Raw genomic sequence first — 112,386 nt, forward strand, 5'->3', positions numbered from 1 at the left:
CAATTCTTCTTCGAGGCCGACACTTTCCTGCGCTTTCGTGATCGCTGCGCGGCCGCAGGCATCACCGCACCCATCATCCCCGGCATCCTGCCAATCGAGAACTGGACCGCCGCGCGCAAATTCGCGCTGAGCTGCGGCACCCATGTGCCCGCCCTGCTCGACGACGCCTTTACCAAGGCCGCCCGCGACGGCCGCTCGGACCTGCTGGCCGTGGCCCAAGGCACCGAGCTTTGCAGCACCCTGCTGGACGAAGGCGTGGACGCGCTGCACTTCTACACGCTCAACCGCCCCGAGCTTACCCGCGACATCTGCCACGCCCTCGGCCTCACCCCCAAAGCCGCCTTGCGCCACGTCGCCTGACCCGCCAGCAAAATCTTCCCGATCATCTTCTTGCCAAAAATATCCCGGGGGAGGCGTTGAAAACCCTGATGGGTTTTCAACGTTGGGGGCTGGCCCCCGCCCCCCCCGCGATGCAAGAGCCGATGTGAGATAGGATCACAAGACCGCCCCCAGAGAGTGCACCACGTAGGTCCCCTGCCCTATGATGGCTGCTCACCTCCGGCGCGACCAAATCCAGCATCATGCACGCGCCCGCTTGAGGGCTCTTTGCGGCTATGCACGCGGCCCAATCTCTGGCGCTTTATCAACAAATCCGCAAAGATCAGGCCAAAGCCCTTGCGCAAGGGGCCGAAAAATCCGTCTCTATGTACACCACCGGCTAAAGGAGTGCCCCAAATGGACCGCGTCAGCTTTACCAAGATGAAAGACGGCACCAAGGAAGATTACGACTTCCTGACCGAGCATGAGACCGAATACACCAAAGGCACAGCCCACAGGCTGCTGACGGCAATGGTCGATCTCAACAAGGGCCTCTCGGGCTACCAGGTGACACGGCTGGGCCACAGCCTGCAATCGGCCACCCGCGCATGGCGCGACAGGGCCGATACGGATTGGGTCGTGGCGGCCCTCCTGCACGATATCGGCGATATTTATGCACCCTACAATCACGATGAATATGCGGCCTCGATCCTCAAGCCATTCGTGCGCGAGCAATGCACATGGTGCGTGCAGACCCATGGCGACTTTCAAATGGTCTACTATGCCCATCATGTCGGCGCCGACCCCGAAAAGCGCAGCAAACACAAAGGCAGCCCCTATTTTGACGATTGCGCGGCCTTTTGCGAGCGCTGGGATCAGGCGAGCTTTGATCCGGCCTATGACACCCTGCCTCTGGAATTCTTTGCGCCCATGGTGGAGGAGGTCTTCGCGCGCAAGCCCTATGACCCGGCCGTGATCCGAACTGGTGCGCGCGAGCCTTTGACGGGCACGTCCCGCAGCTAAGACCGCACGCGAAATAACGCCCCACGCACTTCCCCTCGGCCCGCGCATTGGGTAATCCCGTGCCCAAGCATGCAAGCAAGCGGAGATCGCCCGATGGGACTGGACAAGACATTCGATGCGCACGGCGCCGAGGCCCGCCTTTATGACGCTTGGGAAAAGGCCGGCTGCTTCACCGCAGGCGCCCATGCCAAGCCGGGGGCGCCCGCGTTTTCGATCATGATCCCGCCGCCCAATGTAACGGGTGTTTTGCACATGGGCCATGCGTTCAACAACACGCTTCAGGATATCCTGATCCGCTGGAAACGGATGCAGGGCTTCGACACGCTCTGGCAGCCCGGCACGGACCATGCAGGCATCGCCACACAGATGGTGGTGGAGCGGATGCTGGCTGAGACCGGACAAAAGGGCCGCGCCGAGCTGGGCCGCGAGAAGTTTCTGGAGAAAGTCTGGGAATGGAAAGAGCAATCGGGCGGCACGATTGTGGAGCAATTGAAGCGCCTTGGCGCGTCCTGTGATTGGTCGCGCACGGCGTTCACTATGGCGGGCGCTGCGGGCGACACGCGCACGGGGCATGAAAACTCAGCCAATTTCCACGATGCGGTGATCCGCGTCTTTGTGGATATGTATAACAAGGGCCTGATCTATCGCGGCAAGCGGCTGGTCAACTGGGACCCGCATTTCGAGACGGCAATCTCCGATCTGGAGGTCGAAAATATCGAGGTGGCGGGCCATATGTGGCACTTTAAATACCCCCTCGCGGGCGGGGCCACATATGAGTATGTCGAGACCGACGAGGACGGTAACGTCACCCTGCGCGAGACGCGCGATTATATCTCCATCGCCACCACAAGGCCCGAGACGATGCTGGGCGATGGCGCGGTGGCCGTACACCCGGATGATGCGCGCTATGCCTCCATCGTGGGCATGCTTTGCGAGATTCCGGTAGGCCCCAAGGAGCACCGCCGCCTGATCCCAATCATCACCGATGAGTATCCCGACCCTGATTTCGGCTCGGGCGCAGTGAAGATCACCGGGGCGCATGATTTCAACGACTACCAAGTCGCCAAACGCGGCGGCATCCCGATGTATAACCTCATGGACACGCGCGGCGCGATGCGTAGTGACGGCAAGCCCTACGCCGAGGAAGCCGCCGTGGCCCAAGCCATCGCAAATGGCGCGCAGGAGTTTGACGAGGCGATGATTGCCGCGATGAACCTTGTGCCAGAAGAATATCGCGGGCTGGACCGGTTCGAGGCACGCGCGCGCGTCGTGGCCGATATCACCGCCGAGGGGCTGGCCGTGATGGTGCCGAACCCGGAATGGGAGGCTGCTGATGACGAGGGTAAGGTGGGGTTGAACCCCACCCTACCGCTGGTCGAGAGCAAGCCGATCATGCAGCCCTTTGGGGACCGCTCGAAGGTTGTAATAGAGCCGATGCTGACCGATCAGTGGTTCGTGGATACCGATCAGATCGTGGAGCCCGCGCTGGAGGCCGTCCGCTCGGGTGAGGTGCGGATCATGCCCGAAAGCGATCGCAAAGTGTATTTCCACTGGCTTGAGAATATCGAGCCATGGTGCATTTCACGCCAGCTGTGGTGGGGGCACCAGATACCAGTTTGGTATGGGCCAACGGTTGTTCAAGAAGGCAGTGTTGGCTACCACCTAACTTACAATCCTCCAAAATATTTCTGCGCTGATTGCCAAACTAAGGCTGTAGCAATGGCCCAAGACTATTATGGTCAAGATGTGGCTGTGGAATTGAGCAAATTTGACAATCTTGCAGCCGCCGAAGGTAATCAGAAAAAAGCTAACCCAACGGCTTTCAGCGTAGGGTCAACCAATCATATGAAACTGGAAAAGGTTTCTCTGTCCCGCGACCCCGACGTTCTCGACACATGGTTCTCCTCGGGCCTCTGGCCGATCGGCACGCTGGGATGGACCGGGGACGCTGAGCAGGACGCCCAAAACCACGCGCTGCAAAAATACTTCCCGACCTCCACACTGGTCACCGGGCAGGACATCCTGTTTTTCTGGGTTGCGCGGATGATGATGATGCAGCTGGCTGTGGTGGATAAGGTGCCGTTTGATACGGTCTACCTGCACGGCCTTGTGCGCGACGCCAAGGGCAAGAAGATGTCCAAATCGACCGGCAATGTGGTCGACCCATTGGAGATCATTGACGAATACGGCGCGGATGCGCTGCGCTTTACCAATGCCGCCATGGCCTCGCTCGGCGGGGTGCTGAAGCTGGATATGCAGCGGATCGCGGGCTATCGCAATTTCGGCACGAAGCTCTGGAATGCGGCGCGCTTTGCGGAGATGAACGGGGCCGCTGGCCTGCCTTCAACGGGCATTCCCGCGCCCGAGGCGGCGCTGAACAAGTGGATCATCGGCGAGACGGCCAAGGTGCGGATGGCCGTGGACGAGGCCCTTGAGGCCTACCGTTTCAACGATGCCGCCTCAGCGCTTTATGTCTTTGTCTGGGGCAAAGTCTGCGATTGGTATGTGGAGTTTTCCAAGCCTCTCCTGCTCGATGGTGCGGAGGATGTGAAGCGCGAGACGCAAGAAACGATGTCGTGGGTGATTGATCAGTGCCTGATGCTGCTGCACCCCATGATGCCCTTCATCACCGAAGAGCTTTGGGGCACGCTGGGATCGCGCGATGCGATGCTCGCGGTCAGCGATTGGCCCGACTATGGCGCGGACCTGGTGGACGCCGATGCCGACCGGGAGATCAACTGGGTGATCGCGCTCATTGACGCCGTCCGCTCCGCGCGCGCGCAGATGCATGTGCCGGCTGGGCTGAAAATCCCGATGGTGGTGACGGATCTGGACGCGGCGGGCCGCGCCGCATGGGACCGCAACGAGGCGATGATCAAGCGGCTGACGCGGGTCGAGAGCCTTGAGCGCGTCGAGCGTTTCCCCAAAGGCTGTGCCACTGTGGCGGTGGAGGGCGGCAGCTTTGGCCTGCCTCTGGCGGATATCATTGATATTGATGAGGAAAAGGCGCGGCTGGAGAAAACGCTCGGCAAGCTTGAGAAGGAGCTCGGTGGGCTGCGCGGGCGGCTCAACAACCCCAAATTCGTGGCCTCAGCGCCGGATGAGGTCGTGGCCGAAGCCCGCGAGAACCTCGCCCTTCGCGAAGAAGAAGAGGCCAAGCTGCGCGAGGCGGTGACGCGATTGGCGGAGTTGGGTTAGACCCGCCGGGCGCGGGACGCCTCCGGCGGGAGTATTTGTGCTAAGAAGAAGGGCGAGGCGCGTATTATCGTGAGCCTCGGGGGAGCAGGCGGTTGACTGCGCGCATCCTGCCCCGCGCTTTGTCGTAGCGCAGCATCAGCACGGGCGGTGCTGGCCGCGAGGGATGCGGCGGCATGGTGACACTGCTTTTTTGAGCCGTTCACAAGTCATCGCGCAAGCGCCAAACCTGCAAGCGCTTGCGCGAGGCACAGCGCTCTGGTTAGCTCGCGCGCATGACTGGACCCCGCTATACCCCGCTGGTGCAAACCCTGCCTGCCACCGTGCCTTTTGTCGGCCCTGAGCAGCAAGAGCGCACGCGCGGTGCGACCTTTGCGGCGCGCATCGGGGCGAATGAGAATGTGTTTGGCCCCTCCCCCCGTGCAAAGGCCGCGATGGCGGCGACGGATATCTGGAAATACGGCGATCCTACAAGCCATGATTTGCGCGTGGCCTTGGCCCGGCGGATGGGTGTGGAGCCCTCAAATATCGTTGTGGGCGAAGGGATTGACGGGCTTTTGGGCTACCTCGTGCGGTTGTTGGTGGCGCCGGGGGATGGGGCGGTCACCTCGGACGGGGCGTATCCCACGTTCAACTACCATGTGGCGGGCTATGGCGGGGTGCTGCACAAGGTGGCTTACCGAGAGGATGCCGAGGATCTGCCCGCCTTGATTGCCAAGGCGCGGGAAGTAGATGCGAAGCTCATCTACTTCGCCAACCCGGACAACCCGATGGGAAGCTGGTCGAGCGGGCGTGCGATCGAGGCCGCGATCGGGGACATGCCCGAGGGGTGTTTGCTGCTGCTGGACGAGGCCTATGTGGAGTTTGCGCCCGCAGAGGCGGTGCCCGTTATCGCCGCGCAGGACCCCCGTGTGATCCGCATGCGCACCTTTTCCAAGGCCTATGGCATGGCCGGGGCGCGGGTTGGATATGCGGTTGGAGCGGCGGCGCTGATCCAGAGCTTTGACAAGATCCGCAACCATTTTGGGATGAACCGGGCGGCGCAAGCCGGGGCTCTGGCCGCTTTGGAGGATCAGCCGTGGTTGGAGCAGGTGATTGCGGATGTGGCCGCCGCGCGGGCCGAGATTGCGCGGATCGCCGCGCGTTGCGGGCTGCATGCGCTGCCGTCGGCCACGAATTTCGTGACAGTTGATTGCGGCGCGGACGGGGAATTTGCACGCCGAGTGCTCGCCGATCTGGTGGCACAGGGCCTCTTCGTGCGGATGCCGTTTGTGGCACCGCAAGACAGGTGTATCCGCGTCGGCTGTGGGACCCCGGCGGAGATGGCGCTGTTTGAGGCGGCCCTGCCCCGCGCCTTGGCCGTGGCACGCGGCGCAGCTCCCTAAATTTTTACCTGACTTTTACTTGGGCTGCGGTATCCTTGTCGTCATGCGACGCGGTAACATGTCATCTGCACCGGATTTCACCAATGCCGCCCTGATCATGGGGCTGGTCAATCTGGTGTGGGTTTTCACCGCGCTTTGGGCGCTCTTTGGCTTTTGGGCTGTCTTGGGGGCCGCCTTTATCCTCGACAAGCTGATCAGCCGCATCCCGAGGGACTAAGCCCCCGCCACTACACGCGCCGCCGCACTCAACCCGCCAGTGCCATGCGGAATATCAAGCGCGCCAAGCCCCGCCTCGACCGCGCCAAGCATCCCCAGCACCATATGAGCGTTCACATGACCCATATGCCCTATGCGGAAAAACCCGTGCCATGCGGGATCGGCCGGATCGGCCATGCCAAGGCCGATGCCCAGCGTGACGCCCGTATTGGCCTCCAACCATGCGCGCAGATCGCTCGCCTTGGGCGCGAGCAGGCCAAGAGAGGTGACCGCGTGGCTGCGATGGGCCGGGTTGGCGAGGTTGAGGCGCAATGCTCCCCCCTCGGACCACGCCTCGCACGCGGCCCATATGGCGCGGGCCAGACGCGCGTGGCGGGCCCAGACGGCCTCAATCCCTTCGGCGTGGATCATGTCGAGGGCGGCGCGCAGGCCGTAGAGGTGATGCGTGGGGGCCGTGCCGCAGAAATACTGGTAAAACACGTCCGGCGCGGCCCGGAGGGTCCAGTCCCAATAGGGGCTGACAATGCGCATCTCGCGGCGGCGCGCGGCGGCTTTTTCAGAGAAAAACACAAAGCCGAGACCGGCTGGCACCATCAGCCCCTTCTGGCTGCCCGCGACCGTCACATCGACGCCCCATGCGTCCATCTCGAACACGTCGCAGCCCAGCGAGGCGATGCAATCCACCATCAAGAGCGCCGGGTGCCCTGCGGCATCAATGGCCGCACGAATGCTCGCGATATCGCTGAGCACGGAGCTTGAAGTATCCACATGAGTGGCAAGCACCGCTTTGATTTTATGGGCTTTATCCGCGCGCAGAGCCGCCTCGACACGGGCCGCATCCACGGGGGCTGCCTTGCCGAAATCGAGCATCGAGACTTCCGCGCCCAGCCGCTCCGCCATCTCGGCCCAACCATGGCCGAACCGCCCGGTGGCAAGCGCCAGAACCCCGTCGCCGTGGCCCACGGTATTGGCAAACGCCGCCTCCCACGCGCCATGCCCGTTGGCGATATAGATCGCCACATGATGCTGCGTGCGTGCCACGCGGCGCAGATCGGGGATAAGGCCTTCGGTCAGCTCAATCAGCTCGCCCGCATAGATATTGGGCGAGGCGCGGTGCATCGCGCGCAGCACCGCATCGGGCATAACCGAAGGGCCGGGAATGGCCAGATAGGGGGTTCCGTGGGCAAGCGTCATGACGGCATCCTTGGGTGGTGAGAGGACGACATTACGCCCAAGCAGCGCGGCGTCAAGCGCCTCCCGCCTTGCCATGCCCGCGCCCCGCGCATATGTGGTGCGCTTGGCAGGGTCGGAGCGCAGAATGAGCATTTTCAAACGTTTGGTGGCATGGGAACGCGATCTGCGCCAGTCCTACAACACCGATCTGAGCACACCCGAAAACCGCCGCCGCGCCAAGATCTACAACATGTGGTTCGACCATGCGGTGCTGCGTAAATTCTGGACCAATCACTATCCTGTTGCCGAGGGCGTCTGGCGCTCCAATCAGCCGACCCATGCGCGGTTTGAGCGGCTCAAGGCCGCCGGGTTCCGCACGGTTTTGAACCTGCGCGGTGCGGGCGGGGCGGCGCATTATCTGGTGGAGGAGGAAAGCTGTGCAAAGCTTGGCCTGCGCCTTGTGAACGTGACGCTTCATGCGCGGTTTGCGGCCCCTCGCAGCGATATTGCGGCCCTGCTCAAGGCCTTCCGCGAGATTGAGCGCCCCTTCGTCATGCATTGCAAATCCGGCGCAGACCGGGCGGGGTTTGCCTCGGCGATTTACCTGATGGTGATGGAAGGCCGCAGCGTGGACGAGGCGCGGCGGATGCTGTCGCTCAAATACATGCATATCCGGCAATCAAAGACCGGCGTGCTGGGCTATATTCTTGACCTTTATGAGGCGCGCCAGGCCGAGACAGGCATCGGGTTTGAGGATTGGGTAATGACAGAATACGACAATATGGCCGTACAGACCGCGTTTGAGGAAAACTTCAAACCGCGCTTCTGAGCGCTCAGCGTCGCCCGATCCGCTCTGCCATATCCAGCATCCGCGCGGAAAACCCCCATTCATTGTCATACCAGCCAAAGACCCGGAGCAGCCCGCCCACCGAGACGGATGTTTCCCGCCCGCACAGAATGATCGATTCGCTGCGCCCGCGCAGATCGGCCGAGACGAGGGGCTTTTCGGTATAGCCGAATATGCCCCCCGGTATCGCGGCCCCCGCGACCAGCGCATTGACCTCCTCCACTGTGACACGGCGACCAAGCTGCACGGTGAGGTCGATGCACGATACGCTCGCCGTGGGCACGCGCACCGCGCGCGCCTCGATCCGGCCCTTGAGACGCGGCAGCACAAGGCCCGTCTGGTGCCGCGCGCTGGTGGTGGTGGGTACCATCGAGAGGGCAGCGGCCCGGCTGCGCTCAAGATTGCCGCGGGGTTTGTCCACCGTGGGTTGCGAGCCTGTGTAGCAATGGATGGTCGTCATCTGCCCCGAAACCACGCCGTAGGCATCATCCAAAAGCCGCGCCAAAGGGGCCAGAGCATTCGTGGTGCAAGACGCGTTGGAGATGATCCGTTGATCGCGCAGATCATCTTCATTGGCCCCCAGAACGACCGTCACATCCGCCTCTGCCGCCGGGCCGGAAACCAGCACGGCCCCTGCTCCCGCCTCACGCCCGCGCTCGGCCATTGCCCGCACTCCGGCCATGCCCGTGCATTCGAGGACCAGATCCACCCCGCTCAGATCCAGTGCACGCAGGTCTGCCTCAGCGTGAAACGGAATGCGCCGCCCGCCCGCGATGAGCATATCCGGCGCGGTCTCCACCTTGCCCCGCCACGGACCATAGATACTGTCATATTCAAAGAGATAGGCACAGGTCTCCAGCGGCTCGATATCGTTGATCAGAACAAGCTCGACCCCCTCGCGCCCCTCCAGCAAAATGCGCAGGATCGCCCGGCCAATCCGGCCAAACCCATTGATGGCGATGCGAACAGGGGGATGGGACATGGCGCGACCTCCTTGGGTGTCATCGCATATGGCTAGCCCAGCGCCCCGGCCAAAGGCCAGCGTTCAATTGTGAGGGTCACAATGAAATTTCCGGCTTTTGCGGGGATGGGGCAGTCTTTCCCGCGCCCCGGCGATGCCTCCGGCGGGAGTATTTAGGCTAAGAAGAAAGCACGGATTCGATCAGGCAGGCGGCGCGAAATCCACCTCATTGACGAGGCTGGGGATGCGCGCCTCGGTCCGGGCAATGAGATCCAGATCAATCATGGCCATGACGCATCCGGGACCCGCCCCGCCATCGCCGAGCACCGTGCCCCATGGATCGACGATGAGTGAGTGGCCGTAGGCCTCACCACCGCCCGGAATAGGGCCGGTCAGCCCGGCGGAGATAATGAAGCGTGTCGTCTCGATCGCGCGGGCACGGGTGAGAACATGCCAGTGGGCCGCACCTGTTTTGGCGGTGAACGCAGCGGGGCAGCAGAGGATCTCGGCGCCGCTTTGGGCAAGGCGGCGAAAGAGGTGCGGGAAGCGCAGGTCATAACAGATCGTATGGCCGATTTTTGCGTGCCCTGTATCGTGGATTGTGGCGCAGGCGCCGGGGCTGACGGTGTCACTTTCGCGGTAGATCTCATCCTCCGAAAGCTGAATGTCGAACAGATGGATCTTGTCGTAATGGCCGGTGATTTCGCCATCGGGCGAGAGCATATAGCCCCGGTTTGCGATACGGCCATCCGGGCCATCCACCGCGATGGAGCCGAGATTTAGCCAGACCTTATGCTCTGCCGCAAAGGCCTTTGCGTTGTTTAAAAACGGATGTGTGGCCTCGGGCGCGCAGGGCGGGTCCACTGCGGCACCTTTGGTGCGCAGCCCGCCGCAATATTCTGGCAAGAAGAGCATTTGAGCGCCGCTCCGCACGGCGTCCTCCGACAGCGGGCGCGCCTCCTCCCATGCAGCCTCAAAGCTGGGCATCGGGCGGGTTTGCAGGGCAGCGACGGGCAGCGTGCGGGTCATGTGGCAGCTCCTTCTTTTGCACCCTGAGCCTAGCGCAGAGGGGCGGCGCACAAAAGGGCTCAGCGATATGCAGAGGGCGGTTGGCCAAATTGCGCCGCGTAGAGCCTCGAGAAATGAGCCGAATTGGCAAAGCCCGTGGCCAGCGCGATCTGGGTGAGCGGCAGGGGCGAATTGCGCAAGAGCGATTGCGCACGCTCCAGCCTCAGGCCGCGATAATAGCGCATCACGGGTGTCCCAAGCTGCTGATTGAAAAGCCGGGCAAGCTGTCGCGGGGACACACCCGCAATCACTGCGAGTTGTGGCAGGGTGAGCGGGTCGGATATATGGCTCTCCATTGCCTCAACCGCGTCCAGAACAGCGGCGTTATGCGCCCCGATCCGCTCCACAAGGCCCGCGCGCTGCGGACCTATTGGGGGGCGAATGTTGGTATGCATGAACCAGTCTGCGACCTTGCGAGCAAACTCCGTCCCATGATCACGCGCGATCAGAGCGTGCATCATGTCAAGCGGCGCGGTGCCCCCGGCGCAGGTCATCCGGTCGCGGTCGATCACGTAAAGCGAGCGTTCGATTTTCAACTCCGGCGAAAGCTCCGCCAATGCGGGCAGGTATTCCCAATGCACCGTCATCCGCCGGTCCTGCATCAGCCCTGCACGCGCGAGGATCACCGGCCCGCCGGACACGCCGCCCATCTGCACACCTGCGCGGGCCATCCGCACCAGCCATGTGCGCAGACGTCCCTCCAAGGGGGCGGTCATGTCGCCGCCGGCCACAACGAAAAGCGCATCCAACCGCAGAGCATCGCCAACCCGCACATCTGACCGCACCTCAGCCGCGCCCGAGCTTGGCACCGCAGCACCGTCTACGCTTATGTTGATCACCTCATAGAGCGGCGCACCCGCGAGAAGATTAGCAGCGCGCAAGGGCTCCGCCGTCGAGGCATAGGACATCACCGCAAAATCGCTGAGCGGCAGGATGCCGATCCTTTGGGGCATATAGGGCTTAAGGGGCTTGATGTCCATTTCAGACACCTATGTGACTTTTTTAGAAAAGTCTATCTGCGCGACTCCCGCCACAGTAGGCGCATCGTTACAAGGGAATACTCCATGCGCTACTCTGCCCTTCGCATCCTCAAAGAAGGCCTGACCGGCAACAAAGGCTGGAAACCCGTGTGGCGCGAACCAGAGCCAAAGCCCGAATATGATGTGATCATCATCGGGGGTGGCGGGCATGGTCTGGCCACGGCCTATTACCTCGCCAAGGAGCATGGGATCACTAATGTGGCCGTGCTGGAAAAAGGCTGGATCGGCGGCGGCAATGTGGGTCGCAATACCACCATTATTCGCTCCAACTACCTACTGCCTGGAAATGAGCCGTTTTATGAGCTGTCGCTGAAGCTCTGGGAAGGATTGGAGCAGGATTTCAACTACAACGCCATGATTTCGCAACGTTCCATCCTCAATCTTGTGCATACTGACGCCCAGCGCGATGCCTTCGTGCGGCGCGGCAATGCGATGTTTCTGGCCGGGGCCGATGCCGAATACGCAGATGCCAAGCAACTGCGCGAGGAGCTGCCGTTCCTCGATTATGACAACGCGCGCTTTCCCATCAAAGGGGGCCTTTTTCAGCGGCGCGGCGGCACCGTGCGCCATGATGCGGTGGCTTGGGGCTTTGCCCGCGGGGCCGACAACCGGGGCGTGGACATCATCCAGAATTGCGAGGTCACGGGCTTCGACATCCAAGACGGCGTCTGCCAGGGCGTTGAGACCACGCGCGGCGCCATTCGCGCGCGCAAAGTCGCGATGTGCGTCGCTGGCTCCTCCGGTAGGGTCGCCGCACAGGCGGGCATGCGCCTGCCTATCGAAAGCCACGTGCTTCAGGCCTTCGTCACCGAAGGGCTCAAACCCGTCATCCCAGGCGTCATCACCTTCGGCGCAGGCCATTTTTATGTCAGTCAGTCCGACAAGGGCGGGCTGGTTTTTGGTGGCGATATCGACGGCTATAATTCTTACGCCCAGCGCGGCAACCTGCCTGTGGTCGAGGACGTGGCGGAGGGCGGCATGGCCATCATGCCGATGATCGGGCGCGCGCGGCTGCTGCGCTCATGGGGTGGCATCATGGATATGTCGATGGACGGATCGCCCTTCATCGACCGCACCCATATCGGCGGCCTCTATTTCAACGGCGGCTGGTGCTATGGCGGCTTCAAGGCGACGCCCGGCTCGGGCTGGTGCTACGCGCATCTGCTGGCCACAGGCGCCCCCCACCCCGTCGCCACCGAGATGCGGCTGGACAGGTTCCGCCGCGGCCACATGATCGACGAAAAAGGGCAGGGCAATCAGCCCAACCTGCATTGAGGTCTCTTATGCTTCTTCTTAGCAAAAATACTCACATCCAGACGCGCACTCACAAACGCGCCGCCCGCGTGGAGACATCTCTATGATCATCAACCACCCCCTTCTTGGCCCGCGCGACGCGGCGGAGTTCATCTATTTGGGCGACGCCACTCTGATCGACCGGCCCGACCCCACCGCCGAGGATGCGGCCGAAGCATTCCATGAGTATGGCTATATCCGCGACAATGTCGCCGGGAAGATGCAGGAGCTTTGGTATCACGAGCAAGGGGATCGGTCGTGGCTGGTGGTGACGCGCGACACGCTGACCCATGAGATTACAGATGTTGAAATGGCCCGCGACGTGGCCCGCAGCCGGGGGCGCGGCGCATGAGCAGATCGCAAGTCAATCGCATCTCGGGCGGGATGATCGACACGACCCGCACGCTGAAATTCACCTTCAACGGCACGTCGATGCAGGGGCATCCCGGCGACACACTGGCCTCAGCCCTTCTGGCGAATGGTCAAGTCCTCGTGGGGCGCTCGTTCAAATACCACCGCCCGCGCGGCATCTTCACCGCCGGACCGGAGGAGCCGAACGCCCTCGTGCAATTGCGCAGCGGCGCATTTCAGGAACCCAACACCCGCGCCACCGTGGCCGAGCTTTTTGATGGGTTGACCGCGACCAGCCAGAACCATCGCGGCTCGCTTGAATATGATTTCATGGCGGCGACGGACTTGCTCTCGCCCTTCCTCAGCGCGGGCTTTTATTACAAGACATTCATGTGGCCCAAAGCCTTCTGGGAAAAGCTTTACGAGCCGATCATCCGCGCCTCTGCGGGCCTCGGGCGGCTGTCGATGAAAGAAGACCCCGACACCTACGACAAGGGCTACCAGCACTGCGATCTTCTGGTCATCGGCGCGGGCCCCTCGGGTCTGAGTGCCGCATTGGCCGCCGGGCGTGCAGGCGCGCGGGTGATCCTCGCGGATGAGGATTTCGCCCCCGGCGGGCGGCTCAACGCCGAAACGCTTGAAGTAGACGGCATGACAGGGCGCGACTGGGCCGCTCAGGCGATTGCCGAGCTTGCGTCGATGGACAATGTCCGCCTGATGACGCGCACCACTATTTATGGTGCTTATGACCACGGCACATATGGCGCGCTGGAGCGCTGCACCGATCACTTGGCCAATGCGAATGGCAAGCCGCGCCAGATCCTCTGGCGCATCTATTCCAAACGCGCCGTTCTGGCCGCAGGGGCGACTGAGCGGCCCATCGCGTTCGGCAATAACGACCGACCGGGTGTGATGCTGGCCGGGGCCGTGCGCGCTTACGCCAACCGCTATGGCACCGCACCGGGGCAAAGCGTGGCGGTGCTGACAAATAACGACGATGGGTGGCGTACCGCCGCCGATCTCATGGCCAAGGGCGTGAACGTGCCTGCCCTCATCGACACGCGCGACGGTGCGGCGCCGATGGATATTCCCGGCCTCAAAGTCATCACCGGCAAAGGCATCGCGGATACTGTGGGACGTAAGGGACTCAAATCCATTCTGCTCACCGATGGCCGCACCATTCCGTGCGACGCGCTGGCCGTGTCCGGTGGATGGAACCCCAATGTGCACCTCACCTGTCACCAGCGGGGCCGCCCCGATTGGCGCGAGGATCTCAATGCGTTTGTGCCCGGCGCGAACCTGCCTGCGGGCATGGCCGTCGCGGGGGCCGCAAACGGCGCGCTCACGCTGGGCGCCGCACTGGCCGAGGGCCAGAGCGTAGCCCACGCTCAGCTGAGCGCACTCGGGATCAAACCCTCCAAAGCAAAGGCCGCCACCGCCGAGGATGAGCCGCACGAGGGAGCACCCGTCTGGCATATCCCAAGTGGCAAGAAACGCGCCTGGCTCGATCTGCAAAACGATGTGACCGTGAAGGACATCAAGCAATCCTATGCCGAGGGCTTCCGCTCGGTCGAGCATATGAAGCGTTATACCACCCTCGGCATGGCCACAGATCAGGGCAAGACGGCCAATATCCCCGCCCTTGCGATCATGGCCGAATGCACCGGAAAATCCATCCCCGAGACTGGCACAACCATCTTCCGTCCACCCTACACGCCCGTGCCCATCGGCGCATTGGGCGGCCGCGCGCGGGGCAAGGCGTTCCGCCCCACGCGCCTCACGCCCAGCCATGACTGGGCCGTGGCAAATGGCGCGACGTTTGTAGAAGTCGGCAACTGGCTGCGCGCGCAATGGTTTGCGCGCGCCGGTGAGGCGGGCTGGCGAGACAGCGTCGACCGCGAGGTTCTGGCCACGCGTAGCAGTGTCGGCATCTGCGACGTGACCACGCTCGGCAAGATCGACGTGCAGGGTCGCGATGCGGCGGCATTCCTCAACGTGGTCTATGCCAACGGCTTTGCCAAACTGGCCGTGGGCAAAGTCCGCTATGGCATCATGCTGCGCGAGGATGGCATCTGCTATGATGACGGGACCACCGCGCGGATGGGCGAGCATCATTATGTGATGACCACCACCACCGCCAATGCGGTTTTGGTGTTCCGCCGGTTGGAATTCGTGCGCCAATGTCTCTTCCCGGACATGGATGTGCACCTTATCTCCACCACCGACGCATGGGCGCAATTCGCCGTAGCAGGGCCCAACGCGCGCAAGCTGCTGCAAAAAGTGGTGGACGACAAACACGACCTCAGCAACGAGGGCTTTCCGTTCATGGCCTGCGGAGAGGTCAGCGTGTGCGGCGGCACCCCTGCGCGGCTCTTCCGGATCTCGTTCTCAGGCGAGCTTGCCTATGAGGTGGCTGTCCCCGCACGCTATGGCAACGATATGATGCGGGTGTTGATGCAAGCGGGCGCCGAGTTTGGCGCGACGCCCTACGGCACAGAGGCGCTCGGCGTGATGCGGATTGAGAAGGGCCACGCGGCGGGCAATGAGCTTGATGGGCGCACCACGGCGCATAATCTTGGCATGGGCCGCATGGTCAGCAAGGCCAAAGATTGCATCGGCAACACCCTGTCGCAGCGCCCTGACATGAACCGCGAAGACGATGTAAAGCTTGTGGGCTTTCGCCCTGTTGATCGCGCCAAGCCCTTGATTGCGGGCGCACATCTGCTCAACACCGGGGCCGAGGCGGTGATGGAGAACGATCAGGGCTGGCTCACCTCTGTCGCCTATTCGCCCAGCCTGGGGTATTCCATCGCCCTTGGCTTCATCAAATCGGGCGACACGCGGATGGGCGAGATCGTCCGCGCGGTCAGTCCCCTGCACAAGACCGAGATGGAGGTCGAGATCGTATCGGCCCATTTCATCGACCCCGAAGGAGAGCGTTTGCGTGCCTGATTTCACCCTCACCGCCGCCCCGCCGCTGGCCGGAACGCATCACAGCATCGACGGCGCGACCCTCACTGCCCCCGAGGGGCTGGCCATCGTCTCGCTCGCCCTGCCTCTGGGTGCCGAAGACAAGGCCGAGAAAGCGATCAAGACCGCGTTTGGCGCTCTGCCAGATATCGGCAAAGCCGCCGAGGCCAAGGGCCATCATCTGCTGCGGATGGGCGTTGATCAGGCCTTCGTGATTTTTGACTGTGCCACACCCGAAGCGGAGCCAAAAATCGCGGCCAAGCTCAAAGGGGCCGCCTACACGACCGATCAGACCGATGCATGGTGCATCTTGCAGCTCAGCGGGCCACGCGCCCGCGATGTTCTGGAGCGGATCTGCATGGTCGATCTGCACCCGGACACCTTCCCCGTGGGCGCTCTTGCCCGCACGATCATGGAGCATATGGGCTCCATTGTGGTGCGTAGCGAAGCGGACACCTATCTGCTTTTGTCGGCCAGTTCTTCGGCCAAAAGCTTCGCCCATGCGGTGGAGCTTTCGATGGACAATATCAGCTAGGCTTGCCCGCACGCAGCCCCCATGTCACGCTCCGCGCAAAAGGATGCTCGCATGGCCCTGTTTACTGACGACGCCCGCCCCGGCACGCCCTATTGGTGGGAAGGGCTTGATCTTGCCACGCCCGATGATCCGCTGCCCGCACAGGTCGATCTTCTGATCATCGGCGCGGGCTACACGGGCCTTTCGGGTGCGATCGCTGCGGCCGAGCGCGGCGCCTCTGTGGCGGTCGTGGATGCAGGCGATCCGGGCAAAGGCGCTTCCACCCGCAACGGCGGCATGTTCGGCGCGCATCCACGGCTCAGCTGGGACAAGCTGCGCACCGCGTTTGGTGCGGACGTGGCCGACGCGCTTTTTGCGGAGGCAGAGCCCGCACGCCACATGGTTGAAGACCTGATTGAGCGGCTCGGCATTGACTGCGATTTTCAGCGCACGGGCCGCATCCAGCTTGCATGGACCCAGAGCCATTTCGACGCGCAACGCAGCCTCGCGAATGAGGTATCTGAGAAAACCCCCGTGCAGTTAAGGCTGGTGGAGCGCGACGGCCTCGCCCAGGAGATCACGACGGAGCGCTATTTTGGCGGGCTTCTTTTTGAAGATCACGCCGCAATCCAGCCCGCGAAATTCCACCAAGGTCTGTTGCAGGCCGCGAAAAAGGCAGGGGCCAGCATCACAGGTCATGCGGAGGTCACCGCGCTGGAGCGTTCCGGCACAGGCTTCACCGCACACACGCCCAAGGGCATCATCCGGGCGGGGAAGGTGCTCCTCGCCACCGGCGGCTACACGCAAAAACCCTTTGCATGGGCCGCACGCCGGGTCTTTGCCCTGCCGAGCTATATCATCGCGACCGAGCCTCTGGCGGCCAACCTTCTGGGCCACCTCGCCCCCGGCAGGCGGATGATGGTCGAGACCCGCGCGCGGCACAGCTATTTCCGCCTGTCGCCCGATGGCACACGCATCCTTTTTGGCGGGCGCGCCGCGATGATCAATGTCGATATCCACGCCGCCGCCGCGCGCCAAATGGAGACGATGTGCGAGGTCTGGCCCGAGCTTGCGGGCACAAAGCTCAGCCACGCATGGTCAGGCAACACCGGCTATAGCTTTACCCATATGCCCCATGTGGGCGCGGATCAGGGCCTGCATTACGCGCTAGGATATTCCGGCTCGGGCACCGTGATGGCACCCTATCTTGGGGCCAAGGCCGCACTTCAGGCTCTGGGCGATCCGGAGGGCGCGACGGCCTATTCCATGACACCGCTGAGGCGCCACTGGATGCACCCCGGCACCCGCCCGCATTTCTTGCAAGCGGCAAACCTTTGGTACCGCCATGTGGTCGATGGCTGGGAAAACCGGAAATCGCGGTGATGGAGAAGGTCTGGAGCGGGCGGCGGGAATCGAACCCGCATCATCAGCTTGGAAGGCTGAGGTCTTACCATTACACAACGCCCGCTGGGCAGTTTCCAATTATGTCATCGCCTCAGGCACGTCAAGACCGCGCTCAATACCGCGCGCGCAGTCGTTCAGGGTCCGCCCCGCAAAGATAGCGCATCAAAAGCAACAGGTTACGGCCCCCGCGGCGCATCCATCCGTCCTGTATGTAGCGTGCAGCACTGGTGCGCACCCTGAGGGGCATCGCCTCCAACCTAGCCCCCAGCGCGCGCGCCATGGCCACATCCTCCATCAGCGGGGCATCAACGTAACCGCCCACCGCATTATACTCCGCGCGCGAGATCAAAAGCCCCTGATCGCCATAAGGCAGCCCGAACACCCGGCTGCGCAGATTGGCCCATCCCGCCACCACCTTGGGCGCGAGCCCCTCCGCATCAAACCCCAGGAGAAAATACCCAGGCCGCCCGCGCGATATTTGACGCTCCACAACGCCGCTCCACCCCTCGGGCAGGACCGTATCGGCGTGTAGAACGAGGACCCACGCACCCGCAGACGCGTCCACGCCCCGGCGCAACTGCCCCCCGCGCGAGGGCGCACCAGAGGTCCAAATCGCACCGACCTCCTCAGCCATGGCGCGGGTCGCATCCCCCGACCCGCCGTCCGAGATGATCAGCTCCCGCACCAACCCCGCCTCAAGCCCTTCCATCAACGCGCCAAGGGTCCGGGGCAGCGCCGCCGCCGCGTCGAGCGTGGGAATAACGACTGAGAGTTCCGCGCGCATGATCTACCCCTGTTACCGCCCTGCCAAACCCCTATATTACCCTCAGCACCAGCAATCCAGAAGGTCCCCATGCGCAGCCTGCACCACATCACCGGATCCGACGCGACAAGCTTCCTTCAGGGGCTGATCACCAATGATATAGCCGGGCTCGATACGGGCCTTGTCTATACCGCCATGCTGACACCGCAGGGGAAATATCTGGCCGATTTCTTCCTCGCCCGGCATGGTGATGCGCTTCTTCTCGATGTGGATGCGGATCTCGCCCACACATTGATCCCGCGCCTCAACATGTACCGGCTGCGCGCCGATGTGCAGATCACTGAAAGCCCCCTGTCGCTCATGCGTGGCACCGGGCCGGCCCCGGACGGCGCGCTTGTGGATCCGCGCCATGCGGATATGGGCTGGCGGCTTTATGGTCCGGAGGCGGGCGATGACGGCACCGATTGGGACGCGATCCGCGTCGCACACTGCATCCCCGAAAGCGGTGTGGAGCTTGGGCCAGACACGTTCATCCTTGAGGCTGCGTTCGAGCGGCTGCACGGCGTGGATTTCCGCAAAGGCTGTTATGTGGGGCAAGAGGTGACCGCGCGGATGAAGCACAAGACCGAGCTGCGCAAAGGCCTCACCACGGTCGAGATCACCGGCACGGCCCCGGCGGGCACTGAGATCACCGCGAATGGCAAGGTGGCAGGCACGCTGCACACCCAATCCGGTGATCGCGCCATCGCATATCTGCGCTTTGACCGCGCCACTGGTCCGATGCAGGCCGGGGACGCGCAGGTGACGTGGACGCCGCCCGGCTGACACGAAAAAGGGGCCGCCGAGGCCGCCCCTTACACTACGTCCGAACCGCTCGGATCACGCGCGCTCGGAATATTCCATCGTCTCGGTGTTCACGATGATTGCCTCATCCTGCCCCACGAAGGGCGGCACCATCACCTTGATCCCGTTATCGAGGATTGCTGGCTTGAAGCTGTTGGCCGCCGTCTGCCCCTTCACCACTGGCTCTGTCTCCACCACGGTGCAGGTGACCTTCTGCGGCAAGGTCGCGTTCAGCGCCTCGGCCTCATGAAACTCGATCGCGATCGTCATCCCGTCTTGCAAAAACGGCCGCCGGTCACCCAGAATCTCGGCGGGAAGCTCGATCTGCTCGTAAGTTTCCGCATCCATGAACACCAACATGCCGTCAGTTTCATATAAAAACTGCTGATCTTTTTGTTCAAGTCGCACCCGCTCCACCTTATCGGCACTGCGAAAACGTTCGTTCAATTTTGATCCATTGCGCAGATTGCGCATCTCGACTTGGGCAAAGGCGCCGCCCTTACCGGGTTTCACGTGATCGACTTTCACAGCCGACCACAAACCTCCGTTATGTTCCAACACGTTACCGGGCCGGATTTCGTTACCGTTGATTTTGGGCATTGTGGCAAAACCTTGACAAAAGGTTGAAATAAACAGTGACAACCCTATATATTGTGATGCGCTGGGGAGCAAGATGACCAAATATCGTATCGGACATCACGGAGCTATGCACAAAGCGCATGAGAGATATGCTTATCTGCTCTATCCGAATCGAAGGAAACCGGGCATACCAAGCTCCAAGCCGAAAACACAAGAGCAATAAACAAGGACGAGTCATGAAGGATTTCGTTGACGGTGCCGCCTTCAATAACGAGCAAGGCAATCGCGCACGCAAACTTTTCGCAGCTGTCGTACTGGCTGCACTGGACGATGCCATTTCCGACGATAAGAAATATGGCAACGGCCCCGACCAGATCGCCCGCTGGGCGCGCTCGCGGGATGGACGCGAAGTGCTGTCTTGTGCCGGGATCGACCCCAATGAGCGCGTTGTGACCGGCCTTATGGATTTCGTATCCAAAGGCGTGCGTACTTCTGTCGCTTTGTCGCGCGAAGAAAGTGAGCGCCGCAGTGCCGCCGCTGCGCAGGCCGAAGCCGCCTGACATTGCGCAAAAGATCAAGCGAAGGCCCTGCCTGAACGGCGGGGCCTTTCGCGTTTGAGGCCAGTCCGCACGCAAGTGGGCCGCGTCATGACTTCCCTCACGCCAAGACAATGCGTATCACCCTTCACATCAAGCAGCAGAGGGCGCGCAGTGACACGAGCAATCATGATACAGGGTGCAGGCTCGAATGTCGGGAAATCCATGCTTGTGGCGGGTCTGGCACGGGCCTGCACCCTCCGGGGCCTGAGCGTCGCGCCCTTTAAGCCACAAAACATGTCCAACAACGCAGCCGTCACGCAAGATGGCGGCGAGATTGGCCGCGCCCAAGCGCTTCAGGCCCGCGCGTCAGGGCGCGCAGCGCACACGGATATGAACCCTGTCCTGCTCAAACCCGAGAGCGAAACAGGCGCGCAAGTGATCGTACAGGGCCAACGCTTTGCCACCCTGCGCGCGCGCGACTATGCCAAAGCCAAACCACAGCTCTTGAGCGCCGTTCTGGAGAGTTTCCGCAGGCTCAGCACCACGGCCGACCTGATCATCGTCGAAGGTGCGGGCAGCCCCGCCGAGATCAATCTGCGCGCGGGCGACATCGCCAATATGGGCTTTGCCGAGGCCGCAGGCGTGCCCGTGGTTCTGGTCGGCGATATCGACCGGGGTGGCGTGATCGCACAGATCGTGGGCACGCAGGCGGTGCTGCCTCACTCGGATGCGGCGCTGATCCGGGCCTTTGCGATCAACAAGTTTCGCGGCGATCCCTCTCTTTTTGATGACGGGCTCCGTGCGATTGCCGAGCGGACGGGCTGGCCCTCCTTGGGGGTGGTCCCATGGTTTGCCGATGCGTGGCGCCTTCCGGCGGAGGATGTGATGGACATCGCCTCCAAGCACGGCGGCGCGTGCAAAGTGGCGGTGCCGCGCCTTGGGCGGATCGCAAATTTCGATGATCTGGACCCATTGAGTGCTGAACCGGGGGTGAGCGTCGAAATTATCGCGCCGGGGCAGCCTCTGCCAGGGGATGCAAATCTCGTGCTCATTCCAGGCAGCAAATCCACCATCGCGGACCTTGCCGCCTTCCGCGCCAACGGCTGGGACATTGACCTTGCAGCACATCTGCGGCGCGGTGGGCATGTTTTGGGCATTTGCGGCGGATACCAGATGCTTGGCCGCGAGATTGCAGACCCCGAGGGCATCGAGGGCGCGCCGGGCAGTGTTCCGGGCCTCGGGCTTTTGGATGTGACCACGGTGATGCGCCCCGAAAAACGGCTGGCGCTCACCTCGGCGCGGCATGTGGCCAGCGGTGCGGCTGTTGAGGGGTATGAGATACATTTGGGCGAGACGCATGGCCCAGATTGCGCGCGCGCATGGCTTGAGGTGGACGGACGGCCCGAAGGGGCCGCGTCCGGGGATGGGCGCGTGCGCGGTTGCTATCTGCACGGGCTTTTTGCGTCAGATGCGTTTCGCGCGGCCTATCTGGCGGATCTGGGCACCGTGTCGGAAATGCGGTTTGACGACAGTGTTGAGAATACGCTGGACGCACTTGCCGCGCATCTGGAAACGCATATGGATGTGGATCAACTCTTGGCGCTGGCAAGCGAGGTTTGAGGCACCCGTATACTTGACGAACCCGCCTAGTCGAGATCCTGACTGGCCAAGGCCCGTGCAATTTCGCGGCGCACAAGCTTGCGCACATTCCGCGTGATCCGCTCGCCCAGCGCGCCTTGCAACTCCTGCCGGACGATATCGGCAACCAGATCACGCAGAGCATCCTCGTCCAGAACATCCTCCGTGTCGCCAAGAAGGGCCGCATCAGAGGGGGAGTCGTCTTCTTCGGCGCGCGGGTCTTCTGCAACAAAGTTTTCCGGTATGTCGTCTACGGGTGCGGACGGAGTCACTTGGCGTCGTTTTGGCGCAGGCTCAGAGGGCTTGGCCGCCTCAGCTTCTGCTGCATCCGCGTCAGCCTGATAATCTTCCCATGGTACGGAGGCACCGGGTCCGCCGGAATAGGCCTCATCTGTGGTGCCATCCGGCTCCCACTGATCATCGCGGGACGCGACAACCTGCTCAAACTCGGCCACCCGAGCCTTCAAAGCATCGCTGCGCTCGGGCAGATCAGCGACAGCACCCTCCGCCGCGTTTTCCACATCCCAATGGCCCTCCATCTCGGAACGGTCAGGCACGCTGTCATCCCAGACTGGGCTGCCTTGGGCAGGATCATCGCTCGCCTCATCAGCAGCAATATCCGAATCATCGCCAAGCGCTTCTCCACCCACTTCCGGCAGCACTTTCTCGCGCGCTGGCATCCCCCCTTCAGGCGCGTCTTTGGCGTCAGATGCCTGCGCATCCTCGCTGTCATCCACACGAAAAAATGGTGTCAAAACCAGCTTATCAGCCTCTGGCGTCGGTGTTTGCGCGTCACTTTCGGGTGCAACATCCTCCGCCTTTAGCGGACGTTCTTCACTCGAGACGAGCCGCCGAATAGACGACAGGACATCCTCAATTTCCACATTGGTCACGGGATCGGACATATCATTATACCACTCTTGCCTCACCACAGTGTAACCCACACCGCCGCTTTCGCACAACAGATAGGGAGAGTTTTACTCTTTCCCCAGCGCCCGCAACACTTTGTCCAACTGCTGACCCTGTTGGCTGGACGGCACCGGAGCATCGTCCACGAGATCGTAGTAAAGCGTAGGATCGTAGCTCTGCACACCCAGATTCAGCTGTCGCGCGGTAAGCTGCCCAGTGGAGGCAAGCACTTGATAGGCGGCGATAAACACATCCGCCTGCGCGGAAATCTGGTTGGCTTGCGCGTCGAGCAGCTCCTGCTCGGCATTAAGCACGTCGAGCGTGGTGCGGGCACCCAGATTGGCCTCCTCGCGGACACCCTCAAAAGCCACGCGGGCTGCGCGGACCGCTTCGGAGCTTGCCTCGGCAGACGCGCGTGTCGCGGTCAGGATAGCATAAGCCACGCCTACGTTCTGGCGCACGTTATCGCGCACCACATGAAGCGCACCACGCAGCGCATCGCGCTGTGCCAATGCACGGCGCGTGGTCGAACTGAGCAGCCCACCTTGGTAGATTGGCCCGCCGATTTGGACACCCACCGTGGCCGTCTGGCCGAAATTGTTTGAGTTGAACTCGTCATTCACACCCAATGTGCCGTTCAGGGTCATACGCGGACGCACAGCAGCCTCTGCCACCCGCACGTTGAGATCGGCAGAGGCCACGTCAAACTGCGCTTTCAGCATATCGGGATGATTGCGCATCGCGACCTGTTTGGCGCTATCGACCGAGCGTATAATCTCGGGCAGGCGCGGCTGACGCGCGAGGCTGCCGGGGCGTTTACCAACCGACGCGATATACTCCTCAATCGCTTGGTTCAAATCTCCCTCGGCACCGGCCAGACCGCTTCGGGCGGAGGCAAGACGCGCCTCGGCTTGCGCCACATCGGTCCGGGTCACTTCGCCCACTTCGAATCGATCGCGCGCGGCGCGAAGAGATTCGCTGATCACGCGCACGTTGGAGCGGCGCAACTCAACAAAGCGGGTGTTGCGCTGCACGTTCATATAGGCCGCAACCGCGCGCAAAAGCACCTGCTGCTCAATGGATATCAGCGTCTGACGCGTGGCGAGCACAGCTTCCTTGGCCGCCGCAATACGCAGGCGTTGCTGCCCGAAATCATAAAGCAGAAGCTCCGCGATGATCCCGGCGTTGATATCTGTATCGCCGGTGCGGATCGTACCGCCACCGGGCCGATTGCCATAAGCCATGGAGCGGGTGATATCCGCGCTCCAGTTGATGATGGGGCGCAGACCGGCCACGGTGCTGGCGACATCCTCGTCAGCGGCGCGCAGGAGGGCGCGGTTTTGCTCCAGCAGACCTGATTGATTGTAGGCGCCCACCAGCGCATCGGCCAATGTGTCGGCCTGTGCAGCCCCCCCCGCCATCAGGACGACCACTGCCACACCGCGCACCGCGCGCCGCATGTTGAGCGCAAAACGCGTCAGCGGCCCTGCTGCTGTAAACCCCGTTACATTCATCATGCTCTCACCCCATCACTGCACCCCTGACGCTCGTCAGAGCGTGAAAGCCACCGCTTTCTCAAAGCCTTGCAACACCGGCGCGCCTGCATTGAATGCGAACCTCCAAGATATCTGCCCATCCGTTTTATATCCGATCCGCACAACGCCAAGCGCATTTTCCATGAAGAGGCATGCAATGCGCCCGCCATCTTTCAGCTGTGCCGTCAGCGCGGCGGGAAGCTGCTGCACAGCCCCCTGAACCGCGATCACATCATAGGGCCCATGCGCCTCTGCGCCCTCAGCCAGCGGCCCCTCATGCACGATCACGTTGTCGGCGGCATGCTCCGCCAAGAGGCTCTGCGCCTCGGCGGCCATGCCCGCATCCTGCTCGACCGCAACCACCGCAGCCGCCATCCGCGCCATCACCGCCGCCGAATATCCAAGCGCGCTGCCCACATCGAGCACCAGTTCGGAGCTTTTGATGTCCAGCACATCCAGCATTTTGGCCAAAGTCCGCGGCTCCAGAATAACGCGGCCCCCCCCAAGCTCGATATTCTCGCCCATATAGGCCGCCTCCCGCAGGGCGCGCGGCACAAAGGCCTCGCGCGGGACCGACAGCATAGCGTCGATGATCGGAAACTTGGTCACATCCGAGGGGCGGACCTGTGTGTCCACCATCATGGTGCGGCGTGCGGCATAATCTGTCATGGGCTGAACTCGCGGGCTCCGGATTCTTGTTGCTGACGTTCTGTCACACCTCGGCCCACTGAGCAACGGCGCATAGGCGCACGCACGCCGTCCTGTGATACGGGTGCTACGGCGTGGATTACTCACCCGCCAGCAGCATCCGCCCCGGGCGCTGCCATGTGCCTTGCGCATCTGCTTGCCGCTCGGCCTGCTCCCACATCAGGTCCGCGATTATCTCTTCGGGCACGTATCCAGTTGGCGCAGCCTTGATTAAATCACGCAACCAGCCAATATTCTCGGCCTCGCAAGCCTCACAAAGCGCTGCCAGAAACCGGTCCAGCTTGACTGGGCTGAGCCGCGCCTCACGCGCCGCCAGAATACGTGGATGTGCGGTGGGCTGCGCGCGGTCTCCAATCAGCAGTTCCTCATAGAGCTTTTCACCCGGCCGCAAGCCCGTAAACTGAATGGCGATATCACCTCTGGCCTGGACCGCGCCATCCACCGCGCGGTAAGGCTCCAGCCCGCTCAACCGCACGATCCGCTCGGCCAGATCGACGATGCGGATGGGCTCGCCCATATCCAGCACGAAAACATCGCCACCCGACGCCATCGCGCCCGCCTGAATGACAAGCTGCGCGGCCTCAGGGATGGTCATGAAATAACGGGTGATATCAGGATGCGTCACCGTGATCGGCCCCCCCGCCTCAAGCTGCGCGCGAAAGCGCGGAATGACCGAGCCTGACGAGCCCAGAACGTTGCCGAAGCGAACCATTGAAAACACCGTATCAGACTGCCACTGCGCCGCGGCCTGACACACCAACTCGGCCAGCCGTTTGGATGCGCCCATGATATTGGTGGGCCGCACAGCCTTGTCGGTGGAGATCAGGATGAACGCTTTAACCCCGGCCTTGATCGCCGCATCGGCCAGCACTTTGGTGCCGAACACGTTGTTTCGCAGCCCTTCGACCACGTTATGCTCCACAAGTGGCACGTGCTTGTAGGCCGCCGCGTGATAGATCGTCTCGACTTCAAAGCGGCACAGTGCGGCAGTGATGCGATCGCTGTTCTGGACGGACCCCATCAGCGGGATGATCCCCACGCTCAACCCCTCGGCCTCCACCGTCTCGCGCAGCTCCATCTCCAGCCCGTAAAGCGCCGGCTCAGACAGCTCCCACAGAACCAGCACACGCGGCCCCTGCCGCAATATCTGGCGGCAAAGCTCAGACCCGATGGAGCCGCCCGCGCCAGTCACCATAACCACCTTGCCCGCGATATTGCCCGCCATCAGCGCGGGCATCGCAGGCACAGGGTCCCGCCCCAGCAAATCCTCAATCGCCACATCGTGAATATCGCTCACCTGCGCGCGGCCCGCGACGATATCGGACAGGCCGGGAATGGTCCGCACCCGCAAAGGCAGCGTCTCAAGCCGCACCATAATCGCGCGCCGCTCGGCGCGGCTGGCGCTGGGAACGGCCAAGAGGACAAGCTCTACGCCATGGCGCGCCGCGATATCCGCAATGCGCTCTGGGCTATGGACAGGCAGACCGCCAATCGTCGCCCCATGCAATTCACGCGCATCATCCACAAACGCCACGGGCCGATACTCCCGCCCTTGCCAAAGCGCGCTGAGAAGCTGCCGACCGGAAGCGCCCGCCCCGTAAATCACCACCGGCGCCCGACCACATTGCGCGCGGCGCGCGAACAAGGCCCGTATCACCACCCGCACCCCGCCAAGGGCCATGACGGCTAACAGCCAATAGATCGCCGGAACCGAGCGTGGTATGGGCAGGTTCAAGGCCTGACTGATCACGAAAAGCGCCAGTACGGAGATGCCAAGGCCCAGCACGATGGTGCGCAGGAAATGCGCGGAGATGTAGCGAATGACGGCGCGGTAGAACCCCAGCCGTACAAAGGCCAGCAAGCTTATGGGCAAGCTCAGGACCAGCGCCAGCCAAACATCGGGTTGCGCCATAAAGCCGAGGTTTTCCAATCGCATGAACATCGCGAGGACAAAGCAAAATGTCAGCAGGCCCGCATCGACACCAAGCTGCAAACCGCGTTTGTGCACCCGCTTGAGCCGGAGCAATCGGTTGAGATCAAAACTCAGCACCGGCGGGCGCGGCCCCGGAGACACCACGCCCAGCTCGACCACCTTTTTGCGAGATACCGCCGGGACAAGACAATGGGCATGTGGATATTCCTAGAGAACCGTCAGACCCACAATGTGCCACAGCAGACGTTAAGAAAATCTTACCAAAATTTTAGCCAATGTGGCACCGATGGCCCTCTTCCTCGAATGCCCTTCCGGCTGGATATCTCGGGTATTCGCCGCAAATCCTGCCCCAATCTCAACATTATCAGTTATTTATGTTTGACTCCCCCCTCCCCCTGCGCTTTTCCCTCGCTTGGAAGGAATGCTCAAATGACCAACCCCGTGGACCTCTTCATCATCGGTGGCGGCATCAATGGATGCGGCATCGCGCGCGATGCGGCGGGACGGGGCCTGAGCGTGACCCTCGCCGAAAAGGGCGATCTGGCCTCCGGCACGTCCTCGGCCTCGACCAAGCTTTTTCATGGCGGGCTGCGCTATCTGGAATTCTTCGAGTTCCGCCTTGTCCGCGAGGCTCTGGAAGAGCGCGAGACGCTTCTGCGCGCCATGCCGCATATCAGCTGGCCAATGCGGTTCGTGCTGCCCTACCACAAGGATATGCGCTTTGAGGCGGGCACGCCCACCTCGCGGCTTCTCACGATTTTCATGCCATGGATGCGCGGGCGCAGGCCTGCTTGGCTGATCCGGCTGGGGCTTTTTCTCTACGACACTATGGGCGGGCGCAAAATCTTGCCGGGCACACGCAGGCTTGATCTGCACACCGACCCCGCGGGCACGCCGCTAAAGGAAAAATACCGCAAGGCTTATGAATATTCCGATTGCTGGATCGAAGACTCGCGCCTTGTCGTGCTCAACGCGCGCGATGCAGAGGCACGCGGGGCCACCATTCGCACCCGCACCCGTGTGGCCCGTGCACGGCGCGCGGGCGACCTCTGGGAGATCACAGTGGAGAGCCCGGACGGCCCAGAGACGCATCACGCCCACGCCCTTGTGAACGCCGCTGGCCCTTGGGCGGCTGAGGTGATCCAGACCACGATCGGCCTCAACAGCGCCGACAGCGTCCGCCTTGTGCGCGGCAGCCATATCGTCACGCGCAAGCTCTTTGATCATGACCGCAGCTATTTCTTCCAAGGCGAGGATGGGCGCATCATCTTTGCGATCCCCTATGAGGGTGATTTCACCCTGATCGGCACCACGGATTCAGAACATTCCGACCCGCAGACCCCACCCGAATGCACCGAGGCCGAGGCCGATTACCTGCGCCACTTCGCCAGCCGGTATTTCAAACGCGAGGTCACGCGCGAGGATATCGTCTGGACCTATTCCGGCGTCCGCCCACTCTATGATGACGGTGCGAGCAGCGCCACCGCCGCCACCCGCGATTATGTCCTGCGGTTGGAGACCTCCGGCGCGGCACCGCTTCTCAACATTTTTGGCGGCAAGATCACAACCTACCGCCGCCTCGCCGAGAGCGCTCTGGCCGAGCTTGGGGCGTATTTCCCCAATGCCACGGGCAACTGGACCGCAGGCGTGCCCCTGCCCGGCGGCGATTTTCCCGTGGACGGCGTGACCAAACTCACCGCAGCACTGGAGCAAGACTATCCGTTCCTCGGCCCCCAAGAGGCGCGCCGCCTGATCCGCGCCTATGGTACCGAAGCGCCGCACATGTTGGGCGCTGCCAAAACGCGCGCCGATCTGGGTCAGGAATTCGGCGCGGGCCTGACCGAGGCCGAGCTGCGCTGGCAAATGGCCCATGAATATGCGCAAAGGGCCGAGGATGTCGTCTGGCGTCGCACGCGGCTGGGCCTCAAGATGAGCGCGGATAAGATTGCAGCGCTGGACACATGGATGCGCGCGGCGGCGATTGGCAAGGCGCGCACGGGGGCCTAAGCTTTCCCGAGACATTTCAGACCGGAGCGCGTGCCATGAGCCAAATCCTCGCCATTGATCAGGGCACCACCTCCACCCGCGCCATTGTCTTCAACGCCGATCTGCGCCCCGTGGCCTCGGCACAGGCGGAGTTCGCGCAGCATTTCCCCGCCTCCGGCTGGGTCGAGCATGATCCAAGCGATTTGTGGTCCACAACGCTCATCACCTGCCGCGCTGCCCTCAAGCAATCCGGCCCGGTGCAGGCCATTGGCATCACCAATCAGCGCGAGACGACCCTCGTCTGGGATGCCACCACCGGCGCACCCCTTTGCAATGCCATCGTCTGGCAAGATCGCCGCACGGCCCAAACCTGCGCCGACCTGCGCGCCGCCGGGCACGAGGCGCTGGTGCGCGCGCAGACCGGCCTTTTGCTTGATCCCTATTTCTCGGGCACCAAGCTCAAATGGATACTTGATCAGCACCCCGGCGCGCGGATGAGAGCGGCCAAGGGCGAGCTGCTTTTTGGCACTGTTGACAGCTTTTTGATCTGGCACCTCACGGGCGGCGCGGTCCACGCCACGGACGCTACGAACGCAGCCCGCACGCTGCTTTATGACATCCACAAAGGCGCGTGGAGCCCCGAGATCTGTGCCCTATTGGACATCCCGCCGGAGATGCTTCCCGAGGTACGCAACAGCGCCGATGATTACGGCACCTGCGTGCCCGAGCATTTCGGCGCGCCCATCCCGATCCGGGGCGTCGCGGGCGATCAGCAAGCGGCTACCGTGGGGCAGGCCTGCTTCAAACCCGGCATGATGAAATCCACTTACGGCACGGGCTGTTTCGCGCTTCTCAATACTGGCGCGACGCCGGTTCTGAGCGAAAACCGCCTGCTCACGACCATCGCTTACCAACTGGACGACAAACCGACATATGCGCTCGAAGGCTCCATCTTTGTGGCGGGCGCTGTGGTGCAATGGCTGCGCGACGGGCTGGGGATCATCGACCAAGCTTGCGAGACTGGCGCACTGGCCGAGGCCGCGGACCCCACGCAGAACGTGATCCTCGTGCCCGCCTTTACCGGGCTTGGCGCGCCCTATTGGAACGCCGAGTGCCGGGGCGCGGTCTATGGGCTGACACGCGCCACCGGTCCGGCGGAAATGGCACGGGCAGCGCTCGAATCCGTGGGGTTTCAAACCCGTGATCTCTTGGAGGCCATGCACGCAGATTGGCCCGGACAGGATGCCCCCACCTTGCGCGTGGATGGTGGGATGAGCGGGTCGGATTGGACCATGCAATTTCTCGCGGACATCACCGGCGCCCCGGTAGACCGCCCGCCTGTGCTGGAGACGACAGCGCTTGGGGCCGCGTGGCTTGCGGGGATGCAGATCGGGCTCTACCCCGGACAGGAGGCTTTCGCGGACACATGGGCGCACGAGCGCACGTTCACGCCCGCCATGGCGTCTGACCTGCGCGATGCGCGCTATGCGAAGTGGAAGCGTGCCGTGGCCGCGACCCTGACCGTCTGAACGAAATTTCGGCCCGATCACGCGACGCACTCAGGCCCTCACAAAGCCGCGAGGTCGGATTACGCAGCGGCGTGGATGCCACCACATATGCCGCACGACCATGTCATTCTTAACAGGAGATACCTGATGACCACCCGCCGCACCTTCCTCACGTCCGCCGCCGCAATGGCCACGATTGCCGCCACCACCACACTGACCGCCCTGCCCGCTTTTGCGGCAAAGGATGCCTATTACATCAAGGACGGCACCGTGATCGGCGGCTACGATCCCGTGGCCTATTTCACCGATGGTGGACCCGCGCAGGGCAGCGCAGAACATGCGCTTGATTGGGACGGAGCCACATGGCATTTCACCAGCGCAGAAAACAAAGCCGCCTTCAAAGCCGACCCCGCGAAATACGCCCCACAATATGGCGGGTATTGCGCATATGCGGTCTCAAAAGGGGCCACCGCCAAGACTGAGCCCGAGGCCTGGAAGATTGTAGATGACAAGCTCTACCTGAACTTCGATCTCGACGTGCAGAAGATCTGGCTTGAAGATGTGCCTGGAAATATCACCAAGGCCGATGCCAACTGGCCCGGCGTTCTGAACTGATCGCCTCCCCTCCGGAAAACCTCGAAGGCCGTGCAGCATTGTGCGGCCTTCAGCGCATCTGAGGTCTCCATCTCAATTCCCGCTCTCAATCCTCCCTCTCGCACAAAAACCCGCAAAGATGCTCCGCAAGCTCATGCGCGGCCTCATCCGCCCCATGCCGCAGCAGCAGATAGTAGCCATAGGATGTTTGCACACGCGCCTCTATCGGTTTGACCAGACGGCCCGCCGCCAAATCCTCGTCCAGTAATTCGCTCCAGCCCAGCGCAATCCCAAGCCCGGCACGGGCGGCATCAATTTGCGCCGCATATGAATCAGTGCGGATCAGCACCTTTGCCTCAGACGGGCTCAGGTCCATTTCCGTGAGCCATATTCCCCAATTCATCCAGTTCCACTGTTTGTAATCCAGATCAATCAAATCGGCCTGCAACAGATCCTGCGCAGTGCTCACCGGACATTTGGCGAGATAGGACGGCGCGCAAACGGGCGTCACCTCATCGCCAAACAAAAGCCGTGCGGTAAAACCGGGCCACGTCCCATTGCCATGCAGCACAACCACATCAGAGCCAAGAATTTGCGCCTCGTCATCGCTCACGCATAAATCAACGGTCAGCGGCGGATGCGCGCGCAGAAAGCGCGCCAAGCGCGGGGTCAGCCAGAACCCACCGATAGACGTGTCCACGGCCAACTTGAGGAACGGACGCGTGTCGCGGTGCTGCATGCTGACCGTGGCGGCAGAGAGGTGCTGAAGTGCTATCTTCACCCCGTTGAAAAGCTCGCGGCCTTCATCCGTGAGGCTGATCGCGCGGTGCGACCTTGTGAAAAGCGCGGTGCCGAGGATGGATTCGAGCGTGCGTACCCGTTGGCTGACCGCTGATTGCGTTACCGCAAGCTCATGGGCGGCGCGGGTGAAGCTGCCCAAACGGGCGGATGCCTCGAACGGCACCAAAAGGTCGAGGGGGGGAAGGTTGCGCGGTTGCATAAGTCAGCCTAATCCAAATTCCTTAGAAAGGATCGTTTGCGTGATTTCCACTAATCTATTCCATTGGGCAGACACGTAGCCAAGGAGAATCGCCATGACCCGTCCGATTTTAGATCTGATGCCCGGCGATGCACCCTTTCGGGCCGATCCATCCGTGTCCTACACCCTGCCCGCCCGCTTCTATCACGACCCTGATATCTGGGAGCATGAGAAGGCCGCTATTTTCGCGCGCAGCTGGAATTATGCAGGCCATGTCAGCCAGTTGGCCGAGCCGGGCTGCTTCATCACCCTGCGTATTCATGAGCAAAACATCTTCGTTGCGCGCACGCGGCAGGGTGATCTCAAGGCCTTCTACAATGTCTGCCCGCATCGCGGCCACGAGCTTGTCTCGGGCACGGGGCGCAAGAACGTGATCACCTGCCCCTATCACGCATGGGCGTTTGATTTTGACGGCACGCTCAAATCCGCCCGCAACACCGAGACGGTTCAAGACTTTGACAAGGCCGATTTCTCGCTCAAAGAAGTGCGCGTGGAGGTTTTCTGCGGGCTGGTGATGGTCAATCTGGACCCTGATGCCATCCCCTTTGCCGCGCAGATGGGCGATCTGGAAAAAGAAATCCGCACCTTCGTGCCGTCAGTGGACACGCTGCAAATGGCGCAGCGCGACACTTATGAGGTCGAGGCGAACTGGAAGGTGCTCGTGGACAATTTCCTTGAGTGTTACCACTGCCACACCGCCCACAAGGATTTCGTCGATCTGGTGGATATGGACAGCTACCGCACGATCACCAATGGGCTCTACTCCAGCCAACTTGCGGGCAAACCCAAATCGCTCAGCAACCGTGCCTTCGCCTTCACGCCGGGCGAGGTCGATTTCGGCTATGCAGGGTGGTTCGTCTGGCCCAATTTCACCATATGGGCTTACCCCGGCGAGGCGAACCTGTCTGTGCTACAGATGAACCCGACCGCGCCCGAACAGTGCACGGAATTCCAAGACTGGTTCGTCAAGGACGGCGTTGTCACGGATCAGTTGCGCGATGCGATCACCTATCAGATCGACGTGCTGCAACCCGAGGATATCAGCCTGTGCCAATCGGTCCAAAAAGGTCTGAAATCATCGGGATATAACCAAGGCCGCTTCATCGTGGACGCCGGCAAAACCGAGCTGAGCGAACACGCCGTTCACCATTTTCAAAACCTCGTCGCCACATCCCTCGGCGCCAAACTGGACCCGGATACACACACATGATGCACTCAAGCGACGGCAAAACCCGCGATCTGATCACCTCCCGCCCCGGCAATGGCTGGGACCACAACATGCATCGCCATGTCTATCATGACCTGGAGGCGAAGCACGGGCCGCATTACACCGTCTACAACCGCCGCTTCATGTGCGTCTATATGGACGATCTGACCACCGAGGAGGGCTATTGGCTGCTGCGCACCAAGGCTGCCTGTCTGCATACGGGCGAATGGCCGATCGAAATTGCCGGGCCCGATGCGCTGAAGCTGATGGAGCTTTTGTTCGTCAACAACATCTCCAAGGTCAAGCCTGGGCGCTGCGGCTATGGTGTTGCGTGTTTCGATGATGGTGGGCTCTTGGTGGATGGTGTCTTTGTGCGGCTGGCCGAGGACCGGTTCTGGTATGTGCAGGCCGATGGAGATTTCATCAACTGGGCGCGCGCGCATGCCAAGGGGATGGATGTGAAAATCATCGGCACCCCCATTAATGTAAGTCAGATCCAAGGCCCCACCTCGATGGAGATCCTCGCCGCCGCGGCCACGGGGGGCATCCCCGCGCCCTTTGGCTATTTCGGCAGTGCATGGGTGGATTTCGGCGGGCAGGAGGTGCTTATCACACGCACCGGATACACAAATGAGCTGGGCTGGGAATTCTATACCGAGCCGCACCACGACGCACACGCACTCTGGGCCCATCTGGAGGCGGCGGGCGCGCCGCATGGGCTGCGCATGTTCGGGCTCGATTCCATGAACATCCGCCGGATCGAGGCGGGTATCCTCAACGCCAATTCAGATTTCGACGAGACCACGACACCCTTCGCCGTGGGCCTTGACCGGTTCATCGACATGGAAAACGGCGATTTCATCGGCAAGGCGGCCCTTGAACGCGCGGAGAAAGGCCTGCGCCTGCACGGGCTGACCTGCGCCGGCGCGGTGCCACGGGTCAACGGCGCGGTGACGGTGGATGGCGTGCAGGTGGGCCGGATCACCGCTGGCGAACGCTCCCCGTTTTTGCAAACCGGCATCGGCTATGCGCTGATGGACAAACCGGGCGATGGGTCGGGAAGCGTTGTCATGGTCGAATGCACGGATGGCGCGCTCCACGAGGCCGTTTTCTGCGCCACGCCGATGTATGATCCCACCTCGGAGATTGCACGCGGCAAGATCGTAGACATCCCCGAACGGCCCGCCTGAAACGACAAGTTTCGCCGGAGCCCCCCCCCGGCACGGTCTACGTTTCGCGTTATCTTCGTGTATCAGGTGCAATTTCAACCACTTATAGGTGGTACGCAATCCCAACGGTCAGAACGCACAGCTCAGTTTCAGCCTGCCCTGAATCTGACGTGTGTCCGGCCAGAGGCCGCTCGCGCTCACATCCGCATCAATGGCCCAGCGTGCATGCTGCTGCGTTTACGACCCAAACCACAACGCAACACCCGCCCAAACAGGGGCAGGCGAACGCGCATATCAGTGATAGTGTAAATATTGGAGGCGAGTACCGGAATCGAACCGGTGTACACGGATTTGCAATCCGCTGCGTAACCACTCCGCCAACTCGCCTGCCGTGGTTGTGTCGCTGACTTAGAGCAACCGGCGCGCCCGTGCAAGAGGCTCTCGTGGGTGTTCAGGCGAAGCCCGCGGCTCAACCTGTATAGGCCGCATCCCAGCGCTCGATCAGGGCCTGTTGCAAGGCCTTGGCGCGTTTGTTCCAAGCGGATGCTCCCGCGGGGCGGCCTTGGGTATTTTTATTCAGGCCTCGCCGCAAATCGTTATTGGCCGATAAAATAGCAAAAGCCAGCGGGCGCCCGTCTGGCCCTGTCGCATACCCCGAAAGGGTGCTCACGAAAAAGAGTGTGCCCGTCTTGGCCTGCACTGTGACAGGGTGGGCATTGTTGACCTGACCGTCCTTGTGGCGCATCGTAAAAGGTTTCATCAACGGGCCAAGCACATTTTCGGCATAGACCGCCGCCATGGCCTGCGCCAATGCCTGCGGCGTGACGCTGGAGGCCGGACCCAGCCCCGAGTGATCCACCAGACGCGCCCCCCTGAGGCCCAGATTGGCCTGCGCCCATGTGCTCATCTCGCGCCCCGAGGCAGCAAGCGACGCGACACTGCCCTTGCGTGCGGCGGTGGCAGTCATGCCGACAAGCTCGGCGGTGAGGTTGTTGGAATATTTCAGCATGTCGCGCACGATGATGCTGAGGGCCGCACTTTGGTGCGTGACGAGGGCCGTGCCGCGCGGCAAGCGGCTCAGAGGGCTGCCCATCTTCAGGTCGATCCCCTGGCTGCGCGCAAAACCTGCAAAGACCTCGCCCGCATACTCTGCCGGGCGCCGCACCGGAAGCCAGCGTGTGCCGCTATTGCCAAGCGCGCCTTGTGCCACGGTCCACGCGTCATGATCACCGCCATCGGTATAGGTGTAGAGAGGGCTTTGCCGGTTCGCCACGCGCATCCGTGCCACACGCACCTCGGGGCGGTATTTCCCGGAGCGCGCGTCCATCGTGACCGTGTAGCCGCCAGAGCCTCGTTGCCACGCGAAATGCACCCGGTTGAAATTCAGATTCAGCCCCGAAATGGTGGGGTTATAGCCTACGTGATCGGGCTGATCCGCATCGATCACGCGGGTATAGGGCAGCGCATCGCCGAAGACACGAAACGCCCCATCGACCGCACGGATGCCCGCCGCCTTGAGGTCTGCGGCCATACCGGCAAGTGCATCCGTGTCCAGCGTCGGGTCACCGCCACCCGCAAGGATCAGATCACCCTTGATCACACCATTCTCAACAGCCCGCGTCGCGATCAGGCGCGTGCGAAACCTGTATCCCGCCCCCAGTGAGCGGATGCCATAAAGCGCCGTGATCGCCTTTGTGACGCTGGCGGGTGCGAACCCTTGCGCGGGGTTATGGCTCTCCAGCACATTGCCTGTGCGCACATCCACCACGGCATATCCAACCGCGCCACCCAACTGGGCCGCATCTATAAGCGCCTGTGCGTCCGGCGCGCGCGCAGCACGGGACAGACCCCCCGCAGGCCGCGCCTGAGGGCGCAAGGACACTGACGGCGCGCCCGCAACCGCAGGGCCCGCCAAAAGCGCACCAGCTGCTGCGCTCAAAAAATATCGCCGTGAAATCCCCAATGTCATAATCAAAGGTTAACCCCGGTTGCGGGCGTGAGACAATTGGCTTTGTACCCGGTACAGATCACGATTTGATTAACCCTGCGCGGACCATGCGCCATCCGCGCGCAGCCCGGTGGACGACATCGCGACCATTGGCACGTTCACAAAACACCACGCAGGCGCACGCATATGGGCCAGACGCTGGCTCTGCCGATCCGGCAGCCGGTAATCCTTGTAGATCCGCGCCGCCTTGGAGCTGCGCGCCGCAAGCCGCGCACCGGGCCGGGCAAGAACGCCGATGGGAACCGTCTCCATGATCTCCTGCCAATCCTGCCACAGATGGAACTGCGCCAGATTATCCGCCCCCATAAGCCACACAAACCGCGCACCGGGCCGGGCTGCGCACAAAGCACGCAATGTCTCAGCCGTATAGCGCGCGCCGATCTGGGCCTCGAAATCGCTGATCTCGACACGCGGGTGATCCATGATCGCCTGCGCCGCCGCCATGCGCCGCGCTATGGGGGCCGGGCCATGCGCCTTCAGAGGATTGCCGGGGCTCACCAGCCACCAGACCGCACTCAGATCAAACCGCTTGAGCGCCTCGCGCGTGATATGCGCGTGGCCCGAATGGGGCGGATCAAAGGAGCCGCCCAGCAACCCCACCGCGCGGCCCGGGCGACAGGCTGGCAATGACACTCTGTGCATCGGCGCGCTCCTCCTTCAATTTGAACGGATTTTTACCTACAAACCGGGGGCGGGGCCACCTGATATTAAGCGCCGCGAGTCACTGTGCCCGATGAGGCAATGCGAAAGCGTGAGCAGTGGTGTGAGCAACAAGCCAAAATCAAAAGGCAAGGCGGGGCTGCCGCAAGGTGTGTCCGGCGTTTTGACATCCCTGCCCGGGCTGATTCTTGATCATGTGACGGACGGGGTCGTCCTTTTGGATATGCGCGGGCGCGTCCTCTGGATGAACCCCTCAATGGAACGTATGACTGGTTGGCACTTAAGTGAGGTGAAGGGCCAGAACCCCCAGCATTTCATTTTGCCGCCCGAGGCGCGCCCCTCTCCGCATGAACTGGACACGTTTCACTACGACACGCAGAGCAGCCTCTTCAAAAAATACCGCATCAGCCATCATATGCGGCGCGATGGCACGCGTTTCTGGAATCAGCAAAGCCACGCCTTGATCGTGCTGGGGCCAGACCCGTCGCAACAGATGGTCGTCGCCACCTGTCGCGACATCACCGATCAGATCCGCACGCAGGACGCTTTGGAAAAAGTCAGGGTCGAACTTGCGCATGCCGCAGGCCATGACGATCTCACCGGAATGGGCAATCGCAAGAAACTGGCGGATTTTCTGACCTCCGCACATGTCCGAAAGCACCTGACGGCGGGTGAGCTGGGGGTGCTGCAACTCGACCTCGATAAGTTCAAGGAAATCAACGACACGCTCGGCCATGACGCAGGCGACGCGGTGCTGCGCCATGTCGCGGGCGCTCTGGCCGCGCACGAACATCCCGGCGATCTGGGTTGCCGAATGGGCGGCGATGAGTTTCTGCTGATCTGCCTTGGCATTCAGAGCCGCGATGCCCTTTTGGCGCGGGCCGAGTTGATCCTGCACGCGGCCAGTGCGCCGCTACACTGGAAAGAACAGACCGTGCGCGTGGGCGTGTCCATCGGCGCCACACTCAGCACGGTCGGGACCATGAAGGGTCAAACATTGATCAAACAGGCTGATCAGGCGCTCTATAGCTCCAAGAGCCGCGGGCGTGGACGCGTAACCCTCTACAGCGAGCATCTGGGGCGACGCTTTAACGCGCGCAGCCAACTGAATTGCGATCTGCATCACGCGGTCGCGGCAGAGCAATTTGAGGTGCATCTGCAACCTATCATGGACCTCGCGACCGACCGCATCACGGGCTGCGAAGCATTGCTGCGTTGGCGCCACCCTGAGCGCGGTCTGTTATCGCCCGCGATGTTCCTCGCCGCCGCTGAGCAGGCCCAGCTTCAGACCCAGATCGACTACCTGTCGATGAACGCAGCCCTTGATGCGCTCTGCGATCTGCGTGACGCGGGATTTGAGGAGATGAGCATGGCGATCAATGTCTCGTCTTCTATCCTTGCGGATGCCAATTACCCCGGCCTGCTGGACTGGGCCCTCCAATCGCGGGACCTGCCTCGAAACAGCGTCTGCGTCGAAATTCTCGACACAAGCATCATGGCTCAGTCCGAGCTGGACGTGAACGCCGCAGTGGAGCAATTGCACCGGATCGGTGTGCGCGTGGCGCTGGATGATTTTGGCACGGGCTATGCCGGGCTCACGCGTATGTCGGTGCTGCAAGTGGACCAGATCAAATTGGATCGCTGCTTGGTTGGCAGGCTGGAAGGCGACCCGCGCACCCGCGTAATCACCCGTGGCCTTATACGGCTTTGCTCCCTTCTGGGCATGGGCGTGGTGGCCGAAGGGGTCGAGACCCAAGGCCAGCTCGACATCCTGCGGCGCGCCAAGTGCCCCCGCGTGCAGGGCTACGGCATAGCCCGTCCCATGGCCCCTGCGGACATGATCGACTGGCTGCACGCCAACACCCCCCTGCCCCACCTGATGCGCCTTGAGCAGGTGAAACAAGCAGCGCCTATCCCCATTGCGCAGCGCCGCGATAACAGCGTTTGAAATCCGCCCACCGCACCGTTACATCCATGCCCAAGAGAGTGAATTCAAAACGAAGGGCGGGTCCATGGCTGCGAACCAATATGTCTACCACATGCAGGGCGTCTCAAAGACCTATCCTGGCGGCAAGAAATGCTTTGAAAACATCCATCTGAGCTTTCTGCCCGGCGTGAAAATCGGTGTCGTTGGCGTGAACGGGTCAGGTAAATCCACCTTGATGCGCATCATGACCGGCACCGACACCGAATTCACCGGAGAGGCATGGGCCGCCGAAGGGGCCACAGTCGGCTACCTGCCGCAGGAGCCGCATCTGGACGAGTCGCTGAATGTCCGCGAGAACGTGATGCTGGGTGTCGCACCCAAGAAGGCCGTCCTTGATCGGTTCAACGAGCTTGCGATGAACTATTCCGATGAGACCGCCGACGAAATGGCCGCTCTTCAGGATCAGATCGACGCAGAAAATCTCTGGGATCTCGACGCGCAGATTGACGTGTCTATGGAGGCCTTGCGCTGCCCTCCCGATGACGCCGAGGTGGCCAACCTTTCGGGTGGCGAACGCCGCCGTGTTGCCTTGTGCAAACTCCTGCTTGAAGCGCCCGATATGTTGCTTCTTGATGAGCCGACCAACCACCTTGATGCGGAAACCATCGCGTGGCTCCAACAGCACCTGATCGCCTATAAGGGCACCATCCTTTGCGTGACCCACGACCGTTATTTTCTTGACGATATCACCGGCTGGATTCTCGAATTGGACCGTGGCCGCGGCATCCCCTATGAGGGGAATTACTCCGCATGGCTGGAGCAGAAGGCCAAACGCCTGAGCCAGGAAGCCCGCGAGGACAAATCACGCCAGAAAACGCTTGAACGCGAGCTGGAATGGATGCGGCAAGGCGCAAAAGCGCGGCAGGCCAAATCCAAAGCCCGGATCAACGCTTACAACGACATGGCCGGGCAATCCGAGCGCGAGAAGCTTTCGCGCGCGCAGATCGTGATCCCCAACGGCCCGCGCCTTGGCGACAAGGTGATCGAGGTCGAGGGTCTGAAGAAAGCGATGGGGGATAAGCTTCTGATCGAAGATCTCAGCTTTTCCCTGCCCCCCGGCGGCATCGTCGGTGTGATTGGCCCCAACGGCGCAGGTAAATCCACACTCTTCAAAATGCTCACCGGACAGGAGGCGCCGGACGCAGGCACGATCGAGTTTGGCGATACCGTCGACCTCAGCTACGTGGACCAGTCGCGTGATGACCTCAAAGCCGATGAAAACGTGTGGGAGGCGATTGCCGACGGCCAGGACATCATCAAGCTGGGCGACGCCGAAGTGAACGCCCGCGCCTATTGCTCCGCGTTCAACTTCAAAGGCGGGGACCAGCAGAAGAAAGTTTCGCTCCTGTCGGGCGGTGAACGCAACCGTGTCCACATGGCCCGCCTCCTGCGGGCCGGTGGCAACGTGCTGCTGCTCGATGAGCCAACCAACGACCTCGACGTGGAAACCCTGCGCGCGCTAGAGGATGCTCTCGTCGATTTCGCGGGCTGTGCCGTTGTCATTTCCCACGACCGCTTCTTTCTGGACCGCATCTGCACACATATCCTCGCGTTTGAGGGTGACGCTCATGTCGAGTGGTTTGAGGGGAACTTCGAGGATTATGAAGAAGACAAGAAGCGGCGCCTGGGTGCGGACGCACTTGAGCCTAAGCGCTTGAAGCATAAGAAGTTTGCGCGTTAGGACTATCGACTGGCAGGGCGGGGCGGATCAACTGCCCCCGCCTGTCAGCCCACCAGCCACATTCAGATACGACAAAGCATAAAAAAACCCCGGCCGCTTACGCAGCCGGGGTTTTGCGATTCTGCCAATCCAATCGGATCAGAGGCCTGTGCTCACGTCGATCGTGTTGCCCTCTTCGAGGGTCACATAGGCCTTCTTCACATCGGCCCGCGTGCCGGGGCGGCCGCGGAAGCGTTTGTTTTTACCTTTGGTGATGGTCGTATTTACGGCCTTCACTTTCACACCAAAGAGGGCTTCAACAGCCTCCTTGATCTGTGGCTTGTTGCTGCCGATCGCCACCTCGAACACCACAGCGCCATTTTCGGACGCCATTGTGGCCTTCTCGGTGATCACGGGCTTGCGGATCACATCGTAATGCTCATGCTTCGCGCTCATTTCAAACGGGCCTCCAATGCTTCAACACCCGCCTTGGTCAGCACGAGCGTATCGCGCTTGAGGATGTCGTATACGTTTGCGCCCATCGACGGCAGGATATCCAGGCCTTCGATGTTGCGTGCGGCCATTGCGAAATTCTCATCCACGGACGCGCCGTCGATGATCAGCGCGCGTTTCCAGCCCAGTTGCTTGACCATTTTGGCCAATGCACCGGTCTTGCCGTCGGATGCCGCGCTCTCGATCACGACCAACTCGCCTGCCTTGGCTTTCGCCGACAAAGCCAGCTTCAGGCCCAGAACACGAACCTTCTTGGGCAGATCATGGGCATGGCTGCGCACGACGGGGCCTTTGTAAATCCCGCCCCCACGAAAGATCGGAGCCGAGCGCGCGCCGTGGCGTGCGCCACCGGTGCCTTTTTGGCGATAGATCTTCTTCGTGGAATAGCTCACCTCGGACCGGGTCTTGACCTTATGCGTGCCAGCTTGCGCTTTGTTGCGCTGCCAGCGGACAACACGGTGCAGAATATCCGCGCGCGGCTCCAGGTCGAAGATATCTTCGCCCAGATCGACCGAGCCGGCCTTGCTGCCGTCCAGTTTGATCACATCGAGTTTCATTCGTCGCCTTCCTTCTTCTCGGCTTCGATTGTCGCCTCGGCATCCTGCAGAGCGGCGGCCTCAGAGGCGGCTTGCTCTTCTGCGGCGGCCTTTGCTGCTTCTGCCTCTTGTGCGGCGGCTGCGGCTGCGGCCTCCTCAGCGGCTTTAGCGGCGGCTTCTGCATCGGATTTCAGACCGGCGGGCAGAATGGCGTTCTCGGGGAACGGCTTTTTCACCGCATCCTTGATCGTCACCCAACCACCTTTGGAGCCGGGGACAGCGCCCTTGACCATGATCAGACCACGATCCGCATCGGTGCGCACAACCTGAAGGTTTTGCGTGGTGATACGGGCCGCACCCATGTGACCGGCCATTTTCTTGCCCTTGAAGACTTTGCCAGGATCCTGACATTGCCCGGTGGAGCCGTGCGAACGGTGCGAGATCGACACACCGTGGGTCATTTCCAGACCCTTGAAGTTGTGACGCTTCATCGCACCGGCAAAACCTTTACCGATCGAGGTGCCGCAAACGTCAACGAACTGCCCCTCAAAGTAATGGTTTGCGGTGATTTCTTCGCCGACATTGATCATCGCCTCAGGCGTCACGCGGAATTCCGCGATCTTGCGTTTGGGCTCGACCTTGGCGACGGCGAAATGGCCGCGCATCGCCTTCGAGGTCCGCTTGACCTTGGCTGTGCCCGCGCCCAGCTGCACGGCGGAATAGCCATGCGCCTCGGGCGTGCGTTGGGCAACGACCTGCAATTTATCAAGTTGAAGAACGGTCACAGGAATCTGCTTGCCGTCTTCAAGGAAAAGCCGGGTCATACCGACTTTTTTCGCGATTACACCGGAGCGCAACATCAGCAAGCCCTCCTTAAACCGAGATTTGAACGTCAACACCAGCAGCCAGGTCGAGCTTCATAAGCGCGTCCACGGTCTGCGGTGTGGGATCAACGATATCCAGCAGGCGTTTGTGCGTGCGAATTTCCCATTGATCGCGGGATTTCTTGTTCACGTGCGGGCTGCGCAGGACAGTGAATTTTTCGATCTTGTTCGGCAGCGGGATGGGCCCGCGCACGTCGGCACCTGTGCGTTTGGCGGTGTTGACGATTTCCTGCGTGCTCGCATCGAGAACGCGGTAATCGAACGCCTTCAGCCGGATGCGAATATTTTGGCTTTGCATGTTTTAGCCTTTCGCGGCTTGGAGTTGATAGGAGGGAGGCCGGACCACCCGGCCTCCCTCATCGAACCCTTTGGGTAGTGTTACGCCAGGATCTTCGAGACGACGCCCGCACCAACGGTGCGGCCGCCTTCACGAATGGCGAAGCGCAGGCCATCTTCCATCGCGATCGGCGCGATCAGCTCGACTTCGAACTTCAGGTTGTCACCGGGCATGACCATTTCCGTGCCCTCGGGCAGGTTAACGGTGCCGGTCACGTCCGTGGTGCGGAAGTAAAACTGGGGACGGTAGTTGGCGAAGAACGGCGTGTGACGGCCACCCTCATCCTTGGTCAGAATATAAGCTTCTGCCTCGAACTTGGTGTGGGGGTTCACGGACTTGGGCTTACAAAGCACCTGGCCACGCTCAACACCTTCACGGTCGATACCGCGCAGAAGGACGCCGACGTTGTCGCCCGCCTCACCACGATCCAGCAGCTTGCGGAACATTTCCACGCCCGTGCAGGTCGTTTTCTTGGTGTCGCGGATACCCACGATTTCCAGCTCGTCGCCCACGTTGACAACACCGCGCTCGATGCGGCCAGTCACAACAGTACCACGGCCAGAGATCGAGAACACGTCCTCGACGGGCATCAGGAAGGGCTGATCCACGGCGCGCGCTGGCGTCGGGATATACTCGTCCACGGCGGCCATCAGCTTTTTGATGGACTCTTCGCCGATCGCCTCATCGCGGCCTTCCATGGCGGCCAGAGCCGAGCCAGGAATGACAGGAATGTCGTCGCCAGGATACTCGTAGGAGCTCAGAAGCTCACGAATTTCCATCTCGACCAGTTCCAGCAGCTCTTCATCGTCCACTTGGTCAACTTTGTTCATGTAGACGACCATGTAGGGGATACCCACCTGACGACCGAGCAGGATGTGCTCGCGCGTTTGGGGCATCGGGCCGTCGGCGGCGTTCACAACCAGGATCGCGCCGTCCATCTGTGCCGCACCTGTGATCATGTTTTTCACATAGTCAGCGTGGCCGGGGCAATCGACGTGAGCGTAGTGACGCGCTTCGGTCTCATACTCGACGTGAGCGGTCGAAATGGTAATCCCTCGGGCTTTTTCTTCGGGCGCGCCGTCGATCTGGTCATACGCTTTGAAATCACCAAAATACTTGGTGATCGCCGCTGTCAGTGTTGTTTTGCCGTGGTCAACATGGCCAATCGTGCCGATGTTCACGTGCGGTTTGCTGCGGTCAAACTTTTCTTTTCCCATGATCGGGGCTCCTCTATTTTAACTTTGGGCGATGGGGCGTCTGCCCCACCCTACGGTGGTGGGTAGGGCGGGGTTTCCCCCGCCACCCGGATTAGGCGTATTTCGCTTGGATTTCGTCGGAAATATTCGACGGCACCGGATCATAATGCGAGAATTGCATCGTGAACTGGGCACGCCCCGAAGACATTGAGCGCAACGTGTTGATATAGCCGAACATATTGGCCAGCGGCACGTTACAGTTGATCGCGATGGCATTGCCACGCGGCTCCTGACCAGAGACCTGACCACGGCGCGACGTCAGATCGCCGATAATACCGCCAGTATAGTCTTCCGGCGTGATCACTTCGACTTTCATGATCGGCTCAAGCAGCTTCGCACCGGCCTTTTTCAGACCTTCGCGCATTCCCATGCGGCCAGCAATCTCAAACGCCATGACCGAGCTGTCCACGTCGTGGAACTTGCCGTCAATCAGCGCGACCTTGAAATCAATAACCGGGAAACCCGCCAAAGGACCGGAGTCCATGACCGAGCGGATGCCCTTCTCGACGCCGGGGATGTATTCCTTCGGCACCGAACCACCAACGATACGGCTCTCGAAGGAGAACCCTTCACCAGCTTCTGTTGGCGAGATGATCATCTTCACCTCGGCGAACTGGCCAGACCCACCCGATTGTTTCTTGTGGGTATAGGTGTGCTCGACCTCGTGGCCGATTGTCTCACGATATGCCACCTGCGGCGCGCCGATATTTGCGTCCACTTTGAACTCGCGGCGCAGACGGTCGACGAGAATGTCGAGGTGAAGCTCGCCCATGCCCTTCATGATCGTCTGACCGGATTCCTGGTCGGTTTCCACGCGGAACGACGGATCTTCTGCCGCCAGACGCGCAAGGCCTGTCGACATTTTCTCTTGGTCGCCCTTGGTTTTGGGCTCGACCGCGATCTCGATCACGGGATCGGGGAAGGTCATCGTTTCCAGAACAACCTGGTCCTTCACGTCGCTGAGCGTGTCGCCTGTGGTCGTGTCTTTCAGACCCGCCAAAGCGATAATATCGCCGGCCCAAGCCTCTTCGATCTCTTCGCGGTTGATCGAGTGCATCATCATCATACGACCGATGCGCTCTTTCTTGCCCTTGGTGGTGTTCTGGACGGTATCGCCCTTCTTGATCTTGCCCGAATAGATACGGGTAAAGGTCAGCGACCCCACAAATGGATCGTTCATGATTTTGAACGCAAGACCCGAGAACGGCATGTCATCATCCGCGCGGCGCGGGATGTTACGCTCTTCGGTCTCATCATCGGGGCTAAAGCCCATGTAATCGACCACATCCATCGGGCTGGGCAGGAAATCGACCACAGCGTTCAGCAAGGGCTGCACGCCTTTGTTCTTGAACGCGGAGCCACACAGCACGGGAATGAACGCAATCGCCAGCGTACCCTTGCGGATCAGGCTGCGTAGGGTTTCCTCGTCGGGCTCTTTGCCTTCAAGGTAGGCCTCCATCGCGTCATCGTCCATTTCGACGGCAACTTCGATCATATTGGCGCGCCACTCGTCAGCCAGATCTTTCAGGCTGTCGCGGATCGGGCGCTTTTCCCAGCTCGCGCCGAGGTCTTCACCGGCCCAGACCCACTCTTCCATTGTGATCAGATCGACCATGCCCTCAAGCTCGGTCTCGGACCCGATCGGAATCTGGATCGGGCAAGGGATCGCACCAGTACGGTCTTTGATCATCTTCACGCAGTTAAAGAAATCTGCACCGATCTTGTCCATCTTGTTGACGAACACGATCCGCGGGACTTTATACCGGTCGGCCTGACGCCAAACGGTTTCAGTCTGCGGCTCAACGCCCGCATTGGCGTCCAGCACGGCAACCGCTCCATCGAGAACCGCCAAAGACCGCTCAACCTCAATCGTGAAGTCAACGTGGCCGGGCGTGTCGATGATGTTCATCCGGAATTTGGTGTCGGATGTGCCCTCTGTTGTAGGCTCTTCCTGACGCTGCCAGAACGTGGTGGTTGCGGCGGACGTGATGGTGATCCCGCGCTCCTGCTCCTGCTCCATCCAGTCCATCGTCGCGGCGCCATCATGCACCTCACCAATGTTGTGGGATTTGCCGGTGTAGAACAGAATCCGTTCCGAGCAGGTGGTCTTGCCTGCGTCGATATGGGCCATGATGCCGAAGTTGCGGTAGCGTTCGAGCGGATAATCGCGTGCCATGGGGCTGCTTTCCTCAGATAATCGGTTTTACCAACGGTAATGGCTGAAGGCTTTGTTAGCCTCTGCCATCTTATGTGTGTCTTCGCGCTTTTTCACGGCACTGCCGCGGCTGTTCACGGCGTCAAGAAGCTCGCCTGCGAGGCGCTCTTCCATCGTGTTCTCATTGCGCGAGCGGCTCGCGTTGATGAGCCAGCGGATCGCCAGAGCTTCGCGGCGCTCTGGGCGCACTTCGACGGGCACCTGGTAAGTCGCACCACCGACACGGCGCGAGCGCACCTCAACGGACGGCTTGATCAGGTCGAGCGCCTCGTGGAAGACCTCGATAGGCGCACGCTTCGCTTTGTCCTCAACACGGCCAAGCGCGTTGTAGACGATGCGCTCGGCGGCGGATTTCTTGCCGTCGATCATCAGGTTGTTCATGAATTTGGTCAGCACACGGTCGCCATATTTGGCGTCGGGCAGAACTTCGCGCTTTTCAGCGGCGTGACGGCGGGACATATCTTATTCCTCTTACTTCGGACGCTTCGCGCCGTATTTCGAACGACGCTGTTTGCGATCTTTGACGCCTTGGGTATCCAGAACGCCGCGCAGAATGTGGTAGCGCACACCGGGAAGATCCTTAACACGGCCCCCGCGGATCAGAACAACCGAGTGTTCTTGCAGGTTGTGGCTCTCACCGCCGATATAGCTGATCACTTCGAAACCATTGGTCAGGCGCACTTTGGCAACCTTCCGCATGGCGGAGTTCGGCTTCTTCGGTGTGGTGGTATAAACGCGCGTGCAAACGCCACGTTTTTGTGGGCAGCCCTGAAGGTGCTGCGACTTTTGGGCTCTTACTTTTGGCTGCCGCGGTTTGCGGATCAGCTGCTGGATCGTTGGCATTCCGGTTATTCCCCGTCTCTCAACACATGTGTCTGCATGGGGCGTCCCATGCGGGTTAATCAAATATGCATTACGCGTCCGCAATACACCAAGGGCCGCAACAGCCCCCTCAATCGGGGCGGATGCGGCGGGCTTCCAGAGGATCGGGGATTTAGCGTCCCGGATCTTGACCACTTCAGTTCTGATATCGGCGATAAAGGCTTGGCCCCCATGCCGTGATGGGGCGCGTATATGGGGAGTCGGAATGCTTGTCAACAGGCCCTGCCCGCTTGTCTCGGCGGCCCCACGCTGCCATGGTAGCCCGAGCGCAAAACACATGGCAAGCGAGGCCTGATCGGCAATGTCAGACGGCAAGATGCAGGTGATCGGCCTCGTGCGATTCTCCTACCCCGCCTTGGGCGGCTTTCAGATCGAGCACGAAAGCCCCGAGGCGCGCGCGGCCTTCCTTTACGACCCAGTGCGAATGGAAGAACGCTTTACCACCTTCGCGGGCCTCACATTGCCCCCTTTACGCGCACAGACCGACCCGGACTTCACCCTCGCCATCGTCGTGGGTGACACGATGCCCGAGCCACTGCTGGAACGCCTGTTTGACCTGGTGGAGGACATGCCGCAGGCGGTGATTATCCCCCGCGCGCCGGGCCGCCACCGCCAAGTGATGCGCGAGGCGATCAACCATGTGCGCGATGATACCTCTCCCCTGCCCTCGCTCCAGTTTCGGATGGATGATGACGATGCCGTTTCCGTCCGCTTTGTCGAACGGCTGCGCCATCACGCCACCTCACTGCGCCCGTTTCTCGCGCAAAACCGTTATGTGGGCCTTGATTTCAACCAAGGCCATATCGCACGGATCACCCCGAAGGGCATCCGCGCAAAACCCACGGTCGAGACCCTTTGGACCCCGGGCCTCGGCATGGCCGTGGCGCCCGGTGCCTCGCGCGGGATCATGAATTTCAGCCACGCAAAACTTGGCCGCGTGATGCCCGTTGTGACCCTGCCGGACCCCGATATGTTCATTCGCGGCCATAACGACTTCAACGACAGCCGCCAGAAAGACGGTGTGAAGCCCGTCCGCCTGCCCCCCCTTGATGTAGAGGGCCAGGCCCATTTCATGCAGCATTTCAACATCAGCGCAGATGCCATCCGCGCGCTTTACCGTTAACCCCGAAGGAGCCCCCCCATGCGCGTCATCGGCATCTGCCGCTTCTCCTACCCAGCACTTGGCGGGTTCAAACGGATGCACGACACGGTGGCGGAGCGTGAGGCCTATCTTTACGCGCCTGCCCGCATGGCCTTGCGCTTTGCGCATTTTGAAGCGCTGACCCTGCCCTCCATCGCCGCACAAACGGACCCCGACTTCACCTTTCTGGTGATCATCGGGCAAAATATGCCCAAGCCGTTTCTGGACCGTCTCCATGATATCTGCGCCCCCATCCCACAGATCAAAATCGTCGAATGGGAACCGATGAAACACCGCCTCGCCCTGCAACTGGCCATTCAGGCCGAGCTGGGAGACCCCGCGCCAGAATCACTGCAATTCCGGCTCGATGATGATGATGCGGTGGGGGTGGATTTCATCCAACAGATCCGCCTCATTGCGCGGCGGTCCGAGCGTCTGCGCCGCCGCGAGCCGCGCATGGTGATCGAATTCAACACTGGCTACTCCGCCACGCTGACCAAAGACGGCATTTTGTGCGAGGAGGTGATCAGCGCCTTCTGGGCCTGCGGCCTCGCGGTCTATTTTGCCGCCGGGGACAGACGCACGATCATGAATTACGGCCACCACAAGCTACACCACGAAATGCCCGCCCTCGTGACCCCGCGCCCGCCGATGTATATCCGCGCCAAACATACAGATAACGACAGCGCGGCCAAGTTCGTGCCAAAAGGTCTCGCGCCCATGAATGACGATCAGCGGCGCGTCTTCAAACACCGCTTCAACGTCGAGGAGGACGCCGTGAAAGCGCTATTCGCCGCCCTAGACGCGCCTCGCGGTAAAGGGTAAAGAGCCCACACCCCACCACAATCCCTGCCCCCAGAAGGGTTAGCGGATCCGGCCACTCGCCAAAGGCCAGCCATCCCAGAAGCAACGCCCAAAGGATGGCAGTATAGCGAAACGGCGCGGAAAAGCTGATCTCGCCTACCCGCATCACCATCACCGAAAAGAGATAGCCCACGATCACAAACCCCGAAGCCGCCACGATGAGCCCTGTTTCGCGCGCGGCCAATGGCTCCCACGGCGTACCCAGACTGGCCAACCCGAAGACCACCATCAACACCATCGCGGTCACAAATGTGACCAGCATCGACGGCACCTCCCGGCTAAGACCCCGCGTGGCCAGATCGCGCAGCGTGACGCAACACACAGCCCCCAGCCCGTAAAGCGCATATGGGTTGAACCCTTCCGGCCCCGGTCGCACGATCAGCATCACCCCCGCAAACCCCACAAGGACCGCCACCATCCGCCGCCACCCCACCGGATCGCGCAGAAAAAGCGCCGCCGCCAGCGTCAAGGTGAGCGGCAATGCCTGCAAAATCGCCGTTACATTGGCCAAAGGCATGTTGAAGAGGGCAGTCAAAAAACAATAGGTCGCGCCAAGCTCAGCAAGGGTGCGCAGCGCAATGATCCGCGCATCCCGCCCACCAAGTGCGAAGCGAAACGCCCCCATCCACCAAGCGATTCCGCCCACGGCAATTGATGTGAACAGCCCACGCAAAAACAAAAGCTGATTGAACGGCATGTCGCCTGCCAGCATCTTCATGAACGTATCATTAATGGTGAATGCGGCCATCGAGACCATCATGAAGATCGCAGCTGTGAGATTGTCCGAGCGTGCCATTCGGGCATTAACCCCAGCCCGTGCGCCCGCGTCCAGCGCTAATCCAGCGCCCCATTTTTTCTTGGGCTAGATACCCCCGCCGGAGGCGGCGCAAACGCAAAGGCTTAGCCAGCGAACGCCTGCTCAAGAAACCGGCGCACGTCTTTGTCCTGAACGTCCCTTACGGCTGCAAACTTGAGGTGGCGGCGGAATTTACCCTTGCCTTCAAGCTGCCCTTTTGGGTCCTCAAAGGATGCCCCGTTCGAGAACTCCAGCGAGACATGGTCCTTGTAGATAAAAATCCCACCGACAAATTTGCTGTCGTCTTTAGGGTCAAGCGCCAGAACCTCACCGCCATATTTGGGCACATAGCGCAGGTCCGTCTCCATCCCCGCGATGATGTCTTTCACCGCCAGCACGATGTCGTCCAGTGGGCCGTTCAACATATCCGGTGCTCCTCTGCTGGGCTGCGCCATCCTCGCGGCGGCGCCATGGCGGTCACCATATCACGCGGCACCTTCGAGATGAACCAGAGCCGCCCTCACACGAAAAAAGGCCCCGGTCGACGCCGGGGCCTTTCTCCAAATTTACCGTCAGAGCTTTACTCGTCGCGGCTCTCGGGCGTCTCTACCGGAGTGTTGAACGGATCGGCCGGGGCCGCATCCTCATCAATCACCGGAGCGGCCAGAGCGGCGGCCGCTTCGGCCTCCACACGGCGCGCCTCAATGACCACGTTGTCGCGGCCCGCTGCGATCTTACGCATATCCTGCGTCGCCCCGCCCGTACCCGCCGGGATAAGGCGGCCCACGATGACGTTTTCCTTGAGGCCAACCAGCTTGTCACGCTTGCCCTGCACCGAGGCTTCGGTCAGAACCCGCGTGGTTTCCTGGAAGGACGCCGCCGAGATGAACGACCGTGTCTGCAAGCTCGCCTTGGTGATCCCCAAAAGGATCGGCTCCCCCTGAGCAGGACGCACGCCCTTGGAGAGCGCTTTGGCGTTGGCCGCATCAAACTCGGCCTTGTCCACATGCTCACCCTTCAGAAGGGTTGTCTCACCGCTGTCCTGAATTTCCCACTTCTGGAGCATCTGGCGCACGATAACTTCGATGTGTTTGTCGTTAATCTTCACACCTTGGAGACGGTAGACGTCCTGAACCTCGTCGATCATGTAATCGGCCAGAGCCTCCACACCCATGATGGCGAGAATATCATGCGGCGCAGGGTTGCCGTCCATGATATAATCGCCCTTCTGCACGAAGTCTCCTTCCTGCACCGGAATGTGCTTGCCCTTGGGCACCATGTATTCGACCGTCTCCAGCGTCTCATCTGCTGGTTCAATCGAAATCCGACGCTTGTTCTTATAGTCACGGCCATAGCGGACATAGCCATCGATTTCGGCAATGATTGCATGATCCTTGGGGCGACGTGCCTCAAAGAGTTCGGCCACACGCGGCAGACCGCCGGTGATGTCCTTGGTCTTGGCGCCCTCGCGCGGAATACGTGCCACCACGTCGCCCGCCTTGACGTCATCACCCTCTTCGATGCTCAGAACCGCATCCACCGACATCGGATAGGTCACCGGGTTGCCTGCATCGTTGCGCACAGGCTCGCCATCGCTGCCCACGATGATGATCTCAGGCTTCAGCTCGTTGCCCTTGGGGGCCGCGCGCCAATCCATCACGATCTTCTGGGTCATGCCTGTGGCATCATCCGTCTCGTCGCGCACGGCAACGCCGGTCACGAGGTCGACGAATTTCGCCATCCCGTCACGCTCTGCGATAATGGGAAGCGTGTAGGGGTCCCATTCAAAGAGCTTGTCTCCGCGCGCAACCTTGTCGCCCACTTTGACATGCAGCTTGGTGCCGTAGCCCAGCTTGTGGCTGGCCAGTTCGACATCGCCTTCGCCCATGATCAAGAGCTTCATGTTCCGGCCCATTACCAGCGTCTCGCCCGCGGAATTCTCCAGCGTTTGGTCGCCCTCGAAGGCAATCTTGCCGGATTGGCTCGCCTCAAGGAAGGATTGCTGACCACCTTGAGCAACGCCGCCGATGTGGAACGTCCGCATCGTCAGCTGTGTACCCGGCTCACCAATGGATTGCGCCGCGATGATACCCACCGCCTCGCCGCTGTTGACCATGGTGCCGCGCGCAAGATCACGCCCGTAACACATGGCGCAAACACCATCTTCGGCCTCACAGGTCAGCGGTGAGCGGATGCGCGCAGTCTGGATGCCCGCCTCCTCAATCGCGTCTGCCATCAGCTCGTCAATCAGCTGACCCTTGGCCACGATCACCTCATCGGTGCCCGGCTTGATCAGGTCCTCGGCCGTCACCCGGCCCAGAACCCGCTCGGCCAGCGAGGAGACAACTTCACCATCATTGACGGCCGCCTCTGCGGTGATCGCACGCTCGGTCCCGCAATCATGCTCGCGCACGATGCAGTCTTGTGCCACGTCCACCAGACGGCGGGTCAGGTAGCCTGAGTTTGCCGTTTTCAGAGCAGTATCCGACAGACCCTTCCGGGCGCCGTGGGTCGAGTTGAAGTATTCAAGAACGGTCAGACCTTCCTTGAAGTTCGAGATGATCGGCGTCTCGATGATGTCGCCATTCGGCTTGGCCATCAGGCCACGCATCCCGCCCAGCTGCTTCATCTGCGTAACCGAGCCACGCGCACCGGAGTGGGCCATCATGTAGACCGAGTTTGGCTCCATTTCGACGCCCGCATCATCATGCTTGGAGGCCGAAATCGTATCCATCATCGCCGTGGTGACTTCGTCGTTACACTTGGACCAGGCATCGACAACTTTGTTATATTTCTCACCCTGAGTGATCAGGCCGTCCATATATTGCTGCTCGAAGCCTTTGACTTGATCGCGGGTCTCCCCGACGATGCCCCATTTGTTATCGGGCACCACCATGTCATCCTTGCCGAAGGAAATCCCGGCCTTGAAGGCCTCGCGGAAGCCCATCGTCATGATGTGATCGCAGAAGATGACACTCTCTTTTTGGCCGCAATAGCGGTAGACAGTGTCGATGACCTGCTGCACTTCTTTCTTGCGCAGAAGACGGTTCACAAGGCTGAACGGGGCCTTGGCGTTCTGCGGCAGAAGGCTGCCCAGACGCACGCGGCCCGGTGTGGTCTCAAACCGCACCATCACCTCATTACCTTCGGCATCAATCTGCGGCACGCGGGCTGTGATGGACGCGTGCAGATGCACCTCGCCCGCGTCCAGCGCATGCTGGACCTCATCGATGGACGAAAACGCCATGCCTTCGCCCTTCATGCCTTTACGCTCAAGCGAGGCATAGTAGAGACCCAAGATCATATCCTGCGACGGCACAATAATCGGCGCGCCGTTGGCGGGGCTGAGGACGTTGTTCGTGGACATCATCAGCACGCGCGCTTCAAGCTGTGCTTCCAGCGACAGCGGCACGTGAACAGCCATCTGATCGCCATCAAAGTCAGCGTTGAAGGCCGAGCAGACCAGCGGGTGAAGCTGGATCGCCTTACCTTCGATCAAGATGGGCTCGAACGCCTGAATGCCGAGACGGTGCAGCGTGGGGGCGCGGTTCAGCATCACGGGATGCTCGCGGATCACCTCATCGAGGATATCCCACACTTCGGGCCGCTCTTTTTCCACCAGCTTCTTGGCTTGTTTGACCGTCGAAGACAGCCCCTTGGCCTCCAGACGCGAGTAGATGAACGGCTTGAACAACTCCAGCGCCATCTTCTTCGGCAGGCCGCACTGGTGCAGCTTAAGTTCCGGGCCAGTCACAATGACCGAGCGACCTGAGAAGTCGACCCGCTTGCCCAAAAGGTTCTGGCGGAAGCGACCTTGCTTGCCCTTGAGCATATCCGACAGGGATTTCAGTGGGCGTTTGTTGGCACCCGTGATCACGCGGCCACGACGGCCATTGTCAAACAGCGCATCGACGGATTCCTGCAACATCCGCTTCTCGTTGCGCACGATGATATCGGGCGCGCGCAGCTCGATCAGGCGCTTGAGACGGTTGTTACGGTTGATCACCCGACGATACAGATCGTTGAGGTCGGACGTGGCAAAACGGCCCCCATCGAGCGGCACCAGCGGGCGCAGCTCGGGCGGGATGACCGGAATAACCGTCATCACCATCCACTCAGGACGGTTGCCGGATTCGAGGAAGCTCTCGACCACTTTCAGACGCTTGATGATTTTCTTGGGCTTCAATTCGCCCGTCGCAACGGCCAGATCGGCGCGCAGGTTATCGGCCTCGTTCTCCAGATCAATCTGGGCGAGCATGTCGCGGATGGCTTCCGCGCCGATATTGGCGGTAAACGCATCGGTGCCATAGGCGTCCTGCGCGTCCATGAACTCTTCCTCGGTCAGCATCTGACCATAGGTGAGGTCCGTCAGACCCGGCTCAATCACCACATAGTTCTCGAAATAGAGCACCCGCTCCAGATCGCGCAGCGTCATGTCGAGCATTAGACCGATACGCGATGGCAGGGATTTCAGGAACCAGATATGCGCACAGGGTGCTGCCAGCTCAATGTGGCCCATCCGCTCGCGGCGGACCTTTTGGAGCGTGACTTCCACGCCGCATTTCTCGCAGACAACGCCGCGATACTTCATCCGCTTATATTTACCGCACAGGCATTCATAATCTTTGATCGGGCCAAAGATACGCGCACAAAAGAGGCCATCGCGCTCGGGCTTGAACGTGCGATAGTTGATGGTCTCGGGCTTTTTGATCTCGCCGTAGGACCAGCTCAGGATCCGCTCGGGCGATGCCAGCGACACTTTGATTTCGTCAAACGTCTGTGCTGTCGCGACAGGGTTGAACGGGTTGTTTGTCAGTTCTTGGTTCATCTGGTGACCTTTCGGTTAAGGCGATACGTTGAGGGAGGGGCCCAAACCCGCTCTCGGATCAGGGCCCCGGGAAATTCGGTGAATTCCCCTATTCCTCCCCCTCCGAGTCCAAGAGTTCCATATTGAGGCCCAATCCGCGGACCTCCTTGACCAGCACGTTGAACGATTCCGGCACGCCGGCATCGAAGCTGTCCTCGCCTTTGACGATGCTTTCATACACCTTGGTACGGCCTGCCACGTCATCCGACTTCACAGTCAGCATTTCTTGCAACGTGTAGGCGGCGCCGTAGGCTTCCAGAGCCCAGACCTCCATCTCCCCGAAGCGCTGGCCGCCAAACTGGGCTTTACCACCCAGAGGCTGCTGCGTGACGAGGCTGTAAGGCCCAGTGGAGCGTGCGTGGATCTTGTCATCGACAAGGTGATGCAGCTTGAGCAGATACTTCACCCCGACGGTCACAGGACGCGCAAACTGCTCGCCCGTGCGACCGTCAAACAGGATCGACTGACCCGAAGTGTCAAAACCCGCGCGGCTCAGCGCATCGTTCACATCCGCCTCTTTGGCACCATCAAAGACCGGCGTGGCAATCGGCACACCGGTCGTGACATTGCCTGCGGCCTCGACCAGTTGATCCTCGCCCATGCCTTCAATGCCTTCTTCGTAGACATCATCACCATAAGCCAGACGCATCGCCTCGCGCACAGGGGTCAGATCGCCGGAGCGGCGATAGTCCTGAAGCGCTTCGTCAATCTTGATGCCAAAGCTGCGCGCGGCCCAACCCATATGGGTCTCAAGGATCTGACCCACGTTCATCCGGCTGGGAACGCCCAGAGGGTTGAGGCAGAAATCAACCGGCGTGCCATCCGCGAGGAACGGCATGTCCTCCATCGGCACCACTTTGGAAATCACACCCTTGTTGCCGTGACGACCGGCCATCTTGTCACCGGGCTGAAGCTTACGCTTCACCGCGATGAACACTTTGACCATCTTCATCACGCCGGGGGGCAGATCATCGCCGCGGCGAACCTTCTCGACCTTATCCTCGAACCGTGCGTCCAAAGCGCGTTTCTGCGCCTCATACTGCGCGTTGAGGGCTTCCATGATCTGCGCGTCCGCCTCTTCCTTCAGCGCAAGCTGCCACCACTGACCCTTGGTCAGCGTGCCAAGCAGCTCTTCGGTGATCTCGGAGTTGGATTTGACACCTTTGGGGCCTTTGACGGCAGTTTTGCCGAGGATCATCGTGCCGAGACGCGCGTAGATGTTGCGGTCCAGAATGGCCATCTCATCGTCACGGTCGCGGGCCAGACGCTCAACCTCTTCACGCTCGATCTGAAGCGCGCGTTCGTCTTTTTCCACGCCGTGGCGGTTAAAGACGCGCACTTCGACCACAGTGCCGAAGTCACCGGGCTTCACGCGCAGCGACGTGTCGCGCACATCCGAGGCTTTCTCACCAAAGATCGCACGGAGAAGTTTCTCCTCCGGCGTCATTGGGCTTTCGCCCTTCGGTGTGATCTTGCCGACCAGAATATCGCCCGGCTCCACGTCCGCGCCGATATAGACGATGCCCGCCTCGTCGAGGTTGCGCAGGGCTTCCTCGCCGACATTGGGGATATCGCGGGTGATCTCTTCTGGGCCAAGCTTGGTGTCGCGGGCGGCCACTTCGAATTCCTCGATATGCACGGAGGTGAACACATCATCGCGCGACATACGCTCGGAAATGAGGATCGAATCCTCAAAGTTGTATCCGTTCCACGGCATGAACGCGACGACCACGTTCCGGCCAACGGCCAGCTCGCCCATGTCGGTCGCGGGACCATCGGCGATGACCTCGCCCTTGCCCACGGTATCGCCCACCTTCACCAAAGGACGCTGGTTGATACAGCTGTTCTGGTTGGAGCGTTGGAACTTGCGCAAGCGGTAGATATCGACGCCGGGATCACCCGGCTCCATGTCTTCCGTGGCGCGCACAACGATACGCTGAGCATCGACTTGGTCGATGATGCCTGCGCGTTTCGCCATGATCGCTGCACCGGAATCACGGGCCACAACGCCCTCGATGCCCGTCCCGACCAGCGGCGCTTCGGCCTGCAAGAGCGGCAGAGCCTGACGCATCATGTTCGAGCCCATCAAGGCGCGGTTCGCATCGTCATTCTCAAGGAACGGGATGAGAGAGGCCGCAACCGAGACCAGCTGCTTGGGGCTGACGTCGATCAGGTCCACAGCATCGCTGGGCGCGAGCATGTAATCACCCGACTGGCGCGTGCTGACCAGATCGTTCTCAAACCGGCCATCTGCGTCAAGCTTTGCGTTGGCCTGAGCAACCGTGTGGCGCATTTCCTCAGTCGCAGACATGTATTGCACTTCGTCCGTGACCTTGCGGTCCACAACCTTGCGATAGGGCGTCTCGATGAAGCCATATTTGTTCACCCGCGCGAATGTCGCGAGCGAGTTGATAAGACCAATATTCGGCCCCTCGGGCGTTTCAATCGGGCACATGCGACCGTAGTGGGTTGGGTGCACATCGCGCACCTCAAAGCCCGCACGCTCGCGTGTCAGACCCCCTGGCCCAAGCGCGGAGAGGCGGCGCTTATGCGTCACTTCCGAGAGCGGGTTGGTCTGGTCCATGAACTGCGACAGCTGGCTTGAGCCAAAGAACTCACGCACGGCGGCGGCGGCTGGTTTCGCATTGATCAGATCCTGAGGCATAACGGTGTCGATCTCGACACTCGACATACGCTCCTTGATCGCGCGCTCCATCCGCAGGAGGCCCACACGATACTGGTTCTCCATCAATTCCCCAACCGAGCGAACGCGGCGGTTTCCGAGGTGGTCGATATCGTCGATATCGCCCTTGCCATCGCGCAGCTCAACCAGCGCCTTGATGCAGGCCACGATATCATCGCGGTCCAGCGTGCGCTGCGTGTCAGGCTTCTCAAGCGCCAGACGCATGTTCATCTTCACACGGCCCACGGCGCTCAGGTCATAGCGTTCGCTGTCAAAGAAAAGCGTATCAAAGAGGTTTGACGCGGCCTCTTCCGTGGGCGGCTCGCCGGGGCGCATCACGCGGTAGATATCCATGAGCGCGGTGGAGCGGTTCATGTTCTTGTCCGCCGCCATCGTGTTGCGCATGTAGGGGCCGACATTGATATTGTCGATGTCGAGCACCGGGATCGTGGTGATTCCTGCGTCCAGAAGCTCTTTCAGGGAGCCGCCGGTCACTTCGCCCGCCTTGTCATATTCAAGCGTCAGCTCATCACCCGCCTCGACATAAATCGCGCCGGTCTCTTCGTTGATGATGTCGCGCGCGACGAACTTGCCCAAGATATGCTCGTATGGGACGAGCAGCTCGGTCACGTTGCCTTCGTCGATCAGTTTCTTGACCGCGCGAGGCGTGACTTTCTTGCCCGACTCAGCGATCACTTCGCCGGTTTTCGCATCCACCAGATCATAGGTGGGGCGCGTGCCACGGGCACGTTCGGGGAAGAACTTGGTGACCCAGCCCTTGTTCTTCTTCAGCTTGAAATCAACCGTGTCGTAATACGCATTCATGATGTCCTCTTGGTCGAGGCCAAGCGAATAGAGAAGCGTTGTCACGGGCAGTTTGCGGCGGCGGTCGATGCGCGCAAACACGATGTCCTTCGCGTCAAATTCAAAGTCGAGCCAGCTGCCGCGATAGGGAATAATGCGGCAGGCAAAGAGAAGCTTGCCCGAGGAGTGGGTCTTGCCCTTGTCATGGTCAAAGAACACGCCGGGAGAGCGGTGCATCTGAGACACGATCACACGCTCAGTGCCGTTGACAACAAAGGTGCCGTTGGGCGTCATAAGGGGCATATCGCCCATGAAGACGTCCTGCTCCTTGATGTCCTTGACTGACTTGGCACCAGTATCCTCGTCGATATCGAACACGATCAGACGCAAGGTGACCTTCAGCGGTGCGGCATAGGTCATGTCGCGCTGCATGCACTCTTCAACGTCGTATTTCGGCTTCTCCAGCTCATAGCTGACGAATTCGATCACGCTCGTCTCGTTGAAATCCGAGATCGGGAACACCGACTGGAAGACACCTTTGATGCCTTCACCATCCAACGGAACAGGGCTATCGCCCGAGTTCAGAAAGAGGTCATAGGAGGATTTCTGAACCTCGATAAGGTTCGGCATTTCGAGGACTTCGCGGATTTTTCCGAAGTACTTACGCAAACGCTTTTGGCCAAGGTAGGTCTGAGCCATGTGTATAAACACCTTTCAATTTCTCACCGGTCGCACGCACTGTTGGGCACCAGCCGCGCGGCCATTTGAGACAGCGGGTTCCGGGTCAATTCATGGCCTCTGTCCCACCAGAAGCCTCCCGATCCGGAACCTCGCCTGAGAGAAACCCGGCCCGCAAATCGTGCAGGGCCTCTCTGAGACAGGTTCGGCTGGGGGCGGATGACCCGTCCCCAGCCTGCGTTTACATAGTGCGTCCGGCGCTTTTACAAACACCGGGCTGTTTTCCAAAGGATGGAAAACGCGCAGATCGCACCGCTCTTACTTGATTTCGACTTCGGCGCCAGCTGCTTCCAGCTTGCCCTTCAGGTCTTCGGCTTCGTCCTTGGAGACTTGCTCCTTGACGGCTTTGCCACCGGCTTCGACCAGGTCCTTGGCTTCTTTGAGGCCCAGACCAGTGATCGCGCGGACTTCCTTGATCACGTTGATCTTGGAGGCGCCTGCCGATTTCAGGATAACGTCGAATTCGCTCTGCTCTTCGCCAGCGTCGCCGCCGCCGTCGCCCGCAGGGCCCGCCATCATCACAGCGCCGCCTGCGGCGGGCTCGATGCCATACTCGTCTTTGAGGATGGTTTTCAGTTCTTGTGCTTCGAGAAGCGTCAGACCGACGATCTCTTCTGCCAGTTTTTTCAGATCAGCCATTTTATCATGCTTTCCGTTTTAAGATGGGTTCCAACGACGAAGGCTCACGCCCCCGCCGGAATGTCAGATGCGTTATGCCGCTTCGGCCTTCTCTTCGATGGTCGAAAGGATGCTCGCGATGTTCGAAGCAGGTGCGCCAATTGCACCGGCAATGTTCGAAGCAGGTGCGCCGAGACAACCCACGATGGAAGCAATAAGCTCCTCGCGCGAAGGCATTTTCGACACAGCTTCGACACCAGCCCGGTCCAGAGCGCTCTCACCCATTGCCCCGCCAAGGATCTCATATTTTTTGTTAACCTTGGCGAAATCCTCGGACACTTTGGCGGCTGCCACAGGGTCTTCAGAATAGGTCAGAACGGTCATGCCCGTGAGGTATTCAGCGATGCTTGCACATGGCTTGCCCTCAAGAGCAATCTTAGCGAGCCTGTTTTTGGCAACACGAACCGAGGCATCGGCCGCACGTGCGCGCGCCCGAAGATCCTGCATTTCCGCAACTGTAATCCCGGCATAGTGGGCAACCACTACGACGCCAGAGCTTTCGAAGATTTGGCCGAGTTCGTCGACCAATTTCTCTTTCTGGGCTCTATCCACAGTTTCACTCCAAATTTCGGGGGAGAATTCCCCCAGCTCGATGACACCGGGCAAGGTGCCCGGCTTTTAGTCCTGTAAACGGGGCTATATCAAAGCATCCAAAGCATGCGCTCCGGCTGATCTCGTCAACTCCCGCCTCGGGCAGGGAATTAAGGGTTTGCACCCACCCACCGTCTTGGACGAAACGCGAAAGAGGCATGAGACGAATCTCATACCACCTGCGCTGCGTAGCCTCTAGAGGGTTTATCCCGCGATGCCAAGCCCTCGTGCGAAATTGAGTATTGGTCAGGCAGCCGTCGCCGCCCCGATCGCGCCAGGTGGGGAAACACCGGCAGCGAGGACCAGCTTTTTGATCTCGGTTGTGGATATATTTTCCGTGCGCGGCAGATAGACCACCCGGCAGAGATCCGACAGGTCATCGAATTTGCCCGTCCAATCGCTGCCCATGGCAAAAATATCAGCACTGAACCTCTGCACGTCGCCGCGCTTTTGGTCCCACCTCTCCTCCGGAAAAACCTCGTCAACATAGCGGCACGCGGCGAGGATTTCGGCACGCGCCTCGAATGGCATGATGCAAGTCTTGCCCTTGGTCGCGTTAAACGCATCAGTGGAACAGCCTACAATCAAGCGGTTACCAAGCTTGGCCAGACGCGCAAGCAGACGCACATGGCCAGAGTGAAACAGATCAAAGGTACCATAGGTTAAAACAGTTGCGCGCTTGCGTCTCATGCTCAAATCTCCGCCATGCCGGATGCGCGCAAAAAGCGGGCAAACTGGCGTTTCTTCTGCTTCCAGGGGAAATGGAAATAAGGGTTCGGATCGCGCCAGTCATGGCCGTAATTCACCGCCAGCATCTTCTCGGGCGCAGCCGGGATGGGCAGGTTCGAATGTGGGCAGAGGGCCAAGGGAAACACATCTTCAACGCTCAGCTCACCATAGGTGTGCGGATACACATAAACGCGACCCTGATAGGTCCACGCCGGGAACACGTCAACGGACACACCGGCCCCGGTCTTAAGCTGCACCTGCGCCATCGGCTTTGCATCACTCAGATCAAGCAAACCCGCCTCCTGCATCTGCATCCGCAAGACACGCCACATGCGCCCAGCCTCACGCTCTGTGCGCGCGTTGAGCATGATCGCCAGATCCACGTCATCATCGTGATCAATCAGCTTACCGTCGCGCACCACTCCCAAAAGGGTGCCCGAATTGAGAAATACCTCTCCCCCCAATGCATCCAGCGCCCGAACTGCGGCAATCACTTCGTCCCAGACAAGGCTGTGGTCGCGCGCATCAAACGTGTCGGGCAGGAAATCATGACCCAGAAGCGTCTGCGCCCCAGCGGCACGTTTGAGACGCGCTTCAAACGCGTCAAACATCTCCCGCTCACCGGCGGCAATGCGCAGCTTTCGCAAGGAGTTCATGAAAATGCGCGTGCGAGCAGGGCGGATACGACCCACAAACTGAAGCATAATCCGCGCCTCAAGCTCGGTCAGACTGCGCGGCGTCTCGGCCAAGGCATCCAGTTGTTTCATATATTCAAACGGGCTGAAATCCGCGTCTGCGGACTCCAGTTGAGCCGCCGCAATCGCATGAATATCTGCCACCCTCGGCCCTGTGGGCCGAGTCTCAGATAGGACATCCTGCATTTTCACTGCCTCAAGATCTGTCATTCGACATTATCATTGAGGAGTAGGTTGCCCGCGTAGGCCGTCATTGTGCAAGAATTACTTAACCAAAGCCATGCCACGCGCAAAAACGGTGCGGCAAAAAAGAAACAGGCCCCCCAAAGGGAGGCCTGCTCAAATACCGCGAGGTTTTGGGTGCATCTTACTCGCTGACGGCCTCGCCAACGCTGATCGTGACGCCCGGACCCATCGTCGAGGTCAGCGAAATTCGCTTCATATAGGCCCCTTTGGACCCGGCAGGCTTGGCCTTGGCCACAGCCGTGATGAAGGCGCGCACATTCTCGACAAGCTGCGCTTCCCCGAAGGAGGCCTTGCCGACACCGGCGTGAACCACACCGGCCTTCTCGGCCTTGAACTGCACTTCGCCGCCCTTTGCCGCTTTCACTGCATCGGCCACATCCATGGTCACCGTGCCCACTTTGGGGTTCGGCATCAGGTTGCGTGGGCCAAGCACTTTGCCCAAACGGCCCACAACGGGCATCATGTCAGGCGTCGCGATGCAGCGATCAAAATCGATCTTGCCGCCTTGGACGATTTCCATCAGGTCCTCGGCCCCAACAATGTCCGCGCCAGCCGCTTCGGCTTCTTCAGCCTTCGCGCCACGGGCAAACACGGCGACGCGCATTGTCTTACCGGTACCGTGGGGTAGACCGATCACACCGCGGACCATCTGGTCTGCGTGGCGTGGATCGACGCCCAGATTGACAGCCACTTCGATAGTCTCGTCGAACTTCGCCTTGGCGTTGTTCTTGACCAGTGCCACAGCCTCTTCAACCGACAGATTGCTCTTGCCGTCGAATGCTTCACGCGCCGAACGCGCCCGTTTTCCAAGTTTTGCCATCTTACTTCACCTCGATGCCCATGGAGCGCGCGCTGCCGACAATGATTTTCATCGCAGCTTCGACGTCGTTTGCGTTCAGGTCTTTCCACTTCGCTTCGGCGATTTCACGCACCTGCTTCACAGAGACCGAGCCTGCCACATCGCGGCCTGGCGTCTTGGAGCCGGATTTCAGCTTGGCTGCCTTCTTGATGTAATAGGACGCAGGTGGCGTCTTGATTTCCATCTCGAAGGATTTGTCCTGATAATATGTGATCACGGTCGGGCAAGGGGCACCTTGCTCCATGTCCTGCGTCTTGGCGTTGAACGCCTTGCAGAATTCCATGATATTGATGCCGCGCTGACCCAGCGCCGGGCCTACGGGCGGCGAGGGGTTTGCCTGTCCGGCGGGCACTTGCAATTTCATGCTGCCGACGAGTTTCTTGGCCATTGGCCTTCTCCTTTTTCAACACCCTCGGGGCGCGCCCTTCGGGATATTCGTTGCCGTGGTCCGGTCTGGGCGCCGCGGCGCCCTCGCCTCCCACATCGGGGTGCTTCCCGGCCCAGACGGGCCAGAGAAGCGATACACGTCAGCTCTGCTTGGTGACCTGCGTGAATTCCAGCTCGACCGGGGTTTCCCGGCCAAAGATCGACACCGCCACCTTGAGGCGCTGGTTGTCGTCGTCGACTTCCTCGACCATCCCGTCGAAATCTTCGAACGGGCCGTCGTTGACCTTGACCTTCTCACCCACTTCAAAGTGGATAAGCGTGCGCGGCGCTTCTTCACCCTCTGCCACACGGCCAAGGATTGTCTGCACTTCGGAGTCGCGCATCGGCATCGGGCGTCCCTGAGGGCCCAAAAAGCCGGTGACACGGTTGATGGAATTAATCAGGTGATAGCCCTGATCGGACATTTCCATCCGCACGAGAACGTAGCCGGGCATGAACCGCCGCTCCGCTGTCACTTTTTTGCCGCGCCGAATCTCGATCACTTCTTCTGTCGGGACCATCACCTCTTCGATGTCGTCCTCAAGACCGCTCTCGATCACGGATTGCCGGATCTGCTCTGCGATCTTCTTCTCGAAATTCGAGAGCACGCTGACCGAATACCACCGCTTCGCCATGCCTGATCACATCCTCATTCCGTTCGGCGCTTTGGCCGAAAATTCTGCTGTCCCGCGCGCTTGCCGCGCAGAGGCCCCGAAACACGAAATCGGCGCGCTCACCGAATCGAAGCGCGCCATATCCCGGAGGTGAGGCGGGCAATACCTTTGATTGCTGAGCGGTTCAAGGCCCGAGCGCCGAAAACCACGCGCAGATCAGAAGTTGCCCAAAATAGCCTGAAGGCCTGTGCGGATGCTAAGATCCACAATCGCGAAGAAAATCGCCGTCAGCGTGGCCATGATCAACACCATGACCGTGGTCAAAAGCACCTCGCGGCGCTGGGGCCAGACGACCTTGCTGACCTCCGAGCGGACCTGCTGAATAAACTGAACGGGGTTGGTGCGTGCCATGTGATCGTCTCTTTTCGCCTGTTTCAAGCGACATACGCCGCAGCGCGCGTGATTTCAAGGGCGCATACGCGGTGCACGCGCGCCCCTGAGGCCCCATGATCACCCCCGCCCAGAGCCGCACACGGAGCCGCGCTCAGAGATGGCGCGCCTCGGCGGCGATGCGGTCAAACGGGTCAGGTCGGCCGTCCAGACCATCGCCCATCAGGCTCGCGCGGCTGAAATCAGGCATGTAGAGCCCTTCTGTCCAGCGCTCTGGCAGTCGGTCAAGCAGGGCGTCCAGACGCATGGCAAGCCGGTCAGCCCGGTCACGCATCCGCTCGGCCCGCTCAGGATTGCGTGCATCCAGCCAGACATAGAAGCGGATAAACCCCTCGGCCACACGGGCGCCGCCCAAGGCGGCAAAGGCCGCGATCACAAGCCAGCACACCACGATCACCAGACCGAGGATCAACCAAGGCTTCCATATAACAACGAGGACAATCGGGGCAGCGATCAACACGCGCTTTTGCCAGGGGCCAGCCACACGTCGCCCTGTCAGATCCTCAATCTTGGGCATGACGCGGGCGGCACTCTGGGCGCGGCGGATATTTGCGGCCTCACGAGTTGCGGCGTCGCGGCGTGCATTACGCCCCGCAAACCCCAGAAGCTCTTCTTGGTCAACCACTTGAGGAAGCGCGGCGCGGGCATCCTCCTGACGACTCTTGGCGAGGGTTTGGGCGATAATTCTATCAACCTCGGCCTCTGAAACCGGCTCAGGTCGCGTTTGCAGAGGTTGCAGGCGGAGACCGGGACGCACATCGCGCGGGTCCACATAAAGGCCGGAAATTTCATCGGATATTGACACAGCAGCACCACTTATTCGTTGCGCCCCCACGCATATCCAGCTCGGGCACAGCAGCGTGCTCATTCCGAATAAAGCCAAGCTAGGGCGCGATTCGGGCAAAATTGTGACAAACGCGGAAATTGCGAGGCAAATGCCCCTCAATATGGCCTTAGCGTGGCGGCAGAGTTAATGACCCAGCGAAAGCACCATGGCCGCAGAGCAGTCTATAATATTCGAAAGGTTCGAAAATGGCAGGGGCAGCAGGGTTCGAACCCGCGACCTACGGTTTTGGAGACCGTCGCTCTACCAACTGAGCTATACCCCTACTGGGGGTGCGGATTAAGATAATTCGCGCTCGGGCGCAAGGCCCGATCAGCTGAGATTACCGCACGCCGCCCTTACGCCGCACTGCGCGATTTGCACCAATCGGGCGATTGCACAATTCCCTTGTCGAAAAGCGCGCTGATCTCGCGATCGTCCAGCTTCGCCACATCCCCCAACACCTCTTCGGTATGCTGGCCCAGCGCGGGCGCGACCTCGGGCGCGCGGCGCGCGTGGGACGAGAACGTGGCCGGGTGACCGGGCACAGGGTAGCGGCCCACACCGGGGTGGTCCATCTGCGTGAACATAGGGTTGGCCTCGCTCAGGTCTGCATCCTCGCGCAGCGCCTGATCAAGGGTGCGGAACTCGGACCATGTGAGACCTGCCTTATCAAACGCATCGCCAAAATCCGCCACCGCACGCGCGGCGAACCATGGCTTCAAAATCGCAGTGATCTCATCGCGCAAGACCCAGCGTTCGCCTTCAACGCGCAAATTCTGACCCGTACGCGCGGCGAGGGCGTCCATCGCCTCACCCGTATCCGTAGCCTTGACGATACCCGTCCATTGCCGGTCTGTCAGGCCAATGATCATCACCCGCCGCCCATCGGCGCAGAGAAAATCCTGACCATACGCACCGTAAAGCGCGTTGCCTGCTTTGGGCCGCGATTGACCTGTCGTGGCCGCCTCACCGATCATCCCCAAATGGCCAAGGGCCGCCGCCGCCACATCCTTGAGGGCCAGTTCAACCTCCTGCCCGCCGCCGCCGCGCAGGCGTTGACGCTCAGCTGCCATGAGGGCGGAAACCACCATGTTGCCCGCAATCAAGTCCCAGCATGGCACCACATGCGCCACCGGGTCATCGCTGCCCTCGGGGCCGGTCATGGCCGGCACGCCCAAAGACGGGTTCACGCTGTAATCCACCGCCGGGCGGCCATGACGATCCCCGGTAAGGGTGACCATGACCATATCCTCGCGCTGCTGGCTGAGGGTCTCGTAATCCATCCAGCCGCGCACCCGCAGGTTGGTGATGAAGAGCCCCGCATCATCGCCGGGTGCCGTGATGATCCGGCTGATCAACTCGCGCCCCTCGGGTGATTTCATATCGACCGCGACGGATTTCTTGCCCTTGTTGAGTCCTGCCCAAAAAAGGCTCTGCCCGTCGGGCGCAATGGGCCAGCGGCCCGCGTCAAGCCCGCCACCGATACGGTCGAAGCGGATCACCTCAGCCCCCATCTGGGCCAATGTCATCCCCGCGAGAGGCACCGCCACAAAGGCCGAGCCTTCTACAACGCGCATACCTTGCAAAATTCCCGTCATGTCATCTCCTCCCATGTGGCCGAGGCCTGCATCGTCTGGTGCCCGAGGCTCGTCCCGGCCCAAAGCCGGAGCGTCCCGTCCTCCCATGTGCCGCGCAGATGCAATCCATCGTCGTGAAAAAGCGGGTGAACCCCGCGAAATGTGAACCCGTCAGGCGTGCGCCCCTTGGTGCGCGCCGCCCCCGCGATCAGCCGTGTGGCCTGAAGCGGGCCATGCACGACAAGGCCGGGGTAGTTTTCGACCTTTTGCGCATAGGGCAGATCAAAATGAATGCGGTGCGCGTTGAACGTGCAGGCCGAGTACCGAAACAGAAGCGCCTCATTGACCCGCACATCCTCAGCGTAGGCCGCGCCCTCGGGTAAAGGCTGCTTGCGGGGTGGGGTGAAGCTATCGGGGATGGCGAGGTAAACGATATCCTGCCGCTCCGTTATGGCCAGCCCGTCCTCACCATGAACCTCGTGATCGACTGTGACGAACACCATCGGCCCTGTCGCGCCATGCTTCTCGCTGACCTTCGCGATGGTCGAATGGCGGGTGATCACCTCGCCCACATGGAGCGGCGCATGAAACGTCAAAGCGCCCCCGGCCCACATCCGCCGCTCCAGCGGTACGGGCGGCAAAAACCCCCCAAGCGCCGGATGACCATCCTTGGCCAAAGCATTGTTGGGCACGGTCGGCAGGATGGCGCACCAATGCCACAGCTGCGGCAGGACATCGCCCATGCGCGGCGCATCGCCATGTTCCAGCGTGGCCGCCAGCATCGCAGCCATCGTCGCGTCGATGCTGCCGCTGGACATATCCTGCTTGCCCGCCCAAGCGGTGAGATTGACCTGATCCATAGGTCTTCCTTTTGTTCGAATTGCGCCGTACATGGCGGGTTTTTCAAATAATATCAAATGTTTTTAATGGGTTATCGGAATGCAACGGCATGCAGAAACCGCGATGCTGCATCTGCACCTCCCGCAAAACTCTTGAAACCATTCACAGTTTTGCAGTCACGCTGCGCTGCGGCGTGATATTGTAATTGCACCGCTTTGCGACAGCCCGCCGCAGGGGAAGGTGCGCGTGCTTATTTTATAGGCAGTGTTGGGCCGGGATCAGCTTTCCGGCGCCAGGACCACATCAGGCTCGGTTACGATCAACGTAGATTGCACAGACGCCGCCTGCGCGGCAGCCCCTGTCGCCACAACATCCGCAGAAGCGTCTGTAGCCTCTGTAGCACCGTCTGCTGCCGCATCCGTGGCCTCTTCGGCTGCCACCGCAGCCTCTGCCTCCGCATCAACCTGCGCCTGCGCAGCCCGTTGCGCGCGCAGGACGGCCTTATTCGCCTCCGCCCCGCCGAACCATTCCTTGTCAAGGTTTTCACGCACCAGCCAGTTCTGGATAAGCTTCGCCGCGTTGCGGCTGAGGTTCTCCATCTGAACCTCCTTGGACTGCGTGAGGCCAGAGCTGATCATCGTGCTACCCGAGATCGTCTCAACGATCGTGATCTGCTCAGGCTTTTCATTCAGCTTCTTGCCTGCCGCATCATCCCACGCCGTCACGTTGACAATCAGCGCCGATTTGGGCGATGCGACCAACGGTATCCCCGGCACAGCCAGCACATACCCCTCAACCGAAATCCCCAAGTGATAGAGCCTGGCGCCTTGATAGCGGCTGAACCGCTCGTCGATCGCCGCTTTCACCGAGGCTGCCCATTCTTCTTCCGTCGCATCGCGCGAGGCAGGGCCCTTGGTCAGGTTTGGCGCCACCACCACGTTATGGCCCAGCGCGAAATCCCCCAAAGGCACGGGCGCGCTGTCCAGATCATTGGCATTGGTGCACGCACTCACCAAAGCAAGGCCACAGCACAGCGCGGCAAGACGGGTGAGTTTTCGATGGGCGAACATGAGGCGGCAGCCTTCCTATGATATCTTCCTGCAAAGCGATTTAGCCCATGGGGCGGGGCGCTGCAATCATTTGCCCGTGCAGGCCTCTCGCCCTAAATCCTCCGTAGTCATCATCCGGAGATAAAATGCCCCCATCCAGCCCCTCCGTTGCCGTGTCGCTCCCGGTGGAGCCGATGGGCCTGTTGCGCAGCCTCACCGCCGCGCGGCGCAATATTCTCAGCATTATCCCCAAGGCCGCCACGCAGGAGCCTATCGTCTCGGGGCGCACCGGGCGGCGATGGCACATGATCACCGATCCCGGCGCCCTGCGCGAGATATTGCTGGAGCGGGTCGAGGATTATCCCAAATCCGTCGTCACAAAGAACCTGCTGCGCCCGGCGATCGGCGACTCGCTCTTTATCGCGGAGGGCGCGCATTGGCGTTGGCAACGCCGCGCGGCGGCCCCGGCTTTTTCGCACCGCAACGTGATGAACCTCGCCCCGATCATGACCGCCGCCGCCGAGCGGAGCGCCGAACGGATCGCCGCCGCTGGCCCCCGCGCGATTGATATGGCCGAGGATATGGTCCGCACCACATTCGATGTAATTGCCGAAGTGACCTTCTCCGGCGGTGGCGCGATGGATGCGGATGCGGTCCACCACGCCATCGACGGGTATATTGCGCAGGCGGGCAAGATATCGCTTTTCGATTTCATGGGCCTGCCCGATTGGGTGCCGCGCCCCGGCCGCATCACCCCCGATAAGGGGATGGCCGATATGAAAGCCTTCGCCGATGAGGCGGTGGAAGCCCGCCGCCAGCGCGGTGCGCAAGGCGTGCCAGACCTGCTGGATCTTCTGCTGGAGGGCGAAGACCCAAAGACCAAACGCCAGATGACCACCGAGGAATTGCGCGACAACCTGCTGACCTTCATCGTGGCGGGCCATGAGACGACCGCGCTGACACTGGCATGGTCGCTCTATCTCTGCGCCTATGACACCCGCGTGCAAGACAAGGCCCGCAGCGAGATCGCAGCCGCCCTTGGGGGCCGTGCGGCCACCGGCGATGACGTGGCCAACCTGCCCTATATCCGCCAAATCGCCGACGAGGCGCTGCGTCTCTATCCGCCCGCCGCCCTCGTCTCGCGCACGGCGATGAAAGACGACACGCTTTGCCGCACCGAGATCCGCATTGGCGACACGGTAATTGTGCCGATATATGCGCTGCACCGGCATCACGCGCTCTGGGATGCGCCCGACAGTTTCCGACCCGAACGGTTTGAGGATCGCAAAGCCGTGCCGCGCTACAGCTACCTGCCGTTCGGCGATGGCCCACGCGTCTGCATCGGGGCAAGCTTTGCGTTGCAAGAGGCCGTGATCATCCTCGCCACCCTTCTGGGCCGTTTCCGTTTCACGCCCGTAAAGGGCCGCGACCCCGATCCGGTAATGATCCTGACCCTGCGCCCTGAGGGCGGTGTCTGGCTTCAGGCCGAGGCGGTTTGACCCGCGAGCCGCGCGCAAGATTTCAATCGCAAACCGCCCGAAGCGCCGCCCATTCCGCCTCGGTCAGAACCGGGCTGGTCGCACCCTGCCCCTCTGCATGGTTGCGCGCGGCTTCTGCGCGCGCAGCACTTGCCGGGTGGCTGGAAAAATACGCAGGCAGCGCGGGCATCCCACCTTCCATATCCGCCAAAACGTCAAAGAAGTCCGCCATGGCTGCGCTGCTCACACCTGCGCGGCTCAGCATATCAAGCGCGAAGATATCCGCCTTGGCCTCGGCCTCGCGCGTGTAGCTCGCCTGAAGCATACGCTCGCCCAGAAACACCGCAGCAGCGCCCCCGGTTACATCGCCCAGCACCATCGACAAAATCCCCGCAGATCCTGCCGCGCGCAATGCATGGCGCGTGGCGTCCCGCCGCTCCACATGGGCAATCTCATGGGCCAGAACGGCGGCCACCGCATCGGGTCCGCTGGCGTTCTCCAACAGGCCGCGCATGATCACGATCTGCCCGCCAGGGGCGGCAAAGGCGTTGATCATCTCATGATCAAACACCTGCATCTCCAGACCGTAGCTCACATCGCTCCCCGCCGTCAGCCGCGCGGTCATGGCATCCAGTGCCGCCAACCCCTCAGGGGCCTCGCAGCGCAGCTCCCCCAGCCGCTCTGCCCCGAGCGCCCGCTCGATCTGCGACACAACGGATTTGCCGAATGTCACTTCCCGCTCCACCGGGATCAGCCCAGCAAGCGTATCCGCCATGCGCGGCAGGATCACGAAGAGCATGAGCACCACAGCCGCCACAGCCAACGCACCGCGTTTGATCAGCCGCCCCCACGCCCCCGCACGCATGTCAGTTTTCAAAAGCTCCGGGCAAAGCGTCATCAACTCCTCGCTCAGCGCGGCGCTGGTCACCGTCAGCCGTGCGGGATCACGCGGGGCGGCATAGTCAGACGCGGCATGAAGCGTCACTGTAAGCCGCCCGGGGCGCGCCCGGTCGCGCAGCGCGCGCAGATCCGGCAGAGGCCAGCTTAACGGCTCAGGCAGGCTGGAGCCTACGATTTGCAAATGCCGGCGGTCGGCGCTCACCGTGACCTGCACCTCATGACGTGCCGAGGTGATCCCATCAAAATACCGGCCCTTCACAGGCAGCATCAGATCGCCCCCCCAACATCCAGCGCATCGGCAAAGCCTTCGGCATCTGCGCCCGTATCCCCCGCCCGCTGGCGGATATCGTCAAGCGCGCTCACGTTCAAAATCTGAACCCTGCCCACCACATAGGCAATCAGCGGCTGCGTCACCCAAACCAGCGACAGCGCGCCAACCACTGCGAAACCCAGCATGTAAAGAAGCACGAAGGGGATGATCAGCAGCCCGAATTCCATCGCCTCAAGCCCCACAAGGGTTGTCATCACAGCCCCCGGAACCCCAAGGATCACAGAGGCCAAGAGCGCCACGATCAGCGTGCCAAAAAATGCGATGCGCACAACCCGCCCGGTCTCGGGTGTTGCCTCAAATGCGATGTGCCCGTTCAGAGTTTTCATCGACGTGAGATAGGCAAACGCCCGCACCCGGTAAGACACAAAGCCCACCAGCAGCCAGATCGGCCCAATGAGACCCGCAAGGATGCCAAACGCGATCCGCTCGAATGCCAAAAGCCCAACGCTGAGAACGATCAGGCCAATCCCGATCAACACATGCTTCATGACAGGGTAAAGGGCGGTCCAAGAGCCGCCTTGCGCGAACTGCGCATCCCCAAACCATGTGCGGTCCACCATGTATTTCTCCAGCCAGAAGGTCTGACGCGGCATCAAGAGGCCAAGGCTCACAATTGTCACAGTCCAATGCGCCATCGCCCGCCACGCATACCCCCACGCCGCTGCCTCCGCGCCAAAGCGCACACCGCGCCACCGGGTCCGCGCCAGCTTGTACCGTCGCGCCCGGTATTGGGCGAAGAAGATCAACGGCGTGACCGCCAAAAGCGGCAGCACAAAGGCCCCAAACTGCAAAAAGGCCTGCCCCGGCGCCTCAGAGGCGTCCAAGAGCGACAGACCAAAAAAGAAGAGGAACATCTGTAAGATGCCGAGATACACCGCGAGGATCACAAGGGCGGCCAGAAACCCAAGAAATTTCTCCAGCCCGGTGCCCGTATACTCAAAACTGTCACCATCGCCGGCCACTGAGGACCAGATATATTTGCGGATGCGCGTCTTGGCCCAGAAACGGTAAATGCCCAGCGTGATCGTGGTCAGCACGGCGGTGCGCAACGCGAGCCAGAAAAGCGCGCGGCGCTCGCCGTGATACTCGCCTGCGATCCGATCCGTCATCGCTCGCCTCATCTCGCGTTCATGCCTCATCACCATCTGGTGCGTGGCCCCGGCAGCTTAGGTGAATTTATTATCCCTCGGGAAGCCACGTGGCGCCATGCGACCTGCGCCCGCGCGCTTACCAATCCACTCGCTCAGCTCGGTCTCGCTGCGGGTGCGCCCGGCGGGGTCATGCCAGCTCAGCCCTTCGGCAAGCGCAAAGCTTGTTGCGTCCGACAGGCCGCCATCCTTGTATTTTTGCAACCTGACACCCTTGCCTCTCCCCATTTCAGGCAGCTCGGACAGGTCAAAAATCAATACTTTCCGGTTCTCACCAACAACCGCGAGGTGATCCCCCGCCACAGGATGGCACACCAGGGCGCGCGTCTCGCCGCGTACATTCAGCACCTGTTTGCCGCTGCGCGTTTGGGCCATCACCTCATCTTCTGGCACTATGAATCCGTCGCCCGCGTTTGAAGCCACGATCAGTTTGCGACCCGGTTTGTGGATGAAGAGATCGACGATCCCCGCCTCATTGGGCAGGTCCACCATCAGGCGCAGAGGCTCGCCCATGCCGCGCCCACCGGGCAGGTTGGCGGCGGAAATTGTATAAAACCGCCCGTTCTCGGCAAAGGCCAGAAGGCGATCGGTCGTCTCCGCGTGGAACATGAAGCGCGGCGCGTCACCGTCCTTGAACTTCAACTCGCGGGTAAGGTCGATATGCCCTGTGAGCGCGCGGATCCAGCCCATTTCCGAGCAGACCACTGTAATCGGCTCGCGCTCGATCATCGCCTCAAGCGGCACATCCTCGACCTCGCCCGCTTCGGCAAAGCTTGTGCGGCGCGCCCCTACGCTTTGGCCCTTGAGGGTATAGCCCTTGCCGAATGCCTTCTTCACCTCGCGCAGCTGATCGGCGATCGCATCCCATTGCAGCGCGGCACTGTCCAGAAGATCGTCGAGCGCCGCCCGCTCTTCCATCAGCGCACTTTGCTCGCGCAAAAGCTCGATTTCCTCAAGGCGGCGCAAGCTGCGCAGGCGCATATTGAGAATGGCCTCGGCCTGCACATCGCTGAGGCCGTCTTCGCCGGACGGGGCGGGCGGCACATACTCGGCCTCGGTCATCGCGCGGGTAAAGGCGCGACCCCAATCCTCGCGCATCAACGCGGCTTTCGGCTCATCATCATAGCGGATGATATCAATCACCCGGTCGAGGTTGAGAAAGGCCACAATCAGCCCTTCCAGCACCTCAAGCCGGTGGTCGATCTTCTCCATCCTGTGCCGCGAGCGGCGCTCCAGCACCTCGCGTCGGAAATCGAGAAAGGCGCGCAGCACCTCCTTCATGGAACAGACCTTCGGCGTCACCCCGTCGATCAGCACGTTCATGTTGAGCGAGAACCGCACCTCAAGATCAGAGTTGCGATACATCATCCCCATCAACACCTCGGGATCGACATTTTTCGAGCGCGGCTCAAGGATCAGGCGGATATCATCGGCGCTCTCGTCGCGCACATCGCCAAGGATCGGGATTTTCTTGAGGTGGATCACCTCGGCGATCTTCTCGATCAGCTTGGATTTCTGCACCTGATAGGGGATCTCGGAGATCACGATCTGCCACTGCCCACGGCCCAGATCCTCCACCTCCCAGCGGCAGCGCAGCCGGAAGCTGCCCCGGCCCGTCCGGTAAGCATTGGCAATGTTCTCAGGCGGCTCCACGATGATACCCCCGGTGGGGAAATCAGGGCCGGGCACGAAATTCAAAAGCGTGTCGTCGCGCGCATCGGGCGTCTTGATCAGATGCAGGCAGGCATCGACCAACTCGGCGATATTATGCGGCGGAATGTTTGTGGCCATCCCAACCGCGATCCCCGAGGAGCCATTGGCCAACAGGTTCGGGAAACTTGCGGGCAGGACCACAGGCTCGGTCAGGGTGCCGTCATAATTCTCCCGAAAATCAACGGCATCCTCGGCCAGCCCTTCCAGCAAGGCTTCGGCCACCGCCGTCATCCGCGCTTCGGTATAACGCGCGGCAGCCGGGTTATCGCCGTCAATATTGCCGAAATTCCCCTGCCCGTCGACCAGCGGATACCGCACCGCGAAATCCTGCGCCAAACGCGCCATCGCATCGTAAATCGCGGCATCGCCATGCGGGTGATAGTTGCCCATCACATCGCCGCTGATCTTGGCGGATTTTCGGAAGCCCCCGGTAGAGCTTAATCGCAGCTCGCGCATCGCGTAAAGGATGCGGCGATGCACAGGCTTTAGTCCATCACGCGCATCGGGCAGCGCGCGGTGCATAATCGTGCTGAGCGCATAAGTGAGATACCGCTCGCCAAGGGCACGGCGCAGCGGCTCGGCAATCGCTTCTGGGATATCTTGGGTGTCGCTCATGAAATGGGTGATACCTGTGGCATGATTGCTCGTAAAGCACCGCTCCGGGGAAATCTTCGGCCATTTCCCATATAGGCCGCGCGCGAATCGTGTAGAAGTTACGCATTGCTAGTGTTTGTACGATTTTGGGGGATGCGCGATGTGGCGCTTTATGCTTGTGACGTTCGGCTTTTTAGGCTGGGCGTTTTATGAAATGAGCGGGGGTGCTGCCTACAGCCCCGTAAAAAATTCACTTCAAGTCGCATGGGTGGACAAGCCCCTCTTCGCACGCCCTGCACCTGTGATGGTCATGGCCGTGGTCGGGGATGAACCGCCCGCCCAAACCACATCTGCAAAAAAGCAGAACAAAACAGCCCGCGCGCGCACCCTTACCAATGCCCCCCAAGACGTGGGCGCCGAGCAGATCGTGACCCGCAACGCAGCGGCCGCGCCCAGCGTCAACGGGATGGAAGAGTTTGTCATTACCCTCGCCTCCACTTCGCAAACGCTGCAAAACGGCGCACAACCGCTAGCTGCGGAGATAGATCTTGGCGGCTTGGGCGCGTTCTCCGCAGAAACGCTGGTGCGCAACGTGAACCTCGTCCCCATCGATCAAGCGGTGATCGCAGCCCCCGTCGAGGCGGCAGATATCCGCAGCATCGCCCGCGCCCTCGCCAATATGCGCAACGGCCCCGGCGCGAATTTCGGCAAAATCGCACAGCTGACGGCCGGCACCCCGGTGGAGATACTGGACCAAGCCGATAACGGCTGGATGAAATTGCGTAATATGGACTCAGGGCAAGTCGGATGGATGGCCGACTGGTTGGTCACCGCGTCCAACTGAAACCCGGTAAAGAGATTGCACCGGACGCAGCACCGCTCTAGCGTCCGGCCATGACTGAAAAATCCCTCCTGATCACCGGCTGCTCTTCGGGCATCGGCTATGATGCGGCCACCCGAATGCGGGCGCGCGGCTGGCGTGTCTTTGCGTCGTGCCGCAAAGCCGAAGACTGCGCCCGACTGATCGCAGAAGGGTTTGAAAGCCCCCTGATTGATTACAGCGACACCAACACGATTTACACCGGTCTGGCCGAGGTTCTTGAAGCCACGGGCGGGCGTCTGGACGCGCTTTTCAACAATGGCGCCTATGCCTGCCCCGGTCTGGTCGAGGACCTGCCGACGGATGCGCTGCGCCATATCTTTGAGGCTAATTTCTTCGGTTGGCACGAGCTTTCGCGCCTTGTGATCCCCGTCATGCGGGCACAGGGCGCGGGGCGGATCGTGCAGAACTCTTCCATCTTGGGCTTCGTCACCCTGCCATGGCGGGGGGCTTACAACTCCACGAAACACGCGCTGGAGGGGCTCAGCGATACTCTGAGGATCGAGATGAAGGGCACCGGGGTCGAGGTGATCTTGATCGAGCCCGGCCCCGTGACGTCCAAAATCCGCCAAAACGCGATCCCACATTTTGAGCGCTGGATCGACTGGGAATCCTCCCCGCGCAGCGAAGCCTACCGCGCGGGCCTGCAAAAACGGCTCTACGAGGATTCTAGCCCCGATAAGTTTGAGCTTCCGGCCTCTGCCGTGACGAAAAAGCTCATTCACGCGCTTGAGGCCCGCCGCCCCCGTGCGCGCTATTATGTGACCACGCCCACGCATGTCATGGGCTTTCTCAAACGCGTGCTGCCGACACGTGCGCTTGATTGGCTTTTGGCGCGCGCATGACGGTGAGTGCTGAGGATTTAGGGTTCGCTTTTGCCCTGCGGCGGCCTACATGGGCGAGAGACCGAGAATGGGGATATCAATGTTAAACGATCCACTTTTTATCATCACCGCGATTGCTTGCGGTGTCGTGGCCGTCATTTTGGCCATGGGCATCAGCACCTTCGGCAAAGAGGGCAAGGACAATGGCAAACGCGCCAACAAGTTCATGCGCTGGCGTATCATCGCGCAGTTCATCGCGGTCGCGCTGATCCTCATCTTTGTATACATCCGCAGACAGACAGGGGGCTGAAAAGCATGGTTGTTCTGAACAAAATCTACACAAAAACAGGCGACAAGGGCGAAACGGCTCTGGGCAACGGAAGCCGCGTGGCGAAACACTCAATGCGGGTCAGCGCCTATGGCACCGTGGATGAGACCAACGCGACCGTGGGCCTCGCGCGCCAACACGCAACCGCTGAGACGGACAAAGCGCTGGCGCGTATCCAAAACGACCTCTTCGATCTGGGCGCGGACCTCTGCCGCCCCGACATGGAGAGCGACGCCGAGGCCGAATACACGCCCCTGCGCATGACAGATGCCCAAGTCGCGCGGCTGGAGGCGGAGATCGACGTGATGAACGATATGCTGGAGCCGCTGCGCAGCTTCATCCTGCCCGGTGGTACGCCGCTTGCGGCCTATCTGCACCTGTGCCGCACCGTGTCGCGCCGCGCCGAGCGGCTGAGCGTGGAGCTTGCCACCATTGAGACGGTGAACCCCGCCGCGGTAAAATACCTCAACCGGTTGAGTGATTGGTTCTTTGTGGCTTCGCGCATTGCCAATAATGGCGGCAAGGATGACGTGCTTTGGGTTCCGGGGGCGAACCGCGAATAGTGGCGGGTCGCTTGCCTCAAGGGATCGGACGCGCAGCAAAATTACCGGTGGCGCGCATTTATTTTTCCAGATGTGACGCAGTAGAGTAGCAGCGTGACGATTTTACCCTGTTTTGCGCGGTCCGCTTTCGCTAGAACCACGCGAGAGAGACAATAGGAACAGAGTCGCACCCCGGCTCAGAAGCACTAAAGGAGACCATGCCAATGAAGGTGATCGTGCCTGTCAAACGCGTGATTGACTATAACGTGAAAGTCCGCGTGAAGGCGGATGGGAGCGGCGTCGATCTTGCCAATGTGAAAATGTCTATGAATCCATTCGACGAGATTGCTGTCGAAGAGGCGATCCGCCTCAAGGAAGCGGGCAAGGTGAGCGAAGTGATCGCTGTCTCCATCGGCGTGAAGCAAAGTCAGGAAACCCTGCGCACGGCGCTTGCGATGGGGGCGGACCGCGCGATCCTCGTGATTGCAACCGATGATGTGCATAACGACATTGAGCCGCTCGCGGTCGCCAAAATCCTCAAGGCGATCATCGACGAAGAGCAGCCCGGCCTTGTGCTGGCAGGCAAGCAGGCGATTGACAACGACATGAATGCCACGGGCCAGATGCTCTCGGCGCTTCTGGGTTGGAGCCAAGGCACCTTCGCATCGGGCCTCGATATCGAGGGCGATCATGCGCTCGTGACCCGCGAAGTCGATGGCGGCCTGCAAACGATCAGGGTGAAGATGCCCGGCATCATCACCGTCGATCTGCGCCTCAACGAGCCGCGCTATGCAAGCCTCCCCAACATCATGAAGGCGAAGAAAAAGCCGATGGATGAGAAAACCGCCGCCGATTACGGCGTCGACGTGACACCGCGCCTCGCCGTGGTCTCAACCGCCGAGCCTGCGACGCGCAAGGCCGGTGAAATGGTTGGCTCGGTGGACGAGCTTGTGGCGAAACTCAAAGAAGCGGGGGCCGTATAATGGCTGTTCTTCTCCTTGCCGAAGTGACGGATGGTGAATTGGCGATGGACGCGACGGCGAAGGCCGTGACAGCGGCCCAAAGCCTTGGTGATGTGACTGTACTCTGCGCAGGGTCCAATGCTGCCGCCGCAGGCGACGCTGCTGCGAAAATCACGGGCGTGGCCAAGGTGTTGGTCGCCGAGGATGCCTCGCTGGGTCATCGCTTGGCCGAACCCACAGCGGCGCTCATTGTGAGCCTTGCGGGCGATTATTCGCATATCGTCGCACCCGCCACGACGGACGCCAAGAACGTGCTGCCCCGCGTGGCGGCCCTTCTGGATGTCATGGTGATCTCGGATGTCTCTGGCGTGGTTGACGCCGCCACGTTCGAGCGGCCCATCTACGCGGGCAACGCGATCCAGACCGTGAAATCCTCGGACAGCACCATAGTGGTCAGCTTCCGTACCGCAGCGTTTGATGCAGCAGCGGAAGGCGGATCAGCCTCGGTCGAGACAATCTCCGCCGCTGCCAATCCAGGCCTCTCGGAATGGGTAGAAGACAAGGTCGCGACCTCTGACCGCCCCGAGCTGACCTCCGCAGGCGTTGTCGTCTCAGGCGGGCGCGGTGTCGGATCGCTTGATGATTTCGCCATGATCGAGAAACTGGCGGACAAGCTGGGTGCTGCCGTGGGCGCGAGCCGCGCGGCGGTCGATTCGGGCTATGCTCCGAATGATTGGCAGGTTGGTCAGACCGGCAAGGTCGTCGCGCCAGATCTTTACGTCGCCGTCGGCATCTCTGGGGCCATTCAGCACCTCGCTGGCATGAAAGACTCCAAGATCATCGTCGCGATCAACAAAGACGAAGAAGCCCCGATTTTTCAGGTAGCCGATTACGGCCTCGTGGCCGATCTCTTCGACGCAGTACCTGAGCTGACTGAAAAACTCTGATCTTTCAAGATGTGACATGAAAAGGCCCGCCAGAACCGGCGGGCCTTTTTGCATTCAGATACGGACATGTTCCACCACGATAGGTAAAAGCGCCGCGGCCGCCTCCGCATGGGCGGCAGGCCCCAAAAGCTCGCATGCGGCACTCCCCTCCAACTCCGAGAAGACCATCCCCCGACTGCCCAGCGCCAACGCCTCGGCGCTCACGGTCGCGTCAATCACACAGGCCACCTGCGGCCTTACCGCATCCAGCATGGCGCATGTCACAAAGGCCGGATCATGCACCAGATCAGGCGAGGCGGCACTCTCCTGCGGCGCATGAGCTGACATCCACAACAGCGCCACAGGGGCCGTCACCTGATGCAGCAAAACTCGCATCCGCGCGATCCATGCTGCCTGCAACTCATCACGAATCAGATCAAAGCGATCCGGCGCCACCCCCCGCAAATGTCGGAGCATATGGCGCGTGAAATGAAACTCGGTGAAGTCCACCTCGCGAAACACGCTCTTGAGCGAGGCGGAGGCTTTCACAAAGCGATCATTGCGCCTCGGATGCACAGTGTAGAACCGGTTCGACATATTGAGCGCGGGCGGTACCTGAAGCACCACGAGCCTTGCATTATTGGCGATCGAGAGCACGCCAGGATCGTTCAAAAACACATCAATCCCCGCATTGGGCAGCCCGAAATTCACACAAGTGACCCCTGTCCGCGCCTCGAGAAGCGCCGGGAACGGCGCCTCGATAAACTTGCCATAGGTCTCCGTACCACCAAGGCAGGCCACATAGGGCGCATCAAACTCCCGGCGCGGCCCGCGAAAGAGAAGTTTGGACGCGCCATAGCGGCACGGCATATAGTCTAAGGGGCTCTGCCCCAGCTTTTCATAAGCCATAGTTCCCACCGTTCTTACTCACCCAAGAGGGAGAATCGGTGCAAGCAGTTGAGATTTCTCTAATGCGCAAATTCGCCTAAATCTGTTCGCGATCTCGCCCCTTGCGGGGCCCTGCCCGGGGCGCGTATCTTTGGGCAGAACATAGGCGCAAAAGGGCATGTATATGGAAATCCGCACTATCGGCGTCGTCGGCGCAGGGCAGATGGGCAACGGCATCGCGCATGTGATGGCTCTGGCAGGATACGACGTGAAGCTGACCGATATCAGCGCGGATGCTCTGACCTCGGCCATGGATATCATGCGCAAGAACATGGAGCGGCAGGTCAGCCGCGAAAAGATCAGCGGCGATGAGATGGAGACGGCCCTCGCCCGCATCCGCACGACCACCACCCTGACAGATCTGGGTCCGTCCAACCTGATCATCGAGGCCGCGACCGAGCGCGAAACCGTCAAACAGGCGATCTTCGAGGACCTGCTGCCACATCTCGCAACCGACACGATCCTCACGTCAAACACATCCTCCATCTCGATCACGCGCCTTGCCAGCCGCACGGACCGGCCCGAGAAATTCATGGGGTTCCACTTCATGAACCCGGTGCCCGTGATGCAGCTTGTCGAGCTGATCCGGGGCATCGCCACGGACGAACCGACATTCAACGCCTGCAAGGCAGTTGTCGACCGCTTGGGCAAAACATCCTCCTCGGCGGAGGATTTTCCGGGCTTCATCGTCAACCGCATCCTGATGCCGATGATCAACGAGGCAGTCTATACGCTCTACGAGGGCGTGGGGAATGTGCAATCCATCGACGGTGCGATGCGCCTTGGCGCGAACCACCCTATGGGGCCTCTGGAGCTTGCGGATTTTATCGGGCTCGACACATGCCTGGCGATCATGAACGTGCTCCATGACGGGCTGGCCGACACGAAATACCGCCCCTGCCCGCTCTTGACGAAATATGTCGAAGCCGGGTGGCTCGGTCGCAAAACCGGGCGCGGCTTTTACGATTATCGCGGCGAGAGCCCTGTGCCCACGCGTTAGATTAGCGCCAAGCCTGATCCAGTGTATTCGAGTATTTGGGCTAAGAAGAAAGCTGGATTTTTTCTTGGTTTAAATACCCAAATCGCAACGCAGGCTGCTGGTGCAGGTGGTTTAGTCTTTTTGCGCCATCTCGAAGCCGAGGTGTTTAGCGACTGTGAAGATATCCTTGTCGCCACGCCCACACATGTTCATCACCAGCAGGTGGTCGGCTGGCAGGGCTGGCGCGATTTTCATGACATGGGCGAGAGCATGGCTCGGCTCCAGCGCAGGGATGATACCTTCGGTGGTGCAGCTGAGCTGGAACGCCTCAAGCGCTTCCTTGTCAGTGATCGAGACATATTGTGCGCGGCCAATATCGTGCAGCCAGCTATGCTCGGGGCCGATGCCGGGATAATCGAGCCCGGCGGAGATAGAATAGCCCTCAAGGATCTGGCCATCATCATCTTGCAGCAGGTAAGTGCGGTTGCCGTGCAGCACGCCGGGGCGACCGCCCGTGAGGGATGCGCAATGCTCCATCTTGGCGTTCACACCCTTGCCACCCGCCTCGACGCCGATGATGTTCACATCCTTATCATCGAGAAACGGGTAGAAGAGGCCCATCGCATTTGATCCTCCACCGATCGCGGCAATCAGCGTGTCGGGCAGGCGGCCTTCGGCTGCCATCATTTGCTCTTTGGTCTCTTTGCCGATGATGCTTTGGAAATCGCGCACCATGGCCGGATAGGGGTGCGGGCCGGCAACTGTACCGATGCAATAAAATGTGTCGCGCACATTGGTCACCCAGTCACGCAGGGCGTCATTCATCGCGTCTTTAAGCGTGCCGCGCCCGGAGGTCACAGGCACGACCTCGGCCCCCAGAAGCTTCATCCTAAAGACGTTGGGCGCTTGGCGTTCTACGTCATGCGCGCCCATGTAGACGATACATTTGAGGCCAAACTTGGCACAGACAGTCGCCGTGGCCACCCCGTGCTGGCCCGCGCCTGTCTCCGCGATGATGCGGGTCTTGCCCATGCGACGCGCCAAAAGGATCTGGCCCAGCACGTTGTTAATCTTGTGCGCGCCCGTGTGGTTCAACTCGTCACGCTTGAGGTAAATCTTGGCCCCGCCCAAATGCCGTGTCAGCCCTTCGGCGAAGTAAAGCGGGCTGGGGCGGCCTACGTAATGGGTCCAGAGGTCGTTCATCTCGGCCCAGAAGCTGTCGTCGGTCTTGGCGTGCTCGTATTGCTCTTCCAGCTCAAGTATCAGGGGCATCAGCGTCTCAGACACGAACCGCCCGCCGAAATCACCAAAGCGGCCCTTATCGTCGGGGCCGGTCATGAAGCTGTTGAAGAGATCATTCATAGCACTGTCTTTCCGATGCGTTTCATTGGGTCTGAATATGGGGCGGCGCAGGGAAATTCCAGCGAAATCCCTGCGTCAGTCTCCCTGAGTAATATCTCACGTGCCTGGTTCAGAGCATCCGCATCACATAGGCACGCGACCACAACTCCGGCTCGGCCAAAAGGAAGGGCAGAAAGGGCGGCGTCACGTGGACCTCTTCCCAGCGGCCCGTCTCGGTCAGGGCCTGCATAATATCGGGAAAGCCCTGCTCAACATAATGCGCTTCGAGCAGGTTAAAGACGCCGATCCCACCGGGGCGTGTGACGCGGGCCAACTCAATCAGGCTGCGGGGCGGCGCATGGCCGGGTCCGAACGCCCCGACACAGACAAAGCCCGCACAGAGATTGTCATCAATTGGGATATGCGCGCCGATATCCGTCTCGTGAAACGATTCGTACGCCTCAGTCATTGCCGCGACACAGAGCATCTCGGGCGACACATCACAGGCGATCAGATGGTCGAACCCCATCAGACGCAAAGTCTCACCCACAAGTCCCGTGCCAGACCCCGCATCCAGAACCGGGCCCGCATCAGGCTTCAGGTGCTGCGCAAGAAGACCCGCAGCAAGAAACGGCAAGCGAAACCCCCGGCTCAGATTATCGGCATTATAGCTGTGCGATCGTTTATTGTAGACCCGGCGCGTGTCCTCGGCACTTTGCGCCGCATAGACGTCTTCCAAGTGTTCGGTCCCGCTCATTGCACTCCCTCCCTTTGGCTTAGGTCAGGATGTGATGCGACCTCGGGCGCTGTCAACAAAAGCTGACATAAGATTTGCATCCTTGAGACCCGGCGCGCTTTCGATCCCTGAGGCGACATCGACCTGCGTCGCACCAGTGGCCTCAATAGCGGCGGCCACATTGTCCACGGTCAGACCGCCCGCAAGCATCCACGGCACCGGCCAGCGGCGCCCCTCGATCAAGGTCCAGTCAAAGGCCAGTGCGTTACCACCCGGCCTGTCGGCGCCCGGCGGCGGCTTCGTGTCGACCAATAGCTGATCAGCCACGCGGCCATAGGTGTCGATCTGCGGCAGATCAGCCGCTTCGCCAATCCCGATCACCTTGATCACCGGCAGGCCATAGCGCGCTTTGACCTCGCTCACACGGGCCGCCGTTTCGTGCCCGTGCAGTTGCAGCATATCAAGCGGCACAGTTGCGACAAGCTGGTCTAGCATGGCGTTATCAGCATCCACCGTCAGGGAGACTTTCGCGATGCCCTCTGGCACCTCAAGGGCAAGGGCGCGCGCGGCGTCAAACGAGACATAACGCGGTGACTTGGGAAAAAAGTTGAAGCCCAGATAGGCGGCGCCCGCAGCAACAGCCGCCGTCACGTCCGCAGCGCGGGTGAGCCCGCACATCTTGATCCGAATGTCTTTGGTCATATGATAATCAGCTGGCCTGATCGAGAAGCGCCAGAACTTCGTCCTTGCCCTCATGCTTCTCACCCTTGAGGCGGGCAAGCTCGGCGCGCAGACGCTGAATTTCGCGCGCGCGGGCAGCGGCTGTGGCACGCTCCTTGGCTTCGCGGATCCATTCCCAGATGAAGCCGAGCACGAGCCCCGCAAGAACGCTGCCGAAGATCACCACAAAGAGCGGCACCTCGTGACCAGGGTTCAACGCGGCAAACCCTGCAATCTCATCGGGCAACATCTTGACCGAGACCATGCCCCGATTGGCCAGCGCCACCAGAATCAGGGCCAGCGCGAAGATGGCGATGGAGCCGTAGCGAATGTAGCGCATGGATTACTTCCCGTTCAGCCGGTCCCGTAGCAGCTTGCCGGTTTTGAAAAACGGCACGTGCTTTTCAACAACCTGCACCGATTCGCCTGTGCGCGGGTTGCGACCTGTGCGCGCATCCCTCTGCTTGACGGAAAAAGCGCCAAACCCACGAAGCTCAACCCGGTTTCCCCCGGCCATCGCATCGGTGATTTCGTTAAAAATGGTGTTAACGATCCGCTCTACGTCACGCTGATAGAGATGAGGATTTTCATCGGCGATTTTTTGAATCAATTCCGATCTGATCATCTGTTACCCCCCGGTATTTTCGCACGAGCGTTTCTGTAACGCTTTGTTGACTATACGGATAAAGCACGCAGATCAAAACACCTAACGCGACAGTATCTCACCATTTGGGCGGCATTTTGCACCCTTCACGGGCGCTCGGGCAAATTCAAACACAGTTGATCGTTAAGGCGAGGCGCTGCGGCGCAACGCCATACTGGTCTGCGAATCGCGCCTGAAGACCGGCAGATCACCCGCCCATCACACCCCGGCGCAAAAGATTGAGCCCCGCCAAAAGCAGCACGATCAGCGTCAGACGGCGAAACATCACCTGATCAATCCGGTCCTGCACCTGAAGGCCCAGCCATTGACCGAGTATCGCAGGCGCAATCAGCACAAATGACAGCCCCACCGTCGCCGCGTTGAGCACACCAGAGCCGAAATGCGCCACCGCCAAAAGCACCGCACCGCTGCCATATATCACGCCCTGAATACGTATCTGGTCGCGCTTTTCAGTCTGCATCGCGGTCAGCATGGCAACAGTGGTCGGCCCCCAGACACCTGTCATACCGCCCAAGCACCCTGAAAGAGCGCCGATTGCCCCCTGGACCCCGCGCCCCGGCTGCGCGGGCAACGGCAGCTCCCGCCCCAACAGCATCAAAAGCGCGAACCCCGTGATGGGCACCGCAATGATCAGCAACAGCGCCTCACTGCGCATATGCGGGACAAGCTGCGCGGCCAAGACCAGCGTGACAGCGCCCGCTACCATGAAAGGCGCGAACATCCGCACCGATGCCACCGCTGCCCCCGGCCCTTGGCGGAGCGCCTGCCAGAGGTTTGTCACAAGCGTCGGCCCGATCAGCCCCGCCAACGCCACGTCGGGCGGCATGATCGTGCTGAGCCCCGAGATCAGGATCATCGGCATCCCAAATCCCACAAGCCCCTTCACCATCCCGGCAAGGATCGCCATCACGCCCGCAAAAACGTATAAAAGAAGTGGGCCCTGCCCTGACAGAAGTTCCATCCGATCTATCTATCAGGGATGATGATTTGTGGCAGGCAAATTTGACTGCGCAAGATAAGAACCTAAACATACCCCTTAATGGCAAAATAGTTGCGCTGCACCTGCAAAGTAGCTAGGACGGACGCCAAAGTGAAAAGGATGGATCAAGATGGCACATGATGGACAAAGCGCACCGCTGCTGCATGGCACGCTGCTGGACAATCTCACCGACCTGACAGGCGCGGCCATTGCCCCCGCCGAGGCCATTCTGGAGACCGCCAAAGCACATTTGCGCGACCTCGTGACCATTGATGGCCGCGTCTCGGGCGCCGCCGTCGAGGCGCATCAGACTGCCGCACACGGGCTGGCATGGCTGGCCACTTACGTCGAATCGCTGCGCCAGATGCAAAAATGGGCCGAGCGGCTTACTGAGGAGGGCGCGTTTGGCGAGGTCGAGCAATTGATCCACCAGATCGCGTTCGGCGAATATCTCTGGCAGCTTTACGGCGGCATCCCGATGAACCAAGGCGAGATGCTGCGCCTGCAAGATATCGGCCTGAACCAGGACGAGATGCAGGTCATGATGACGCCCGAAATCATGACACTCACCCAAAACGGCAACACACAAGCCGCCCGCGTGCGCCTCGTGGAGTTGATGCAAGAGCGCGCCGCCGAGATCACCGTGGGCAAGACCGGCCTCGACGAAGAGCTTGAGATGATCCGCGAGCAGTTCCGCCGCTATGCGCTGGAGCGGGTTGAGCCCGACGCGCATGAATGGCACCTCAAGGACGAACTGATCCCTATGGAGATCATCGACGAGCTGTCCGAGATGGGCGTCTTTGGCCTGACCATCCCCGAAGAATATGGCGGGCTGGGCATGAGCAAAGCATCAATGTGCGTCGTCTCCGAGGAGCTAAGCCGTGGCTATATCGGTGTGGGCTCGCTCGGCACCCGGTCCGAGATTGCCGCAGAGTTGATCATCGCGGGCGGCACAGACGAGCAAAAAGCCAAATGGCTGCCGAAACTGGCAAGCGGCGAGACCCTCCCCACGGCTGTGTTTACCGAGCCCAATACAGGCTCCGACCTTGGCTCCCTGCGCACCCGCGCGGTCAAGGACGAAAATGGCGATTGGAAAATCACGGGCAACAAGACGTGGATCACCCACGCCTCGCGCACCCACATGATGACAGTGCTCGCGCGCTCCAAGCCCGACACGACAGATCATCGCGGCCTGTCGATGTTTCTGGCCGAGAAAATTCCCGGCGATTGCGCCAACCCCTTCCCGACCGAGGGCATGTCCGGCGGCGAGATCGAGGTTCTGGGCTACCGCGGCATGAAGGAATACGAGCTGGCCTTTGATAATTTCCACGTCAAGGGCGAGAACCTTCTGGGCGGGGAAGAGGGCAAAGGCTTCAAACAGCTGATGGAGACGTTTGAAAGCGCGCGCATCCAGACCGCCGCCCGCGCCGTGGGTGTCGCGCAATCAGCGCTCGATGTGTCCATGCAATATGCCATCGACCGCAAGCAATTCGGCAAGAGCCTCATTGAGTTCCCGCGCGTGGCGAGCAAGCTGGCGATGATGGCGGTGGAGATCATGGTCACACGTCAGCTGACCTATTTCAGCGCGTTCGAGAAAGACAATGGACGCCGCTGCGATCTGGAGGCCGGGATGGCCAAGCTGCTGGGTGCACGGGTTGCGTGGGCAGCGGCGGATAACGGTCTGCAAATCCATGGCGGCAACGGCTTCGCTCTGGAATACAAGATCAGCCGCATCCTGTGTGACGCGCGTATCCTCAACATCTTCGAGGGTGCTGCCGAAATTCAGGCACAGGTCGTGGCGCGCCGCCTTCTGGCCTGAACGCCCCAAAAGACATGAAAAGGCCCCGTGCAAGGACTGCGCGGGGCCTTTTTCGTTGCCGTGCCCCTAGGGCGCGATACGCAAGGAGATTGGCTCCAGCCCGTCAATGGCCCCTTTGAGCCGCGCGCCCACATGCACCGGCCCCACACCCGCAGGCGTGCCGGTATAGATCAGATCCCCCGGCATCAGATGATAGAACCCCGACAGATGCGCGATGATCTCGGGAACGGACCAGATCATCTCGCTGAGATGCCCGCTCTGGCGCAGCGCCCCGTCCATCTCCAGCGTGATCGCCTGATCGCCAACCGCGCCAAAACCCGCGCTCGGAGTGATAGCACCCATGATAGCGGATTGATCGAAATCCTTGCCCAGATCCCACGGCTTGCGCTCCTCTTTAGCCTTTGCCTGAAGATCGCGGCGCGTAAGGTCAATCCCGCAAGCATAGCCGTAGACGGCCGCCATCGCCGCGTCCTGCGACACCTTGTAGGCTGGCTTGCCGATGGCGATCACGAATTCCATCTCGTAATGGCAATCCGCGGTGCCCGCCGGATAGGTGATCTCGGCCCCCGACAGGACCAGAGCATGGGCCGATTTGGTGAAGTAAAAAGGCGCCTCCCGGTCCACCTCATTGCCCATCTCGGCGGCATGGGCCGCGTAATTGCGCCCCACACAGAAAATGCGCCGCACCGGAAAGCGGTCTGCGCTGCCGGTGATCTCAATGCTGGGAATGGCGGGGATATCAAAGATGGGCTGGTCCATGGGAGGCTCCTTTACTGCACGTCTGACCTCATATGACGCCGCCCCGTGCCATAGTCAAAGCGGCAGGGCATTGGCCCCACCTCTGCCCTGTGCCATCACTAGCGGGCCAAGCCAGTCCTGAACTCGGAGGGGCCACCATGCCCGATTACCGACGCTATGCCATCTATTTCACGCCACGCGCCTCCGGGCCTCTGGCGGAGTTTGGCGCGCGCTGGCTGGGCTGGGACATAGCAGTCGGCAAGGCGGTGGCACATCCCGTGCTGCCGGGCCTGCCCGCACCCATGGCCGAGATCACGCAAACGCCCCAACGCTATGGGTTTCACGCCACGATGAAGCCGCCCTTCAGCCTGGGCGCGGGGGACCTCGCGACGCTCAGGGATGGCTTGGCGACACTCTGCCAAAGCCACGCACCCGTCATGTTGGAGGGGATCATCCTCGCGCGGCTTGGCCGGTTTCTGGCCCTCGTGCCACATGAGGCGAGCCCCGCCTTGACGCAACTGGCCGCCGCTTGCGTGCAGGATTTGGACGCGCTGTGCGCCCCCATGACGGAGGCGGAGCTAGAGCGCCGCCGTGCAGCACGCCTCACCCCGGAAGAAGAGGCCAACCTGATCCGCTGGGGCTATCCTTACGTGATGGAGCGATTCCGCTGGCATATGACCCTGACAGGCAAGCTGCCAAAAGCGCAGGTTCTGGAGGTGGAGCGCGTGCTGCGCCCGCATATCGCGCCGCTGCTGGAGGGGGCTTTCGTCATAGATGCGCTGAGCCTTGTGGGTGAGGATGCGGAGGGTATGTTTCATCTGATCCAGCGCCGGGCGCTGACGGGCTGACGATCCTTCGAGAGCCGCGCGCGCGTCAAAACGCCCATACCTGCATCCTGCGGCTTGCAAAATGCTGCACTGCGGCGTTACTGATGTCGCATGACACTCGATGCCTCCACACCGCGCCGCGCGCGCTTGCGCCGTCACAACTGGCTTGAAGCCGGGCTTTCCGCCCTTGGCGAGGCTGGGCATGGTGCCTTACAGGCGGAACCGCTTGCGCGGCGCCTCAGCACCACCAAAGGCTCGTTCTACTGGCATTTCGATGATCTTCCTGCCTTCCACGCCGCCATCCTGGAGACGTGGGAAGAAGAGGCCACCCGCACCCTCGACACAGTACTGTCACAGGAAGAGGGCGCGGTCGCCCGCCTGCGCCGCTTTGGTCAAGTGATTGCCGACAAGCCCGGCGGCGGTGATCCCGAGCCTGCGATCCGCGCATGGGCGCTCAGCCATCCGCGCGCCGCAGAAGCGGTGGCCCGGGTCGATGCCAAACGGCTGAGCTATTTGGGTGGGTTGCTCAACGATCTTGGCATTGGCAATCCTGAGATGGCGCAGATTCTATATGCTGCCAGCATCGGGATGGAGGCTATGGGGCCTGCCGCCCCAGCGGATCGGGCGGGGGCGATGGGCACGCTTGTTGATCTGGTGTTGGTGCTACGCTGATGTGGCGCGTGAGAGAAAAATGCTGATGAGCTTGCCCTAATGGACCAAGTCTGACGATCCCCGTGCGCCAAAGATGAGCGCAAGATGATTTTCAAACGAACCGAGTAGCCGCCTCACACCTCAGCGGCCCGCGCGGAGAGCCGGGCGAGGAACCGCGCCCGCGCCTCGGGCAAAGGCTTGCCGCCCAGCTCTGCTGCAAGGTGGTTTTCCAGAAAATACCCGGTGGTTTTGAGACCCGCGAGCACGTCCACATCCTCGGCAGCACCACGCCCTAGAAGGCATTCAGGCAACGGCAACAGCCGCTCGGCCCACGCGCCCGCCCCCGCCTTTGAGACCGCCCGCCCGCTGCGCGGCGACACGAAGCTGAGATCTTCGGCGGCGTCCCCGAGCACCGTACAGGCGCTGAGATCCAGACCGAAGCCAAGCTCCTCCAAAAGCGCCAGTTCCCAGTGCAGGTAGGCCAGCGGCCAGAGCGCACCCTGCCCCAAAAGATCGAGAAGCGCCTCCGTGCGGGCATAGATCGGCGCAAACGCCTCACGCTCAGGCAGGGCGAACACTACAAGCGCCGTCACTGCGTTGAGACCCGCAAGCGCGAAACGGTCGCTCATCACGGCAGCACTGCGGCTGCGCAACGGCTCCACCTTGAAGGTGCCGATGTGATCTTCGAGCCGCGCGCGCCATATGAGGTCCAGCTGCGCGCCCGGCTGCAAAACCGGGGCCATACGCCGGCCTGCGCCGCCGCGCACCAGCCCCGCGTGGCGGCCATGTTCCGGGGTCAGCACGTCAATGATCGCAGCGCTTTCGCCATGTTTGCGCACGGCCAGCAATATGCCCTGATCGCGCCATTCCATCCGAGTGCCTCCTGACTGATCCGGTGACGTATCTGGCACCAAAGCCGCCAGATTGCCAAGCCCACAGACACAGCCGGGTCAGTCGCGCAGACCATCCTCGGCCAGAAGGTGTCGCCCGGCGCGGTCCTCTACCTCGATCACCCACAGATCAGGATCAAAGCCACGCTGTCGGGCGATGGCCGCGTCAACCTCCGCCTCAGGTCCAGAGATCAACTCCTCCCATTGGCGGGTGTCTGTCATCAGATCAAAGCGGCGCTGAAACGCTGTAGCCGTGCCGTCGAGCGGGTTGAGCTTCACCAAAACCGCGCCCGATCCGTCATCGCCATGAGCGGTCACGAATGCCGGAATCGCGTGGGTCCGCAGGCGGGCGAGATAGGCCTGCACCCAGAATTGCGCCGTCAGGCGCGCCATAGAAGCCTTGGGTTTTGAGTATTTTTGCTAAGAAGAAGCCGGGTCATGCATTGCCGTCCTTGAAGTTGAGACCCATCTCGGAATAGCGCTCGGCCTCTTCCAGCCAATTGGGACGCACTTTGATCTGTATGAATAGATGAACGCGGCGGCCCAGGAATTCCTCCAACTCGGTGCGGGCGGCGGTGGAGACGGATTTGATCGTCTCGCCCTTATGGCCCAGCACGATGCCTTTATGGCCGTCACGCATCACGTAGATCAGCTGATCAATACGGGCAGAGCCATCTTTGCGTTCTTCCCAGTTTTCCGTCTCGACGGTGAGTTGGTAGGGCAGTTCCTGATGCAAGCGCAGGGTGAGCTTTTCGCGGGTGATCTCGGCGGCGATCATACGAAGGGGCAGATCAGCGATCTGATCTTCGGGGTAGAGCCATGGACCCTCGGGCAATTGCCCGGCCAGCCATTTGCGCAGATCGTCCACGCCGTGGCCGCGTTCGGCGGAGATCATGAAGGTCTCGGCAAAACCGAAGGCATCATTGAGTTTTTTCGTCAGGCTCAGGAGGGCGTCCGATTGCACTCGGTCGATCTTGTTGATGGCCAGCGCCACTTTGCGGCCCTTGGTGACGTCGCCAAGCCCCTCAAGGATGCGCTCCACCCCTTCTGTGACGCCGCGATGCGCCTCGACCAGAAGCACCACGACATCCGCGTCTGACGCCCCGCCCCAAGCGGCGGCCACCATCGCACGGTCCAAGCGGCGGCGCGGCTTGAAAAGGCCCGGCGTGTCGACAAACACCAGCTGTGCCTCGCCTTCAATCGCCACGCCGCGGATGCGCGCACGCGTGGTTTGCACCTTGTGTGTGACGATGGAGACCTTGGCCCCCACCATGCGGTTCAAGAGCGTGGATTTGCCTGCGTTAGGCTCTCCGATCAAAGCAATGAAACCGGCGCGTGTGCTCATGGGGGCCTCTTGGTTGGGGTGAGTGTAGCCCTAGCGCAATGCGGGCGCTCTGACCAGTGGCGGCGAGGGTGCGGCAGCCTGCCGCATGTGGTCGCGGCGCGGCGTGCTTATCTATGGATCAGAACACAAACCCATGGGAGGACGTATCATGTTCAAAGGTCTTGGCGTATCAATAGCCCTTATCACAGCCGGCATGGTCGGCGCACCCGTAGCCCTTCTCGCGATAATGTAAGCGCTACTCTTCTACCCGGCTCAAAAGCGCTTTGGCGGCGGCTTGTTCCGCTTGGCGTTTTGATCCGGCGGAACACTTGGCCGTTTGCCCGTTTTCCAGCCGCGCCTCGATTGTAAAGCTTGGGGCGTGGTCAGGCCCCGTGCGGGCTGTCTCCACGTAATCGGGCGGGGACAGGCCGCGGCCCTGCGCCCATTCCTGAAGCGCGGTTTTGGGATCGCGCGCATCTGCCTCAACATTACTGATCCGCGCGCCCCAGAGGCGCAGGATCATCGCCCGTGCTGCCCCAAATCCTGCATCGGTATAGACGGCGGCGATCACCGCCTCCATCGCATCCCCCAGCAGCGCCTCTTTGCGCCGCCCGCCCGATAGCATCTCGGAGCGGCCAAGCTTGAGCACTGCGCCCAGCTCAATCTCGCGGGCCACATCGGCGCAAGCCTCCTTGCGCACCAGCGCGTTGAAGCGCGGCGCCAGAAGGCCCTCGGGTGCACCGGGATCGGCAGCCAGCAGCGCCTCGGCCATCACCAGCCCAAGCACACGGTCGCCCAAAAACTCAAGCCGTTGATTATCGTCCCGCGTGGGCGAGGACATGGAGGCGTGCGTGACCGCCTGCACCAGAAGGGCGGGCTGGGCGAACTCGTGGCCCAGACGGGCGGCGAACGCCTTCATCTCGGCCGAAAGCTTCACTCAAGAGCCTTGAAAAAACGATCCGCGCGCCACGTCCAGAAAAAGAGCATGGACCGCCCCGCCGAGGAGAAGATCAGACGATCCGCCCGACCAATGAGGTTCTCATAGGGCACGAACCCCACACCACGCACCTGAGGAGGAAAACGGCTATCGGTGGAATTGTCGCGATTGTCGCCCATGAAGAAATAATGCCCCTCGGGCACGGTGAACACGCCGGTATTGTCGGAGCGTTGGTTGGTAATATTGAGGATGGCGTGGCTCTCGCCATTGGGCAGCGTCTCGATCTGGCGCGATTTGAGGCAGCTCGCCCCCTCGCCCACAACGCCGTTTTCGCAGCGCGGACGCGACCGCAAAGGCCCCTGCGCCTCGAACACTTCCTCGAAATTGCCCGCATCCTCAAGGCCGACCGGCACGTCATTGAGATGCAAGACACCATCCTTCATCTGCACTGTGTCGCCGGGCATGCCGACCACGCGCTTGATGAAATCGGTGCCGTTCACAGGGTGGCGGAAGACGATGATATCGCCCTGTTTCGGCTCCCCGCCCCAAAAGCGCGTATTGTCACCATCGAGAAAGCCGCAGATATCGGCCGCGTCGATGTTGATGCCCACACTTGCGATGCGGATCGACGGGCAGGACGCGTAGGAATAGCCGTAGGCCATCTTGTTCACGAAGAGAAAATCGCCGATCAGCAGCGTGTCCTTCATGGAGCCTGAAGGAATCCAGAACGGCTGAAAGAAAAGCGTGCGGAAAATTCCGGCCACGATGAGCGCATAGACGACTGTCTTGATCGTCTCCCAAATCGCACTGGGTTTCTTGGTCTCATCGGCCATGGGGCACTCTCGGTTCGGGCTGGTTCAGGGTGCCCGCTTCATGCGGCGCGCAGGCTTTGGTGTCAAGCGCCGCGCCCCGTTCGTGGGCGCGGTATGCAGGGCCTCAGACAGGGCGGGCCTCGATCACGACAAAGGCCTGCGCCCATGGGTGATCATCGGTGAGCGTGACGTGGATCACCGCGCGGTGGCCCTCCGGCGTCATCTCAGCCAAGCGCTCAGCGGCCCAGCCTGTGACCTCCATCACCGGCTGCCCGGTCTCCAGATTGCTCACCGCCATATCCTTCCACGCGATCCCCATGCGCAGGCCCGTGCCCAGCGCCTTGGAGCACGCCTCCTTCGCGGCCCAGCGTTTGGCATATGTGCCGGGTGTGTCCGCGCGTCGCTCGGCTTTCGCCTGTTCTGTGGGCGTGAAAACACGGTTGCGGAACCTATCGCCAAATCGCTCCAGCGTCCCGGCGATCCGCTCAATATTGGCCAGATCCGTGCCGATGCCGAGGATCACAGGCGGTCCTCGCGGGCGAGCCGTTCGGCGTTCTGCGCCCCAAGGCGGAAGAAGAACCAGTTGAAGACCAGATAGCCCAGCGCATAAATCCCAAGCAGGATCAGGAATTGCTGGCCCAGAAACGGCGCGACGGCGAGCTTTCCAAACTGCACCATCAACGCGCCCGGCAGATAGGCCAGTGCCACGTTGAGCCCTGTCGCCAGTACGGTAAAAAGCGCGGCCAGCCGGAGGGATATGTTCGCGCCGGGCCGCTCACCATGGGTACGGTAATAATATTTGCCCTCAATCACGGCAGCGATCATCCCCGGCACCATCAGCTGCGCCGCCGATCCGATCAGTGTCTCGGTGTTGGCATTGACCACATGCACCAAAAGCGCGCCACCCAGCGCCATACCGATAAAGACCAGCGCATAGCGCACCCAGATCATGCGCCCGCCCTGCCCAGATCCATTCTCCGGCGCATCTCTGCCATGGCGGGGCCAAGGCCTTGAAAGATCGCTTCGCCAATCAGGAAATGCCCGATATTGAGCTCGCGCACCTCAGGGATCGCGGCCACTGGGCCGACCGTGTCGAAGGTCAGACCATGGCCGATATGCACCTCAAGCCCGATCCCATGCGCATAGGTGCTGGCCTCGCGCAGGGCGGCCAATTCGGCGTCGCGCTCCGCCAACTTGCCCTCGTGGTGAAAGTCGCAATAGGCGCCGGAATGTAGCTCAACCACTTCCGCACCCACCCGTTTGGACGCATCAATCTGCGCCCGGTCCGCGCCAATAAAGAGCGAAATCCGGCTCCCCGCCGCGCGCAAGGGTGCTATATACGTGGCCAGCCGATTGTCATCCGCCACCACGTCAAGGCCCCCTTCGGTCGTGCGCTCCTCGCGCTTTTCGGGCACGATACAGACCGCATGGGGCTTGTGACGCAGCGCAATCGCCTGCATCTCATCCGTGGCCGCCATCTCGAAGTTTAGCGGCACAGAAAGCTGCGCCATCAGCGCCTCGATATCAGCGTCCACGATATGGCGGCGGTCCTCGCGCAGATGCGCCGTGATCCCGTCCGCGCCTGCCGCCTCGGCCATCAGCGCCGCGCGCACAGGGTCCGGATCGCCGCCGCCGCGCGCGTTGCGCACTGTGGCCACGTGATCAATATTCACACCCAATCGAAGTTTCTCGCTCATTGGTCCGCCCTCCTTGCGCCTCAGCTCAACCTAGTGCCTTTGCAGCGCAGGGCGAAAGGGCCAAAATGCTCACGCACCCGGCGGCGTATCCACCGCTGCTTTCTTCTTGAGCTTGAGCCATTTCGCCTTCAGCCGGACCTTGCGCCGCGCCTGATACACTTTGATTATCGGAAGCGAGATATAGTAAAAGATCAGCCCAAAAATCAGACCCGGAATGATCCCGCCCACCAAGTAGGGAAAAAATACATCCTGATAAAAGATGTTCAGACTGTCCCAATGGGCCGTCTCATCCGAGAAAAGCGCCATGAAATTATGGCGCAAATCCTCGCCCGCATCCAAAAACTTACCGCCCAAAGAGCGATGCACCTCATCCGACAGCTCCCTTGGGCGGCCCAAAAGAAAATGCCCGGTCTGAAGCGACATGACCCCGATGGCAAAGAAGGTCAGCGGATTGCCCACGAATGTGGCCATCAACGCGGCCACGATATTGCCCCGCATCACTCGGGCCAAGATGACGGCAAGCACGAAATGCAGCCCGAAAAGCGGCGAGAAAGTCACGAAGACGCCCGCAAAAATGCCCCGCGCGATGCGGTGCGGCGGGTCCGGCAGGCGGCTGAGGCGGTGATTGATGTAACGGATTGCCCGCCCCCAGCCCCCTTTGGGCCAAAAGACAGAGCCCACGGTCCTTAGCACAGATCGTTTGTCTCTTCGTTTAAAGACCACCCGTGCGGCTCCTAGCTTTGCGTTGCGCCGCCGCCCGCGACGCGGGCGAGATCTCGGTGACGGTCGACCGCTGCCACATCGCTATCTGCATTGAGCGCCGAAATGAGGCTGTGCAAATGCTCCACGTCACGCAATTCCACCTCCACCAGAAGGCGGTAGAAATCAGGCTTGCGATCCACAAACGTCAGATTGGAGATATTGGCCTTGCGCTCCCCTATCAAGGTGCAAATGCGGCCAAGCACGCCTGCGTCATTGCCGATGGTGATATCGAGCGCCACATCATAGGCCGCCGCATGGGTCCCCTCGTGCCAGCGCAGGTCGATCCAGCGCTCCGGCTGATCCTCATAGGAGGCGATTGAGGGACAGTCGATCGTGTGAACCACGACGCCTTTGCCCCGGTAGGTGATACCGATGATGCGCTCACCGGGCAGAGGTTCGCAGCAGGGCGCGCGCTCAAAATGCTGACCATCGCTCAGGCCAATCACCGCACGGTCACGGCCCACCTCATCCACGCCTTGCGGGGCGAGATCGGGATAGACCGCCTGCACAACCTCGCGCGCGGTCAGCTCGGCCCGGCCCATCCGCGCCAAAAGCTCCTCGGCACCTTCAAGGCGCAGCGTACGCGCGGCCGTGCCTAGAGTTTTTTCGCTGGCGCGTTTGCCGACATGCTCAAACGCCGCGCGCGCCAATTCGCGGCCCAGCTTGATATACCGCCCGCGGTCCAACTCGCGCAGGGCGCGGCGGATGGCTGTCTTGGCCTTGCCTGTGGTGGCGATGTCGAGCCATGTGGATTGCGGGGTTTGCCCATCGGCGATGATCACCTCAACAGATTGCCCGTTCTTGATCCGCGTCCAGAGCGGCACGCGCATCCCGTCGATCTTGGCACCCACCACCGCATTGCCGATCCGCGTGTGGATCGCATAGGCGAAATCCAGAGGCGTGGCGCCGCGGGGCAGCTTGATCACATCACCCTTGGGGGTGAAGCAAAAAACCTTGTCGGTATACATCTCCAGCTTGACCGCTTCGAGAAAATCCTCGTGATCTTCCTCCACGTCGAACTGTTCGGTGAGGGTGTTGATCCATTTGGCCGGATCAACGGCGAAGGGATTTTCCGTGCGCACCCCGTCGCGATAAGACCAATGCGCGGCCACGCCCGTTTCGGCCACGTCATGCATCTGCCGCGTGCGAATCTGCACCTCCACCCGCTTGCCATCACGCCCCGACACCGTGGTGTGGATCGAGCGGTAGCCGTTCGACTTGGGCTGGCTGATATAATCCTTGAACCGCCCCGGCACGGCCCGCCAGCGTTGGTGAATGGCCCCGAGCACCGCATAGCAATCGGCCTCTGTCTGGGTAACGATACGAAAGCCATATATGTCGGAGAGCCGCGAAAAGCCCATCTCCTTTTCCTGCATCTTACGCCAGATCGAATAGGGCTTCTTCGCGCGGCCCAAAATCTCCGCCTCGATGTCGCCCTTTTTCAGTTCCTTGCGCATATCGCCGGTGATCCGCTCGATCACATCATCGGATTCGCGCTGAAGCGTGATGAAACGGCGCATGATCGATGCGCGCGCCTCGGGGTTGATCACGCGAAAGGCCAGATCCTCCAGCTCTTCACGCATCCATTGCATCCCCATGCGGCCCGCAAGCGGCGCGAAGATATCCATCGTCTCGCGGGCTTTCTTGACCTGCTTTTCGGGGCGCATCGCCTTGATCGTGCGCATGTTATGAAGCCGGTCGGCCAGCTTCACGAGGATCACGCGCAAGTCTTTGGACATGGCGATGAAGAGCTTGCGGAAATTCTCGGCCTGTTTGGTCTCGGAACTGCTGAGCTGAAGGTTGGTCAGCTTGGTCACACCATCGACCAATTCGGCGATCTCATCGCCAAACCTGCGCTGCACCTCGACGTAAGAGGCGCGCGTGTCCTCGATTGTGTCGTGCAAAAGGGCGGTGATGATCGTGGCATCGTCCAGACGCTGATCGGCCAGAATGGCGGCAACGGCGACGGGATGCGTGAAATACGGCTCGCCGGAATAGCGCATCTGGCCTTCATGCATTTCACCGCCATAGGCGAAGGCGGCGCGCAGAAGGGTTTCGTCGGTGCGTGGGTTGTAGCTGCGCACGCGGGCGATCAGATCATCGACCGTGAAGGGATCACCGCCCATGCGCCCGCGCCAAACCGGGCGGGGCTCAGCCCTGCCCTTGGGCTTTCATAAGCTCGCGCAGAAGCCGCTCTTCAGACATATCGTCTTCGGCCGGCCTGTCCGACTCGCCACCCATAAGGAGGGCCATGTTGTCTTCTTCGGCCTCATCCACTTCGATCTCGGTCTGGTTGGATTCGATCAGGCGCTCACGCAGGTCTTCAGCGCTTTGCGTCTCTTCGGCGATCTCGCGCAGGGCAACAACAGGGTTCTTGTCGTTGTCGCGGTCCACGGTCAGAGCGGAGCCTGCCGAAATCTCGCGGGCGCGGTGCGCGGCCAACATCACCAGGTCGAACCGGTTGGGAACTTTGTCAACGCAATCTTCAGTGGTAACGCGGGCCATAGGACCTCCGGATGTCTGGCTAGAATTAAGCCTTGGTCTTTACGCGGCCACGGAGGGATTGACAACCCGCAAAGCGCCCGAAATCAAAGGGGTTGGACCTCTTCCACGGCCTCTTTCGGCAGGTCGGCCACCATTTGCGCCACCGAGCGCCCCAAGATCGGGTGAACCCAGCTCGGCGCCACATCCGCGAGGGGAATCAGCACAAAGGCGCGGTCCTGCATCCTTGGGTGCGGCAAGATCAGCTCGTCGGGCGCGCGCTCCATCTGCGCCGCAAGGGGCAGGTTGCGCCACTCCGCGTGTCGCACAGGGTCAGGGTGCACCTGATCACCCAGCGAGATCAGGTCCAGATCAAGCGTTCGGCGGCCCCAGCGGCGCACCCTTTCACGGCCCATCTGCGCCTCGACACGGTGCAGGGCCGCCAAAATTTCAGCCGCGCCCAGATCCGTCTCCAGCCGCGCCGCCGCGTTGACGTAATCAGGCCCCGCCCCGGCCGGAAAACACGGGCTTGCATAAAACGCGCTGACCTCCGCCACCCGCAGGCCCTCGGCCCCCAACGCGGCAAGCCCCGCGGACAACGTCTCCTTCGGTGCGCCCAGCTTGGACGGCAAATTTGCGCCCAAAGCGATCAGGCAAACACGGCTTTCCGTTACGTCAATATCTTCCACACACCCATCCTAGCCTATTGCCAGCGCAGACCTATAACTTTAAGTCCAAAACATCCACGCTACCGGGGCTTCCCCACTACTCAAACCGATCCTTGCCCTTTCGAAATATTCGCAGATTTGGCAAAATAAGAAGGGCTTTTTGTATGTTTTACAAGGACGAACGGCTTGCGCTGTTCATCGATGGATCGAACCTTTACGCCGCTGGTAAGGCGCTTGGGTTCGACATTGACTACAAGCTGCTACGGAACGAATTCATGCGCCGCGGAAAGCTTCTGCGGGCGTTTTATTATACCGCACTACTGGAAAATGATGAGTATTCGCCCATTCGTCCCTTGATTGACTGGTTGAATTACAATGGCTTCTCGATGGTCACGAAACCAGCCAAGGAATATACCGACAGTCAAGGCCGCCGTAAGGTCAAAGGCAACATGGATATCGAGCTTGTCGTCGATGCGATGGAGCTAGCTTCGCGCGTCGATCATATGGTGATCTTCTCGGGTGATGGCGATTTCCGCTCGCTGGTGGAAGCGCTGCAACGCCAGGGCGTGCGCGTCTCGGTTGTCTCCACCATGCGTAGCCAGCCACCGATGATCTCGGATGAGCTACGCCGTCAGGCCGACAATTTCATTGAGCTGTACGATCTCAAGGACGTGATTGGCCGGCCTACGCGCGACATGCCCGCTGACCGCCCGGAGCCTGTGTCAGAGATGGACTGACCCGCTCTGCCGGGGCGGGCGACTCCCTGTCCCAGCGCGGTTGCGGCGCAAAACCGCGCCACGCTCCCTTTACGGCCCGGCCAGCCTGCCTTACCTCTATTAGCATCAGGAGGCCCCGCCATGCGCAAACCACCCCTCACCCTTTATCTCGCTGCCCCGCGCGGATTTTGCGCCGGTGTGGACCGCGCCATCAAGATCGTGGAAATGGCTTTGGAGAAATGGGGGGCGCCCGTCTATGTGCGCCACGAGATCGTGCACAATAAATTCGTCGTCGATGACCTGCGCGGCAAGGGAGCTGTGTTTGTCGAGGAGCTGGACGATTGCCCGGATGATCGCCCGGTGATCTTCTCGGCCCATGGCGTGCCAAAGGCCGTGCCTGCCGAGGCCGCGCGGCGCGAGATGGTCTATGTCGACGCCACATGCCCATTGGTGAGCAAGGTCCATATCGAGGCCGCCCGCCACCATGAGGCGGGGCTTCAGATGGTGATGATCGGCCATGAGGGCCACCCCGAAACCGTCGGCACGATGGGGCAATTGCCCGAGGGCGAGGTGCTATTGGTCGAAACGGTCGAGGATGTGGCCATGGTGGAAGTCCGCGATCCTACGCGCCTCGCCTTCGTGACCCAAACCACCCTCTCGGTCGATGACACGATAGATATCGTGGCCGCCCTTCAGGCGCGGTTTCCGGGCATTGTGGGCCCCCACAAGGAAGATATTTGCTACGCCACCACCAACCGCCAAGAGGCGGTGAAGGCGATGGCCCCCAAGGCCGATGCCATGCTGGTCGTGGGCGCGCCCAACTCCTCCAATTCCCGCCGTCTTGTCGAGGTAGGGGCGCGCGCCGGGTGCAAATATGCGCAACTGGTGCAGCGCGCGACTGACATCGACTGGCGCGCGCTGGAGGGGATCACCTCGATGGGCATCACCGCCGGGGCCAGCGCACCCGAGGTGCTGATCAACGAGGTGATCGACGCCTTCAAGGACCGCTATGACGTGACGGTCGAGCAGGTCGAGACCGCCGTGGAGAATGTCGAATTCAAAGTGCCGCGCGTGCTGCGGGAGACTGCATGACCGCCATCCCCCGCTCTGCGCTGTGGCTTGGCCTTGCGGGCGTGATCCCTTTTGTCTGGGGCGCTCTGACAGTGATGAGTCCCGCTCTCTCAGACATCACGATGCGCTCCATCGGGCCGCGTTTCATAGGCCCTTACGTGATGCTCTTTTACGGAACGATCATCCTCAGCTTCATGTCCGGTGTGCTCTGGGGATTCGCAACCAAAATGGACGGCGCGCAGGCGGGCATGGGCTATGCGCTGTCGGTGATCCCGGCGCTTTGGGCGTTCTTCACCTCGGGGGCGGGCGTGCAAAGCACGGGGATTTCGCTGATGGTGGGCTTCGTAGGTCTGCTGGCGCTTGATTGGCTTTTCTGGCGGCACGGCGTAGCACCACCATGGTGGATGCATCTCAGGGTGCTTCTGACCGGGCTTGTTCTCATCTGCTTGGCCGTCGGAGTGTTCCTATGAGCATTGATCCCGAAACCCTCACTGTCTACGGAGCAAAAGCCGCCGAGTATGCGGACATGACGCAAGGCGAGGCGGAAAACCGCTTCCTCAGCACCTTCATCGCAGCCCTGCCCGAAGGGGCGCGCGCGCTCGATCTGGGCTGCGGTCCCGGCCACTCTGCCGCCGCAATGGCCCGCGCAGGTATTGCCGTGGACGCCATCGATGCCGTGCCCGAGATGGTCGCGATGGCACAGGCCCATGACGGCGTCACCGCATGGCAAGCCAGCTTTGATGAGATCACCGGCGAGGCCCTCTATGATGGAATTTGGGCCAATTTTGCGCTGCTGCATGCGCCAAAAGCCGATATGCCCCGCCACCTCGCTGTCTTGGTCAAATCGCTCAAGCCCGGCGGCCTCTTTCATATCGGCATGAAGACGGGCAAAGGCGAGATACGCGACACGATTGGGCGGCTCTATGCCTATTACACCGAGGACGAGCTTCACGGCCTTCTCAGTGATGCAGGCCTCAGCCCCGGCGAAAGCTGGACCGGGGAGGAACGCGGGCTTGACGGTGCCATGGCCCCTTGGGTGGTGATCCACGCGCATGGCTGATCTCATCGCCTATACGGACGGGGCCTGCTCGGGCAATCCCGGCCCCGGCGGCTGGGGCGTGTTGATGCGCGCGGTGGCAGATGGTGCCGTCGTAAAAGAACGCTGCCTCAGCGGCGGAGAGCCCGATACAACCAACAACCGGATGGAGCTTCTGGCCGCGATCCACGCGCTGGAAACACTCGCACGCGCCTCACAGATCACCATCGTGACCGACAGCCAATATGTGAAAAACGGCGTGACCGGATGGATCCACGGATGGAAGCGCAACGGATGGAAGACCTCGGCCAAGAAGCCGGTGAAGAACGTGGAGCTGTGGCAGCGGCTGGATGAGGCGCAGGCGCGGCATGACGTGATCTGGGAATGGGTCAAGGGCCATGCGGGCCACCCGGAGAATGAACGCGCGGACGCGCTTGCCCGCGAGGGGATGGCCCCCTTCAAGCCCAAGGCACCCCCCAAAACACAGCCCAAAGACGACGCATGAACGGGCTTATCTTACTCGATTACGCAGCGGTGCTGATTTTCGCGCTGACAGGCGCGCTGGTGGCGAGCCGTGCACAGCTTGATGTGGTGGGGTTCGCCTTTGTGGCCTGCCTGACGGCGGTGGGGGGCGGGACGCTGCGCGACGTGCTTTTGGACCGCAACCCTGTGTTCTGGATCGCGGACGGGACCTATATCCTGATCGCGGTCAGCGCGGCGGGGCTGGTGTTTTTCACAGCCCACCTTGTAGAGAGCCGCCTGCGCTGGGTGATGTGGCTCGATAGTTTCGCGCTCGCCGTGGCGGTGCCTGCGGGGGTCGGTGTGGCGATGGCGCTGGAGCAGCCTGCGCTGATTGTGGTCCTGATGGGGATGGTCACGGGCTGTATGGGCGGGCTTATCCGCGATGTGGTGGTCAATGAGGTACCCTTGGTGCTGAAACAGGGCGAGCTTTACGTGAGCGCTGCCTTTGCAGGGGCCCTTCTGGCGGTGGTGCTGCGGGAGCTTGATCTGCCGCTCTGGGCAGCGCTTGTGGGGTGCGGCGCGCTCACATGGACGCTGCGCGCGGGATCGCTCCAATTCGGATGGTCGCTGCCAGTTTACCGCACACGCCCACCGCGCAGCTAGAACGTCGCCTTGCTCAGCGTTTGCCGCGCCAGTGGAACGGCACGATGATCAACGCACCAATGGAGGACAAGATCGCATCAAGGCCGGGCACACCAAAGCTGATGCCGAACATGATCCGCAGGAAATAGAAAAGAAACGCGCCGCCCACGCAGATTATAATGGATTGCAGGATGCCGTTATGGGTAAATCCTGTCTTTTCTGACACATAGCCGACGATGCCCGCGATCACGACCGTTCCGATAAGCTGAGGAAACATGGGCTGCGCCTTTTCTAAAGCCGGGTGCCTTTGGGCACAGGCGTGCCGCGCAGGAATTCTGCTTGATCTTGCGCCCGCCCGCCCGCCTTCTGCAAGCGCAAAAGCTGCACTGCGCCGCGCCCGCAAGCAATTGTGAGAGCGCTGTCCAGCGCCTCGCCCGGCGCACCGCAGCCTTGGGTCTCAGCGGCGTTCAAGAGCTTGACCCGCGCGCCCTCCATCTCGGTCCATACGCCGGGAAAGGGCGAGAGGCCCCGGATATGGCAGGAGACCTCGCGCGCGGTCCAGGCCCAGTCAGCGCGGGCCTCGGACTTGTCGATCTTGGCAGCGTAGGTCACGCCCTCGCCCGATTGGGGCGTGGGTTTGAGCTTGCTCAGATTTTTAAGCGCCTCGGTGATTAAGTCCGCCCCCATCGCGCTCAGCCGGTCATGGAGCGTGCCTGTGGTCTCTCCCGCACCGATCGGCGTGGCAGAGCGCATCAAGACGGGTCCGGTATCCAGCCCCGCCTCCATCTGCATGATGCACACGCCCGTCTGAGCATCCCCCGCCATGATCGCGCGGTGAATGGGCGCGGCCCCGCGCCAGCGCGGCAGGAGTGAGGCGTGGATATTGAGGCAGCCATGGACAGGCGCGTCGAGCACCGCCTGCGGCAGGATCAGACCATACGCCACAACCACCGCCACATCGGCTTTGAGCGCCACGAAGTCCGCCTGCGCCGCAGCACCTTTCAAACTCTCGGGATGGCGCACGGGCAGGCCAAGCGCCTCTGCCCGCGCCTGCACTGGTGTGAGGCGCAACGCCTTGCCACGCCCCGCCGGGCGCGGCGGCTGGCAATAGACGCAGGCGATCTCATGGCCCGCCGCGACCAACGCCTCAAGCGCCGGGACGGAGAAGTCCGGGCTGCCCATGAAGATCACTCTCATTTCACGTCTCCTTGGCCTGCGCATGCTGTGTGGTCTGGATTTTGGGTATTTATGCCAAGAAAAAACAACGGGTGGTCAGTTATCTCGTCTTGGCTTGGGGGTTGAGGGCTCAGCGGTGTTTGCGCGCCCGGCGCAGGAGCATGTCGCGCTTTACCTTGCTCAGGTGGTCAAAATACATCCGACCGTTCAGATGATCGATCTGGTGCTGCACCGATGTGGCCCAGAGATGGACGAAATCGCGCTCTTGGGTCTCGCCCTCGGCATCCAGATACCGCACGGTCACGGCGCGGGGCCGCTCGATCCGGGCGGAGACGCCGGGCAGGTTGGGGCTTGCCTCCTCATAGGGGCGCATCTGGGCGCTGGCGTGCAGGATTTCTGGGTTTGCCATGCGCACCACCTGCCCCCGCGCCTCCGACGCATCAACCACCGCAAGGCGGAGCATCACACCGATCTGGGGCGCGCCGAGGCCTACGCCGGGCGTCGCCTCCATCGTGTCGATCATATCCTGCCAATGGGCGCGAACCTCATCGGTGATCGCCTCCACGGGGGCGGCGGCGGTCCGCAGCCGTGCATCGGGCCAAGACAGGCAACGGCGCACGACCACGCGCGCTACTCCCGCGCCATTTCGCGTTTGAGCTTTTGCATCCGGCGCGTGATCAGTTGGCGCTTCATGGGCCCCAGATATTCGATAAAAAGCTTGCCGTTAAGGTGGTCAATCTCGTGCTGCACGCAGGTCGCCCAGAGCCCGTCAAAGCCGCTGCTCTGCTCCGTGCCCGCCTCGTCGATCCAGCGGAGTTCAATCTCGGCAGGCCGCGTGACGTCGCCGAATTGCTCGGGGATCGACAGGCACCCTTCCTCATAGACATTGAGCGTGTCCGACACGGCCGTGATCACCGGGTTGAACATCACCATCGGGCGCGGCGCCTCACCCTCTTCCTTCACACAATCGAGCACGATCAGGCGGCTCAGCACGCCCACCTGTGGTGCCGCAAGACCGATACCCGGCGCGGCATACATCGTCTCAAGCATATCATCGGCAAGCTGGCGCAAATCGCCCGTGACATCGTCAACGGGGGGGCAGAGCTTTTTCAGCCGTGGATCGGGGTGTATCAGGATCGGCCTTTTCATGGCCGTTCATGTAGGGCAACGCGACGCGCGGCGCAAGACAGCCCCCTTGCACCTGCCGACCAGTCAGGTAGCTTGCCCCGCGCAATCCAAGGAGCACTCCCACATGAATTTCGACGAGATCATCGACCGTGTCGGCACCCATTCCAACAAATGGGATGACATGGAGGAGAAATACGGCGTCTCGCCCGACGATGGCATTTCGATGTGGGTGGCAGACATGGATTTCCGCCCACCTGCCTGCGTATCGGCGGCGCTGGGGCGGATGCAGGCGCATGGGATCTACGGATATTACGGCAATGAGGACAGCTATCGCAGCGCGATCCAGTGGTGGATGAAAGAGCGCCATAGCTGGAGCCTTGAGAAGGCGGATATCTTTACGACCCATGGCCTCGTCAATGGCACGGGCATGTGCGTCGATGCGTTTAGCGCGCCCGGCGATGGGATCGTGCTTTTTACGCCTGTGTATCATGCGTTTGCCCGGGTCATCAAAGCGGCAGGGCGTGAGGTGGTCGAATGTCCCCTCAAGCAGGTCGATGGCCGCTACACGATGGATTTCGACGCCTATGACGCGCAGATGACGGGCAAGGAGACGATGCTTATCTTCTGCTCACCTCATAATCCCGGTGGCCGCGTCTGGAGCCGTGAAGAGCTTGAGCAGGTCGCGGATTTCGCCCGGCGGCATGACCTCGTTCTGGTCTCTGACGAGATCCACCACGATCTGGTGATGCCCGGCGCGCGGCACACCGCCATGGCCGTTCTGGACGGGATCGCCGACCGTCTCGTGATGATGACGGCACCCACCAAGACATTCAATATCGCGGGCGCCCATTCGGGCAATGTTATCATTGCCGATGACACCTTGCGCGCGCGCTTTGCCCAGCGGATGGCCGCCCTTGGCCTCTCGCCCAACTCCTTCGGGATCGAGATGACCGAGGCCGCCTATTCCCCAGAAGGGGCTGCTTGGGTCGACGCGCTCTGCGCTTATCTCGATGGCAATCGGCAAGTGTTCGACACAGGCGTCAACGCCATTCCGGGCCTGCGCTCCATGCCGCTAGAGGCCACATATCTGGCGTGGGTGGACCTGAGCGGCACCGGCATGAGCGATGCGGAGTTTACCAAACGGGTGGAGGGCACAGCACGCATTGCCGCCAACCATGGTCCGACATTCGGCACAGGCGGCGAAGGGCATCTACGCTTCAATCTGGCCACGCCCCGCGCCCGCGTGAAAGAGGCGGTGAGCCGCTTGGCAGAGGCTTTTTCAGACCTGCAATAACCCGCTCAGCTATAGTCTTCGATCAGACCCATGGGCGCATCGCTGTGGCGCTCGAAATCCACAGGCTGCGTGCCTGAGGCTTCGGTCATGCGCTTATACTCAAACTGCGTCTCGCCCGCCTCCTGCGAGGACGCCACGATCAAACAGCGCGACATATGCCGCGCCCCGTCATAAAGATCGACCAACCCACGAATTTGCGAAGCCCGCTCCGGTTCAAGGGAAAAGCCACCATCCCAGGCGCGCATGATGGGATGCCAGCTGCCATCGGGCATTTCCACGCGCAGCTTGTGGCTCCGAAGGGCGGCAGCTTTACGCGCACGGTCCAGCCCATCCTGAATGTCCTGAGGCAGATACGTATCCATCACCGATTCCCTATCCCATTATAAGGATCAGAGTGCGAATAATTTTATTTCAATCAACATCATATTTGTCGACAGATTGTTTCGTTACCCTTTTGCCACTTTGGGGCGCAACACGTGCGGCATCTTGGGATCATAAAGCGCGCTATCCTTGAAATCGCGAACCTCCCCCAGAACCGGCCCCACCATGATCAGCGCCGTGCGCGTGATCTTCTCATCGCGCACCTTGCCGTGAATATCCGCAAGCGTGCCCCGGATGAACATCTGATCCGGCCAGCCCACACGGTATGCCACGACCACAGGACACGCCGCCCCGTAATGCGGGCTCAGCACGCGCACGATTTCGCGCAGGTTCCGAACGCCTAGGTGAATGGCCAATGTCGCGCCCGTGCGGGCAAAATTCTCCAGCGTCTCATGCTCAGGCATCGACGTGGATTTCATCGACACCCGCGTAAGGATAATCGACTGCGCCACCTCCGGCACGGTCAGTTCCTGCCCCAACGCCGCCGCCGCCGCCGCATAGGCGGGCACACCGGGGATGATCTCATAGCCAATCCCATCCACGCGCAGCCGCCGGATCTGCTCCGCAATCGCGCCATAAAGCGACGGATCGCCCGAATGGACCCGCGCCACATCCTCGCCGCGCGCGTGGGCAGCGACAATCTCTGCATGGGTGTCATCAAGCGTCATCGCAGCCGTATCCATTACCCGCGCGCCTTGGGGTGCACAGGCGACCACCTCCGCAGGCACAAGACTGCCCGCATAAAGACATACAGGGCACTCCCCGATGACGCGCTCCGCCTTCTTGGTCAAAAGCTCCGGATCACCCGGCCCCGCCCCGATAAAATAAACCGTCACAGCGTCCGCCCTTCTTCTTTGTCCAAAATACTCATACCCCCGCCGGCCCCGCCAAATCGCCGTCGATCTTGCGCGCATATCCGCGCGGCGTGAACATGCGCGGCCCCTCACCAAGCGCGGCCAGCCTGGAATTGCTGGACCCCACCAGAACAACGGTCAGCATATCGACCTCATCCACCTCTAAAGCATCAAGGCGGCGATAGCGGATATGCTCCTCGGGTCGGCCCAGATTGCTGGCCAGCATCACGGGCGTATCCGCCGGGCGGTGCTTGAGCAAAATCTCCCGCGCCTCGGCCAGAAGCGTCCGCCGCGTTTTGGAGACTGGGTTATAGAACGCGATCACGAAATCCCCCTCCGCCGCCGCATGCAGCCGCCGGATAATGTCATCGCGTGGGGTCAGCAAATCCGACAGCGATATGGTGCAAAAATCATGCCCCAAAGGCGCGCCCGCCCGCGCCGCCGCGCCCTGCAAGGCCGACACACCCGGCGTGCAGACCACATCGACCCGCCGGGCCGCATCACTCACACCCATTGCGTCGGGCGTGCGCGACAAAAGCTCGAACACAAGCGCCCCCATCGCGTAAATCCCCGCATCGCCCGAACATATGAGCGCCACGTTGCGCCCCTCTGCCGCCCGCTCCAGCGCATAGCGGCACCGCGCCTCCTCGCCCCCCAGCGGAAAGTCAGACCGCGCTTTGCCCGCAGCCAAAGGCCCCAGCAGATCAATGTAGAGCCCGTAACCCACCAATTCTTCAGCATCCGCGATCAGACGCGAGGCCTCGGGCGTGCGCCAGCTCGCCTGACCGGGGCCGATGCCCACCACGCTCAGCCGCCCCCGCGCGCGGCCCTTGAGGCTCACGAGCGGCGCATCGCTGCGCGTCAGCGCGCATGTCGCGACCGCGTTCTTGCGCTTGGGGATCACCAGATCGCCCCCCATCGCCAACGCCGCTCCCTCCGAGACACCGTGGCAGCCAACTTCGGCAAAAACCACCTCGGACGGAGTGGCGAGCCGCGCCGCCTGCGCCTCCAACTCTTCAGCTGTAAAGAGCCGCAGCGGCACGCCCAATCGCGCGGCAAGCTGGTTCACCGCAGGCTCATCCGCCTTGAGATCAATCGTCGCCACGCATGCCACAGCCCCTGCCGCAATCCCGGCCTCGGCCAAGGTCTCCTGAACCAAATCCCAAAGTACCTCCGGCTCTGCATCGCGCGCACATCCCACGCCCAGCGCAAACCGCTGCGGATGATAGACCAGCCGCGCCTCACTGCCATGCTGGAGCTCCTCGCTCACACATAGCGCAACCGCTCCGCCGGTATCCTCAAGGCCAAAGATGTTCTCGCCCTCGATGCGCATGCCAGCCCCCGACAGCATCATCACCATAGCGCCCTTGGCATCCTCGGGATTGGCCAGGCGATAGCCTTCGGGCGGCGCATCCAAAGCCGCCCCCATCGCCACATCGCCCGCCGTGGTCACAGCCGCCACAGCCCCCAAGCCTTCGGCGATCTGCACCGCAAGCCGGTTCGCCCCCCGGTGCCCGCCCAGAAGTGGCACCACCACAGCACCATCATCGCTGACCGAAACGACAGCAGGCTCTGTGCGCTTATCGGACAGGATCGGGGCCACCGCCCGGATCAAAATTCCCGACGCACAAACGCCGACAACCGGCACGCCTGCCGCAAAAAGATCACGCGCATGATCCAGCGCATTGGGGAAAAATGCCGCCGCATCAGCCACCCGGCCCTCGCGTCCATGCACATCCGCGCCGATCAGGGCCGCCACACGGTGCGCCACCGCCTCGCCAGAGGCGCTCAACGCCAGAACAACAGGTCTCACAGCCATGGATCGGCCCCTTTCGTGAGCAGGATCATCGAAAAATAAGGTGCCGCCTCAGGTGCCTCGGAGAGCGGGCACACCACCTCTTCAGGCAGGCTCGCACGCTCCACATAAACCGCGCGGCTCATCAGGCCGAGCCCCTCGATCACGCCGCGTATCTTGGCCAAATGCCGCCCCACCTTCATGATCACAACGCTCTCGGCCCCCTCGATGCGCCCCCGCAGCTCCGCCTCAGGCAAAGGCCCCGGCAGCACGGTCAAACGCTCGTTACGCGCACAAAGCGGCATCCCCGCTCGCGCCGCACAGGCCGTCACCGACGTTACCCCTGGCACGATCTCAACCTCAAACCGATCCGAGAGCCGCGCGTAAAGATACATGAACGAGCCATAGAAAAACGGATCGCCCTCACACAGACAAATCACATCATCACCTGCCTCCAAGGCCTGTGCGATCTGCGCGGCTCCCAGATCATAGGCCGCCTGCGCAGGGGCCCGCTCGGGCGTCATCGGCACATCCATCACAATCTCGCGCGCCCCCGGCGCAATGACCCCAGCCGCGATGGCCCGCGCAAAGCTGGGCGCACCCGCGAGCGCGGGATACGCCACAACCCGCGCACCGGAAATCAAGCGGTGCGCTTTGAATGTCATCAGGTCCGGATCACCGGGGCCAAGGCCCACACCGTAAAGAACACCGCTCACCGCCGCCCCCCGCTTTCTTCTTTGCAAAAATACTCAAATTGCGCCGCGGCTCTGTGCGCCCTCATCGCTTGACGAGGCTCCATTGCGTCACCGGCATCAAGGGCCGCCAACCGGTGAGCCCGCCCACAGGCTCCGCGCGGTTCACCATCAGCTTCACCAACTGCCCACCATGGCGCTTGTGCAGCTCCAACAGCAGGGCCTCACTCTCCAGCGTCACCGCATTGCACACCAGCCGCCCCAAGGGGCGCAGCGCCGCCCATGCGGCGTCAAACGTCGCCATGCTCAAGCCTCCACCGATGAAAATCGCGTCCGGCGGCGCGAGGCCCGCCAAGGCCTCCGGCACGCGCCCGTCTACCAACTCAAGCTTCGGCGCACCCAGCGCCAGCGCATTGGCCGCCGCAAGCGCGCGCCTGTCGCTGCGTGGCTCGATCCCGATCGCGCGGGCATAGCGCGCGGCGCGCATCCACTCCACCGCGACCGATCCACAGCCCGTGCCGATGTCCCAGAGCAACGCCCCCCGCATCGGCATCAGCTTTGCCAGCGTGGCTGCGCGCACCTCTTGCTTGGTCATGGTCCCATCATGCTGGAAAAGATCATCTGACAGGCCCGGCACACGCGGCATCAACGCCGCATCAGGTGCCGCGATACACTCGACCGCCAATGTATTGAACGCGGGCACGACATGATCCCAGCTCTCGGCCAACCCATCAAACCGCTGTTCCCCCGCGCCGCCCATCGCGGCCAGAACGGTCATCCGCGACGCGCCAAAGCCGCGCGCGGCCAGAAAGGCCGCGATCTGTCCCGGCGTCTCGGCCCCCGTGGTCAGAATCAAAAGCCGCGCATCGGGCTGAATAAAGGCGATCATCTGCTCCACCGGGCGGCCATGCACGGTGAGCGTTTCCACATCCGCGATGCTCCAGCCCATGCGCGCGGAGGCCAGCTGAAACGCGCTGAGCTGCGGATGATACGTGATCTCGGCTGCCGGGATCGCGCGGCCAATACGCGCGCCGACCGAGAACCACAAAGGATCACCCGTGGCCAGAACCACAACGCGGCGCCCCTGATACCCCCTCAGCACATCAACCAGCGCATCAAAGGGCGAAGGCCATGCCACACGCTCAGCCTCAACCGCGCCGGAAAGCTGGTGATGGCGGTCCCCACCGATGATAATCTCAGCCGCCTCGACCACGGCGCGGGTGGCGGGGACAAGCCCGTCCATACCGTCCTCGCCAATGCCCACGATATGCAGCCACGGTGCGCGCGCCGCGCTCATGTGTCCAACTCCGGCAACCCGACGGCCAAAGCATTCACCGCAGCCGAGGCCATGGCCGACCCACCCCGCCGCCCGCGCAGCGCCACAAATTCACAGCCGCGCGGGTTCTCGGCCAGTTCGGCCT

The 112,386-nt window shown here is 61.3% G+C and carries 111 protein-coding genes and 3 tRNA genes (2 of these 114 only partly in view); 41 read left to right on the forward strand and 73 right to left on the reverse strand.

What is annotated here, in order from left to right:
• From metF to KUD11_RS00915, 5 genes are all read left to right on the forward strand, one after another.
• A protein-coding gene (gene metF / locus KUD11_RS00895; RefSeq protein ID WP_109387422.1) for a methylenetetrahydrofolate reductase [NAD(P)H] crosses the window boundary here: on the forward strand, positions 1-360 show its final stretch. 507 nt of this gene lie to the left of the window's left edge; the window shows 360 of its 867 coding nt (coding positions 508-867); the start codon falls outside the window, past its left edge; the stop codon is at positions 358-360.
• A 375-nt stretch (positions 361-735) separates the two neighbouring features.
• The gene (locus KUD11_RS00900) at positions 736-1,341 is read left to right on the forward strand and encodes an HD domain-containing protein (RefSeq protein WP_109387420.1); all 606 of its coding nucleotides are present in this window, start codon (positions 736-738) and stop codon (positions 1,339-1,341) included.
• 93 nt (positions 1,342-1,434) lie between these two features.
• Complete coding sequence (locus KUD11_RS00905) at positions 1,435-4,539, forward strand: valine--tRNA ligase (RefSeq protein ID WP_109388412.1); 3,105 nt, start codon at positions 1,435-1,437, stop codon at positions 4,537-4,539.
• Positions 4,540-4,811: 272 nt separating this feature from the next.
• Positions 4,812-5,921 carry a pyridoxal phosphate-dependent aminotransferase gene (locus KUD11_RS00910; RefSeq protein WP_109387418.1) on the forward strand — a complete coding sequence of 370 codons (1,110 nt, stop codon included), beginning with the start codon at positions 4,812-4,814 and terminating at the stop codon, positions 5,919-5,921.
• Positions 5,922-5,979: 58 nt separating this feature from the next.
• Positions 5,980-6,138, forward strand: coding sequence for a hypothetical protein (locus KUD11_RS00915; protein ID WP_181375330.1), 159 nt, complete (start codon positions 5,980-5,982; stop codon positions 6,136-6,138).
• Here the strand turns inward: KUD11_RS00915 and KUD11_RS00920 are convergent.
• A complete protein-coding gene (locus KUD11_RS00920; protein WP_109388410.1) occupies positions 6,135-7,331 on the reverse strand; it encodes a pyridoxal-phosphate-dependent aminotransferase family protein in 1,197 nt (398 codons plus the stop codon). The two genes, KUD11_RS00915 and KUD11_RS00920, sit on opposite strands and share 4 nt — an antisense overlap.
• Positions 7,332-7,455: 124 nt before the next feature.
• On the opposite strand from KUD11_RS00920, the gene KUD11_RS00925 reads away from it, so the two are divergent.
• Positions 7,456-8,139: a fused DSP-PTPase phosphatase/NAD kinase-like protein gene (locus KUD11_RS00925; protein WP_109388408.1), complete on the forward strand. Its 684-nt coding sequence runs from the start codon at positions 7,456-7,458 to the stop codon at positions 8,137-8,139.
• Positions 8,140-8,143: 4 nt separating this feature from the next.
• On the opposite strand, the gene KUD11_RS00930 is transcribed toward KUD11_RS00925, so the two are convergent.
• From KUD11_RS00930 to KUD11_RS00940, 3 genes are all read right to left on the reverse strand, one after another.
• A complete protein-coding gene (locus tag KUD11_RS00930; RefSeq protein WP_109387416.1) occupies positions 8,144-9,139 on the reverse strand; it encodes a type I glyceraldehyde-3-phosphate dehydrogenase in 996 nt (331 codons plus the stop codon).
• Between the two features lie 180 nt (positions 9,140-9,319).
• Positions 9,320-10,147 carry a carbon-nitrogen hydrolase family protein gene (locus KUD11_RS00935; protein ID WP_109387414.1) on the reverse strand — a complete coding sequence of 276 codons (828 nt, stop codon included), beginning with the start codon at positions 10,145-10,147 and terminating at the stop codon, positions 9,320-9,322.
• 59 nt (positions 10,148-10,206) lie between these two features.
• Positions 10,207-11,166: a GlxA family transcriptional regulator gene (locus tag KUD11_RS00940; RefSeq protein ID WP_109387412.1), complete on the reverse strand. Its 960-nt coding sequence runs from the start codon at positions 11,164-11,166 to the stop codon at positions 10,207-10,209.
• 84 nt (positions 11,167-11,250) lie between these two features.
• On the opposite strand from KUD11_RS00940, the gene KUD11_RS00945 reads away from it, so the two are divergent.
• The 5 genes from KUD11_RS00945 (at position 11,251) to KUD11_RS00965 (ending at position 17,737) form a co-directional block, all read left to right on the forward strand.
• Positions 11,251-12,501: a sarcosine oxidase subunit beta family protein gene (locus KUD11_RS00945; RefSeq protein ID WP_109387410.1), complete on the forward strand. Its 1,251-nt coding sequence runs from the start codon at positions 11,251-11,253 to the stop codon at positions 12,499-12,501.
• A gap of 82 nt (positions 12,502-12,583) precedes the next feature.
• Positions 12,584-12,871, forward strand: coding sequence for a sarcosine oxidase subunit delta (locus KUD11_RS00950; protein WP_109387408.1), 288 nt, complete (start codon positions 12,584-12,586; stop codon positions 12,869-12,871).
• Positions 12,868-15,822, forward strand: a complete 2,955-nt coding sequence (locus KUD11_RS00955) for a sarcosine oxidase subunit alpha family protein (protein ID WP_109387406.1) — start codon at positions 12,868-12,870, stop codon at positions 15,820-15,822. The genes KUD11_RS00950 and KUD11_RS00955 overlap by 4 nt, the downstream gene beginning before the upstream one ends.
• A complete protein-coding gene (locus KUD11_RS00960) occupies positions 15,815-16,375 on the forward strand; it encodes a sarcosine oxidase subunit gamma (protein ID WP_109387404.1) in 561 nt (186 codons plus the stop codon). The genes KUD11_RS00955 and KUD11_RS00960 overlap by 8 nt, the downstream gene beginning before the upstream one ends.
• 51 nt (positions 16,376-16,426) lie before the next feature.
• Positions 16,427-17,737, forward strand: coding sequence for an NAD(P)/FAD-dependent oxidoreductase (locus KUD11_RS00965; protein WP_109388406.1), 1,311 nt, complete (start codon positions 16,427-16,429; stop codon positions 17,735-17,737).
• An 11-nt stretch (positions 17,738-17,748) separates the two neighbouring features.
• Here KUD11_RS00965 and KUD11_RS00970 read toward each other — a convergent pair.
• Both KUD11_RS00970 and KUD11_RS00975 read right to left on the reverse strand, forming a co-directional pair.
• A tRNA-Gly gene (locus KUD11_RS00970) sits at positions 17,749-17,822 on the reverse strand.
• A gap of 48 nt (positions 17,823-17,870) precedes the next feature.
• Complete coding sequence (locus KUD11_RS00975; RefSeq protein WP_109387402.1) at positions 17,871-18,542, reverse strand: glycosyltransferase; 672 nt, start codon at positions 18,540-18,542, stop codon at positions 17,871-17,873.
• Between the two features lie 69 nt (positions 18,543-18,611).
• On the opposite strand from KUD11_RS00975, the gene ygfZ reads away from it, so the two are divergent.
• Complete coding sequence (gene ygfZ / locus KUD11_RS00980; protein ID WP_109387400.1) at positions 18,612-19,346, forward strand: CAF17-like 4Fe-4S cluster assembly/insertion protein YgfZ; 735 nt, start codon at positions 18,612-18,614, stop codon at positions 19,344-19,346.
• A gap of 54 nt (positions 19,347-19,400) precedes the next feature.
• Here the strand turns inward: ygfZ and efp are convergent, their stop codons facing one another.
• Positions 19,401-19,964, reverse strand: a complete 564-nt coding sequence (gene efp / locus KUD11_RS00985; RefSeq protein ID WP_109387398.1) for an elongation factor P — start codon at positions 19,962-19,964, stop codon at positions 19,401-19,403.
• A gap of 215 nt (positions 19,965-20,179) precedes the next feature.
• Here efp and KUD11_RS00990 point away from each other — a divergent pair, with 215 nt between their 5' ends.
• Together KUD11_RS00990 and KUD11_RS00995 are read left to right on the forward strand one after the other, a co-directional pair.
• Positions 20,180-20,503, forward strand: a complete 324-nt coding sequence (locus KUD11_RS00990; protein ID WP_109387396.1) for a DUF6280 family protein — start codon at positions 20,180-20,182, stop codon at positions 20,501-20,503.
• A gap of 150 nt (positions 20,504-20,653) precedes the next feature.
• Positions 20,654-22,102 carry a cobyric acid synthase gene (locus tag KUD11_RS00995; RefSeq protein WP_109387394.1) on the forward strand — a complete coding sequence of 483 codons (1,449 nt, stop codon included), beginning with the start codon at positions 20,654-20,656 and terminating at the stop codon, positions 22,100-22,102.
• A 26-nt stretch (positions 22,103-22,128) separates the two neighbouring features.
• Here the strand turns inward: KUD11_RS00995 and KUD11_RS01000 are convergent, their stop codons facing one another.
• From KUD11_RS01000 to KUD11_RS01015, 4 genes are all read right to left on the reverse strand, one after another.
• Positions 22,129-23,025 carry a hypothetical protein gene (locus KUD11_RS01000; RefSeq protein WP_109387392.1) on the reverse strand — a complete coding sequence of 299 codons (897 nt, stop codon included), beginning with the start codon at positions 23,023-23,025 and terminating at the stop codon, positions 22,129-22,131.
• A gap of 72 nt (positions 23,026-23,097) precedes the next feature.
• Positions 23,098-24,543, reverse strand: a complete 1,446-nt coding sequence (locus tag KUD11_RS01005; RefSeq protein WP_450103319.1) for a TolC family outer membrane protein — start codon at positions 24,541-24,543, stop codon at positions 23,098-23,100.
• A gap of 36 nt (positions 24,544-24,579) precedes the next feature.
• Entirely contained in the window at positions 24,580-25,233 is a 654-nt protein-coding gene (locus tag KUD11_RS01010) for a protein-L-isoaspartate O-methyltransferase family protein (RefSeq protein WP_109387390.1), read from the reverse strand.
• Between the two features lie 118 nt (positions 25,234-25,351).
• A complete protein-coding gene (locus KUD11_RS01015) occupies positions 25,352-27,364 on the reverse strand; it encodes a polysaccharide biosynthesis protein (protein ID WP_224380123.1) in 2,013 nt (670 codons plus the stop codon).
• A gap of 270 nt (positions 27,365-27,634) precedes the next feature.
• Between KUD11_RS01015 and glpD the strand changes: the two genes are divergently transcribed.
• The 3 genes from glpD to KUD11_RS01030 all read left to right on the forward strand — a co-directional run bounded on the left by glpD (position 27,635) and on the right by KUD11_RS01030 (position 31,314).
• Positions 27,635-29,212, forward strand: coding sequence for a glycerol-3-phosphate dehydrogenase (glpD, locus tag KUD11_RS01020; protein ID WP_109387388.1), 1,578 nt, complete (start codon positions 27,635-27,637; stop codon positions 29,210-29,212).
• Between the two features lie 35 nt (positions 29,213-29,247).
• Complete coding sequence (glpK, locus tag KUD11_RS01025; protein WP_109388400.1) at positions 29,248-30,720, forward strand: glycerol kinase GlpK; 1,473 nt, start codon at positions 29,248-29,250, stop codon at positions 30,718-30,720.
• Between the two features lie 126 nt (positions 30,721-30,846).
• Entirely contained in the window at positions 30,847-31,314 is a 468-nt protein-coding gene (locus KUD11_RS01030) for a YHS domain-containing (seleno)protein (RefSeq protein ID WP_109387386.1), read from the forward strand.
• An 85-nt stretch (positions 31,315-31,399) separates the two neighbouring features.
• Here KUD11_RS01030 and KUD11_RS01035 read toward each other — a convergent pair whose 3' ends face one another.
• Positions 31,400-32,293, reverse strand: a complete 894-nt coding sequence (locus KUD11_RS01035) for a LysR substrate-binding domain-containing protein (protein ID WP_109387383.1) — start codon at positions 32,291-32,293, stop codon at positions 31,400-31,402.
• Positions 32,294-32,387: 94 nt separating this feature from the next.
• Between KUD11_RS01035 and KUD11_RS01040 the strand changes: the two genes are divergently transcribed.
• Positions 32,388-33,542: an aromatic ring-hydroxylating oxygenase subunit alpha gene (locus tag KUD11_RS01040; protein WP_109387382.1), complete on the forward strand. Its 1,155-nt coding sequence runs from the start codon at positions 32,388-32,390 to the stop codon at positions 33,540-33,542.
• On the forward strand, positions 33,539-34,729 hold the full coding sequence (locus tag KUD11_RS01045; RefSeq protein WP_109387380.1) for an aminomethyltransferase family protein: 1,191 nt from the start codon (positions 33,539-33,541) through the stop codon (positions 34,727-34,729). Before KUD11_RS01040 ends, KUD11_RS01045 begins: the two co-directional genes overlap by 4 nt.
• 292 nt (positions 34,730-35,021) lie before the next feature.
• Here KUD11_RS01045 and KUD11_RS01050 read toward each other — a convergent pair.
• From KUD11_RS01050 to KUD11_RS01060, 3 genes are all read right to left on the reverse strand, one after another.
• Positions 35,022-35,095 (reverse strand) — tRNA-Cys (locus KUD11_RS01050).
• Positions 35,096-35,177: 82 nt separating this feature from the next.
• Complete coding sequence (gene dacB / locus KUD11_RS01055; RefSeq protein WP_318010133.1) at positions 35,178-36,647, reverse strand: D-alanyl-D-alanine carboxypeptidase/D-alanyl-D-alanine endopeptidase; 1,470 nt, start codon at positions 36,645-36,647, stop codon at positions 35,178-35,180.
• A 99-nt stretch (positions 36,648-36,746) separates the two neighbouring features.
• Complete coding sequence (locus KUD11_RS01060) at positions 36,747-37,358, reverse strand: nicotinate-nucleotide adenylyltransferase (protein ID WP_109387376.1); 612 nt, start codon at positions 37,356-37,358, stop codon at positions 36,747-36,749.
• A gap of 121 nt (positions 37,359-37,479) precedes the next feature.
• Between KUD11_RS01060 and KUD11_RS01065 the strand changes: the two genes are divergently transcribed.
• Positions 37,480-39,324: a putative bifunctional diguanylate cyclase/phosphodiesterase gene (locus tag KUD11_RS01065; protein ID WP_181375329.1), complete on the forward strand. Its 1,845-nt coding sequence runs from the start codon at positions 37,480-37,482 to the stop codon at positions 39,322-39,324.
• Positions 39,325-39,388: 64 nt separating this feature from the next.
• Positions 39,389-41,044, forward strand: a complete 1,656-nt coding sequence (gene ettA / locus KUD11_RS01070) for an energy-dependent translational throttle protein EttA (protein ID WP_109387372.1) — start codon at positions 39,389-39,391, stop codon at positions 41,042-41,044.
• A 138-nt stretch (positions 41,045-41,182) separates the two neighbouring features.
• Here ettA and KUD11_RS01075 read toward each other — a convergent pair whose 3' ends face one another.
• The 8 genes from KUD11_RS01075 to rpsL form a co-directional block, all read right to left on the reverse strand.
• Complete coding sequence (locus tag KUD11_RS01075) at positions 41,183-41,479, reverse strand: 50S ribosomal protein L23 (RefSeq protein WP_109387370.1); 297 nt, start codon at positions 41,477-41,479, stop codon at positions 41,183-41,185.
• The gene (gene rplD, locus KUD11_RS01080; RefSeq protein ID WP_109387368.1) at positions 41,476-42,093 is read right to left on the reverse strand and encodes a 50S ribosomal protein L4; all 618 of its coding nucleotides are present in this window, start codon (positions 42,091-42,093) and stop codon (positions 41,476-41,478) included. The genes KUD11_RS01075 and rplD overlap by 4 nt, the downstream gene beginning before the upstream one ends.
• The gene (gene rplC, locus KUD11_RS01085) at positions 42,090-42,932 is read right to left on the reverse strand and encodes a 50S ribosomal protein L3 (protein WP_109387366.1); all 843 of its coding nucleotides are present in this window, start codon (positions 42,930-42,932) and stop codon (positions 42,090-42,092) included. Before rplC ends, rplD begins: the two co-directional genes overlap by 4 nt.
• A 13-nt stretch (positions 42,933-42,945) precedes the next feature.
• A complete protein-coding gene (gene rpsJ / locus KUD11_RS01090; RefSeq protein WP_109387364.1) occupies positions 42,946-43,254 on the reverse strand; it encodes a 30S ribosomal protein S10 in 309 nt (102 codons plus the stop codon).
• An 80-nt stretch (positions 43,255-43,334) separates the two neighbouring features.
• Positions 43,335-44,510, reverse strand: coding sequence for an elongation factor Tu (tuf, locus tag KUD11_RS01095; protein ID WP_109387362.1), 1,176 nt, complete (start codon positions 44,508-44,510; stop codon positions 43,335-43,337).
• A gap of 91 nt (positions 44,511-44,601) precedes the next feature.
• The gene (gene fusA, locus KUD11_RS01100) at positions 44,602-46,725 is read right to left on the reverse strand and encodes an elongation factor G (RefSeq protein ID WP_109387360.1); all 2,124 of its coding nucleotides are present in this window, start codon (positions 46,723-46,725) and stop codon (positions 44,602-44,604) included.
• Between the two features lie 27 nt (positions 46,726-46,752).
• A complete protein-coding gene (gene rpsG / locus KUD11_RS01105; RefSeq protein WP_109387358.1) occupies positions 46,753-47,223 on the reverse strand; it encodes a 30S ribosomal protein S7 in 471 nt (156 codons plus the stop codon).
• A gap of 12 nt (positions 47,224-47,235) precedes the next feature.
• Complete coding sequence (gene rpsL / locus KUD11_RS01110; RefSeq protein WP_109387356.1) at positions 47,236-47,607, reverse strand: 30S ribosomal protein S12; 372 nt, start codon at positions 47,605-47,607, stop codon at positions 47,236-47,238.
• 340 nt (positions 47,608-47,947) lie between these two features.
• On the opposite strand from rpsL, the gene KUD11_RS01115 reads away from it, so the two are divergent.
• Positions 47,948-48,769 carry a putative rhamnosyl transferase gene (locus tag KUD11_RS01115; protein ID WP_109387354.1) on the forward strand — a complete coding sequence of 274 codons (822 nt, stop codon included), beginning with the start codon at positions 47,948-47,950 and terminating at the stop codon, positions 48,767-48,769.
• Positions 48,770-48,787: 18 nt separating this feature from the next.
• The gene (locus KUD11_RS01120; protein WP_109387352.1) at positions 48,788-49,612 is read left to right on the forward strand and encodes a putative rhamnosyl transferase; all 825 of its coding nucleotides are present in this window, start codon (positions 48,788-48,790) and stop codon (positions 49,610-49,612) included.
• Here the strand turns inward: KUD11_RS01120 and KUD11_RS01125 are convergent.
• From KUD11_RS01125 to KUD11_RS01205, 17 genes are all read right to left on the reverse strand, one after another.
• The gene (locus KUD11_RS01125; protein WP_109387350.1) at positions 49,545-50,447 is read right to left on the reverse strand and encodes a DMT family transporter; all 903 of its coding nucleotides are present in this window, start codon (positions 50,445-50,447) and stop codon (positions 49,545-49,547) included. The genes KUD11_RS01120 and KUD11_RS01125 overlap by 68 nt on opposite strands.
• A gap of 104 nt (positions 50,448-50,551) precedes the next feature.
• The gene (locus KUD11_RS01130; RefSeq protein ID WP_219930181.1) at positions 50,552-50,872 is read right to left on the reverse strand and encodes a DUF1801 domain-containing protein; all 321 of its coding nucleotides are present in this window, start codon (positions 50,870-50,872) and stop codon (positions 50,552-50,554) included.
• A gap of 155 nt (positions 50,873-51,027) precedes the next feature.
• Positions 51,028-55,275, reverse strand: a complete 4,248-nt coding sequence (gene rpoC / locus KUD11_RS01135; protein WP_109387346.1) for a DNA-directed RNA polymerase subunit beta' — start codon at positions 55,273-55,275, stop codon at positions 51,028-51,030.
• 88 nt (positions 55,276-55,363) lie between these two features.
• Positions 55,364-59,500 (reverse strand): DNA-directed RNA polymerase subunit beta, encoded by a 4,137-nt coding sequence (gene rpoB, locus KUD11_RS01140; RefSeq protein ID WP_109387344.1) that lies wholly within the window; start codon positions 59,498-59,500, stop codon positions 55,364-55,366.
• A gap of 297 nt (positions 59,501-59,797) precedes the next feature.
• Positions 59,798-60,178, reverse strand: a complete 381-nt coding sequence (rplL, locus tag KUD11_RS01145) for a 50S ribosomal protein L7/L12 (protein WP_109387342.1) — start codon at positions 60,176-60,178, stop codon at positions 59,798-59,800.
• A 72-nt stretch (positions 60,179-60,250) separates the two neighbouring features.
• Positions 60,251-60,769, reverse strand: coding sequence for a 50S ribosomal protein L10 (rplJ, locus tag KUD11_RS01150; RefSeq protein ID WP_109387340.1), 519 nt, complete (start codon positions 60,767-60,769; stop codon positions 60,251-60,253).
• A gap of 285 nt (positions 60,770-61,054) precedes the next feature.
• Positions 61,055-61,498, reverse strand: a complete 444-nt coding sequence (locus KUD11_RS01155) for an adenylyltransferase/cytidyltransferase family protein (protein WP_109387338.1) — start codon at positions 61,496-61,498, stop codon at positions 61,055-61,057.
• A 2-nt stretch (positions 61,499-61,500) separates the two neighbouring features.
• Positions 61,501-62,442, reverse strand: coding sequence for a LicD family protein (locus tag KUD11_RS01160; RefSeq protein WP_109387336.1), 942 nt, complete (start codon positions 62,440-62,442; stop codon positions 61,501-61,503).
• A gap of 157 nt (positions 62,443-62,599) precedes the next feature.
• Entirely contained in the window at positions 62,600-63,298 is a 699-nt protein-coding gene (gene rplA / locus KUD11_RS01165) for a 50S ribosomal protein L1 (RefSeq protein ID WP_109387334.1), read from the reverse strand.
• 1 nt (position 63,299) lies between these two features.
• On the reverse strand, positions 63,300-63,725 hold the full coding sequence (gene rplK, locus KUD11_RS01170) for a 50S ribosomal protein L11 (protein ID WP_109387332.1): 426 nt from the start codon (positions 63,723-63,725) through the stop codon (positions 63,300-63,302).
• 139 nt (positions 63,726-63,864) lie between these two features.
• Positions 63,865-64,398, reverse strand: a complete 534-nt coding sequence (gene nusG, locus KUD11_RS01175) for a transcription termination/antitermination protein NusG (RefSeq protein WP_109387330.1) — start codon at positions 64,396-64,398, stop codon at positions 63,865-63,867.
• Positions 64,399-64,593: 195 nt separating this feature from the next.
• On the reverse strand, positions 64,594-64,788 hold the full coding sequence (gene secE / locus KUD11_RS01180) for a preprotein translocase subunit SecE (protein ID WP_109387328.1): 195 nt from the start codon (positions 64,786-64,788) through the stop codon (positions 64,594-64,596).
• Between the two features lie 133 nt (positions 64,789-64,921).
• Positions 64,922-65,695: a hypothetical protein gene (locus KUD11_RS01185; RefSeq protein ID WP_146190873.1), complete on the reverse strand. Its 774-nt coding sequence runs from the start codon at positions 65,693-65,695 to the stop codon at positions 64,922-64,924.
• 165 nt (positions 65,696-65,860) lie between these two features.
• Positions 65,861-65,936 (reverse strand) — tRNA-Trp (locus tag KUD11_RS01190).
• Between the two features lie 73 nt (positions 65,937-66,009).
• Positions 66,010-67,251 (reverse strand): CoA transferase, encoded by a 1,242-nt coding sequence (locus KUD11_RS01195; protein WP_109387324.1) that lies wholly within the window; start codon positions 67,249-67,251, stop codon positions 66,010-66,012.
• Positions 67,248-68,090, reverse strand: a complete 843-nt coding sequence (locus KUD11_RS01200) for an FAS1-like dehydratase domain-containing protein (RefSeq protein ID WP_224380124.1) — start codon at positions 68,088-68,090, stop codon at positions 67,248-67,250. Before KUD11_RS01200 ends, KUD11_RS01195 begins: the two co-directional genes overlap by 4 nt.
• A gap of 258 nt (positions 68,091-68,348) precedes the next feature.
• Complete coding sequence (locus KUD11_RS01205) at positions 68,349-69,140, reverse strand: hypothetical protein (RefSeq protein WP_224380125.1); 792 nt, start codon at positions 69,138-69,140, stop codon at positions 68,349-68,351.
• Between the two features lie 125 nt (positions 69,141-69,265).
• On the opposite strand from KUD11_RS01205, the gene KUD11_RS01210 reads away from it, so the two are divergent.
• On the forward strand, positions 69,266-70,618 hold the full coding sequence (locus KUD11_RS01210) for a cytochrome P450 (protein WP_224380126.1): 1,353 nt from the start codon (positions 69,266-69,268) through the stop codon (positions 70,616-70,618).
• A gap of 22 nt (positions 70,619-70,640) precedes the next feature.
• On the opposite strand, the gene KUD11_RS01215 is transcribed toward KUD11_RS01210, so the two are convergent.
• From KUD11_RS01215 to KUD11_RS01225, 3 genes are read right to left on the reverse strand one after another with little or no spacing between them, the layout of a single operon-like run.
• On the reverse strand, positions 70,641-71,765 hold the full coding sequence (locus tag KUD11_RS01215) for a M48 family metallopeptidase (RefSeq protein WP_109387322.1): 1,125 nt from the start codon (positions 71,763-71,765) through the stop codon (positions 70,641-70,643).
• Positions 71,765-72,937: a DUF898 family protein gene (locus KUD11_RS01220; protein ID WP_109388394.1), complete on the reverse strand. Its 1,173-nt coding sequence runs from the start codon at positions 72,935-72,937 to the stop codon at positions 71,765-71,767. Before KUD11_RS01220 ends, KUD11_RS01215 begins: the two co-directional genes overlap by 1 nt.
• 57 nt (positions 72,938-72,994) lie before the next feature.
• Complete coding sequence (locus KUD11_RS01225) at positions 72,995-75,304, reverse strand: DNA topoisomerase IV subunit A (protein WP_109387320.1); 2,310 nt, start codon at positions 75,302-75,304, stop codon at positions 72,995-72,997.
• Between the two features lie 247 nt (positions 75,305-75,551).
• On the opposite strand from KUD11_RS01225, the gene KUD11_RS15260 reads away from it, so the two are divergent.
• The 6 genes from KUD11_RS15260 (at position 75,552) to KUD11_RS01255 (ending at position 79,766) form a co-directional block, all read left to right on the forward strand.
• Positions 75,552-76,127: an SH3 domain-containing protein gene (locus KUD11_RS15260; RefSeq protein WP_181375328.1), complete on the forward strand. Its 576-nt coding sequence runs from the start codon at positions 75,552-75,554 to the stop codon at positions 76,125-76,127.
• 50 nt (positions 76,128-76,177) lie between these two features.
• Entirely contained in the window at positions 76,178-77,008 is an 831-nt protein-coding gene (locus KUD11_RS01235; RefSeq protein WP_109387316.1) for an SDR family NAD(P)-dependent oxidoreductase, read from the forward strand.
• A gap of 79 nt (positions 77,009-77,087) precedes the next feature.
• Positions 77,088-77,297, forward strand: coding sequence for a twin transmembrane helix small protein (locus tag KUD11_RS01240; protein WP_109387314.1), 210 nt, complete (start codon positions 77,088-77,090; stop codon positions 77,295-77,297).
• Positions 77,298-77,302: 5 nt separating this feature from the next.
• A complete protein-coding gene (locus KUD11_RS01245; RefSeq protein ID WP_109387312.1) occupies positions 77,303-77,878 on the forward strand; it encodes a cob(I)yrinic acid a,c-diamide adenosyltransferase in 576 nt (191 codons plus the stop codon).
• Positions 77,879-78,081: 203 nt separating this feature from the next.
• Positions 78,082-78,840, forward strand: coding sequence for an electron transfer flavoprotein subunit beta/FixA family protein (locus KUD11_RS01250; RefSeq protein WP_109387311.1), 759 nt, complete (start codon positions 78,082-78,084; stop codon positions 78,838-78,840).
• Positions 78,840-79,766 (forward strand): electron transfer flavoprotein subunit alpha/FixB family protein, encoded by a 927-nt coding sequence (locus KUD11_RS01255; RefSeq protein ID WP_109387309.1) that lies wholly within the window; start codon positions 78,840-78,842, stop codon positions 79,764-79,766. The genes KUD11_RS01250 and KUD11_RS01255 overlap by 1 nt, the downstream gene beginning before the upstream one ends.
• Positions 79,767-79,820: 54 nt before the next feature.
• On the opposite strand, the gene KUD11_RS01260 is transcribed toward KUD11_RS01255, so the two are convergent.
• Positions 79,821-80,654, reverse strand: coding sequence for a DUF6473 family protein (locus KUD11_RS01260; protein ID WP_109387307.1), 834 nt, complete (start codon positions 80,652-80,654; stop codon positions 79,821-79,823).
• Positions 80,655-80,817: 163 nt separating this feature from the next.
• Between KUD11_RS01260 and KUD11_RS01265 the strand changes: the two genes are divergently transcribed.
• Positions 80,818-81,693 (forward strand): 3-hydroxybutyryl-CoA dehydrogenase, encoded by an 876-nt coding sequence (locus KUD11_RS01265; RefSeq protein ID WP_109388392.1) that lies wholly within the window; start codon positions 80,818-80,820, stop codon positions 81,691-81,693.
• Positions 81,694-81,804: 111 nt separating this feature from the next.
• Here KUD11_RS01265 and trpB read toward each other — a convergent pair whose 3' ends face one another.
• From trpB to KUD11_RS01295, 6 genes are all read right to left on the reverse strand, one after another.
• On the reverse strand, positions 81,805-83,034 hold the full coding sequence (trpB, locus tag KUD11_RS01270; RefSeq protein WP_109387305.1) for a tryptophan synthase subunit beta: 1,230 nt from the start codon (positions 83,032-83,034) through the stop codon (positions 81,805-81,807).
• 109 nt (positions 83,035-83,143) lie between these two features.
• Positions 83,144-83,770: a class I SAM-dependent DNA methyltransferase gene (locus KUD11_RS01275; RefSeq protein ID WP_109387303.1), complete on the reverse strand. Its 627-nt coding sequence runs from the start codon at positions 83,768-83,770 to the stop codon at positions 83,144-83,146.
• A gap of 24 nt (positions 83,771-83,794) precedes the next feature.
• Positions 83,795-84,451 carry a phosphoribosylanthranilate isomerase gene (locus tag KUD11_RS01280; RefSeq protein ID WP_109387301.1) on the reverse strand — a complete coding sequence of 219 codons (657 nt, stop codon included), beginning with the start codon at positions 84,449-84,451 and terminating at the stop codon, positions 83,795-83,797.
• Positions 84,452-84,458: 7 nt separating this feature from the next.
• Positions 84,459-84,809 (reverse strand): lipopolysaccharide assembly protein LapA domain-containing protein, encoded by a 351-nt coding sequence (locus KUD11_RS01285; RefSeq protein WP_109387300.1) that lies wholly within the window; start codon positions 84,807-84,809, stop codon positions 84,459-84,461.
• A 3-nt stretch (positions 84,810-84,812) separates the two neighbouring features.
• Positions 84,813-85,094 carry an integration host factor subunit beta gene (ihfB, locus tag KUD11_RS01290; RefSeq protein WP_109387298.1) on the reverse strand — a complete coding sequence of 94 codons (282 nt, stop codon included), beginning with the start codon at positions 85,092-85,094 and terminating at the stop codon, positions 84,813-84,815.
• A gap of 226 nt (positions 85,095-85,320) precedes the next feature.
• Entirely contained in the window at positions 85,321-86,094 is a 774-nt protein-coding gene (locus tag KUD11_RS01295) for a sulfite exporter TauE/SafE family protein (RefSeq protein ID WP_109387296.1), read from the reverse strand.
• Positions 86,095-86,242: 148 nt separating this feature from the next.
• On the opposite strand from KUD11_RS01295, the gene KUD11_RS01300 reads away from it, so the two are divergent.
• A complete protein-coding gene (locus KUD11_RS01300; protein ID WP_109387294.1) occupies positions 86,243-87,931 on the forward strand; it encodes an acyl-CoA dehydrogenase family protein in 1,689 nt (562 codons plus the stop codon).
• Between the two features lie 66 nt (positions 87,932-87,997).
• On the opposite strand, the gene KUD11_RS01305 is transcribed toward KUD11_RS01300, so the two are convergent.
• Entirely contained in the window at positions 87,998-88,690 is a 693-nt protein-coding gene (locus KUD11_RS01305; protein WP_109387292.1) for a fumarylacetoacetate hydrolase family protein, read from the reverse strand.
• Between the two features lie 137 nt (positions 88,691-88,827).
• Between KUD11_RS01305 and KUD11_RS01310 the strand changes: the two genes are divergently transcribed.
• Both KUD11_RS01310 and KUD11_RS01315 read left to right on the forward strand, forming a co-directional pair.
• Positions 88,828-89,517: a DUF1045 domain-containing protein gene (locus KUD11_RS01310; RefSeq protein ID WP_109387290.1), complete on the forward strand. Its 690-nt coding sequence runs from the start codon at positions 88,828-88,830 to the stop codon at positions 89,515-89,517.
• Between the two features lie 90 nt (positions 89,518-89,607).
• Entirely contained in the window at positions 89,608-90,168 is a 561-nt protein-coding gene (locus KUD11_RS01315) for a TetR/AcrR family transcriptional regulator (protein ID WP_109387288.1), read from the forward strand.
• 113 nt (positions 90,169-90,281) lie between these two features.
• Here KUD11_RS01315 and recO read toward each other — a convergent pair whose 3' ends face one another.
• The 12 genes from recO to folK form a co-directional block, all read right to left on the reverse strand.
• Complete coding sequence (gene recO, locus KUD11_RS01320; protein ID WP_109387286.1) at positions 90,282-91,019, reverse strand: DNA repair protein RecO; 738 nt, start codon at positions 91,017-91,019, stop codon at positions 90,282-90,284.
• A 78-nt stretch (positions 91,020-91,097) separates the two neighbouring features.
• Positions 91,098-91,430, reverse strand: a complete 333-nt coding sequence (locus KUD11_RS01325) for a DUF1491 family protein (protein ID WP_109387284.1) — start codon at positions 91,428-91,430, stop codon at positions 91,098-91,100.
• A 43-nt stretch (positions 91,431-91,473) separates the two neighbouring features.
• Positions 91,474-92,382, reverse strand: coding sequence for a GTPase Era (gene era / locus KUD11_RS01330; protein WP_109387282.1), 909 nt, complete (start codon positions 92,380-92,382; stop codon positions 91,474-91,476).
• Positions 92,383-92,617: 235 nt separating this feature from the next.
• Positions 92,618-93,298: a ribonuclease III gene (rnc, locus tag KUD11_RS01335; RefSeq protein WP_109387280.1), complete on the reverse strand. Its 681-nt coding sequence runs from the start codon at positions 93,296-93,298 to the stop codon at positions 92,618-92,620.
• Positions 93,295-94,131, reverse strand: a complete 837-nt coding sequence (gene lepB / locus KUD11_RS01340) for a signal peptidase I (protein WP_109387278.1) — start codon at positions 94,129-94,131, stop codon at positions 93,295-93,297. Before lepB ends, rnc begins: the two co-directional genes overlap by 4 nt.
• 103 nt (positions 94,132-94,234) lie before the next feature.
• Positions 94,235-94,633: a holo-ACP synthase gene (gene acpS / locus KUD11_RS01345; RefSeq protein ID WP_109387276.1), complete on the reverse strand. Its 399-nt coding sequence runs from the start codon at positions 94,631-94,633 to the stop codon at positions 94,235-94,237.
• Positions 94,630-95,061, reverse strand: a complete 432-nt coding sequence (locus KUD11_RS01350) for an ABZJ_00895 family protein (RefSeq protein WP_109387274.1) — start codon at positions 95,059-95,061, stop codon at positions 94,630-94,632. The genes acpS and KUD11_RS01350 overlap by 4 nt, the downstream gene beginning before the upstream one ends.
• Positions 95,058-95,807 carry a pyridoxine 5'-phosphate synthase gene (locus KUD11_RS01355; RefSeq protein ID WP_109387272.1) on the reverse strand — a complete coding sequence of 250 codons (750 nt, stop codon included), beginning with the start codon at positions 95,805-95,807 and terminating at the stop codon, positions 95,058-95,060. The genes KUD11_RS01350 and KUD11_RS01355 overlap by 4 nt, the downstream gene beginning before the upstream one ends.
• 69 nt (positions 95,808-95,876) lie before the next feature.
• Complete coding sequence (locus KUD11_RS01360; RefSeq protein ID WP_318010134.1) at positions 95,877-96,488, reverse strand: DUF2062 domain-containing protein; 612 nt, start codon at positions 96,486-96,488, stop codon at positions 95,877-95,879.
• 53 nt (positions 96,489-96,541) lie between these two features.
• Entirely contained in the window at positions 96,542-98,695 is a 2,154-nt protein-coding gene (locus tag KUD11_RS01365; RefSeq protein WP_109387268.1) for a RelA/SpoT family protein, read from the reverse strand.
• A gap of 25 nt (positions 98,696-98,720) precedes the next feature.
• Positions 98,721-99,074 carry a DNA-directed RNA polymerase subunit omega gene (gene rpoZ / locus KUD11_RS01370; protein ID WP_109387266.1) on the reverse strand — a complete coding sequence of 118 codons (354 nt, stop codon included), beginning with the start codon at positions 99,072-99,074 and terminating at the stop codon, positions 98,721-98,723.
• 83 nt (positions 99,075-99,157) lie between these two features.
• On the reverse strand, positions 99,158-99,739 hold the full coding sequence (gene folK / locus KUD11_RS01375; RefSeq protein WP_318010135.1) for a 2-amino-4-hydroxy-6-hydroxymethyldihydropteridine diphosphokinase: 582 nt from the start codon (positions 99,737-99,739) through the stop codon (positions 99,158-99,160).
• 143 nt (positions 99,740-99,882) lie between these two features.
• On the opposite strand from folK, the gene KUD11_RS01380 reads away from it, so the two are divergent.
• From KUD11_RS01380 to KUD11_RS01405, 6 genes are all read left to right on the forward strand, one after another.
• Positions 99,883-100,455 (forward strand): LabA-like NYN domain-containing protein, encoded by a 573-nt coding sequence (locus tag KUD11_RS01380; protein ID WP_109387264.1) that lies wholly within the window; start codon positions 99,883-99,885, stop codon positions 100,453-100,455.
• A 120-nt stretch (positions 100,456-100,575) separates the two neighbouring features.
• On the forward strand, positions 100,576-101,526 hold the full coding sequence (ispH, locus tag KUD11_RS01385) for a 4-hydroxy-3-methylbut-2-enyl diphosphate reductase (protein WP_109387262.1): 951 nt from the start codon (positions 100,576-100,578) through the stop codon (positions 101,524-101,526).
• A complete protein-coding gene (locus KUD11_RS01390) occupies positions 101,523-101,975 on the forward strand; it encodes a DUF3429 domain-containing protein (RefSeq protein ID WP_109387260.1) in 453 nt (150 codons plus the stop codon). The genes ispH and KUD11_RS01390 overlap by 4 nt, the downstream gene beginning before the upstream one ends.
• Positions 101,972-102,565, forward strand: a complete 594-nt coding sequence (locus KUD11_RS01395) for a class I SAM-dependent methyltransferase (protein WP_109387258.1) — start codon at positions 101,972-101,974, stop codon at positions 102,563-102,565. Before KUD11_RS01390 ends, KUD11_RS01395 begins: the two co-directional genes overlap by 4 nt.
• Positions 102,558-103,046: a ribonuclease HI gene (gene rnhA / locus KUD11_RS01400; RefSeq protein ID WP_109387256.1), complete on the forward strand. Its 489-nt coding sequence runs from the start codon at positions 102,558-102,560 to the stop codon at positions 103,044-103,046. Before KUD11_RS01395 ends, rnhA begins: the two co-directional genes overlap by 8 nt.
• Positions 103,043-103,666, forward strand: a complete 624-nt coding sequence (locus tag KUD11_RS01405; RefSeq protein ID WP_109387254.1) for a trimeric intracellular cation channel family protein — start codon at positions 103,043-103,045, stop codon at positions 103,664-103,666. The genes rnhA and KUD11_RS01405 overlap by 4 nt, the downstream gene beginning before the upstream one ends.
• 13 nt (positions 103,667-103,679) lie before the next feature.
• On the opposite strand, the gene KUD11_RS01410 is transcribed toward KUD11_RS01405, so the two are convergent.
• From KUD11_RS01410 to def (KUD11_RS01425), 4 genes are all read right to left on the reverse strand, one after another.
• Positions 103,680-103,922: a hypothetical protein gene (locus tag KUD11_RS01410; protein ID WP_109387252.1), complete on the reverse strand. Its 243-nt coding sequence runs from the start codon at positions 103,920-103,922 to the stop codon at positions 103,680-103,682.
• Positions 103,923-103,936: 14 nt separating this feature from the next.
• Entirely contained in the window at positions 103,937-104,842 is a 906-nt protein-coding gene (gene fmt, locus KUD11_RS01415; protein WP_109387250.1) for a methionyl-tRNA formyltransferase, read from the reverse strand.
• Between the two features lie 109 nt (positions 104,843-104,951).
• Complete coding sequence (gene def / locus KUD11_RS01420; RefSeq protein ID WP_109387248.1) at positions 104,952-105,446, reverse strand: peptide deformylase; 495 nt, start codon at positions 105,444-105,446, stop codon at positions 104,952-104,954.
• Between the two features lie 5 nt (positions 105,447-105,451).
• Positions 105,452-105,970, reverse strand: coding sequence for a peptide deformylase (gene def / locus KUD11_RS01425; RefSeq protein WP_109387246.1), 519 nt, complete (start codon positions 105,968-105,970; stop codon positions 105,452-105,454).
• A 103-nt stretch (positions 105,971-106,073) separates the two neighbouring features.
• Between def (KUD11_RS01425) and KUD11_RS01430 the strand changes: the two genes are divergently transcribed.
• Positions 106,074-107,243, forward strand: coding sequence for a MalY/PatB family protein (locus KUD11_RS01430; protein WP_109387244.1), 1,170 nt, complete (start codon positions 106,074-106,076; stop codon positions 107,241-107,243).
• 5 nt (positions 107,244-107,248) lie between these two features.
• On the opposite strand, the gene KUD11_RS01435 is transcribed toward KUD11_RS01430, so the two are convergent.
• The 6 genes from KUD11_RS01435 to KUD11_RS01460 all read right to left on the reverse strand — a co-directional run.
• The gene (locus tag KUD11_RS01435; RefSeq protein ID WP_109387242.1) at positions 107,249-107,605 is read right to left on the reverse strand and encodes a hypothetical protein; all 357 of its coding nucleotides are present in this window, start codon (positions 107,603-107,605) and stop codon (positions 107,249-107,251) included.
• An 84-nt stretch (positions 107,606-107,689) separates the two neighbouring features.
• A complete protein-coding gene (gene cobM, locus KUD11_RS01440) occupies positions 107,690-108,460 on the reverse strand; it encodes a precorrin-4 C(11)-methyltransferase (protein WP_109387240.1) in 771 nt (256 codons plus the stop codon).
• Positions 108,461-108,491: 31 nt separating this feature from the next.
• Positions 108,492-110,297 (reverse strand): precorrin-3B C(17)-methyltransferase, encoded by a 1,806-nt coding sequence (cobJ, locus tag KUD11_RS01445; RefSeq protein WP_109387238.1) that lies wholly within the window; start codon positions 110,295-110,297, stop codon positions 108,492-108,494.
• Entirely contained in the window at positions 110,288-110,989 is a 702-nt protein-coding gene (cobI, locus tag KUD11_RS01450) for a precorrin-2 C(20)-methyltransferase (RefSeq protein ID WP_109387236.1), read from the reverse strand. The genes cobJ and cobI overlap by 10 nt, the downstream gene beginning before the upstream one ends.
• A 61-nt stretch (positions 110,990-111,050) precedes the next feature.
• Entirely contained in the window at positions 111,051-112,262 is a 1,212-nt protein-coding gene (gene cbiE / locus KUD11_RS01455; protein WP_109387234.1) for a precorrin-6y C5,15-methyltransferase (decarboxylating) subunit CbiE, read from the reverse strand.
• On the reverse strand, positions 112,259-112,386 hold the 3' portion of the coding sequence (locus KUD11_RS01460) for a precorrin-8X methylmutase (protein ID WP_109387232.1). It continues 508 nt past the right edge of the window; the window shows 128 of its 636 coding nt (coding positions 509-636); its start codon lies off the right edge, out of view; the stop codon is at positions 112,259-112,261. Before KUD11_RS01460 ends, cbiE begins: the two co-directional genes overlap by 4 nt.

This window comes from Roseovarius carneus, from assembly GCF_020141465.1.
Taxonomy (GTDB): Bacteria; Pseudomonadota; Alphaproteobacteria; order Rhodobacterales; family Rhodobacteraceae; genus Roseovarius; species Roseovarius carneus.

Excerpts from the sequence above, each read along its gene's own strand:
- KUD11_RS01185 (WP_146190873.1), bottom strand. The coding sequence starts at position 65,695 with ATGAGCACGCTGCTGTGCCCGAGCTGGATATGCGTGGGGGCGCAACGA.
- KUD11_RS01000 (WP_109387392.1), bottom strand. The coding sequence starts at position 23,025 with ATGTCCGATCCCGTGACCAATGTGGAAATTGAGGATGTCCTGTCGTCT.
- efp (WP_109387398.1), bottom strand. The coding sequence starts at position 19,964 with ATGCCCAAAATCAACGGTAACGAAATCCGGCCCGGTAACGTGTTGGAA.
- rnhA (WP_109387256.1), top strand. The coding sequence starts at position 102,558 with ATGGCTGATCTCATCGCCTATACGGACGGGGCCTGCTCGGGCAATCCC.
- KUD11_RS01125 (WP_109387350.1), bottom strand. The coding sequence starts at position 50,447 with ATGGCACGCTCGGACAATCTCACAGCTGCGATCTTCATGATGGTCTCG.
- rplA (WP_109387334.1), bottom strand. The coding sequence starts at position 63,298 with ATGGCAAAACTTGGAAAACGGGCGCGTTCGGCGCGTGAAGCATTCGAC.
- KUD11_RS01410 (WP_109387252.1), bottom strand. The coding sequence starts at position 103,922 with ATGTTTCCTCAGCTTATCGGAACGGTCGTGATCGCGGGCATCGTCGGC.
- KUD11_RS01260 (WP_109387307.1), bottom strand. The coding sequence starts at position 80,654 with ATGGCTTATGAAAAGCTGGGGCAGAGCCCCTTAGACTATATGCCGTGC.
- KUD11_RS01285 (WP_109387300.1), bottom strand. The coding sequence starts at position 84,809 with ATGCGCTACATTCGCTACGGCTCCATCGCCATCTTCGCGCTGGCCCTG.
- KUD11_RS01195 (WP_109387324.1), bottom strand. The coding sequence starts at position 67,251 with ATGACGGGAATTTTGCAAGGTATGCGCGTTGTAGAAGGCTCGGCCTTT.
- KUD11_RS01430 (WP_109387244.1), top strand. The coding sequence starts at position 106,074 with ATGAATTTCGACGAGATCATCGACCGTGTCGGCACCCATTCCAACAAA.
- tuf (WP_109387362.1), bottom strand. The coding sequence starts at position 44,510 with ATGGGAAAAGAAAAGTTTGACCGCAGCAAACCGCACGTGAACATCGGC.
- KUD11_RS01160 (WP_109387336.1), bottom strand. The coding sequence starts at position 62,442 with ATGACAGATCTTGAGGCAGTGAAAATGCAGGATGTCCTATCTGAGACT.
- recO (WP_109387286.1), bottom strand. The coding sequence starts at position 91,019 with ATGGAATGGCGCGATCAGGGCATATTGCTGGCCGTGCGCAAACATGGC.
- KUD11_RS00975 (WP_109387402.1), bottom strand. The coding sequence starts at position 18,542 with ATGCGCGCGGAACTCTCAGTCGTTATTCCCACGCTCGACGCGGCGGCG.
- trpB (WP_109387305.1), bottom strand. The coding sequence starts at position 83,034 with ATGAATGATCTCTTCAACAGCTTCATGACCGGCCCCGACGATAAGGGC.
- KUD11_RS01265 (WP_109388392.1), top strand. The coding sequence starts at position 80,818 with ATGGAAATCCGCACTATCGGCGTCGTCGGCGCAGGGCAGATGGGCAAC.
- rpsJ (WP_109387364.1), bottom strand. The coding sequence starts at position 43,254 with ATGCAAAGCCAAAATATTCGCATCCGGCTGAAGGCGTTCGATTACCGC.
- fusA (WP_109387360.1), bottom strand. The coding sequence starts at position 46,725 with ATGGCACGCGATTATCCGCTCGAACGCTACCGCAACTTCGGCATCATG.
- KUD11_RS01300 (WP_109387294.1), top strand. The coding sequence starts at position 86,243 with ATGGCACATGATGGACAAAGCGCACCGCTGCTGCATGGCACGCTGCTG.
- KUD11_RS01235 (WP_109387316.1), top strand. The coding sequence starts at position 76,178 with ATGACTGAAAAATCCCTCCTGATCACCGGCTGCTCTTCGGGCATCGGC.
- KUD11_RS01380 (WP_109387264.1), top strand. The coding sequence starts at position 99,883 with ATGTTTTACAAGGACGAACGGCTTGCGCTGTTCATCGATGGATCGAAC.
- glpK (WP_109388400.1), top strand. The coding sequence starts at position 29,248 with ATGAGCCAAATCCTCGCCATTGATCAGGGCACCACCTCCACCCGCGCC.
- KUD11_RS01210 (WP_224380126.1), top strand. The coding sequence starts at position 69,266 with ATGCCCCCATCCAGCCCCTCCGTTGCCGTGTCGCTCCCGGTGGAGCCG.
- KUD11_RS01305 (WP_109387292.1), bottom strand. The coding sequence starts at position 88,690 with ATGGACCAGCCCATCTTTGATATCCCCGCCATTCCCAGCATTGAGATC.
- cobJ (WP_109387238.1), bottom strand. The coding sequence starts at position 110,297 with ATGGCTGTGAGACCTGTTGTTCTGGCGTTGAGCGCCTCTGGCGAGGCG.
- KUD11_RS01040 (WP_109387382.1), top strand. The coding sequence starts at position 32,388 with ATGACCCGTCCGATTTTAGATCTGATGCCCGGCGATGCACCCTTTCGG.
- rplK (WP_109387332.1), bottom strand. The coding sequence starts at position 63,725 with ATGGCCAAGAAACTCGTCGGCAGCATGAAATTGCAAGTGCCCGCCGGA.
- KUD11_RS00955 (WP_109387406.1), top strand. The coding sequence starts at position 12,868 with ATGAGCAGATCGCAAGTCAATCGCATCTCGGGCGGGATGATCGACACG.
- KUD11_RS01350 (WP_109387274.1), bottom strand. The coding sequence starts at position 95,061 with ATGATCTGGGTGCGCTATGCGCTGGTCTTTATCGGTATGGCGCTGGGT.
- KUD11_RS01245 (WP_109387312.1), top strand. The coding sequence starts at position 77,303 with ATGGTTGTTCTGAACAAAATCTACACAAAAACAGGCGACAAGGGCGAA.
- KUD11_RS01205 (WP_224380125.1), bottom strand. The coding sequence starts at position 69,140 with ATGTTCGCCCATCGAAAACTCACCCGTCTTGCCGCGCTGTGCTGTGGC.
- rpoZ (WP_109387266.1), bottom strand. The coding sequence starts at position 99,074 with ATGGCCCGCGTTACCACTGAAGATTGCGTTGACAAAGTTCCCAACCGG.
- KUD11_RS01005 (WP_450103319.1), bottom strand. The coding sequence starts at position 24,543 with ATGAATGTAACGGGGTTTACAGCAGCAGGGCCGCTGACGCGTTTTGCG.
- KUD11_RS01060 (WP_109387376.1), bottom strand. The coding sequence starts at position 37,358 with ATGCACAGAGTGTCATTGCCAGCCTGTCGCCCGGGCCGCGCGGTGGGG.
- KUD11_RS01030 (WP_109387386.1), top strand. The coding sequence starts at position 30,847 with ATGACCACCCGCCGCACCTTCCTCACGTCCGCCGCCGCAATGGCCACG.
- KUD11_RS00945 (WP_109387410.1), top strand. The coding sequence starts at position 11,251 with ATGCGCTACTCTGCCCTTCGCATCCTCAAAGAAGGCCTGACCGGCAAC.
- def (WP_109387246.1), bottom strand. The coding sequence starts at position 105,970 with ATGAAAAGGCCGATCCTGATACACCCCGATCCACGGCTGAAAAAGCTC.
- KUD11_RS00930 (WP_109387416.1), bottom strand. The coding sequence starts at position 9,139 with ATGTCCCATCCCCCTGTTCGCATCGCCATCAATGGGTTTGGCCGGATT.
- fmt (WP_109387250.1), bottom strand. The coding sequence starts at position 104,842 with ATGAGAGTGATCTTCATGGGCAGCCCGGACTTCTCCGTCCCGGCGCTT.
- KUD11_RS01120 (WP_109387352.1), top strand. The coding sequence starts at position 48,788 with ATGCGCGTCATCGGCATCTGCCGCTTCTCCTACCCAGCACTTGGCGGG.
- KUD11_RS01115 (WP_109387354.1), top strand. The coding sequence starts at position 47,948 with ATGTCAGACGGCAAGATGCAGGTGATCGGCCTCGTGCGATTCTCCTAC.
- KUD11_RS01435 (WP_109387242.1), bottom strand. The coding sequence starts at position 107,605 with ATGGATACGTATCTGCCTCAGGACATTCAGGATGGGCTGGACCGTGCG.
- KUD11_RS00940 (WP_109387412.1), bottom strand. The coding sequence starts at position 11,166 with ATGGACATCAAGCCCCTTAAGCCCTATATGCCCCAAAGGATCGGCATC.
- KUD11_RS01295 (WP_109387296.1), bottom strand. The coding sequence starts at position 86,094 with ATGGAACTTCTGTCAGGGCAGGGCCCACTTCTTTTATACGTTTTTGCG.
- KUD11_RS01250 (WP_109387311.1), top strand. The coding sequence starts at position 78,082 with ATGAAGGTGATCGTGCCTGTCAAACGCGTGATTGACTATAACGTGAAA.
- KUD11_RS00915 (WP_181375330.1), top strand. The coding sequence starts at position 5,980 with ATGTCATCTGCACCGGATTTCACCAATGCCGCCCTGATCATGGGGCTG.
- nusG (WP_109387330.1), bottom strand. The coding sequence starts at position 64,398 with ATGGCGAAGCGGTGGTATTCGGTCAGCGTGCTCTCGAATTTCGAGAAG.
- KUD11_RS01240 (WP_109387314.1), top strand. The coding sequence starts at position 77,088 with ATGTTAAACGATCCACTTTTTATCATCACCGCGATTGCTTGCGGTGTC.
- rplD (WP_109387368.1), bottom strand. The coding sequence starts at position 42,093 with ATGAAACTCGATGTGATCAAACTGGACGGCAGCAAGGCCGGCTCGGTC.
- KUD11_RS00910 (WP_109387418.1), top strand. The coding sequence starts at position 4,812 with ATGACTGGACCCCGCTATACCCCGCTGGTGCAAACCCTGCCTGCCACC.
- KUD11_RS01045 (WP_109387380.1), top strand. The coding sequence starts at position 33,539 with ATGATGCACTCAAGCGACGGCAAAACCCGCGATCTGATCACCTCCCGC.
- KUD11_RS01035 (WP_109387383.1), bottom strand. The coding sequence starts at position 32,293 with ATGCAACCGCGCAACCTTCCCCCCCTCGACCTTTTGGTGCCGTTCGAG.
- KUD11_RS01225 (WP_109387320.1), bottom strand. The coding sequence starts at position 75,304 with ATGAGCGACACCCAAGATATCCCAGAAGCGATTGCCGAGCCGCTGCGC.
- cbiE (WP_109387234.1), bottom strand. The coding sequence starts at position 112,262 with ATGAGCGCGGCGCGCGCACCGTGGCTGCATATCGTGGGCATTGGCGAG.
- KUD11_RS01395 (WP_109387258.1), top strand. The coding sequence starts at position 101,972 with ATGAGCATTGATCCCGAAACCCTCACTGTCTACGGAGCAAAAGCCGCC.
- KUD11_RS00900 (WP_109387420.1), top strand. The coding sequence starts at position 736 with ATGGACCGCGTCAGCTTTACCAAGATGAAAGACGGCACCAAGGAAGAT.
- KUD11_RS01130 (WP_219930181.1), bottom strand. The coding sequence starts at position 50,872 with ATGTTGAACGGCCCACTGGACGACATCGTGCTGGCGGTGAAAGACATC.
- KUD11_RS00990 (WP_109387396.1), top strand. The coding sequence starts at position 20,180 with ATGAAGGATTTCGTTGACGGTGCCGCCTTCAATAACGAGCAAGGCAAT.
- KUD11_RS00935 (WP_109387414.1), bottom strand. The coding sequence starts at position 10,147 with ATGACCCGCACGCTGCCCGTCGCTGCCCTGCAAACCCGCCCGATGCCC.
- KUD11_RS01365 (WP_109387268.1), bottom strand. The coding sequence starts at position 98,695 with ATGGGCGGTGATCCCTTCACGGTCGATGATCTGATCGCCCGCGTGCGC.
- lepB (WP_109387278.1), bottom strand. The coding sequence starts at position 94,131 with ATGGCCGATGAGACCAAGAAACCCAGTGCGATTTGGGAGACGATCAAG.
- KUD11_RS01215 (WP_109387322.1), bottom strand. The coding sequence starts at position 71,765 with ATGCTGCCTGTGAAGGGCCGGTATTTTGATGGGATCACCTCGGCACGT.
- KUD11_RS00950 (WP_109387408.1), top strand. The coding sequence starts at position 12,584 with ATGATCATCAACCACCCCCTTCTTGGCCCGCGCGACGCGGCGGAGTTC.
- KUD11_RS01405 (WP_109387254.1), top strand. The coding sequence starts at position 103,043 with ATGAACGGGCTTATCTTACTCGATTACGCAGCGGTGCTGATTTTCGCG.
- KUD11_RS01010 (WP_109387390.1), bottom strand. The coding sequence starts at position 25,233 with ATGACAGATTATGCCGCACGCCGCACCATGATGGTGGACACACAGGTC.
- KUD11_RS01075 (WP_109387370.1), bottom strand. The coding sequence starts at position 41,479 with ATGAGCGCGAAGCATGAGCATTACGATGTGATCCGCAAGCCCGTGATC.
- KUD11_RS00905 (WP_109388412.1), top strand. The coding sequence starts at position 1,435 with ATGGGACTGGACAAGACATTCGATGCGCACGGCGCCGAGGCCCGCCTT.
- glpD (WP_109387388.1), top strand. The coding sequence starts at position 27,635 with ATGACCAACCCCGTGGACCTCTTCATCATCGGTGGCGGCATCAATGGA.
- ettA (WP_109387372.1), top strand. The coding sequence starts at position 39,389 with ATGGCTGCGAACCAATATGTCTACCACATGCAGGGCGTCTCAAAGACC.
- rpsL (WP_109387356.1), bottom strand. The coding sequence starts at position 47,607 with ATGCCAACGATCCAGCAGCTGATCCGCAAACCGCGGCAGCCAAAAGTA.
- KUD11_RS01280 (WP_109387301.1), bottom strand. The coding sequence starts at position 84,451 with ATGACCAAAGACATTCGGATCAAGATGTGCGGGCTCACCCGCGCTGCG.
- rplL (WP_109387342.1), bottom strand. The coding sequence starts at position 60,178 with ATGGCTGATCTGAAAAAACTGGCAGAAGAGATCGTCGGTCTGACGCTT.
- KUD11_RS01325 (WP_109387284.1), bottom strand. The coding sequence starts at position 91,430 with ATGGCGCGCCTGACGGCGCAATTCTGGGTGCAGGCCTATCTCGCCCGC.
- KUD11_RS01255 (WP_109387309.1), top strand. The coding sequence starts at position 78,840 with ATGGCTGTTCTTCTCCTTGCCGAAGTGACGGATGGTGAATTGGCGATG.
- KUD11_RS00920 (WP_109388410.1), bottom strand. The coding sequence starts at position 7,331 with ATGACGCTTGCCCACGGAACCCCCTATCTGGCCATTCCCGGCCCTTCG.
- KUD11_RS01275 (WP_109387303.1), bottom strand. The coding sequence starts at position 83,770 with ATGAGCGGGACCGAACACTTGGAAGACGTCTATGCGGCGCAAAGTGCC.
- rpoC (WP_109387346.1), bottom strand. The coding sequence starts at position 55,275 with ATGAACCAAGAACTGACAAACAACCCGTTCAACCCTGTCGCGACAGCA.
- era (WP_109387282.1), bottom strand. The coding sequence starts at position 92,382 with ATGAGCACACGCGCCGGTTTCATTGCTTTGATCGGAGAGCCTAACGCA.
- ihfB (WP_109387298.1), bottom strand. The coding sequence starts at position 85,094 with ATGATCAGATCGGAATTGATTCAAAAAATCGCCGATGAAAATCCTCAT.
- rpoB (WP_109387344.1), bottom strand. The coding sequence starts at position 59,500 with ATGGCTCAGACCTACCTTGGCCAAAAGCGTTTGCGTAAGTACTTCGGA.
- KUD11_RS01390 (WP_109387260.1), top strand. The coding sequence starts at position 101,523 with ATGACCGCCATCCCCCGCTCTGCGCTGTGGCTTGGCCTTGCGGGCGTG.
- secE (WP_109387328.1), bottom strand. The coding sequence starts at position 64,788 with ATGGCACGCACCAACCCCGTTCAGTTTATTCAGCAGGTCCGCTCGGAG.
- ispH (WP_109387262.1), top strand. The coding sequence starts at position 100,576 with ATGCGCAAACCACCCCTCACCCTTTATCTCGCTGCCCCGCGCGGATTT.
- rpsG (WP_109387358.1), bottom strand. The coding sequence starts at position 47,223 with ATGTCCCGCCGTCACGCCGCTGAAAAGCGCGAAGTTCTGCCCGACGCC.
- rplC (WP_109387366.1), bottom strand. The coding sequence starts at position 42,932 with ATGTTGCGCTCCGGTGTAATCGCGAAAAAAGTCGGTATGACCCGGCTT.
- KUD11_RS01310 (WP_109387290.1), top strand. The coding sequence starts at position 88,828 with ATGCCCGATTACCGACGCTATGCCATCTATTTCACGCCACGCGCCTCC.
- KUD11_RS00965 (WP_109388406.1), top strand. The coding sequence starts at position 16,427 with ATGGCCCTGTTTACTGACGACGCCCGCCCCGGCACGCCCTATTGGTGG.
- KUD11_RS01315 (WP_109387288.1), top strand. The coding sequence starts at position 89,608 with ATGACACTCGATGCCTCCACACCGCGCCGCGCGCGCTTGCGCCGTCAC.
- KUD11_RS01220 (WP_109388394.1), bottom strand. The coding sequence starts at position 72,937 with ATGACGGATCGGATCGCAGGCGAGTATCACGGCGAGCGCCGCGCGCTT.
- KUD11_RS00925 (WP_109388408.1), top strand. The coding sequence starts at position 7,456 with ATGAGCATTTTCAAACGTTTGGTGGCATGGGAACGCGATCTGCGCCAG.
- ygfZ (WP_109387400.1), top strand. The coding sequence starts at position 18,612 with ATGCGCAGCCTGCACCACATCACCGGATCCGACGCGACAAGCTTCCTT.
- KUD11_RS01200 (WP_224380124.1), bottom strand. The coding sequence starts at position 68,090 with ATGGATCAGGTCAATCTCACCGCTTGGGCGGGCAAGCAGGATATGTCC.
- KUD11_RS01355 (WP_109387272.1), bottom strand. The coding sequence starts at position 95,807 with ATGAGCGAGAAACTTCGATTGGGTGTGAATATTGATCACGTGGCCACA.
- KUD11_RS01155 (WP_109387338.1), bottom strand. The coding sequence starts at position 61,498 with ATGAGACGCAAGCGCGCAACTGTTTTAACCTATGGTACCTTTGATCTG.